Source organism: Stenotrophomonas sp. DDT-1 (assembly GCF_001580555.1).
Classification (GTDB): Bacteria; Pseudomonadota; Gammaproteobacteria; order Xanthomonadales; family Xanthomonadaceae; genus Stenotrophomonas; species Stenotrophomonas sepilia.
Genome location: NZ_LEKR01000010.1, coordinates 1 through 115343, shown reverse-complemented (window position 1 = coordinate 115343; position 115343 = coordinate 1). Strand labels below are relative to the sequence as shown.

Here is a 115343-nt window from a genome sequence, read left to right as displayed (position 1 = left end):
GAGGTAGACGGTGTCGAGACGGAGGCCGAAAGCGCGCCGCTGTTGGCCGACGATGCCGGTTTGACCGTCGTGGACGATCTGTCGCCGTACCTGGATGCCAGTGCGCTGCCGGTCGACGACCGCGATGCCGAAGAGATTCCGGATGCTGTCGAAGCCGTCGCACCTGACCTGAATGCGTCCTCGTTCGATCACGTGCACGTCGCTGACCCTGAGGCATTCGAGACGCCTGCTGCACTGCCACTCGACAGCGAGCTGTCGAGCCTGCAGGATGAAATGGCTGCGCCGGGGTTTGCAGAACCGGTCTCGCTGGACGCCGCGCTCGAGGCCGGCCTGCACGTGATCGACGAAGAGCAGCCCCTGGCCGACGACGGGCAACGGCCCGTGCTCGGCCTGCAGGCCAGCGAACTCGCGCCGGGCGAGGCGGAAGCCTTCGCCGAGGATGCGGACGTCGGCGGGGAGGCGGCGATCGGTGAAGGAGAGAGCGCCGATCAGCCGTCCCCGGCGACGGTGAATGAGGAGATCGCGGAGGCCGCGGCGCCGGCCACCGCCGAACCGGTGCGGTTCTTCGAACTGGAAGACGCGCCGGGCCAGGTGGAAGTCCACGCCGGAGCTGCCGATGCCGATGCCGTGTCGGATGCCCCGGCCGTTGGCGCGCCTGACGCCGACGTGGCTGAAACCGTGGCACCCGACGTCCTTGACATCCCGGTGCCGGAAGACAACGCCGATACGCTCGACTTCAGCGTCTACGATCGCGAGCTGGTCGACATCTTCGTCGAGGAAGGCAAGGACCTGCTCGACCACTGCGATGGCCTGATCAGCGAGCTGCGCGATGCGCCGCAGGACCGCGAGGTGCTGGCCGGCCTGCAGCGTGACCTGCATACCCTGAAGGGTGGCGCACGCATGGCCGGCATCAACGCCATCGGCGATCTTGGCCACAGCATCGAATCGTTGCTGGAAGCCGTCGCCGCTGGTCGCACCGAGATCGAACGCCGCGATGTGCAGTTGCTGGAGCGCGGATTCGATCGCCTGCACCAGCTGCTCACCCGCACCGGTGACCATCGCGTGGTGGAACCGGCGCAGGACTTGGTCGATGCGTTCGAAGTGCGTACGACCACCGATCTCGCTGTGGCAGCGGCGGCTGCCGTAGCTGTAGCCAACGTGGCGAGCGTCGCGGAAACTGTTTCGGCAGCGGTCGCCAGTCCGGCGCCGGCACTGCTCGACGCGCCGCTGTCGGCACCGCTGCCGGCCGAAGGCGTGGTCGATGAAGATCCGCTGGCACGCCCGCAGCAGGAACAGGTGCGCGTGCGCGCGGATCTGCTCGACCGCCTGGTCAACCATGCCGGTGAAGTGGCGATCTACCGCTCGCGCCTTGAGCAGCAGCTCGGCGCGTTCCGTGGTGCGATGGGCGAGCTGGAGCGCACCAACGCGCGACTGCGCGACCAGCTGCGCCGGCTCGACCTGGAAACCGAAGCGCAGATCGTCGCCCGCTACCAGCGTGAGCAGGACCAGGCAGACCAGAAGTTCGATCCGCTGGAGCTGGACCGCTTCTCCACGCTGCAACAGCTCAGCCGTGCGCTGAACGAATCGGCGGCCGACCTTGGCGGCCTGCAAGGGGTGCTGGACGATCTGTCGCGCCAGTACGATTCGCTGCTGCAACAGCAGTCGCGCGTCAGCTCCGAGCTGCAGGACGGCCTGATGCGCGCGCGCATGGTGCCGTTCGATGGCCTGGTGCCGCGCCTGCGCCGCGTGGTCCGGCAGTCCGGCATGGATACCGGCAAGCAGGTGCACCTGACCCTGGAAGGCACCCACGGCGAACTGGACCGCAATGTTCTCGATCGCATGGTCGCGCCGCTCGAACACATGCTGCGCAACTCCGTGGCCCATGGCCTGGAAGCGCCGGAACAGCGCCGCGCCGCCGGCAAGCCGGAAGAGGGCGAAGTTGCCATCCGCCTGCACCGTGAAGGCTCGGAAATCGTGCTGGAAGTGGCCGATGACGGTGCCGGCCTCGATCGCGAAGCGATCCGCCGCCGCGCCATCGACCGTGGCCTGTTGGCCGCCGACGCGCAGCCGAACGATCAGGAACTGGACAACCTGATTTTCGCCTCCGGTTTCTCCACCGCCGACCAGGTCAGCCAGCTGGCCGGTCGTGGCGTGGGCATGGACGTGGTGCGCAACGAAGTGCGCCAGCTGGGCGGCTCGGTCGACATCCAGTCGGTGCGCGGCCAGGGCGTGCGCTTCACCCTGCGCCTGCCGCAGACGCTGGCCGTCACCCAGGCGGTGTTCGTGCAGATCGGCGAGACCACCTTCGCCGTGCCGGTGGCCTCGGTCAGCGGTATCGGCCGCCTGTCGCGCGAACGTTTCGAGGCCGCCGACAGCAGCTACCGCTACAGCGGCGAAGACTATCCGTTGTATGACCTCGGCAGCCTGGTCGGGCAGGCCCCGGCGCGTGCCGATGGCCAGGACCAGGTGCCGCTGTTGCTGGTCCGTGCCGGTGACCTGCGTGCAGCCGTGGCGATCGACCAGGTGCTGGGCAACCGCGAAATCGTGGTCAAGCCGGTCGGCCTGCAGATCGCATCGGTACCGGGCATCTACGGTGCCACCATCACCGGCGATGGCCGCGTGGTGGTGATCCTGGACGTCGCGCCGCTGGTGCGCCGCTTCCTGGCCAATCCGACGGCACCGGTGCTGGCCAATGCGCCGCGCGACGAACGCCAGGTGCCGCTGGTGATGGTGGTCGATGACTCGCTGACCATGCGCAAGGTGACCGGCCGCATCCTCGAGCGCCACAACTTCGAAGTCAGTGTCGCCCGCGATGGCGTGGAAGCACTGGAGCGGTTGGAAGAGCGCGTGCCGGACCTGATGTTGCTGGACATCGAGATGCCGCGCATGGACGGCTACGAGTTGGCCACTGTGATGCGTGCCGATCCGCGATACAGGGATGTGCCGATCGTGATGATCACCTCGCGCAGCGGCGACAAGCACCGCCAGCGTGCCTTCGAGATCGGTGTCCAGCGTTATCTGGGCAAGCCGTACCAGGAACTGGACCTGATGCGTAACGTGTACGACCTGCTGGGGATCGCCCGTGTCCGTGAGTGAAACCCATCCGGCCCCGGCCGTCGCCCTGCTGGCCCGCCCCGGTGCGGCGCGTGAACGCCTGCGCGAGGCGCTGGCGCATGCCGATGTACAGCTGGTCCTGGAAGATGATCCGAACGGCCTCGAGCCGCAGGTCCTGCAGGCCGCGGATCCGCAGTTCGTGGTGATCGCGCTGGAAGCTGCCATCGAGGACGCACTGGAACGGTTGGAATCCGCGCTCTCGGCACCGGGGCTGACCCTGGTGTTCGATGAGGCTGAGCTGGCCGCCCGCCGCGACGGCTGGGAGGCGCAACGTTGGGGGCGCCACCTGGCCGCCAAGCTGCACGGCCACCAGCAGGTGTTGCCGCCGGGCGCCGAAGAAGAGCCCAGCCTGCAGCTGGAGCCTGGTCATCCGGCGCCCGCGCCGGCGCCGCAGGAAGAAGCCCTGCGGCCACACCTGGAACAGGCGCTGAGCTGGGCCGATGACGTTCCGGCCGACGGCCTGTATTCGCCACCGGCAGACCTGCACGAACCGATCGCGCTGGAGCAGGCCCTGGCGGCGCTGCAGCCGGTCGTGCCCGAGCCTCTGGATCCGCCTTCGGCGCCGCAGGCACTGGCCGAACCGGCGGCGCCCGCGACACCGCCGGTCTCCTTCGATCACACCGCCTGGTCGCTGGTCGAGGAATCGATCGAAGCACCCGTATCGGCAGAAGCCGTGGCGCCGGTCGTCGCGCCGCAGCCCTCGTTCGATACCGATCATTTGAGCCTGGTCGATCTGGATGCCGCCGCCCCGGCCGGTGCGCGTGCCGCATCACTGCTGGTGCTGGCCGGCATCGGTGGCCCGGATGCGTTGCGTCGCCTGCTCGGCGCACTGCCCGCGTCGTTGAGCGTGCCGGTCCTGGTGCACATGCGTCTGGATGGTGGCCGCTACGGCAACCTGGTCAAGCAGATGTCCCGCGTTTCGCCGTTGCCGGTGCAGCTGGCCGAGGCCGGCCAGCACGCGGTGCCGGGCGAGGTGCACGTGCTGGCCGATGATATCGGCGTGCGCGCGGCCAGCGATGGCCTGCATTTCCAGAGCGATGCCAATGGTATTTCGCTCGCTTCGCTGCCGGCCGAACACACCGCGCTGGTGCTGCTCAGCGGTGCCGACCTGGCCCACGTAGGCCCGGCGCTGGACCTGGCGGCCGCCGGTGCGTGGGTGGCCGGGCAGGTGGGCGAGGGCTGCTATGACCCGGCGGCCGCCACCGCCGTGGTGGCTGCCGGCATGGTGGCCGGTGAACCGCAGGAACTGGCGCAGGCAATTGCCGCGCGCTGGGGTGAGCAGGACGACAACGGAGACGCACCATGAGCTACGCCAGCAATGACGAAATCCGCGGCGTCCTGATCCAGGCCGGCAACGAGCGCGTGCTGCTGCCCAATGCCACCGTGGCCGAAATGATGTCGCGCGTGCCGGTGCAGCCGGTCTCCGATGCGCCGCGCTGGCTGGTTGGCGAGATCGGCTGGCACGGCTGGCAGGTGCCGCTGGTGTCGTTCGCACGCCTTTCGGGGCTGGGCGAAGAGACGGTGGCCGGCCACAACAAGGTGGTGGTGCTGAAGTCCCTCAGCGGCAACGCGCAGCGCCCGTACTACGCGCTGCTGACGCAGAACTTCCCGCAGCTGATCTCGGTGCCGCGCGACGGCCTGCTGGCCGACGCCTCCGAAGAAACCCTGCCGCAGACCGTGCACATGCGCGTGCTGCTGGGTGAGCAGAGCGCGCTGTTGCCGAACCTGGACGCACTGGAAGCCGCCCTGGATTCACTGGCGGCCTGATCTACCAAACGGTAGTGCCGGCTGCCGACCGGCACCGAGCCGAGCATGGCTCGGCTCTACAAGGAAACTGCAATCTGGCGCGGGCCCTGTAGAGCCGAGCCTGCGCTCGGCTGCTGCCCTGGACGCGTTGGTCGCGGTAGTGCCGGCCGTTGGCCGGCAACCTCCTGATCCCGTGGATGCCGGCCAGCGGCCGGCACTACCACGAACCTGTCTTATCCCAGGTCGCCCAACCGCGCCTGCAACGCCGCGACCGCGGCCAGCCCGGCCGTTTCCGTGCGCAGGATCCGCGGGCCCAGCTGCAGTCCCTGGAACCCTGCCGCTGCCAGCTGGTCGCGGTCGCGCGGCGACCAGCCCCCTTCCGGGCCGATCGCGAGCACGACGCCCCCTGCCGGAGCGGCCGTCAGCGTCGACAGGCGATGTGCGCCCCGCGGATCCAGGGTCAGCCGCAGCGTATCGGCCGGCAGCGCCGCCGCGGCCTGCGCCAGCGACAGCGGAGGCCCCACCTGCGGAATGCGCGCACGCCCGGACTGGCCGCAGGCTGACGTCACCACGTTGTTCCAGTGCGCCACGCGCTTCTCGGCCCGTGCTGGATCGAGCTTCACCTCGGTGCGCTCGGCGTTGACCGGAATGATCGCCGCCACGCCCAGTTCGGTGGCCTTCTGCAGGATCAGGTCCATCTTCTCGCCACGGGCGATGCCCTGCAGCAGGGTGATCGCCAGCGGTGATTCATTATCGATGGCCTGCACAGCATCGATGCGCACCTGCACTTCGCGCTTGCCGGCCACGGTCAGCGTGGCGCTGTAGTCATGGCCGTCGCCGTTGAACAGCACGCAGGTGTCTCCCTCGCGCAGGCGCATCACCCGCACCAGGTGGTTGGCCGTCTCTTCCGGCAGGGTCACGGTCTGGCCGCTGTGCAGCGCCAGGTCGATGGGGCAGCGGGTCACGCGCATGCAATCGCCTCGTCGATGGCCGCCAGCGTGGTGTGTGCCAGCAGCTCCAGTTGTTCGTCATCCACGCAATAGGGTGGCATCCAGTACAGCACGTCGCCCAGCGGGCGCAGCACCACGCCGCGCTTGAGGGCGGCCTTGTAAGCGTGCAGGCCCAGCCGCAGGCCCGGGTCGAACGGCGTGCGCCTGTTGCCGTCGCGCGACAGCTCGAACGCCACCACCATGCCTGCCTGGCGCACGTCGGCCACGTGCGGATGGTCGGCAAACGGTGCCGCCAGCGTGCCCATCACCGACGCGATGCCCCGGTTGCGGGCGATCACATCGTCGTCGCGGAAGATGTCCAGCGTCGCCAGTGCCGCCGCGCAGGCCAGCGGATTGCCGGTGTAGCTGTGCGAATGCAGGAAGGCGCGCTCGCGCGAGTCGTCGAGGAAGGCGTCGTACAGCGCCTGCGTGGCCAGCACGGCGGCCAGCGGCAGGAAGCCGCCGGTCAGGCCCTTGGAAAGGCACATCAGGTCCGGCATCACCCCTGCCTGCTCGCAGGCGAACAGGGTGCCGGTGCGGCCGAAGCCGGTGGCGATCTCGTCGGCGATCATGAACGCGCCATGGGCATCGCACAGTTCGCGCACGCGCTGCAGATAGACCGGGTCATGCATGCGCATGCCGCCGGCACACTGCAGGCGCGGTTCCAGGATCACCGCGCAGATCTCGCCCGGATGCTGGTCGAACAGCGTGGCCAGGCCGTCGGCAGCCTGCCGCGCGCGGTCGGCCGCGCTCTGGCCGGGTTCGGCCAGGTAGGCATCGGGCGACGGCGCGAACAGCGCTTCGGCCAGCAGCGGTGCATAGACGCGGCGATACAGCGGGATGTCACCCAGCGCCAGCGCGCCCAGGGTCTCGCCGTGGTAGCCGTTTTCCAGTGCAATGAAACGCGTGCGCCGCGGCTCCCCACGGTTCTGGAAATACTGGAAGGCCATCTTCAGCGCCACTTCCACGCCGGCCGAGCCGTTGTCGGCGTAGAACACCTTGGCCAGCGGCTCGCGGCCGGGCTGGCGTGGTGCCAATGCCAGCAGGCGTTCGGCCAGGGTGATGGCCGGCTCATGGCTGAAGCCGGCCAGCATCACCTGTTCCAGCTGCGTGGCCTGGGTGGCAATGGCACCGCCGATGCGCGGTTCGGCATGACCGAACAGGTTGGTCCACCAGCTGCTGACGGCGTCCAGATAGCGGTGGCCGTCGTGGTCGATCAGCCACGCGCCTTCGCCACGGGCGATCGGCACCAGCGGCAGGGTGTCCGGATGCTCACGCATCTGCGTGCACGGGTGCCACAGCACCTGCAGGTCGCGCTGCCGCCAGTGGCGGGCCAGCGGGGAGGGGGTCGGGTCTGCTAGCATTTCGGGCTCATGAACATGTTGCTGCCTGCACATTCTATCGGCCCCGGCGCAGCCGCCGGTCGCCGCGGAGATTCCGCATGAACGATGACCGTGCCGGCCGTCGCTTGCCGATCATCCATCGGATCACCGATGAGGAGAACGGCCCCTTCCAGCGCCAGCATCTGGACCTGGAGTTCTCCAACGGTGAACGTCGCCGTTTCGAGCGCCTGGTCAGCCGTGGTCACGGTGCGGTGGTGGTGGTGCCGATGCTCGACGATGAAACCGTGCTGCTGGTGCGTGAATACGCCGCCGGCATGCATCGTTACGAACTGGGGCTGGTGAAGGGCAGGATCGACGACGGCGAGACCCCCGAGCAGGCTGCCGACCGCGAACTGAAGGAAGAGGCTGGTTATGGTGCGCGCCGGGTCGACGTGCTGCGCGCGATGACACTGGCCCCGACCTACATGAGCCACCAGTCGTGGCTGGTGGTGGCGCGCGACCTGTACCCGGAAAAACTGGCCGGCGACGAGCCGGAAGAACTGGAAGTGGTGCCGTGGAAGCTGGCCGAACTGGACCAGCTGATGTTGCGCGAGGACTTCTCCGAGGGACGCTCGCTGGCGGCGCTGTTCATTGCCCGCCAGTGGCTGCAGGGAACGCGATGATCAAGCTGACGACGGACCTGCGCGAGACCGCCATCGCCATCGCCCAGCAGGCCGGCCAAGCCATCATGCAGGTGTATGCCGATGGCTTCGAGGTCCAGATCAAGGACGACAACAGCCCGGTCACCGCGGCCGACCTGGCGGCCAACCAGGTCATTGAGCTGGGCCTGCGGCAGCTGACACCGGACCTGCCGATCCTGTCCGAGGAATCGGCGCAGGTGGGCTGGGAGCAGCGCCGCCATTGGGGCGCTTACTGGCTGGTGGATCCGCTCGACGGTACCCGCGAGTTCGTCAAGCGCAACGGCGAATTCAGCGTCAACATCGCCTTGATCTACCAGGGCGCGCCGGCATTCGGCGTGGTGCTGGCGCCGGTCACCGGCATTGTCTGGCATGCCATGCGCGGCGAACTGGCCTATCGGCGGCAGGGCCTGCATGACACCGTGCTGCGCACCCGCACGCCGGCCACGGCTCCGCTGCGCGTTGCCGCCAGCCGCTCGCACCGTTCGCCGGAAACCGAGGCGCTGCTGGCGCGCATGGGCCGCATCGAGACCATCGCGCAGGGCTCGTCGCTGAAATTCTGCCGGATCGCCGAAGGCGGCCTGGATGTCTATCCGCGGCTGGGCCCGACCTCTGAATGGGATACGGCCGCCGGCCAGTGCGTGCTGCATGCCGCCGGCGGCGCGGTGCTGTCGGCGGCGACCGGCAAGCCGTTCCGCTACAACCGCCGCGAGACCCTGTTGAACGGCGATTTCATTGCCCTTGGTGATACCAGCCTGCCGTGGCGCGACTGGTTGTCCGACTGATCCTGGAGGCCGCATGAGCGCGCACGACACCCCCACCACCGGCAGCGTCGCAAGCAACGAACTGGAGCGCCTGCTGGCGATCATGGCGCGCCTGCGCGACCCGCAGGGCGGCTGCCCGTGGGACCTGGAGCAGAACTTCGCGACCATCGCGCCGTACACCATCGAGGAAGCCTACGAGGTGGCCGATGCGATCGACCGCGGCGATCTTGACGATCTCTGCGACGAGCTGGGCGACCTGTTGCTGCAGGTGGTGTTCCATGCGCGCATGGCCGAAGAGCAGGGCAGCTTCGCCTTCGCAGACGTGGCCCGCGCGATCAGCGACAAGATGCAGCGCCGCCACCCGCACGTGTTCGCCGAGGCCAGCGTCGACGATGCCGACGGGGTGATGCGTAACTGGGAGGCGATCAAGCGGGCCGAGCGCGCCGCCAAGGGCGAGCAGGACACCTCCGCACTGGCCGGTATCTCGCGCGGCCTGCCGGAATGGCAGCGGGCGGTGAAGCTGCAGTCGCGCGCCGCCAAGGTCGGTTTCGACTGGCCGGGTCCGCTGCCGGTGCTGGACAAGGCCGCCGAGGAGCTGCAGGAGCTGCGCGAGGAGTTCGAACGCGGCGATGTCGCGGGCAACAAGGCGCGCCTGCAGGAAGAACTGGGCGACCTGCTGTTCGTCTGCGCCAACCTGGCGCGCCATGCCGATATCGATCTGGGCGCTGCACTGCGCGGTGCCAACCACAAGTTCGAGCGTCGCTTCCGCGCGATGGAAGCGCAGGCCGACGCACAGGGTGAGGCGTTGGCCGAACTGGACCTGGATGCGCAGGAAGCACTGTGGCAGCAGGCCAAGGCAGCAGAGAAGGCGTGAAAACGCTCGGCCTGTTCCTGCTGACCGCGCTGGCCGAGATCGTTGGCTGCTACCTGCCATGGTTGTGGCTGCGCAAGGGAGGCAGCGTCTGGCTGCTGCTGCCGGCGGCGGCCAGCCTGGCCCTGTTCGCCTGGCTGCTGACCCTGCACCCGACTGCCAGTGGACGGGTCTATGCCGCCTACGGTGGCGTCTACATCGGCACCGCGCTGTTCTGGCTGTGGCTGGTCGATGGCATCCGTCCCAGCCGCTGGGACCTGTTCGGCGCCGCGCTGTGCCTGGCCGGCATGGCGGTGATCATGTTCGGGCCGCGCACCTCATCGGTGTAGAGCCGAGCCATGCTCGGCTGCTCTCCTTCCGACCGCGCTGGCACGCGCAAGCCGAGCATGGTTCGGTGCTGCAAGGCAGCGCAGCGCCCCCGAAAGGCGCATGATGGGCCTGACCATGGCCCCGGAGCATGCGCATGTCCCGCTTCGCCAGCTTCCGCGAGTTCTATCCGTTCTACCTCAGCGAGCACCGTCATCCGGTGTCGCGCCGGCTGCACTTCGTCGGCAGCTGCGGGGTGCTGCTGCTGGTTGCGGCGGCGATCCTGCGCGGCCAACCCATCCTTGTGGTGGCCGCCCTGTTCTGCGGTTACAGCTTCGCCTGGGTCGGCCATTTCTTTTTCGAGAAGAACCGCCCGGCCACCTTCCAGCACCCGCTGTACTCGTTCATGGGCGACTGGGTGATGTTCGCCGACATCCTGCGCGGGCGCGTGCCCTGGTAGCTCCGCTGTGAATGCGGCCTTCACACGCTATGCTGGGGCCTGGACGTCATCGATAAGGAAAGCAAGATGTTCCCGACCATGTTCTTTACCGTGGTACTGGCCTTCGTGGCCGTGGTGATCCTGTTCAAGGCCGTACGGATGGTGCCCCAGGGCTACGAGTGGACCGTCGAGCGCTTCGGGCGCTACACGCACACCATGACCCCCGGCCTGCATTTCCTGATCCCGATCGTGTACGGGGTGGGGCGCAAGGTGAACATGATGGAGCAGGTGCTGGATGTGCCCAGCCAGGAAGTGATCACCAAGGACAACGCCGCCGTGCGCGTGGACGGCGTGGTGTTCTTCCAGGTACTGGATGCTGCTAAGGCCGCCTATGAGGTGGCCAACCTGGAAGTGGCGATGATCGCCCTGGTGCAGACCAACATCCGTACCGTGATCGGTTCGATGGACCTGGACGAATCGCTCAGCCAGCGCGAGGTGATCAATGCCCAGCTGCTGAGCGTGGTCGACCATGCCACCAATCCTTGGGGCGTGAAGGTCAACCGCATCGAGATCCGCGACATCCAGCCGCCGCGGGATCTGCTGGACGCGATGGCGCGGCAGATGAAGGCCGAGCGCGAAAAGCGCGCGCAGATCCTCGAGGCAGAGGGTTCACGCCAGTCGGAGATCCTGCGCGCCGATGGCGAAAAGCAGGCCACCGTGCTGGAGGCCGAAGGCCGTCGCGAAGCTGCGTTCCGTGATGCCGAGGCACGCGAGCGCCTGGCCGAGGCCGAAGCGATGGCGACCAAGGTGGTGTCGGCGGCGATTGCCGAGGGTGACGTGCAGGCGATCAACTACTTTGTTGCGCAGAAGTACGTGGAAGCGTTCAAGGAACTGGCGAGTTCGCCGAACCAGAAGCTGGTGCTGATGCCGATGGAGGCCAGTGGCGTGATCGGTTCGATCGCGGGCGTGGCCGAACTGGCGAAGCAGGCGCTGGCCAGCCAGGACAACAAGGTCGCCGGCAAGCGGCCGCCGCCGCTCGGAGGCTGACATGCGCTGGGAAGTCGTCGGTTGGGGCGCGTTGGCGCTGCTGCTGTTCGCGGCCGAAGCGCTGGCGCCGGGTGCGTTCATGCTGTGGATCGGCATTGGCGCGGCGGCGGTGTTCGTACTGGTTGCGGTGTTCAGTGACATTCCGCTGTTGTGGCAGGTGATCGCTTTCGTTCTGCTGAGTGTGGTCTCGATCCAGTGCTACCGGCGCTGGGGGCGGCCGCGGGCACGGCCCAGCGATGCGCCGTTGCTCAACCGCCGCGCCGAGCAGCTGGTCGGCCGCGAGGTGGTACTGCAGCAGGGCATCGTCGGTGGCCAGGGACGGGTCAGCATTGACGATGCGTCCTGGCAGGTGAGCGGTCCGGAGCTGCCTGCGGGTACGTGGGTGCGGGTGCGCAGCGTGCAGGGCACGGTGCTGGTGGTCGAGGACGCAGGCCGCCCCATGTAGAGCCGAGCCCACGCTCGGCTCCCACACGGAGAGCAGCCGGGCATGGGCTCGGCTCTACAGCTCCGGCGCTGCGCTGCGGCACGCCTGCGGGCGACCGATCTGGGATAATGGGGATTCTTGTTTCCTCTGCTGCCGGACCCGGTCATGACCCAGAAGACGCTGCTCAACGATACCCACCGCGCCCTTGGCGCCAAGATGGTCGATTTCGGGGGTTGGGACATGCCCATCCACTACGGCTCGCAGCTGGACGAGCACCACCTGGTGCGTCGCGAGTCCGGTGTGTTCGACGTCAGCCACATGACGGTGGTCGACCTGCGCGGTGAGCAGGTCAAGCCGTTCCTGCGCCGCCTGCTGGCCAACTCGATCGACAAGCTGAAGGTGACCGGCAAGGCGCTGTACTCGTGCATGCTGAACCCGCGCGGCGGCGTCATCGACGACCTGATCGTCTACTACCTGGGCGACGATTTCTTCCGCATGGTGGTCAATGCCTCCACCCGCGAGAAGGACCTGGCCTGGCTGCGCGAGCAGGCTGCGCCGTTCGGCGTCGCCGTCGAGCAGCGCCCGGACCTGGCCATCCTCGCCGTGCAGGGCCCGCAGGCGCGCGACATCGTGATCGGCCTGGCCCGCGAAGCCGACCGCGCAGCGTTGACCAAGCTGGGCCGCTTCGCCGCCCTGCAGGTGCAGTCCGATGACGGCGTCGAGCTGTTCGTCGCCCGCACCGGCTACACCGGTGAAGATGGTTTCGAGATCCTGCTTCCGCAGGACGCCGTGGTCGCCTTCTGGAACCACCTGCTGGCGGCGGGTGTGAAGCCGGCCGGCCTTGGTGCGCGCGACACCCTGCGCCTGGAAGCTGGCATGAACCTGTACGGCCAGGACATGGACGAAGAGATCAGCCCCTACGAAGCGGCGCTGGGCTGGACCGTGTCGCTGGACGAAGGCCGCGACTTCATCGGCCGCGACGTGCTGGAGGCGCAGAAGAGCGCCGGCACCGCGCGCCAGATGATCGGCCTGGTGATGGACGAGAAGGGCGTGCTGCGCCATGGCCAGACGGTCACCACGGCCAGCGGCCAGGGCGAGATCCTGTCCGGCACCTTCTCGCCGACGCTGGCCAAGGGCATCGCCTTCGCCCGCGTGCCGGCTGGTGAACTCGGCGAGGTCACCGTCGACATCCGCGGCCGTCAGGTGCCGGTGCGGGTGGTCAAGTTCCCGTTCGTTCGGGAAGGCCAGGCGCAGCCCGGCGTGCTCGCCGACGCCTGATCCGTACGTGCCGGTCGTCACTGACAGCAGTGGCGGCCGGTTGGTTACACTAGCCCCGTTTTTTCCACCCCTGCATATCTCTGGAGCAGTCCCATGAGCGAGATCCCCGGCGACCTCAAGTTCCTCAAGTCCCATGAGTGGGCCCGTGTCGAAGGCAATGGCCGCGTCACCGTCGGTATTTCCGACCACGCCCAGGGCCTGCTGGGTGACCTAGTCTACGTCGAACTGCCGGAAGTCGGCGCCGACGCCAAGGCCGGCGAGCAGATCGCCGTCGTCGAGTCGGTGAAGGCCGCCTCGGATGTCTACAGCCCGATCAGCGGCAAGGTCGTCGAGGTCAACTCGGCCCTGTCCGACAAGCCGGAAACCATCAACGAAGATGCCTACGGCGAAGGCTGGATGTTCGTGGTCGAACTGACCAACGCCGATGAGGTCAACGAGCTGCTGGACCCGGACGCGTACGCCGAAGCCCTGGAGAACGAAGACCACTGAGTCGTCGTTTCCGGATTCTGGAACGGCCACCTTCGGGTGGCCGTTTTTGTTTTGGCGACTGCACCGGACTCATGACGCGGGGTTCGCTGCGCACCCTCGGCGTGGCATCAGCCGACAGGCGAACGGTGCCGATGGGCGTGCGCAGTTTTGCGCAAATCCGCGTTTCAGCCCCGCGCCGACGCACTCGGATGTGAAAACTTTTCGCCCCCTGTTGCGGCGCCGTTGTGCTGGCGTCGGTGGCGGCGCCGGTGACCGTCGACGTCGCACGCGCGATGCCGTTGCGAGTCTGTGTCTAAATGCGCGGAGTGCTTATTTCAAGTGTTTTTTGTTCAACGTATGCATCGATGCCGGTGCATGCAGCACGCTTGCGCGACGCTTCAACCGCCATCGCGGGCCGCGTAGAGCAGTGGCGCCGACGGCGCTCGGAAAGGCGCGGATGTGAAAATTTTTCGCGGGGGTTGTTGACAGTAAAAAAAACCGTGATTAGGTTTCGCCTCAGCAGACCTTGCCTGCCCAACCGAGTGCGCAGAATCAATCGTCCGATGCGAAGCAGCCCCTTCAAGACCACCGCGACCCTGATGACGGTGGACACGGCCCCGCTTCCCCCGGAGAAATGCAAGGCACCTCCCGTTCCGATGTCCGCTCCGCCGATCGAGGCGGGCATCGCCGCATCCGTAACGGCGCGCCTGACGCGCCGGCGGTCCCCGCACGCAGCATCCGCGGGTTTGATCCAACTGGGCGTTTCAACTCCCTATCACTGACGAGGAGCCATCCCATGGCAACCAAGAAAGCTGCGAAGAAGAAGCCCGCCGCCAAGAAAGCGGTGAAGAAGGTCGCGAAGAAGGCCGCTGCCAAGAAGGCAGTGAAGAAGGTCGCGAAGAAGGCGACTGCCAAGAAGGCAGTGAAGAAGGCGGCGAAGAAGGTCGCCAAGAAGACCACGGCGAAGAAGGCAGTGAAGAAGGCGGCGAAGAAGGTCGCCAAGAAGTCCACTGCCAAGAAGGCCGTCAAGAAGACCGCGAAGAAGGCGGCCAAGAAGGCCACCAAGAAGACTGCCAAGAAGGCTACGGCCCGCAAGCCGGCCAAGAAGGTCGCAAAGAAGGCGACTGCCAAGAAGGCCGTCAAGAAGACTGCCAAAAAGGCAGTAAAGAAGACCGCGAAGAAGGCTACCAAGAAGGCCGCCCCGAAGAAGGCAGCGAAGAAGGTTGCCAAGCGCAAGCCGGCCGCCCGCAAGAAGAAGGCCGCTCCGGTCGCTCTGCCGGCAACCCCGGCGCCGCTGATCTAAGTACTTCCCGATAGCCGCATCCTGAAACCCCCTTCCCTGGCTGCCCAGCGGGGAGGGGGTTTTTTTATGGGCGGCTTCGATCGCCTGGTGGGGTGACTACCGGCGGGAATCGTTCCACCAGGAAGTCGAGGAAGCTGCGCAGGCGGGTGGAGTGGTAACGGTCGTGCGCATAGACCACGTGCATCGGCCGACCGGCCTGGCCGTGCTCCGGGAGCAGCTGCACAAGTCGTCCAGCCTCGACATCGGCTGCCAGCAGCAGCGTCGACTGCAGGACGATGCCCAGGCCATGCAGCGCCGCCGAACGCAGCGCTTCGCCATTGTTGATCTGCAGTCGACCGTCGGGCACGTGGTCGAGCTCGCCAGCGTCCTCCTGCAGCCACTGCGCAAGTGCACTCGGTTCGAATGACAGGCATTGATGGCCGGCAAGTGCATGCACGCTGTGTGGCGTGCCATGCCTGGCCAGATACGCCGGCGAGGCGCACATCATCAGGCGATAAGGGGCCAGGGCTCGTGCCACCAGCACGCTGCTGTCGGCCAGCGTGCCGATCCGCAGCGCCGCTTCGAAGCCCTCTTCGGCAAGGTCGACCACGCGATCGGTCAGCGTCGCTTCGACCCGGACATCCGGATGGCGCGCCATGTACTCGGCCAGCGCCGGTACCAGTGCATGCGTACCGAAGATCACGGGTGCACTGATGCGCAGCGTGCCCGCCGGTGCCAGGTGCTGGTGCTGCGCCTGCGCATCGGTTTCGTCCACCAGGCGCAGGATTTCCCGGCAGCGCGTGTAGTAATCCTGGCCGAACGGGGTCGTGTGCTGGCGCCGGGTGGTTCGGCTCAACAGCTGCATGCCCAGCCGTGCTTCCAATGCACGCAGATGCTTGCCGGCCATCGTCGCGGAGATGTTCATCGCCGCAGCTGCCGCACTGAGGCTGCCCTTGTCCACGATCAGCACGTAGACCCGCATGCTTTCCAGCAGGTTCATCTGACACCCCGGGTGTTGAACGCTGAAACCTGCGCGGAGTTTATCAATCAGGGGTGATCAAACAGCATGTCGTGCAAGGGCTGGATTGGCCGGCCATGCGGACAGGAGAACACCATGGACTTGAATCTTGCAGGCCGTACCGCTTTGGTGACGGGCGCGGCCAGCGGCATCGGTGCCGCCGTCGCCAGGCAGCTGGCGGCCCAGGGCGTGCGCGTTGCCATCACGTCACGGCAGCGGGCACCCCTGCAGGCGCTGGCGGCGCGGATCGAAGCCGAAGGCGGCGTGGCACCGGTCATCGTGGCCGGCGATGTCACCGTGGCCGGTGACGTCCGGTACATCGCGCAGGCATCCCGGGAGGCATTGCAACGCGTCGACATCCTGGTCAACGCCGCAGGGGGCTCCCGGCCGACCAGCGTCGATGCCGATGATGATGTCTGGGAGGAAGCGATCGCCCTGAACTTTTCCGCCGCGCGGCGGATGACCCAGGCGCTGTTGCCTGGTATGCAGGCGCAGGCATGGGGGCGGGTGATCAACTTCAGCGGTTCGATGGAACCGCGTGCGGTGAACGCGGCCACTGCGGCGAAGGCGGCGCTGCATCTGTGGAGCAAGGGGCTGTCGTCGGAGGTGGCCGGGCAGGGCATTACGGTGAATGCGATTGCACCGGGGCGCATCAACAGCGCGCAGATCCTGGAACGCCTGCATCCCACCGAGGAAAGCCGGCGTGCGTTCATCGCCAGCAACATCCCGATCGGACGCTTCGGTGAACCCGAGGAAGTGGCGCCACTGGTGGCGTTCCTGTCCTCGCCGCTGGCCGGCTACATCACAGGCGCGGTGATTCCGGTGGACGGCGGCATGCACTACTTCGCGCACTAATGCTGCGGAGCTGTAGAGCCGAGCCCATGCTCGGCCGCCTTGCGCCAGAATTCCGCTCAGCCGAGCACGGCTCGGCTCTACACAACAACAAAAAGGGCGGCCCGCAGGCCGCCCTTCGCACACACGATCGAGCCCGCCTGATCAGTGCGGCGACGCCACCGCACGATTGCCCGAGGCGCCCTTGCCCTTGCGCTTGTCCTGCTGCGCCGGGCTGGCGCCCTCGGCCATCAGGTTGTCGCTGCCGAAGTCGGTGTCCACGTCCAGCCAGCGCTGCGCCGGCAGGCCGAGCGCGGAGTCGAGCACGGTCGGCAGCAGGCCGCTGGGCAGGCTGCTTTCGCCATTCCACATGATGGCGATGCCCAGATCGCGTTCCGGCACCAGCGCGACCAGGCCGCGATAGCCCTGCACGGCACCGGCATGGAACACCACGTCGTGGCCGGCGTAGTCGAAGGTGCGCCAGCCCAGGGCGTAGCCGGCCGAGTGCAGGCGCTCGCGGCGCCAGCCCGAACGCATCTCGCCGGGGGTGCTGATCAGGCTCGAATGCAGGGTGGCCAGCAGCGGTGCCGGCAGCACGTCAGGGCGGTGCCCGGTGTGGGCGAGCAGCCACTGCGCCATGTCGCTGGCGCTGGCATTGACGCCGGCCGCCGGGGCCACCCGGTAGTAGGTCGGCTTCGGCGTCAGCGAGACCCAGCCGTTGCGGCTGCGCACGTGAGGACGCGCCCAGCGCGAGCTGGCCTGGATGCCGGCCAGGCCGAGGCTGGCATCGTTCATGCCCAGCGGCTTGAAGATGCGGCGCTCGACCGACTGCTCGTAGAAACTGCCGGAGGCCGCGTAGACGACATCGCCGATCAGGCTGAAGGCCACGTTCTGGTAGGCATAGCAGTCGCCCGGCAGGCACTTCAGGCTGGTGTTGGCCAGTTTCTGGGTCAGCGCGTAGTACTCGGCGTTGCCCTCGATGTCGCGGTCGTAGGCGTTGTACGGCAGGCCGACGCGATGGCTGAGCACGTCGGCTACGGTCAGGCGATCAGTGGCTTCCGGCGAGTTCAGGCGGAAGCCCGGCACGTAGTCGGTGACCTTGCTGTCCCAGCGCAGCGTGCCGTCGTTGACCAGCAGGCCGGCCATGGTGCCGGCGAAGGCCTTGGACAGCGAGGCCAGGCGGAACACGGTGTGCGCATCGACCGGCAGCGGATTGTTGACGTCGGTGACGCCATAGCCGCGCGCGCTGAGGATACGACCGCCCTGCACGATCGCCACGGCCATGCCTGGCACGCGTTCGCCATAGGTGAGCTGCTGCGCCATCGATTCGATGTTGGCGACGTTGAAGCCGGGCGCCGGGGCCTGCACGCGCGGCACCAGGCCGGTGCGGTAGGCCGCCGGCTGGGTGTGGGCGACAGTGGGACCGGCAGCGGATTCGATGTTGGTCGGCATCGGCGGCAATGCCGGCGGTGTCTGCGCGGTGGTGGACAAGGCAACGGGCATCAGCATGCCCAGCAAACCGGTGGCCGCCGAACGGATCGGGCGACGCAGGCTGTTCTTTTTCATCGGTTGGACCCGTGCGCGACTGCTGATGGCGATTCTAGCGCCGCTTTTCCCTTGTGCACAAACAAAGCGAAGATGAATGCGCATCTCGTTGAAAAAGTTGGAATTTTGACGCCCTGAAGGCATGTATCGGAACGTGTCGTATGGGTGGGGCCGTGACACTGCGTTGCAGCCTTCTGCGTGGCTGCTGCTGGCGATGTTGCAGTGCATTGGCTAACGTACGCGCTTCACCGCCCCCGGAGCCTGCCATGCCGCTGTCCAACCGCCGTCTTCTGGCGAGGGACGCCGCGTGAGCGCGGTGAAGGGCAAGGGGCCGCTGCATGGGCTGACGGCGGCACTGCGTGAGTCGCCGGCGCTGTGGTGGTCGTTCCTGTACTTCTTCTGCCTGCTCAGTGGCTACTACGTGCTGCGCCCGGTGCGTGAGGCGATGGCTGCCTCGGCCGACTTGGAGACCGTGTTCCCGCCGATGCTGATCGCCTGGTTTGCCAGCCATGGCATCGCGCTGAAGGACTTCGTCCTGCAGTTCCTGTTCTCCTGCGTGTTCGTGATCATGCTGGTACTGCAGCCGGTGTACGGCTGGCTGGTCAGCCGCTTCCCGCGACGGGTGTTCCTGCCGGCGGTGTATGGGTTCTTCATCGTGACCCTGCTGGGCTTCTACATGATGTTCGACAGCGGCGTGCCTGGCCGCGGCATGGCCTTCTTCTTCTGGATCACCGTCTTCAACCTGTTCGCGGTGGCGGTGTTCTGGAGCTTCATGGCCGATGTGTTCTCCAATGTGCAGGCCCGGGCCTTCTATGGATACATTGGCGCGGCGGGCACCGTCGGTGCCTTCCTTGGTCCGATCATCACCAGTGCGCTGGTGCAGAGCGTGGGCATCGCCAACCTGATGCTGGTCTCCGCAGCTTTCCTGGTCGTGTGCCTGTTGTGCATCTGGCGGCTGCGGCACTGGGCGGTGCTGCGCGAACGCGAGCAGCAGCTGGTGTCCGGCGAGCAGCCGATGGGCGGCAGTGTGCTGGACGGCCTGAAGTTGATCGTGCGCGAGCCGCTGCTGCGCTGGCTGGCGATCATGGTGGTGTTCGGGGTGGGCGTGGGGACGCTGCTCTACAACCAGCAGGCTGCGATCGTGCGTGCGGCGTTCACTGACCCCGCAGCCAGCACCGCGTTTTTCTCGCGCATCGACTTGGCAGTGAATGCGCTGGCGCTGTTGATGCAGCTGGGCCTGACCCGCTGGTTGCTGTCCCGGCACGGAATCGCCCCGGCGCTGCTGATTCCCGGTTTCGCGATCCTGATCGGCTTCTCGGTGCTGGCGGCCTCGCCGATGCCGCTGATGGTCGCGGTAGTGCAGGTGATGACCCGGGCCAGCGAATTCGCACTGGCCAAGCCGGCGCGCGAGACAATCTACACGCGCGTGGACCGGCAGTGGCGCTACAAGGCCGGCGCAGCGATCGACACCGTGGTCTACCGCGGTGCGGACCTGAGCTTTGCCTGGGTGCACAAGGGCCTGTCATTGTTCGGCTCGCACGTAGTGTTCATCGGCGGCATGCTGGTGGCCGCGTGCATGACCGCAGCCGCGTTCGGTGTACTGCGCGAAGAAAAGAAACTGCCGCGCGACCGATGATTTCCCGGGCTCCGACCCCCCATCCCTGTCCAAGGAACCGCCCATGTACTGGATCGCACTCATCCTGACGTTGCTCGTGGCCCTGCTGCACGTCTATTTCCTGGCACTTGAGATGTTCCTGTGGACCCGCCCGCTGGGCCTGAAGACCTTCCGCAACACGCCGGAGAAGGCAGAGATCACGCGCGTGCTGGCGGCCAACCAGGGCCTGTACAACGGCTTCCTGGCAGCAGGCATCGTGGTGGGGCTGGTGATCGATCAGCCGGTGCTGGTGACATTCTCGCTGGCCTGCGTGGTGGTGGCCGGGTGCTATGGCGCCTACAGCGTCAGCCGCCGCATTTTCATGATCCAGGCGGTGCCGGCGATCCTGGCGTTGGTGTTTCGCACGCTGGCGTAGTTTCCAGCCAACGGCGCAGCCCCTCGTGGGTTGGTCGCGTAGAGCGGGTCATGTGTTGGGTGTGGCGGATGGGCCGTGCAGGGGACGCTGCAAGTACGTCCATGTAAGCTCGATGGCGCCATCCATGGCGCCAACGCCCCTGCACGGCCCACCCGCCACACCCCTGACAGGTTCCGTGTGCGGCCAGCCCACGGAGAAGAAAGAGAAGATCAAGAGCAACAGCAACAGCAAAAAGCGGCCGGTGGGCCGCTCTTGCTTCTGCTTCTGCTCTTCTTTTTTCTCTTGCGTGGGTAGACGCCGCAGAGATCCGTCCGAGGCCGGAGGGGTGGGGTCGGGCGGGGTATCCGCGCCATGGATGGCGCGGCTAAGCCTACACGGACGTACTTGCGGCGTCCCCGCCCGGCCCCACCCCTCCGGCCCAACCGATAAACCGCATGCTTCGTCTACCCACGAGGGGCTGCGCCGTTCGCCGGAACACTACTTTGCCGGCGACAACCACATGTCGATCACCGCGCTGAACACCTCCGTGCCCGCACGGTCGCGCACGCTCACCGTCACCGGCAGCGCATAGCCCTCGGCCGCGACAACAATAGGCTGTGCCGGCAGCGCCACCGCCTGCAGCGTGCCACGCGCCTTGGCCAGGTACTGCACCTGCATCCCCTTCGGGATCCAGCGCATGCCCTTCGGCAGCGATGCGTCGACCATCAACCCGGCGGTCAGTTCGGCCAGGTTGCACATCGCGATCGCGTGCACCGTGCCGATGTGGTTGCGTACTCTGCGGCGGTCGGCCAGCGTACCTTCGCAGCGGCCGTGTTCCAGGCGGGTGATGCGCGGCGCGATGCTGGCGAAGTAAGGCGCCTTGAAACACACCGCGCGCGAGAACAGCCAGTTGCCGGCAGGCCAGCGCTGCAGGCGGTTGTAGAGCGAGAGCAGGGGCGTGGACATGAGGAGGATTCCGGTCGGCGGATAAAGCGACGGCGGGCCAAGGCCCGCCGTCGAGGCAACGCGTGTCGCGGGCGATCAGGCCGCCTGCGAATGCGGGTCCTTGTGCTGGCGGTCGTAGTAGCTGGCCGCGCGCAGTTCGTGGGTGTCGAAGTCGTCCACGGTGATGGTATCCAGCGTCAGCGTACGCAGCTCTTCCAGCAGGCTGCGCTCGTCCTGGGTGATCACGCCTTCGGCCACGGCTTCGTCCAGCTGGCTCTTGAAGTCCAGCGCCTCGATGCCCTTGCTCTTCAGTGCCTTCAGGAACTTGCGCTCCACCGGCTCGGCCATGATCGCCTTGCTCAGGTAACTGTTGATGCGGCCGCCCGGGTTGTTCTCGCACGGGGTCAGGAACACGCCATTGGCCAGGCGGTCACGGGCCTCATTCGGGGCCATGAGCAGGGCGGCGACGCGGCGGCTCAGGCGGTCACCCGGAGCCTCGGCACGACGGCCCAACGGGAAGATGAGCGCCCACATCAGCCAGCCGATCGGACGGATCGGGAAGTTGCGCAGCGCGGCCGACAGCGACTCTTCGATCTTGTGCACGCTGTCATGGAAGGCCCAGGCCAGCAGCGGCTGGTCGGCCTGCGGTGCACCTTCGTCGTGGTAGCGCTTGAGCATGGCGCTGGTCATGTAGACATGGCTCAGCACGTCGCCCAGGCGGCCGGACAGCGATTCCTTGAACTTCAGCTTGCCGCCCAGGGTCATCATCGAGATGTCGGCCATCAGCGCCAGGTTGGCCGAGTAACGGTCCAGCTTGCGGAAGTAGCGGCGGGTGTAGGCGTCGCCCGGGGCGGCGCCGAAGCGCGCGCCGGTCAGGCCGAACCAGAACGAACGCACGGCATTGGAGATGCCGAAGCGGATGTGGCCGAACAGGCTGCGGTCGAACTCCTGCAGGCCGGCACGGGTATCCGGATCCTGCGCGGCCTTCATTTCCTTGAGCACCCACGGGTGGCAGAGGATCGCACCCTGGCCGAAGATCAGCAGGCTGCGGGTCATGATGTTGGCGCCTTCCACGGTGATCGCGATCGGCGCGGCCTGCCAGCTGCGGCCGGCGAAGTTGCGCGGCCCCAGGATGATGCCCTTGCCGCCGATCACGTCCATCATGTCCGAGATCACTTCGCGGCTCATGGTGGTGCAGTGGTACTTGGCGATCGCCGACGGCACCGACGGCACGTCACCACGATCGACCGCCGCGGCGGTGGCCTGCGACAGCGCGCTGATCTTGTAGGCCTTGCCGCCGATGCGGGCCAGCGCCTCTTCCACGCCTTCGAAGCGGCCGACCGACAGGCCGAACTGCTTGCGGATGCGCGCATAGGCGCCGGTCACGGCGGCACCGGCCTTGGCACCGCCGCTGGCGGTGGACGGCAGGGTGATCGAGCGGCCCACGGCCAGGCACTCGTTGAGCATGTTCCAGCCCTTGCCGGCCATGGCTGCGCCGCCGATCAGCTGGGTCAGCGGAATGAACACGTCCTTGCCGCGGATCGGGCCGTTCTGGAACGTCGAGTTCAACGGGAAATGGCGACGGCCGATCTCGACGCCGGCGGTGTCGCGCGGCAGCAGGCCCAGGGTGATGCCGATGTCGCGGGTGTCGCCCATCAGACCATCCGGGTCGTACATGCGGAAGGCCAGGCCGATCAGCGAAGCGACCGGAGCCAGGGTGATGTAGCGCTTGTCGAAGGTCAGCTTGACGCCGAGCACCTGCTCGCCGTTCCACTCGCCCTTGCAGACGATGCCGTAGTCCGGGATCGAAGTGGCGTCGGAGCCGGCGAACGGACCGGTCAGGCCGAAGCAGGGCACTTCGCGGCCATCGGCCAGGCGCGGCAGGTACTGGTCCTTCTGTTCCTGGGTGCCGTAGTGCACCAGCAGCTCACCCGGGCCCAGCGAGTTGGGCACGCCGACGGTGGAGCTGACCACCGAAGACACCGACGCCAGCTTCTGGATCACCTTGTGGTGGGCCAGCGCGGAGAAGCCCAGGCCGCCGTACTCCTTCGGGATGATCATGCCGAAGAACTTGTTCTTCTTGATGAAGGCCCACAGCTCCGGCGGCAGGTCGGCGTGGACGTGGGTGATTTCCCAGTCGTTGACCATCGTGCACAGCTCTTCCACCGGGCCATCGAGGAAGGCCTGTTCTTCAGCGGTCAGCTGCGGCTTGGGATAGTTGAGCAGGATGTTCCAGTCCGGGTCACCGGTGAACAGCTCGCCCTCGAAACCGACCGAGCCGGTTTCCAGCGCAATGCGCTCGGTCTGCGACAACGGCGGCAGCACCTTGCGGAACACCTTCATCATCGGGCCGGTCAGCAGCGGCTTGCGGATGAACGGCAGCAGCAGCGGCACGGCGATCACCGCCAGCACCGCCGCAGCGACGATGGTGGCGGTCTGGTTGACGTAGGGAATGAACCAGCAGGCGGCCAGCAGGGCCACGCTGATCAGCGTCCAGGTAACCAGCCGCATGCGGTGGTAGGCGACGAACGCGCCTGCCAGCAGCAGGGCGAGGAAGGGAAGAACGATGCTCATGAGCGTGCTCCGGTGACGTGCTCGTTTGTGGCGGACGAAGCCGCAGCGTCCGCTGCGGGCAACACGTCCAGATAGTCCAACACAGTAGCGGTAAAGGCGTCGTTGTCATCGCCGGCGACCATGTGGGTCGCTTGCGGCAGCTGTACATGGCGCGCATGCGGCGCCAGCGCCAGGAATTCGGCCACGGTCTGCGGCGTGACCAGGTCGCTGCGGCCGCCGCTGACCAGCAGCAGCGGGCACTTCACCTGGCGTGCGGCCTCGGCCAGTGCGTCCTGGTGCTGTTCGCTGTCGCGGGCCAGCTCGGCCACCAGGCGCGGGTCCCAATGCCAGCGCCAGCGCCCGTGGCCATCCTCGCGCAGCAGCGCACGCAGCGACTGCTCGGATTTGCGCGGCCGGTGCGGCATGTAGGCCGAGATCACGTCGGCGGCCTGGGTCAGCGAGGCGAAGCCGTCGGGATGGGCGGTCATGAAGGCGAGGATGCGCTCGACACCCGCGGTATCCCAGCGCGGGGTGATGTCGACCAGCACCATGGCCGAGAACAGGCCCGGCCAGCGCGACTCGGCCAGCAGGCCGAACAGGCCACCCATCGAAGCGGCAACCAGTACCGGCGGGCGCGGCTGTTCGCCGGCCAACACGATCAGGTCGTCGGCGAACTGTTCGCCGTGATAGGGCAGATCGGCGCCATTCCAGTCGGAATCGCCATGGCCGCGGGCGTCGTAGGCCAGCGTCTGCAGGCCGGCCGCGTTCAGTGCGCGGGCAGTGGCATTCCAGGCGTGGCGGGTCTGGCCGAAGCCATGGGCAAACAGGACCCGGCCGCGCCGGCCATGGTCGCTGACGGTCGCCGCCAGGCGGGCGCCATGGGCGGCGTCCAGGCGCAGGTCATGGAACGCAGCGGGAGTGGGGGACATAACCATACTTGCTAGTATGGAGAGCTTCGAGGGGAAGTCAATACTGCATGGTATGGTGCGTTGCAGAACGCGCGTGGAGGGACCCTTCCGACGGGCCTGCGACGGTTTCGACCGCAACCGCGTACTGCAACGAACCCCGGCGTATGGTTAAATCAGTCCATGAATCAACCTGACGCTTCCGCCGGCGAACCGCGCGCCGGCCGCAACAGCCGCCTGAGTGCCGAAGACTGGGCCCAGGCGGCCCTCGATCTGATTGCTGAACAAGGTGTCGGCGCCGTCGCGGTAGAGCCGCTGGCACGGCGGCTCGGCGTTACCAAGGGCAGTTTCTACTGGCATTTCCCTTCACGCGATGCATTGCTGCAGGCGGCGCTGGAACGCTGGGAACTGTTCGAACAGGAACAGGTGTTCGGCAGCCTGGAAGACGTACCGGATCCGCGCGTGCGCCTGCGCCAGCTGTTCCAGATGGTGGCGCATGAAGTGCAGCCGCACATCATCTACAGCGAGCTGCTGAAGGCCCTGGATCATCCGATGGTGCGGCCGGTGATCGACCGGGTCTCGCAGCGTCGCCTCGACTATCTGGTCGCCTCGTTCCGCCAGGCCGGCCTCAGCTCGACCGATGCGCGTCATCGCGCACGCCTTGCGTACGCCGCGTATGTCGGCTTCCTGCAGTTGTCGCTGCAGCTGCAGCAGCCCAAGCAGGCGCGCGAGGATTTCGAGGCCTACGTCGAGCACCTGATCGAGACGCTGATCCCGAACGGATGAGCGCCCGGAAATGATCTCGAAGGAAGGCCGCAGCGATGCTGCGGCCTTTTTTGTTGTGCGCTGGCCAGCGCCCGTCCATGGCGCGCAAAGAACAACGGCCCCTTTCGGGGCCGTTGCTGCATCAGCTGATCGGGTTCCCGATCAGAACTTCTGCTTGTACTGCATGTAGATCAGGCGACCGATGTCGTAGCCGCCGTAGTAGGAGTACTGCGAGTTCGGCGCCGAGTACATCTGCGGGCCGTAGTGGTCGAACACATTGCGTGCACCGACCGCGATGGTCGCATTCCACGGCGCGTTCCAGGAGAACTGGACGTCGTGGAAGGTGGTGGCGCCGCGCTTGTTCTGCGCCTGGTTGCGAGCCGGATCCGGCGAGCCGTAGTCAGGCAGCGAGCACTCGGTGGCGTAGTAGCAACGCTCCTTCACGCTGGAGAAGTAGCGGGTGCCCCAGGTGATGCCGAAGTCGCCGAATTCCCAGCCAACGGTCAGGTTCGAACGCAGGCGGAAGTTGCTGCCGAAGCCATTGTAGATCTGCACCGGGGAGTCATCATTGGCCGTCTTCAGAACGTTCTTGGTGACGTAGGTGTTCTGCAGGTTGAAGTTGAAGCTGCCCCAGGTGTCGGTCGCATAGCGGTAGCTTGCATCGAAGTCGAAGCCTTCGGTTTCGATGAAGCCGGCATTGCGGCTGCCGTAGGTCAGGTTGTTGACGTAGCCGAGCGTGGCGTCACGGGTGAAGGTGCTGCAGCGCTCAGCAATGCCCAGAACGTAGCAGTCGTTCAGCTGATCCGTCGGGGTATCGGAAACGATCGTGTTCTCGATCTTGATGTTGAACCAGTCCAGGCTCAGGTTCAGGCCCGGGGCGAAGGTCGGGCTCCAGACCAGGCCAACGGTCTTGGACTTGGACGTTTCCGGAGTCAGGTTCGGATTGGAGCCGGAGGTGAACGGCACCGGGCTCTGCTCATCCGGGCCTTCAGCCGGGACGTAACCCTGCTTCAGCTGGCGGAAGTTCGGGGCCAGGGCACCCAGGGCGGCAGCGCATCGCTGGGCCGTGGCGGCGTCGGTTGCGGCCAGACCGAACGAGGTATCGCACGGATCGGTGAAGTACTCGAAGGACTGCGAGCTGCCGCCGTACAGGTCGGCGATGGTCGGCGCGCGGAAGCCCTCGGAGTAGGTCGCACGAACCAGCAGCTGATCGATCGGGCGCCACTTCAGGCCGAACTTGCTGTTGGTCGTGTTGCCGAAGGTGCTGAAGTCGGAGAAGCGGGTGGCTGCGCTCAGGCTCAGTTCCTTGGCACCGGGCAGGTCGGCCAGGATCGGTACGTTCAGCTCCAGGTACACTTCATTGACGTCGTACTTGCCGCCGGTCGGGCCAGCCGCCAGGTCGGTGGAGTAACCCGACTGCGACAGCGCGTCCGGATTGAAGTTGCCCTTCTCCTCGCGGTACTCGTAACCCAGTGCGAAGCCCAGGTCGCCTGCCGGCAGGGTCAGGATGCTGCCCGCAATGTTGGCGTAGTAGGACGTCATCGTGGTTTCGCCGACGTTGTGCGTCGTCGGGAACAGGAACTGCTGCAGGTCCGGATTGCCGGTCAAGCCGCCATCACCGGTGCGGCCGAACGGAATGGCCGGGTTCCACGGGATGCAGCCGCCGGCGCCGGGGCCGTAGGCCGGGTTGGTGCCCGCAGCCAGGCCCGCTGCGGTTCCGCACTCCACGCGGCCGGTTGCCGGGTTGTAGAACGAGGCCCCGGTGGCGGCGTTGGCAGCCAGGACGTTGTAGTTGCCGGTCTGGCTCTGGTTGTTTTCGGAGTTCTGGTAGAGGTAGCCGGCTTCCCAGTCGAAGTACTTGTCATTGAACTGGAACGAGCCCTGCAGCGCGCCGCTGAAGCGGAACGTCGTCAGCTTGTTGTTGGAAACGCGCGGCACTTCCCAGCCACGGCGGACATACGCCATATCCTGGCCGAACGGGTTGTAGTAGCTGTCGGCCGACCAGATGGAACCGAGGTTGGCGTAGGCTTCGGACTGCAGCGGGTAACCGGCCACCTGCGCTTCCGATTCGCGGCGGGTGTACAGCAGGTCACCGCTGAAACGGACATTGTCGGTAAGGTCGTACTGCAGGTTGGCGAATACGCTGCGACGCTTTGTCGGGGTCAGCAGCTGCATCTGCTGGTTGGAGTTGCTTACGTCACCGGTGATCGGGGTCAGGTCGGTTTCGTGGAAGTCCGCCGCGTTGTAAGGATTGCCGCCGCGGTTGAGGGTGAGCGACGGTGCGTCCGGATCGGTCGGGTCGAACACCGAGCCCCACTGGCTGACCGAGGTCCAGCCGGCGGTCGGATGGCGATTGGTGCGCGACGATTCGGAGAACCAGCGGTCCTTTGCCCACACCGCCTTTTCGTTGGAGTACTCGGCACCGATGGTGATCGAGCCGCGATCGCCGGTGAAGCCGGCAACGAAATCGGCGCTCTGCTTCTGGCCGTCGCCTTCACTGTACTGCCCGGTGTAGGCGTTGACTTCCAGGCCTTCGAAATTCTTGCGGGTGATGATGTTGATCACGCCGGCCATGGCATCGGAACCGTACACCGAGGAAGCACCGTCCTTCAGCACGTCGATGCGCTCGACGATCGCCGACGGGATCTGCGACACGTCCTGATAACCGCTGACGCTGGCGCCGAGGCGCTTGCCGTCGACCAGGATCAGGGTGCGCTGTGCACCCAGGTTGCGCAGGTCGATGTAGTAGCCGCCGACCATTTCACCGGAGGACAGCGGTTCGGAACGGCTGATGGCCGGGCTGCCGGCGGCAGAAATGTTCTGCAGCACGTCAGCAACCGTCTTGAAGCCGCTCTTTTCGATGGTGGCGCGGCTCAGGCTCAACACCGGCTGGGCGGTTTCGGTATCGACCTGACGGATGCGCGAACCGGTGACCTCGATGCGGTCGAGGTTGGTGGCTTCCTGGGCGTGGGCCGTCGCGGTGGTGGCACCGGCGACAAGCGCGATCACAACTGCGTCACGCAGCTGGCTGGACTTGAGTTTCATTGGCTCTCTCTCTCCAAGAAATCTTGGCTGGGGTTAATGCCCGGCGGGGGAGCGAAAAAGCGCTCCCAAATCGCGAGGCTGACCCGATAGTAACGGGCGTTCGCCAAGAATTAAAGCTGTGTTAATGAAGTCTGTGATTTTGGTAAAAAAGCGATTTTTCCAGCCCAATCAACGGGTTGCTGGTATGGTCATGCTGATCTGCCTCGTTTGTTAACGCAGAATGATGAAAAAAGTTTCGACTGATATGTATCCCAATATGTCGATACGCTCTGCGGTCGATACCGCTCATGCGAGTGCGAGGCTGGCACGCAGATGCAAAAAGGCGCCTTTCGGCGCCTTCGGGAATGTCGTTGCTGAACCTGACTGAGGGGATCAGAGATCCTGTTCGTAACGCACGTACGGCACGGTGCCGTCGTCGTTGCTTTCGTTGCGCGGGGAGAACGGATTCTTGCCGCGGCTGATCACGTTCTCGGCGCCGACGGTCAGCTGGCCGGACCACGGGGTACGCCAGGTCAGGCCGATGCCCAGGCCTTCGAACTTGCCGGGCTTGCCCGGCACGTCGACCACGCGGCCGATGATGCTGCCGGTGAAGTTGCCGTAACCGGCACCGATGCTCAGGCTCTTGCTGTCCCAGCGATCGACGATGGCCGGCGAAGCGTCGGCCAACGGTACCAGGCGTGCCTTGGCGTAGGTACCGGCGATGGAGACGAAGCCTTCGCGGCCAATGTTCTTCTGCGCGAACACGGTCAGATCGTTCTGCTCGGCGCGCAGCGAGGGCGTCTTGTTCGGGCCCGACAACCAGGCGGGCAGGGTTTCACGGCCGGTGCCGGCAGTGATGCCCAAGCGGCTGTTGCCCCGGTTCAACGCGGCGGTACCACTGAAACGACGGCTGTTCAGATCATCCTCGTCGCCCAGGCTGGCCAGCATGCAATGGCTGGCCAGGCCGCTGATGCTGGTGCCGCTGCTGCTGTTGCAGAGCAGGCCCAGCGAATCGCCGGAGGACAGGCCAAAGGCTGCGTCCAGCGAATTGCGGCCGAAATGCCAGCGGGCGCCGGCTGCCTGTTCGCCGGTCGGCTCCAGGTACAGCAGCGCCTCGACCTTGCCGCTGCCCTTGTTCCATACCGGCAACACGGTGCGGGTGTCCTTGCTCTGCGCATGCACGCCCGTGATCGCGCCAAGGGCGATCAGCAGGGCCAGCGGTAGACGCAGGAAGGTACGCATCGGACCAGTTCAGACAGGGACGGACAACGGAAGTTCCCGTGGGGACGGGAACTCGATCCTAGGGTGTTTATGAATTCTTAACAAGCCTTGATCCTCCCCAGGTACAAGACTGCCGTTTACTGAAGTCGTTCAGGCGCCGCTACAGCCCCCTGGGCGCCGTGGAACAGTATGCCGAACTCCGTCAATGGAAAGTGATACTCACGCCCGCAGAATTCGCAACGCACCTCGACGGCGCCGGTGGCCTCGGCGGCCGCGCGGGCTTCGTCCTCGCCCAATGACTGCAGCATGCCAGCCACCCGCTCGCGCGAGCAGGAGCAGGCGAAGGACAGCGGCTTGTCGCCCAGCAGTTCCGGCCGCTCCTCGTGGAACAGGCGGTGCAGCAGCTGCTCGGCCGGGGTCGCCAGCAGTTCGGCCTTGCCCAGGGTTTCGAACAGGGCGCTGGCGCGGGCCCAGCCATCCTCGTCGCCTTCGTCGCCGGGCAGCTTCTGCAGCAGCAGGCCGGCGGCACCGTTGCGGTCGGCCGCCAGCAGCAGGCGGGTCGGCAGCTGCTCCGACTGGCGGAAGTAGTCCTCGAAGGCCTCGTCCAGTTCCGGCGCAGTCAGCGCGACCAGGCTCTGGTAGCGCTGCGGCTCGCGCGGGTCCAGGCCGGGGTTCTCGATGGTGATGGCGAGGATTGCGTCATCACCGAGGCGGGACAGGTCACGCGGTGCGTCGCCACCCTCGCTGAGCTGGGCGATACCGCGCAGGGTGCCGGCGGCGGTGCATTCGGCGAACAGGGTGCGCAGCGCGGTGCTGCTGCGCAGCTGCACCGACAGGCGCCCGTCGATCTTGGTGTGGCCGGTGAACAGCGCCGAGGCGACGCAGGCCTCGCCAAGCAGTTCGGCAGCGGCGTCCGGGTAGGCGGCATGGGACAGGATTTCCTGCCAGGTGGCCTGCAGGTGCACATGCACGCCACGCACGCCGGCGTCGGGGAGCAGGAAACGGATCAGGGAATCGGGGTTGGCGGTCATCGGCTCACATCGCGCGTAAACGGGGGCGGTTGCCGGATAATGCGCCGACAACCAGACAGAAGAAGGATGCACCAGTAATGGGGGCAGCGGGAGAGCAGCACAAGGTAGAGGCCGTGGTCGCCGCGCCGCGCCGGCGACGCTGGCGCTGGAAGCGGCTGCTGTGGCTGCCGGTGCTGCTGGCCGCCTTCAGCTGTCTGCAGGTGCTGGTGCTGCGGTTCATCGACCCGCCGGTGTCCATGGTGATGCTGTGGCGCTATGGCGAGGCGCTGGGCGAGGCCGACTGGTCCTATCGGCTGCATTACCAGTGGCGCGACCTCGACCAGATGGCACCGAGCCTGCCGATCTCGCTGGTGGCGGCCGAGGACCAGCGCTTCCCCGACCACAACGGCTTCGACCTGCAGGCCATCGAAAAGGCGCGCGACCACAACGCCAGGGGCGGGCGCCTGCGCGGCGCCAGCACGATCAGCCAGCAGGTGGCCAAGAACCTGTTCCTGTGGCAGGGCCGCAGCTGGATCCGCAAGGGCCTGGAAGTCTGGTACACGGTGTTGATCGAGGCGCTGTGGCCAAAGGAGCGGATCCTGGAGATGTACGCCAACATTGCCGAATTCGGTGATGGTGTGTATGGCGCGCAAGCGGCAGCGCAGAAATTCTGGGGCAAGGACGCGGCCCGGCTGAGTCCGGCCGAGAGCGCGCGCCTGGCCGCGGTGTTGCCGGCACCGCGTCGCTACAACGCGGCAAAGCCTGGGCCGTATGTGCAGCGGCGGGCCGCGTGGATCCAACGCCAGGCGCGCCAGCTGGGTGGTGCGTCCTATCTGTCGGAGGACTGAGCCCGGCGCTGCAATTGGCAGGCGACGGGCCGGGCACGTGCCGGCAACGTACAATCCGGCCATGACCCGCGAACGGCTTACCTTCGTCATCGCCGCCTACAACGAGGCCCTGGCACTGCCGCTGCTGCATCCACGGCTGTGCGCGGTGCTCGACGGCATGCCCGACATCGACGGTCACATCCTCTATGTGGACGACGGCAGCCATGACCGCACCTGGGACGTGATCGCCGGGCTGGCCCAGGCCGATGCACGCGTATCGGCGCTGAAGCTGTCGCGCAACTTCGGCAAGGAAGCGGCGCTGACCGCCGGCCTGGATCTGGTGCACGAGGGTGCGGCGATGATCCTCGATGCCGACGGCCAGGACCCGCCGGAGCTGGTGCCGCAGTTCGTCGCGCGCTGGCGCGAAGGGCATGACAACGTCTATGGCACGCGCATGGCCCGCGATGGCGAGGCCTGGATCAAGCGGGCCACGGCAGCGATGTTCTATCGGGTGATGGGCCGCCTGTCGCGGACACCGATTCCGGCCGATACCGGGGACTTCCGCCTGCTGTCACCGCGCGCGCTGAACGCCCTGCGCGGGATGCGCGAGCGCCACCGCTTCATGAAGGGACTTTTCAGCTGGGTGGGATTCAAGCGGATCGCCGTGCCCTACCACCGCCACGCACGTGTGGCCGGCAGCAGCAAGTTCAGCCTGTGGCGGCTGTGGAATTTCGCCCTCGAAGGCATCACCGGGTTCTCGACCGTGCCGTTGCGGGCGGCGACCTACCTCGGGCTGGCAACCGCGGCCGTCGCTTTCGTGTTCGGCCTGTGGGTGATCGTGAAGGCGGCGCTGTATGGCGACCGGGTGGCGGGCTGGCCGACGATGATGGCGGTGATCCTGTTCCTGGGCGGCGTGCAGCTGATCGCGCTTGGCCTGATCGGCGAGTACCTGGGGCGGCTGTACGAGGAGTCCAAGCAGCGGCCGTTGTACCTGGTTGACGCCTGGCTAGCATCGTCCGTGGCAGACTCGGTCCCGCAACCCACCCTGGGAGGGCAGGCAGATGACCACGGTACGGCAACTGTTGGACGGCAAGTCTCCTGAAGTACATGCGGTCGCGCCGGATGCGGCGGTGATCGATGCGATCCGGTTGATGGCGGAAAAGGGCATCGGTGCGGTGCTGGTGATGGACGGCCCGCGGCTGGTGGGAATCCTGTCCGAGCGTGATTACGCGCGCAAGATCGTGTTGCGTGATCGCTCTTCGCGCGATACGGCGGTGGCAGAGATCATGACGTCGCAGGTGGTGACGGTGTCGCCGGGCGAGCAGGTGGAGCATTGCCTGCAGTTGGTGACCGATTATCGCATCCGCCATCTGCCGGTCGTGGAGGGCGCGCAGGTGCTGGGGGTGATCTCCATCGGCGACCTGGTGAAGTCGGTGATCGATGCGCAGCGGCGGGAGCTGGATCAACTGCAGCAGTACATCGTTGCCGGGTGAGGGTGTCGCTGGCGGGCCTGCGGCCCGCCGGTCCGCTTTTCGAAGCTCAAAGCCACAGCCAAAGCCAAAGCAGCGCCTTCCTGATACGTTGGGAGGCGGAGGGTGCGGCTGGACAGGACACGCCGTAAACCCATCCATGGGGGCTCGATCGGCGCATCCATGCGCCTCACGGTCCTGCCCAGCCGCACCCTCCGCCTCTGGACACGTTCCTGCGAGCGCGGTGCGCACATGCGTGGTGGCTCGCCTTTGGTAGCCGCCAACCTTGGTTGGCAACAGCTTTTGACTGTGCTTTTTTCTTTTGACTTTGAATTTCGCTCTCGTTCCGCGCGCGCAGGAAGCTGTCCGCAGCCGGAGCAAGGCGGCAGGCAGGACCGTGAGACGCATGGATGCGCCGACCGAGCCTACAGGGACGTATTTACGGCGTGTCCTGCCTGTCGCCTTGCTCCGGCTCTACGCGCGGGAAAAGAGGCGCCGCGAACAACGCTGTAACCCTACTTCGCATACTGCCCACCGCAGTCGGCATCCTTGCCCGGCCCCAGCTCGATCGTCGCCAGCAGCGCCGCCGGCGGGGCGATGCTGCCCAGTGCCAGGGCCACCGCTCCGCGGATGCCCAGCGCTTTGAAGTCCGGGCGGAACGACGGGTCCTTGAACGTGCCGGCAACGTGCAGCGGCGAGCGCAGTACCAGGATGCTCCTGTCCTTCGGGCGCGGCTTCAACAGCAGGTCCAGGGTTTCGTCGCGCAGGCTGACGGTGCCTTCGCCGATGAGGATCGTGTCGGTGGTGTCCACCGCCAGCGCCTGGCTGGTCATCAGGCCGTCGCGCACACCGAAGTCGGCGAAGGCGCAGCGCAGAGGAATCTGCTTGTCGCCGGTCACCAGGAACTTCAGCGATTCGGTGATGTCCAGGCCGGCCAGCTCCATCACCAGGTTGCCGACATGGCCACGGCCCATCGCCAGGCCGACCTCGCCGCTGCTGCTGCCGAGCATTGCGGCGATCGAATTGCCGCGGCCACTCAGGTCCACCTCACCGCCGATGCCGCCCTTGGCCTGTTCGGCCAGCTTGGCATCGGGGAACAGCTGGCCCAGCTGAACGCCGCGCACGCTCGCCTTCAGCGCAGTGCTGATCTGCGGCTGGCGTGCGTCCATGCGGATGGTGCTGCGGATATCGCCGCCGGCGACGCCGAAGTTCAGCGGGGCCAGCCGCAGCACCCCGTCATCCAGCAGCAGATGGGCGTCCATGTCGTCCAATGGCAATGACGGTGCGTTGATGCGGTGGGCCTTCCAGCGCACATCGGCATCCATCGCACGCAGCTTGCCGAGGTTGTAGGGCGTGTCCGGAAGCACGCGCGCGCGCGCGGCCACCCGCGCGGCTTCGGCCTTCTGCTCCGCATTGGCGGTTTCGCCGCCGCCGGTCTTCGGTGGCGCGCCGACGAAGCCGGCCAGGTCATCGAAGTCCAGGCGCCTGGATTCCAGCGTCGCGGTCAGCCGTGGACGGTCGCGGCCCACCTCGAACTGAAGACTGCCACCGAGGTCGCTGTCGCCCACCTTGCCGGTGAAACCGTCGTAACGCCAGACGTCGTGGTCGCGCTTCAGGCGTCCGTTCAGCGCGTAGGGCGGCGAGGGCGGGATGGCGATGCCGAGCAATGGGTAGAGATCGGCCAGGTCCTGGCCACTGAGCGCGAACTGCAGGTCGAACACCCGCAGCTGGAACGGATTGGTCAGCGTGCCACTGGCCACCGCGTGGGTAGCGCCGGCGCGGCCGTCGAGGTGGATGCGGAACGGGTGGTCGCTGTTGGTCAGTTCCAGCGGTGATTCGGTTCCGCCCTGCAGGGTGAACGGGTTGCCCTGCCAGTGGCCCTTGCCCTGCACCAGCAGCGGCGGCGAGGCATCGGCCTGCTTCGGCTGGCCGCTGCGCACGCCCACGCGGATGTCGGTACGGCCCGGTGCGTCGAGGAACTGCAGCCGGCCGTCGTCGATGCGCAGGTGCTTGAGCTGCGGGCTGGTGCCGCCAGCGCTGTCACCGAGGAAGTCCCAGTTGCCCGGCTCGCCCTTGCGTGGGGCGGTTTCCAGCAGCACGTCCGGTCGGGTCAAGCGCACTTCCGGCAGTTGCACGCTGCCGCGCAGCAGGGGCCACACGCGCACGTCGATCTCGACGCGGTCGGCCGTGGCCATGTTCGGCTGCTTCGCCCAGGCGGCATTGGCGAAGGTGATCGCATCGGCACGGATGGTGCTGGTCTGGCCGAGGTCGACATCCAGATGGCCGATGTGCAGTGCACGGCCGGTACGGGCCTGCACGGCGCGCTCGACCGGGCCTTTGAACCAGTTCCAGTCCCACAGCGCGATCAGCACCAGGATCGCCGCGAGCAGGAAGATCAGCAGCGTCAACCAGCGCCGGCCTCGCGGGCCGGGGCGGCGGAGGCGCCAGCGGTTCGTGCGCTTTGCGGCAGGGGAGGCGGCGGCATTCACGCTGCCATGGTTGCCCCCTCATCGTGGACGGGGCGCGAAGCGTCCATGTGCGCGGCGTGCACGCGCCGCGCACGGGCCAGTGCTACAGCACCTGCATGGTCACCGCGACGAAGTGGCAGACGCTGCCGCCGATCACGAACAGGTGCCAGATCGCGTGCGAATAGGGGATCGATTCGCGGTGATAGAAATAGGTGCCCAGCGTGTACGACAGGCCGCCGGCCAGCAGCCAGCCCAGCGTCCAGCCGTCGATCGAGGCCAGCATCGGCTTGACCGCCACGATCACCAGCCAGCCCATGGCCACGTAGATGGCAGTGGACAGGCGCTTGAAGCGACCGGTGTAGAACAGCTTGAACACCACGCCGGCCAGGGCCAGGGTCCAGATCGCGGCGAACAGGCCCCAGCCCCACGGGCCGCGCAGGCCGATCAGGGTGAACGGGGTATAGGTGCCGGCGATCAATACGTAGATTGCGCAGTGGTCGAACACCTTCAGGCGGCCCTTGGCGACCGGGTGCTGGATGGCGTGGTACAGGGTGGACGCGGTGTACAGCAGCAGCAGTGCGATGCCGAACACGATGGCGCCGGCCAGCTGCCAGCCATCGCTGTAGATTGCGGCCAGGGTGATCAGCACCGCGCCGGCGCCCAGGGCGAGCACGGCACCGAGGCCGTGGGTCAGGGCGCTGGCGATTTCTTCGCGGATCGAAGCAACGGAAGTCGTGGACATGGCGTAGGCATCGTTCGCGGGGAGGGGGACCCGCGCCCCTCTATCATCGCCGCGATGGGCGGCATGTGCACGCCCGTCACCGTATGGTGGGTGAATCCCTGCGTTGCGACGGCGGGGTCAGAGCCCTTTCCTTGCGGAAAGGGATCCGACCCCGTGGCATCAGCCTGCCGAAACGGTGTGCGCCGCTTCGCGTGTGGCCGAGAAACGCACATCCGGCGAGCGTTCCTGGGCCAGCTGCAGGTTGACCCGGGTCGGAGCGAGGTAGACCAGGTGACCGGCCGCATCCAGGGCCAGGTTCAATGCGTTCTTCTCGCGGAATTCTTCCAGCTTCTTCTCGTTGCTGCAGTGGACCCAACGCGCGGTGGTCACGCTGACCGGCTCGAAGGTGGCTTCCACGCCGTACTCGTCCTTCAGGCGGTAGGCCGCCACGTCGAACTGCAGCACGCCGACGGCACCCAGGATCAGGTCGTTGCTGGTGAGCGGGCGGAAGAACTGGGTCGCGCCTTCCTCGGACAGCTGGGCCAGGCCCTTCTGCAGCTGCTTGAGCTTGAGCGGATCACGCAGGCGTGCGCGGCGGAACAGTTCCGGGGCGAAGTTGGGAATGCCGGTGAAGGTCACCGCTTCGCCTTCGGTGAAGGTATCGCCGATGGAGATGGTGCCGTGGTTGTGGATGCCGATCACATCGCCGGGCCACGCTTCGGCCGCGATCTCGCGGTCGCTGGCCATGAAGGTCAGCGCGTTGGCCAGCTTCATTTCCTTGCCGGTGCGCACGTGGAAGGTCTTCATGCCGGCGCTGAAACGGCCCGAACAGACCCGCATGAATGCCACGCGGTCACGGTGCTGCGGGTCCATGTTGGCCTGGATCTTGAACACGAAGCCGGTCAGCTTGTTCTCTTCCGGTGCGATTTCGCGGCCGGTGGTGGTTCGCGCCTGCGGCGACGGCGCATGCTCGACGAAGAAGTCCAGCAGCGGCTGCACGCCGAAGTTGTTCACGCCCGAGCCGAAGAACACCGGGGTCTGCTTGCCGGCGCGGTAAGCGTCCAGATCGAACGGATGGCTGGCGCCCTGCACCAGTTCCAGTTCGTCGCGCAGGTCGGCCAGCATCTGCGCACCGATCTTCTCGGCCAGGCCGGGCGCATCGATGGACGGGAAGATGGTCGAGTCCTGGCGGGTGAAGTTGCGACCCGGTTCGTACAGGTGCACTTCGCCGGTCAGCAGGTGAACCACGCCCTTCAGGCGCTGGCCCATGCCGATCGGCCAGGTGACCGGCGCGCACTGGATGCCGAGCACGGTCTCCACTTCATCCAGCAGCTCGATCGGGTCCTTGCCCTCGCGGTCGAGCTTGTTGATGAAGGTCATGATCGGGGTGTCGCGCAGGCGGCACACTTCCATCAGCTTGATGGTGCGCTCTTCCACGCCCTTGGCCACGTCGATCACCATCAGCGCCGAGTCCACTGCGGTCAGCACGCGGTAGGTGTCCTCGCCGAAGTCGGCGTGACCAGGGGTGTCAAGCAGGTTGACGATCTTGCCTTCGTACGGGAACTGCATCACCGAGGAGGTGACGGAGATGCCGCGCTCCTTTTCCAGCGCCATCCAGTCGGAGGTGGCGTGGCGGGCGGCCTTGCGGCCCTTGACCGAACCGGCCATCTGGATCGCGCCTCCGAACAGCAGCAGCTTTTCGGTCAGCGTGGTCTTGCCGGCGTCAGGGTGGGAAATGATGGCGAAGGTGCGGCGACGCGACGCTTCGTTGGCGACTTCGGACATGGCAGTGGCGCCCGCCCGGGGCGCTTTTCAAAGAGATAAGCGCCCGATTATACCGGCCGGGGCCGGTCAGCGCCCGATACCGCCGTCGGCCTCGCCGTGACGGGCGAACTGCAGCTGGCCCTGCCCGGCGAAGATGCGCACCGGCACTGAGCGCAGGCCCATGCCGCGGTTGACCTGGACCACGAAGTGCAGGTGCGGCGCAGTGCTGTAGCCGCTGTTGCCGGACAGGCCGATCGGTTGCCCGGCTCCCACCGCCTGGCCGCGGCGCACGCGCATGCCGCCGGCCTGGAGGTGGCCGTACAGGGCCATGCTGCCGTCGCTGTGCAGCACGCGGACGAAATTGGCACGGGCACCATCGCGCTCGCGGTCCTGGCCGTTGCCACGGAAGCCATCCTGGATCTGCATCACCGTGCCCTCGCGCGCGGCCAGCACCAGGGTGCCCTCCGGCAGTGCGAAGTCGACCGCGTCGCGGTTCTCCTCGTCGTCATGGCTGAATCGCCCCTGCGGCGCCTGGTCCACACGCAGGCGGGCCGCATCGAACGGCAGGCGATAGGCGACATCTTCGGCCCGCGCGGCCGGGTTGCCCGGCACCGACTGCAGGCGCAGATCCAGCATGCGGCCATCGATCGGGGCGGGCAGGCGGCCGACCACCAGGCTGCTGTCGCCTTGGATCAGCGACTCGACCGGGAGGCCTTCGACCGGGTGTCCGGGGGCGGCGCGCAGCTGGATCTGCAGCGGCCCTGCCAGCCCGTTGTCGATCCGCGCCTGCCATTGCGTACCGACCGGCTGCAGGCGCAACCGGGCCATGGGGGCGGCGCCCTCGGCACTGCCTGCGCGCGTGGCACGGGCGGAAGGGGGAGCCAGTCCCCAGCCCTGGCGCCAGTCGCTGGCGTGTGCGGTCGCGCTCGCCAGCAGAGGCAACAGCAGGCAGGACAGGGGCAGGCGCGGCATCGGCGTTTCCAGCGAGAGGACCGCCGGGACTGTACCCGATCCTGAACGGGGCGACCGGGACGGCCCTCGCAGAGTGATCCTGAAAATATCTATCGCTTTATCCGAATGAAGGGATTGACAGTGCCGGAAAGGGCTGGCATCGTGGCTCCACCATCGAGACCGGCAGAGGGACAGGCCCTTTGAAGCCGGGGCAGCCCGCAGGCGCGCAAGCGTCTGCGTAGGTGCCAAATCCTGCGGGGACCGTGGCGTCCACCGAAAGATGGTTCGAACCATGCACCCCACGTGCATCTCGAACGCGGGCCCCGCGAAGGCTCGATGGCCGATTCCCCAACCGGATCCCGCCATGAGCTTCGCCGCCAGTACCGCGCTTCGCCCCGAACCCTTTGTCCCCGTCAGCGTGCCGGTCGCAGACCGCGTGCACGCCGAGCGCGGTGAGTTCGCCGCGGTGCTGTCGATGCGTCATGCAGGCCCCAGCCCGGTGCGCCTGCGCTATGAGTGGGTCGGCCCGGCCAACGCGCCGGTGGTGGTGCTGGCCGGTGGCATTTCCGCGCATCGCCACGTGGCGTCCAACGCACAGTTCAGCGAGAAGGGCTGGGCCGAGGACCTGGTGGGCAGCGGCCGTGCGCTGGATCCGCAGCAACTGCGCGTGCTGGCCTTCGACTTCATCGGTGCCGACGGTGCGCTGGATGTGCCGATCGATACCGCCGACCAGGCCGATGCGCTGGCGCTGCTGCTGGACCATCTCGGCATCCGCACGCTGAAGGCCTTCGTCGGCTATTCGTATGGCGCGCTGGTCGGCCAGCAGTTCGCGATCCGCCACCGCAGCCGCGTGCGCCAGCTGGTGCTGGCCAGCGGTGCGCATCGCCCGCACCCGTATGCCGCCGCCTGGCGTGCACTGCAGCGCCGCGCGGTCGCGCTTGGCCAGCTGCAGTGCGGTGAAGACCACGGCCTGGCCCTGGCCCGGCAGTTCGCCATGCTCAGCTACCGCACGCCGGAAGAGTTCGGCGAGCGCTTCGACGCCGCGCCGGAGGTGATCAATGGCCGCGTACGCGTGGCCGCCGAAGACTACCTCGACGCCGCCGGCGCACAGTACGTCGCGCGCACGCCGGTGACCGCCTACCTGCGGCTGTCCGAATCGATCGACCTGCACCGTGTCGACCCCGCCGCGATCCTGCCGCCGACCGTGGTGGTGGCCGTGGAGGGCGACCGCCTGGTGCCGCTGGCCGACCTGGTCGGCCTGGTCGAAGGGCTGGGCCCGCGCGGCAGCCTGCGCGTGCTGCGTTCGCCCTATGGCCACGACGCCTTCCTCAAAGAAACCGATCGCATCGACGCGATCCTCGCCACCGCCTTCCGCACCTCTGGAGAGTCCGCATGAGCCTGCACGCCAACGAGCCGTCCTGTAGTCGCACCACTGCCGCCGTCCGTGCGGGCATCGATCGGGACACCGCGCATGGCGCGGTCACGCCGCCGATCGTGCTGTCGTCGAACTTCAGCTTCGAAGGCTTCGGCAACAAGCGCCAGTACGACTACACGCGCAGTGGCAACCCGACCCGAGACCTGCTGGGTGAAGCGCTGGCGGAACTGGAAGGCGGCGTCGGTGGTGTGGTCACCGCCACCGGCATGGGTGCAATCAACCTGGTGCTGAACGCACTGCTGCAGCCGGGCGATACCCTGGTGGTGCCGCACGATGCGTACGGCGGCAGCTGGCGCCTGTTCAATGCGCTGGCCAGGAAGGGCCACTTTGAACTGGTCACCGCCGACCTGACCGATCCGCGTGCACTGGCGCAGGCGTTGGCCACCCAGCCGAAGCTGGTGCTGGTGGAAACCCCGTCCAACCCTCTGCTGCGCATCACCGACCTGCGCTTCGTCATCGATGCCGCGCACAAGGCCGGCGCACTCGTGGTGGTCGACAACACGTTCCTGTCGCCAGCGCTGCAGCAACCGCTGTCGTTCGGTGCGGACCTGGTGCTGCATTCCACCACCAAGTACATCAACGGCCACAGCGATGTGGTGGGCGGGGCAGTGGTCGCGCGTGATCCGGCACTGCACGAGCAGCTGGTGTGGTGGGGCAACGCGCTGGGCCTGACGGGTTCACCGTTCGATGCCTTCCTGACCCTGCGTGGCCTGCGCACGCTGGATGCGCGCCTGCGCGTGCACCAGGAAAATACCGCCTCGATCGTCGCCCTGCTGGACCGGCATCCGGCGGTCGGCACGGTGTACTACCCGGGCCTGGCCGAACATCCCGGCCATGCCATCGCCGCACGCCAGCAGAACGGCTTCGGTGCGATGCTGTCGTTCGAGCTTGCGCACTGCGCCGGTGAAGATCCGCACGCGGCAGTGCGCGCATTCGTGGATGGCCTGCGTTGCTTCACCCTGGCCGAATCACTGGGCGGCGTCGAAAGCCTGATCGCGCATCCGGCCACCATGACCCATGCGGCGATGACCGCCGAAGCGCGCGCCGCTGCCGGCATCAGCGAAGGCCTGCTGCGCCTGTCGGTCGGTATCGAGGCCGAGCGTGACCTGCTGGCCGATCTCGGCGCGGCGCTGCAGCGCGCCGAGGTCGTGATCGATGCGGCCGCACGCCGCAAACAGGTGGTGGATGCATGAGCGCGCTCGCCGCCGACATTCCTGCGCTGGGCGTCGGACGCCTGGCGCTGCTGGGCACTGGCACGGTCGGCTCGGCCTTCGTGCAGCGTTACCAGGCATTGCGGGCGCGTGGGCTGGAACTGCCCAGCGTGCAATGGCTGGCCAACTCGCGCACTGCGCTGGAGATTGATCGTGACCTGGCGTTGCCGCTGGAACTGGCTCGACGTGCGCCACGCGATGGCCAGAGTTCGCCGGCGTGGGCCAGCACCGAAGGGCTGGAGCGTGGCGATGTGGTGGTCGATGCCACCGCCAGCGAAGACGTGGCCGCACGTCACGTGCAGTGGCTGGCGCGCGGCGTGCATGTGGTGACCGCCAACAAGCTGGGCCGTGGTGCGCAGCTCGCACGCGCGCAGGCGATTGCCGAAAGCTGCGCAGACAGTGGTGCGCGCTATGGCGACAGCGCCACCGTCGGCGCGGGCCTGCCGCTGCTGAGCAGCCTGCGCGCGCTGGTGGCCGGTGGCGATCACATCCATGCCATCGAGGGTGTGCTGTCCGGTTCGCTGGCGTGGCTGTTCCATCGTTACGACGGCCAGTCGCCGTTCTCGGCGGCGGTGCGCGAGGCGCTGGCGGCCGGCTATACCGAGCCGGATCCACGGCTTGACCTGTCCGGCGAGGACGTGCGGCGCAAGCTGCTGATCCTGGCCCGCAGCAGCGGGCTGGCGCTGGATGCTTCGCAGGTGCAGGTGGATTCACTGGTACCTGAATCGCTGGCCGCGTTGCCGCTGGAGGGCGCAGTGGCTGCGCTGGAGCAGCTGGATGCGCCGCTGCAGGCGCGTTGGCAGCAGGCACGCGAAAACGGCCGCGTGTTGCGTTTCGTCGGCCGCGTTGACGGTGAGGGTGCGCAGGTGGGCCTGCGCGAGCTGCCGGCTGATCACCCGTTGGCGCAGGGTGCCGGGACCGACAACCGCGTCGCCATCCACAGTGATCGCTACCGTCGCCAGCCGCTGTTGATCCAGGGCCCGGGTGCGGGCGCGGAAGTCACCGCCGCCGCGTTGCTGGATGACGTGCTGCGGATCGTCGGCTGAGCGCACAGTTCTTGTAGAGCCGAGCCCATGCTCGGCTGCTACTGGCGAGATCCCCTCCTGCTGGATGAGCCGAGCATGGGCTCGGCTCTACAGGGGAGGGCTGCCGTTCAATGCGCCTTCAAGGACTTCAGCAACGCCGCGTTGAACTGCTTCGGGTCCTGCACCAGCGGCGAGTGGCCCAGTTCGGCGAACTCGACCAGCGTGGCGCCGGGAATCGCTGCGGCTGCCGCCTTGCCGAGCGCTGGATAGTTGCCCAGCGTCGCCTTCACCGCTGGTGGCGCCAGGTCGCGGCCGATCGCGGTGCGGTCCTTCTGGCCGATGAACAGCGTGGTCGGCACCTGCAGGTTCTTCAGTTCATAGACCACCGGCTGGTTGAACACCATGTCCGAGGCCAGCGCCTGGCTCCATGCAACGGCCTGCTTGCCCGGGCCTTCATACATGCCTGATTGCATGCGTGCCCAGGGTTCGTACGCCGGCTTCCACGTGCCGTCGTAGTACACGTCCAGCTGGTAGCGGCGGATGCTGTCATAGCTGGCTTTCAGTTCGCCGGCATACCATGCGTCCACGCTGCGCCACGGCACGCCGAGTGCCTTCCAGTCCTCCAGCCCGATCGGATTGACCAGCGACAGGCTGCGCAGGTCCTGCGGGTACATCAGCGCGTAGCGCACCGCCAGCATGCCACCCATCGAATGACCGACCAGGTGCACCGGCACGTCGCCCAGTTGCAGCTGCAGCAGCAGGGCATGGGTGTTGGCTGCCAGCTGTGCGAACGTGTATTGGTAGCGCTCGGGCTTGCTGGATTTGCAGAAGCCGACCTGGTCCGGAGCGATCACCCGGTAGCCGGCGGCAACCAGCGGCTTGATCGATTCCTTCCAGGTGGCCGCACAGAAGTTCTTGCCATGCAGCAGCACCACCACGCCGATCGGAGTCTTCTTCGGTGCGATGTCCAGGTAGGCCATCTCCAGCGGCTGCCGCTGCGACTCCAGTGCGAAGGTCTTCACCGGATAGCCGTAGTCGAAGCCCTCCAATCGCGGGCCGTAGGTAGGCGCGGCGAGGGCCGGCAAGGGCAGGAGGGCGAGCAGGGCTGCCAGGGGCATGCGCATCGATCAGAACCGGTTGGAGGATTCCCGCGAGCCTAGCGGCAATTCGATGGCGATGCATTGACGGCGCGCACGTCCTCGAATGGTCCTGCACCAGTCGCGGGCAAGTGCGAGGTGAGCGGTCACACGTCGTCAGGTTCTCGTTGCGGCAATCGGATCGGTCCTAGCAGCAACGGCGTTCGAAGTGTCTAGGATCATGCGTGGATCATCATCGATGAGGGGCCATGATCGAGACTCAAGAGGTTGCACTGCGCGTCATCGTGCTGGAAGGCGACGAGTTCGTTCGCGACTGCTTGCTTCTTTCCCACTTGCGTGTGCACGGATTCGACGTTGCCGGCAGCGCGACTGTGGCCGGACTGGAGGCGCTGATGGAAGTGCGCCACGCCGATGTCGTGGTCCTGGCCGTCGACCTGCCGGATGGCGACGGCTTCAACGTGGTGCACCTGCTGCGCCAAAGGCATCCCGCACTGGGCGTGGTGATGCTTACCGGTCGGCAGGGCACGACGGATCGCGTGCGCGGCCTTGTGCAGGGCGCAGACGCCTATCTGACCAAGCCGGTGGATATCAATGTCCTGGTGGCGACGCTGTACAGCCTGGGGCGGCGCCTGCAACAGCAGAATTCGCCCGAGGCGGAACGCTACTGGCGGCTGGATCCCGGCGCGTGGCGTCTGCTGCCCCCGCGTGGTGGCGGCATCTCGCTGACACGCAGTGAGCGCGCACTGCTCCGCAATCTGTTCGCCCAGCCGGGTGATGTGGTGCCGCGCGAACACTTGATCGCCGCACTCACCCCGGACGTGTTCGATTTCGACCCGCATCGACTGGATTCTCTGATCCATCGCCTGCGTCGGAAAGTGCGTGCTGCGTGCGGTGGCCCATTGCCGCTGACCACGGTGCATGGCGAGGGCTACGTATTCAATCCCTGGGGATCGCACAATCGCTGACGCATGACGGGTGCATCGTCTGATGCGTGCTGATGCGTCCGTTTGCGTGCTGCCTGCTGCGGTGAGATTACGGTGAGGAATGAGTGAGTTGGTGTGCGTGACTGCTGGTTGAACGAGCGGTAGGTTCATCGTGCCGGTGAGGCCGCCTGCGCACTGCGACAGTCCGCCCTCCGGCCTGAAGTTTCGACGTCCCTGGTCCCAGAAGGTGCGGGCAGCTGCCCATGCGCCGACGGGATTGCTTTGCCGCACGTTTCAGGAGAGAGGTACGCATGAACAGGATTTTCCGTCGGGTATGGAATCGCGCGCTGGGCCAGCTGGTGGTGGGCTCCGAACTGACCCATCGCAGCGGACGTGCCGGTGCACGCAAGCTGCGTCCCATGGTGGGTGCCGGCGCGATGCTGCCGATGCTGGCACTGGCCGCGCCGCCCACGCTTTCACCGCAGGCGCTGCTCTGCGCGCCGACTGATCTGGTGTGCCTGGTCGAATCGGCGCTGGGCGATTCCTACTTGAAACTCAACGGTGCCGGTGATGGCAGTGATGACGCGATCGCCAGCGGTGAAGCGGCAATCGCGCTGGGCGTGAATACCCGCGCGACCGGCAACGCGAGCACTGCGGTCGGCTCGCTGGCACAGGCCATCGGCGTGGGCGCTACTGCGTTCGGCGAAAGTGCGGCAGCCATTGCCGATGCGGCTACCGCAATCGGGCAGGGCGCACTGGCGGCCGGACTCGGCAACACCGCGCTGGGGGCGGGTGCTGAAGCGACAGCCGACCAGGCGGCGACGGCGCTGGGTGCCTTGAGTCTGGCCGAAGGCCAGGGCTCCACCGCCATTGGGGGTGACGCCCAGGTCTACGGTGCCGGTGGCCTGGCCGCCGGTTTCAACGCCGGCACCAACGGCGAAGCCGGCGTGGCACTGGGCGCGCGTTCACGCGCATTGGGCGGCGACTTTGCCGTGGCTGTCGGCGCTTATGCCGGCGCAGTGGGTGAAGGTGCCACCGCCTTGGGGGCGGCCAGCATCGCCGAAGGCGAGCGCAGCACGACGGTGGGTTTCCAAGCCGAAGCGAATGGCGAGGGCGCCACAACGGCGGGTGCAGACAGCCGTGCGCTGGGGGCTTCAGCTGCCGCGTTCGGCAGCGCAGCGTCAGCGGTTGCCGACGATGCCACCGCGCTGGGTGCCACAGCGCTGGCTGCCGAGCAGGGCAGTGTTGCGGTGGGTAGTGCGGCCACGGCACTGGGTAACCGCTCCGTAGCGGTGGGCTATGGCGCCGTGGCTGCGGGCGCCTCGTCGGTGGCCGCAGGCGAATCCGCCGATGCTGAGGGTGCTGGCGCCGTCGCCGTGGGCGTAGGCACGCAGGCCAGCGGATATGCCGCTGCGGCACTGGGGGCCCAGGCCCAGGCGACTGGCAACTCATCACTGGCGCTGGGCGTGCAGTCGGTGGCAGCGGGGCCGGCAGCAGTGGCGCTGGGTTGGAATTCGGTCAGCAGCGGTGACTTCTCCACGGCCCTGGGCCCGGCAGCGTATGCGTCCGGTGCGGGCGCGCTGGCGGCTGGCATGGCTGCCAGCGCGGAAGGTTTCCGGGGCATTGCTCTGGGTTACGCCGCCGAGGCGGGTGGCGACAGCAGCGTCGCCATTGGCGGCCAGTCCACCTGTGAGCGCTTCTGCATCCCCTTCACTACGCAGGCGCAGGGACTCAACAGCGTTGCGCTGGGTGCCGGCGCCATCGCCTCTGGCAATCACGCGACGGCGCTGGGCGCGTTGTCGTTCGCCAGTGGCGACAACAGTATTGCGTCCGGCGCGAACGCCCTTGCCGAGGCTGCGGACAGTGTGTCGCTGGGCGTCAATTCGCGTGCCACGGTGTCCGGTGCGGTCGCGCTCGGTGCAGGCTCGGTCGCAGATCGTGCCAATGCGGTCTCGGTGGGCAACAGTGGCACGCAGCGGCAGATCATCAATGTGGCTGCTGGCACCGAGGGCACCGATGCGGTCAACGTTGATCAGCTCAATGAAGTGAAGACACAGGCGGGGAACGTGCGGTTTGTTGCGGTGGATGCAGCGACCGATGGCAGCGCCGATGCGGTCGCGATCGGTGACGACGCCACGGCCATCGGCAGCAGTGCATTTGCTGATGGTGAGGGCAGCTTCGCTGCTGGCCAGCAGGCCAATGCGCTCGGTGCCGGCGCGATCGCACAGGGCGCTCAGTCGCTGGCGATGGGCGATGCCGCGATCAGTCTCGGTTCGCTGAGCACGGCCACGGGGCACAACGCCATCGCCATCGGCCAAGGCGCTTCAGCGCTTGATGACTCGAATACTGCAGTCGGCGGAACCTATATGGGCCTGGTCAACAACCAGCCGGTCGTGCAGGCGACCAGTGCCAGCGGTCAGGGCGCATCGGCCTTCGGTGCGGGTTCGCAGGCTGCCGGTGGCTGGTCCACGGCGGTGGGGGCAACTGCTTCGGCGGGGGGCGGGCAGGCGACTGCAGTGGGCTTCAACGCCAAGGCCGATGCCGGCCTCGGTGTTGCAATCGGCGCATACAGCAATGCGGCAACCAGTTGGAGCACTGCCATCGGCTACGCGGCACTCGCCTCCGGCGAATCGGCCCAGGCGTTCGGCTGGAACGCACGTGCCTCCGGTGACAACGCGACAGCACTGGGCTACGCCGCCAGCGCGGGCGGGAACTACACCAACGCCATCGGCATGTACGCCGAGGCGGGGGGATTTGCCTCCAACGCGGTCGGCACTTTCGCCGAAGCCAACGGTGCATTTGCCACTGCGCTGGGTTACGGCGCCGAGGCGAACAGCTGGGGCGCCAATGTCCTGGGTGCCAGTGCCACCGCCAGTGCCGACTACGCGGTGGCGATCGGCAATGACGCGACGGCGTCAGCGGCCGGTTCGGTGGCGTTGGGCCAGGGCTCGGTGGCAAACCGCGCCAACAGTGTGTCGGTGGGCAGGGCGGGCCGCGAACGGCAGATCACCCACGTCGCTGACGGTAGTGACGCCACCGATGCGGTGAACAAGCGCCAGCTCGAAGCTGCCATCGCCGATGTGGGGGGCGAGCTGGGAGACCTGACCGCCAACGCCGTGCGCTATGACAGCACCGACAAGGACAGCCTGAGCCTGGAAGGCAGCGACGGGACCCGCCTGCACAATCTGAAGGCAGGTAGGGCAGGCACCGATGCAGTGAACGTGCAGCAGCTCGACAGCGTTGCGCAGGCATTGGGTGGCGGCGCCGGCATGGATGGCAACGGCATGCTGATTGGGCCCGCCTATTCGGTGCAGGGCGTCCGCTTCGGCAACGTGAGCGGTGCGATCGGCGCATTGGATTCGGCGCTGAGTGGGCTGGATTCCCGGGTCGGTGCGCTGGAAGGAGGCAGCGGCCCCGGCGGTGAGGGTAGTACGCGTCCCCCCGTCGGCACTGGCGGTGGCCTGGCAGTGGGCGAGGGCTCGCTGGCCAAGGACGCCAACGACACTGCGATCGGCAACGGTTCGCAGGTAGGCGCCGACAACAGTACTGCCGTGGGCAGCAACAGCCAGGTGGCTGCGAAGGCACAGAACGCTGTTGCTGTTGGCGCCGACAGCAGGGTCACTGGTGCCGGCGGCACCGCGTTGGGCCAGGGTGCCGTCGCATCGGCCTCGGGATCAGTGGCCATCGGCCAGGGGTCGATGGCCGACGAACCCAACGCGGTGTCGATGGGCAGCGCCGGCAACGAGCGTCGTGTCACCAACGTGGCAGCTGGCACCCGCGATACCGACGCGGCCAATGTCGGCCAGATGAAGGCAGGCAACGCAGACACGCTTGCCTCGGCCAGGAGCTACACCGATTCGAAGTTCAACGGCCTGGATGATCGCTTCACCGAGGTCACCCGCGAAATCGACCAGCGGCTTGGACAGCAGGACCGACGCATCGACCGGCAGGGCGCCATGGGTTCGGCGATGCTCAACATGGCCATCAACGCCGGCGGCAGCCGCAGCCCGCGTGGGCGCATTGCCGTCGGTGCCGGCTGGCAGAACGGCGAACAGGCCCTGTCCATCGGCTATGGCAAGCAGATCGGCGAGCGCGCCAGTTTCAGCCTTGGCGGCGCGTTCAGTGGTAGCGAACGTTCGGCGGGTGTCGGCTTCGGCATCGATCTGTAATCCCCATGCCGCCCACCCAACCGGTAGGCGGCTTTCATGCACTGCATTTGTTCCTGGAGAGAAACATGAAAAAGCAGCTTCCGTTGCATGCCGGCCTGTTGGCTGGTGCTGTGGCCCTGGGCCTGACTTCGATCTCGGCGCCGGCCGCCACGCCACTTCCTCTGCAGCCGGCCAGGATTGTCGGCCCGCTGAAGCCCCTGACATCGGTGGCGAATGATCGCTTCATCGTGAAGTTCAAGCCGGGCATGGCCGATGCACGCGACCGTCGTTTCGCCGATGGGGTGCTGGCAGCGGCGATGGCACGCAGCCTGCCGGCCCGCGCAGGCGCAGCGCCGACGCTGAAGGTCCAGCGCCGTACCGGCCTCGGCGCCGAAGTGGTCTCCGTTTCACGCCCGCTGTCTTCCGATGAAAGCGCACGCCTGCTTGAGCAGCTCCGCCTGGACCCGGCGGTGCAGTACGCTCAGATCGATCGCCGCATGTATCCGCTGCAGAGCCTGCCAGACGACCCTCGCCTGCCGTCCCACCAGTGGGACATGCTGAACACGATCGGTGGCATCCACGCACCGGGCGCCTGGGCTGAAAGCACCGGCGAGGGCGTGGTGGTATCGGTGCTGGATACCGGCATCCTGCAGCATCCGGACCTGGATGCGAATGTGATTGCTGGCTATGACATGGTATCGCTGGCGGGCGAACAGGGCGGCGTCGGATCCGGCGATGGCGACGGCCGTGATGCCGATCCGCATGACCCGGGCGACTGGAGTGATGGTTCCTACTGTGGTGTTGGCACCAGCAGCTGGCATGGCTCGCATGTGGCCGGTACGGTGGCCGCAGTGGCCAACAATGCGCTGGGCATCGCGGGTGCAGCCTATGGTGCCAAGGTGCAGCCGGTACGCGTGCTGGGCACCTGCGGTGGTACCAGCTCGGACGTGGCCGACGGCATTTACTGGGCCGCCGGTGGGCATATCGATGGCCTGCCGGACAACCCGACGCCAGCCGACGTGATCAATCTCAGCCTGGGCGGCTTCGGTGCCTGCAGCGAGGACCCTGAAGCGCAGGCGGCCATCGACTATGCACGCAGCCGTGGTACCACGGTGGTGGTCGCCGCTGGCAATTCGAACATCGATGCCGCCGGCTTCTCGCCTGCCAGCTGCAAGGGCGTGATCAACGTCGGCGCGACCAACTACGTGGGGGGCCGTGCGGGCTACAGCAACTATGGTGCGTCGGTCACCGTCGCTGCGCCGGGCGGCGAAATCGACAGCGGGCCGGCACCGGCCCGCGGCGCCATCTGGTCCACCATCGATGCCGGCACCCAGGCGCCGCTCGGCCAGCCGGTGCTGGGCGGTTACCAGGGTACTTCTATGGCTGCGCCGCACATCGCAGCCATCGTGGCATTGATGCAGTCCGCTGCAGTCGAGGCCGGCCGGGGGCCACTGACCCCCGACCAGGTGCGTGACATCCTGGTGGCGTCGGCGCGTCCGTTCCCGCAGCCCCCGGAAGACGGCAAGCCGATCGGCGCCGGCATTGCCGATGCCCATCGCGCGGTCCTGCTGGCTCAGGGCAAGCCGTTGCCGGCACTGCCGATTCCCGAGCTGCAGAACGGCATCCGTCTGGACGGCCAGAGCGGCGTGAACGGGCAGTCGCTGCTGTTCGCCATCAACGTGCCGGCGGGGGCGACCACGCTCAATCTACGCACGCTGGGTGGTTCCGGCGATGTCAGCCTGTATGCGGCACGGGGTGCAGCACCCGACGTTGGCAGTGCGCCGTACAGCTCGCGCCGTGCGGGCTCTACCGAGGTGATCGTGGTCAGTCGACCACAGGCAGGGACCTGGTATGTGCGCGTGGTGGGCGAAAGCACCTTCCGCAACGTGTCGGTGCTGGGCCTGGCGCGCTGATTCACGCCGCGCTTGAAAGACAAAGGGCGGCCCGATGGCCGCCCTTTGCCTGTTTCGGCAGGGTGCAGCGAATCAGCACTCGATGACGTTCACCGCCAGGCCACCGCGGCTGGTTTCCTTGTACTTGTCCTGCATGTCGCGGCCGGTATCGCGCATGGTCTTGATCACCTTGTCCAGCGACACCTTGTGCTTGCCGTCGCCACGCATCGCCATGCGCGAGGCATTGATCGCCTTCACCGCGCCCATCGCGTTGCGTTCGATGCACGGAATCTGCACCAGGCCACCGATCGGGTCGCAGGTCAGGCCCAGGTTGTGTTCCATGCCGATTTCTGCGGCGTTCTCGATCTGGCTGGGGTTGCCACCCAGTGCCGCGACCAGGCCGCCGGCCGCCATCGAGCAGGCCACGCCAACCTCGCCCTGGCAGCCCACTTCGGCGCCGGAAATCGAGGCGTTTTCCTTGTAGAGGATGCCGATCGCCGCCGAGGTCAGCAGGAAGTCGAACACGCGCTGTTCGTTCGCGCCAGGGCAGAAGCGGTCGAAGTAGTGCAGCACCGCCGGCAGCACACCGGCCGCACCGTTGGTCGGCGCGGTCACCACACGGCCACCGGCCGCGTTCTCCTCGTTCACGGCCAGCGCGTACAGGTTGACCCAGTCCAGCGTGGTCAGCGGGTCGCGCATCGCCGCTTCCGGCTTCGACGACAGCTCGCGGTACAGCGCCGGTGCACGACGGCCCACCTTCAGGCCACCCGGCAGCACGCCTTCCTCGCGGATGCCGCGCGCCACGCACGACTGCATCGCACTCCAGATCTCGCGCAGCTGCGCGCGGATCTCGTCTTCGCTGCGCCAGCACTTCTCGTTCTCGAACATCAGCTGGGCAATGCTCAGGCCGCTGCGCGCGGTCTGCGCCAGCAGCTCATCGCCGCTCTTGAAGGGGTAGGGCAGCGGGGTCTCGTCGGGCACGATGCGATCATCGGCCGCGTCGTCCTGGTTGACCACGAAGCCGCCGCCCACCGAGTAGTAGTCGCGGGTGGCGATCACTTCGTCGTCGGCGTTGTAGGCAGTGAAGCGCATGCCGTTGGTGTGGTACGGCAGCTTCTGGCGCTTGTTCATGCCGAGGTCGCGCTTCTCGTCGAAGGCGATCTCGTGCTGGCCCATCAGCTGGATGCGCTTGCTGCTGCGGATGCGCTCCAGCGTGGCCGGAATGATGTCCGGGTCGATCAGGTTCGGCCGCTGGCCTTCCAGGCCCAGCAGGATCGCCTTGTCGGTACCGTGGCCGCGGCCGGTCAGTGCCAGCGAGCCATAGACATCGGCGCGGATGCGCGCGACCTCGTGCAGGCGACCCGGGTCGAGCAGCCAGCGATGGATGAATCGCTCGGCGGCCTTCATTGGCCCGACGGTGTGCGAGGAGCTCGGGCCAATGCCGATCTTGAAAACGTCGAACGTGCTGACAGCCATGGTTGCCGTACTGCGGGTACCGGAAGAGATCGCTATTCTAGCGGTTCACGCCGCACTTCCATGGCTGCGGCGCAGCATTTCCGCCACGGGAGCCCGGCCGGTGTTGACCCTTATCCAACGTGACGATTGCCACCTGTGCGACATGGCCCTGGCCGAGCTGGCCAGGGCACGGGCGCCGGAGTTCGAATCGGTGTTCCTGGATGACCAGCCGGCGCTGGAGCCACGCTACGGCGCGCGGGTGCCGGTGCTGCGCGACGAGCGCGGTGACCGTGAGCTGGACTGGCCGTTCGACGCCGCCACGGTTCAGGCGTGGCTGGCTGAAAGCTCATTGTAGAGCCGAGCCATGCTCGGCTGACGCGCGCAGCGCGACCTGGACGGCAGCCGAGCATGGCTCGGCTCTGCAGGATGCGGCCGGGGCCGTGCCCCGGCCCATCGCTCATTTCGCGTCGAACTTCACGATCGTGCTGATCGCGGTTTCGTCCGGGATGGTCTTGGTGTCGGCCCAGTCACCGCCGCCGACGCCGAAGTCCAGGCGCTTGACCGTGGCCTTGCCGGTCAGCACCGGCTGGGTGCCCGGCTTCCAGGTGAAGGTCAGCGTGACCGGCTTGCTGACGCCGCGCAGTTCCAGTGTGCCATCGGCGGCGAACTGGTCGTTGCCCACCGCGCGGAAGCCCTTGGCGGTGTAGCGTGCGGTGGCGAACTTGCCAACATTGAAGAAGTCGGCACCCTGCAGGGTCGAATCGCGGTCGCTGTTGCCGCTCTTGGCACCGGCCAGCGGGATCACCACGTCCAGCGAGCCGGCGGCCGGGTTGGCCGGGTCGAAGCTGAGCTTGGTGGCGAAGCCCGGGAAGCTGCCGGTGAACACTTCGCCGTCGTACTTGGTGGCGAACACCAGGATCGAGCCGGCGCCGGGAGCCTGCGCGTAATCGGCAGCGAGTGCCGGAGCGGTGGCCAGCATGCCGGCCAGGGCGGCGGCCACGGCGGCCGGAGTGGTCAGTTTCAGGTTCATCGGTCAGTCCTTCTGAGGGGAGGCGAGCCAGCCGCGCGGCAACATGCGGGACAGCGTTGCATCGCGTTGGAACAGGTGGTGGTAGAAGGCAGCGCCGGCATGGGCCAGCACCACCGCGATCAACAGGCAGAAGCCGTATTCGTGGATGGCATGCGATACCGCGACAACCTGCGGGTCGGGACCGCTCAGCTTGGGCACGTCGACCAGGCCGAACCAGCGGAACGGGCGCAGGCCGCTGGCCGAGTCGTACAGCCAGCCCGACAGCGGGATGGCGAACATCAGCACGTACAGCAGCACGTGGGTGGCACTGGCGATGCGCTCCTGCCAGCTGGGCACGCCCGGCACCGGCTTCGGTGCACCGGCGTACAGGCGCCAGCCCAGGCGGAACAGCACCAGCGCCAGCACGGTGATGCCGATCGACTTGTGCGCGGTGTAGACCCAGAAGTACTTCGGGGTCTTGGGCAGTTCACCCATGGTCAGGCCGACCACGCCCAGGGCGAGGATCAGCAGTGCGATCAACCAATGCAGGATCTGGCTGACACTCCCCCAGGCGGCGGGGGTGTTCTTGGCGGTCATGAGGGGTCCTCTAGGGGGCCGTCTTGGGGTCGGAGTGCGGAACGGGAGCGGGAGTTCCCGGGGCGTCGCTGCGGTCGAGGGTGGCTTCAGCCTCGATCCTCAGCTGTACTGCATCACCGATGACGCCCGGCCAGGCGGTGATGCCGAACGCGCGCCGGCTCAGCGTGGTGCTGGCGGAAAAACCGGCGGTGCGTCGGAACGGGGGAAGCGGGTAGCGCTTGATGGCGTTGAGGGTCACATCCAGCGTGACTTCCTGGCTGACCCCGCGCAGGGTCAGCGTGCCGGACACGTGCGCGCGCCTGGCATCGATCGGCTCGACCATGGTGGAGACGAATCGCGCGGTCGGGAAACGCTCGCCGTCGAGCAGGCTGCGGGCCAACGTGGCCTGGTTCCACTTGGCATCACCAAGGTCCAGTCGCGACACCGGGATATCCACTTCCACGGTGGCGTCGCGCCAGTTGTCGGGATCGAACCGCACGCGCCCTTCGCTGCCCGATACCGTGCCCATGGCCTGCGAGTAGCCTGCGTGGTCGATCGAGAACAGCACCCGCGTGTGCACCGGATCGAGGCGATAGGTGTCAGCGGCCGCCCAGGCAGGGGCGGTGGCGAGCAGCATCGGCAGCAGGGCCAGGCAGGGACGCATCGATGGCGGGCTCCGGAAGGGGACGCTGCGATCATACGCACAGCCCCCTGCCAACGTTGCGTGCATGGGTGCAACAGTTCGTGGTGGTGCCGCCGCTGGAAACAGGCTGTTGCAGCCATGACCCCGGCCCTGTGTGACAATCGGCGCAGGACAGGGGGTTCAGGATGACGAGCGGCTGGCGCCTGTGGTGCCGTGGCATCGCAGGTATGGGACTGCTGCTGGTGGCGATGGCCACGGCGGCTGCGACCCTGCACATGGCAGAAACACCACGCCTGCGCCGCTTCGGTGCCGCCGAAGGCTTGCCGTCTCGCATGGTGGTGGCGCTGGCCGAGGATCGCCAGGGCCACGTATGGGCCGCCACCGATGGTGGACTCGCCCGCTATGACGGCAACAGCCTGCGGGTCTGGGAGCACGACCCGGAACAGCCGGGCTCGTTGCCAGGCAACGAGATCGAGACCCTGCTGATCGACCCGCTGGACCGGGTCTGGGTGGGCATCAATGGCAAGGGCGTGGCACGCCTGGATGCCGACCGCGAACGCTTCCAGACCTTCGATACGGTCAATTCCACCTGCCAGGGGCAGTTCTGGGCACTGGCCTATGTCGAAGACGCCTTGTGGATCGGGACCAACAACCATGGCGTCTGCCGTTTCGGCGAAGACGGCAGCGTGCGCCTCTACACCCATGATCCGGCGCACCCGGGTGGCCTGCCCAGCAACAGCATCTTCACCAGCCTGGTCGACGCGCGGGGCCGCCTGTGGGTCGGCACTGAAGCCGGTGTGGCGCGTTGGAACGGCAGCGGCTTCGAGCCGGTGGCCGCGCGGGAACTGGGCAGGCTGAGCGTGCTCCGGTTGAGCCGTGATGCAGACGGTTCGATCTGGGTAGGCAGCCAGAACGATGGCCTCTACCGCATCGATGGGCAGGACCGGGTCAGTCGCCCGCGATGGGCCGACAGTGCCCAGCTGCGGTCGGCCCTGGTCCTGGCCGATCGCCAGGGGGGCTACTGGGCGGGTACCTCCGATGGCCTGTTGCGAGGGGATGCGGCGGCGTTGCGCCGCCTGGAGGGGGACCGCGGCAGCGGCTTCCTGACCGCGCACAGCGGTGTGCTTGACCTGCTGCAGGACCACGAGGGCGGACTGTGGGTGGCGTTGCTGACCCAGGGCCTGGCCTATCTGCCACCGGACTGGCGGCGCTTCTCGATCTGGAACCAGCTCGACGGCAAGCCCCTGGACAGCCAGTACCTGTTGAGCGCGGCCAGCGACGGGAAGAACTACTACGTCGGCTCGGCGCGAGGGGTGTACCAGCTCGATGCGCAGGGCACCCTGCGTCTGCTGGCCAGCGACCGGCAGCTCGGCAACGGCGTGGTGTGGTCGGTGCTGCCGCGCCCGGATGGTCGCCTGTGGCTGGGACGCGGCGGCCGCATCACCGTCTACGATCCGGCCACCGGCGCATTGCGTGACCTGCGGATCGATGGCAGTGCCGACCTGCGCCAGCGCATCGACCTGATGCGGCAGGCCCCTGATGGCACGGTGTGGGTGTCGGTGATGGGCCTGGACCTGCAGCAGCGCGATGCAGAGGGCCGGCTGCTGCACAGTCATCCGCTGGAACATTTCCGCGGAACGGCCGATGCGCCGATCGAGCAGATCCGCTTCGACGCCCATGGCCGGCCCTGGGTGATGGGCGACATGGGCATCTGGCGTGAGCAGGCCGGACGCTTCGAGGCAGTGCCCGGCGTGTCGCGCGGCCCGATCTACGATCTGGTATGGATCGATCCGCAGCAGTTGTGGCTGGCGCGCCAGGGCGCCTTCGAGCGCTACCAGTGGGATGGCATGAGCCTGCGCCTGATCCAGCGCATCGACGGCAGTGCGGGCGTGCCGCCGGTGACCATGGGGGGGCTGGCGCTGGCCGACAATGGCCAGCTCTGGGCCACGACGCCGCGCGGCCTGCTGCGGTGGGACCCGAAGACGCGGCGCCTGCAACAGTTCAACGAACGCGATGGCCTGTCCGATGCCGAGTTCACCGGTCGGCCACCTGCGGTGAATGCCGATGGCCGCGTGTTGGCGGTTACCCAGACCGGCCTGGTCGCCTTTGATGTGAATGCCGACGACACCGTGCTGCCGCCTTCATCGCTGGTGATCGCCGAAGTGCGTGTGCGGCGCGACGACGCACGCGGCTGGCAACCGCTGCCGCTCACCGGCACCCTGCTGCTGGGACCGGACGACCGCGATCTGCAGATCGATGCGCGGCTGCTGTCCTATGCCAGCCCGCAGGGCAACCGGTACCGCTTCCGCGTGCAGGGTTACGACCAGGATTGGGTGGAGCAGGGGGGCGATGGCCAGCGCACCCTGTCGCGGCTGCCGACCGGCCGCTATGTCATCGAGGTGCAGGCCGCGACTGCCCGGGGCACGTGGACGCCTTCGCAGCAGTTGCAGGTGAAGGTGCTGCCGCCGTGGTGGCGCAGCGGCATGGCGATATTCGGCTACATCCTGCTGGGGTCGTTGCTGCTGGTGGTTCTGGTCTGGTCGATCCGCGCGCGGTTGCGCCGCCGCCAGCAATGGCAGCTGACGGTGCACAAGCAGCAGCTGGCCGAGCAGGCCTCGCAGGCCAAGAGCCGTTTCCTGGCCACGCTGGGCCACGAAGTCCGCACGCCGATGACCGGCGTGCTGGGCATGAGCGAACTGCTGCTGGCGACCCCGCTGGATCCGGTGCAGCGCGGCTACGCCGGGTCCATCCAGCAGGCCGGCAGCCATCTGCTGCGGCTGGTCAACGATGCCCTGGATCTGGCCCGGATCGAAGCCGGGCGGCTGGAGCTTGACCTGCGCCCGTTCGATCTGGGGGAGCTGCTGGACCAGGTGCAGGGCCTGATGCAGCCGATGGCGCAGCAACGCCAGCTGGTGTTCCAGCGCGGCGAAGACCCGCCCGGGCCGATCAGTGTCAGTGGCGACGAGATGCGCGTGCGCCAGATCCTGCTGAACCTGCTCGGCAACGCGATCAAGTTCACCGAGCGCGGCCACGTCGGCCTGGCCGTACGCCTGGAAGAAAAGGGCGGCCTGTGTTTCGAAGTCCATGACAGCGGCCCGGGCATCAACGCCGAGCAGCAGCAGCGCCTGTTCCATCGTTTCGAACAGGCCGACGGCCCGCGTACCGCGTCGCGCTACGGCGGCAGTGGCCTGGGGTTGGCGATCTGCCAGGAACTGGCGGTGGCGATGGGGGGGCGCATCGAAGTGGACAGCCAGCCTGGCAAGGGCGCGCGGTTCCGCGTGCGCCTGCCCCTGCCCTGGACGCGCCAGGCCGCCAACAGTGCAGGCGACGTGGCGGCCCTGCCGGAACTGCCGCCGCTGCGCATCCTGCTGGTCGAGGACGATGCCACGGTGGCCGAGGTCATCGCCGGCCTGCTGCGCGTGCGCGGGCATGAGGTGGTCCACGTGCTGCATGGCCTGGGCGCGCTGTCGGAGATCGCCACCGATGGTTTCGACGTCGGCCTGCTCGATCTCGATCTGCCCGCGCTGGATGGTACGGCCATCGCCCGCCAGCTGCGCACCATGGGCTATGAACTGCCGCTGGTGGCGGTGACCGCCCGTTCCGATGCCTATGCCGAAACCCAGGTGCTGGCCGCAGGCTTCGATGGCTTCCTGCGCAAGCCGGTGACCGGCGACCTGCTGGTAACGGCCATCGCCCAGGCGCGCGCGAAACGACAGGCGACTGCGTGACGACGCCGACGCCGGGCGTGAACGGCGCGACTTTCGGTTTACCATGCCGACGCCCGCAGCGCGGGAATCATCAGGACCAGCGTGAGGAGGCAATCGGTGGTGTATCTGCGGGCGGCGATGCTGCTGCTGGTCCTCCTGTGCTGCGCGTTGCCCGCTGCGGCACAGCCGGTGCCTCCGAGCCCGCGGCAGGTGACGGTGTTCGATGGCCTGCCGTCCAATACCGTCAACCGCATGGCCGAGGACCGTTACGGCTACCTGTGGATCGCCACCAACGATGGCCTGGCCCGCTATGACGGCCGCACCTACCGCGTGTGGCGTTCCGAGGATGGACTGCGTGACAACCGCATCTGGACGGTGCTGGTCGATGCCCGCAACCAGTTGTGGATAGGCACCGAGAACGCCGGCCTGGTGCGCATGTCGGCCGACCGCCGCCAGCTGCACTTCTACGACCGCAGCAGCCAGCCGTTGATGGGTACCAACACGGTCTGGAGCCTGGCCAGCACGCCTGATGGCTCGATCTGGTTCGGTACCCACGAAGGCGGCCTGTACCGCCTGGACAGCCAGGATCGCCTGCAGCGCTTCCTGCCCGAGCCGAACAATCCGCGCAGCCTGCCTTCGTCGTCGGTGCCCTACCTGGCCACGCTGGCCGATGGCAGCCTGTGGATCGGCACCAAGCATGGCGTGGCGCGCTGGACCGGGACCGACTTCGAGCGTGTCGGTACGGACATCATCCCCAGCCTGCTGATCAACGGGCTGACCGCCGAGCCGGATGGCAGCCTGTGGATCAGCACGATGGCCGGCGCCACCGTGCGCCGCCCGGATGGCCGCTTCGAAGCCCCCCCGTGGAAGCTGCCGCCGGGCGAGCAGGTGCTGGGCATGATGCTGCGCGACGAGCAGGGCGGGCACTGGCTGGATACACGCACCGGGCTGGGGCGTGCGGTCGATGGCCAGTACCAGACCGTGCCGCTGTACAGCGTGATCGCGCGCGGTCCGGTACGGCCGAACTGGACCGGTGCCTACGAGGACCGCGAAGGTGGCATCTGGTTGGCCAGCACCAATGCCGGGCTGTGGCACCTGCTGCCACGCTGGTGGCAGTTCTCGGTGCTGTCGCGCCTGGAGGACGACCCCAGCTCGCTGCGCAATGCACTCGTGCTGGGTACCAGCCCCTCCAGCAACGGCGGCGTCTGGACGGTGGGCAGCCATGGCGCGCTGGACCGCTTCGATCCGAAGACCGGCAGGATCGAGCAGCATCGCACCTGGGTCAACGGCATGCACTGGTTGACCTCGGTGCGTGAGGACCGGCGTGGGCAGGTCTGGATTGGATCGACCGATGCGCTGGTGCGCTACGACCCGCAACGGCGCGAACTGCGTCGTTGGGGCCGTGATGCCGGTGCAGATGCGGCGATGGAAGGGGTGGTCGAAGCAATGATGACCTGCGACGGCGACAGCCTCTGGTTGATGCTGCCCGCAGGCCTGCAGCAGCGCGACCTCGACGGCCACGTGCGGCGCCAGCTGGACAATGGCCAGCGCGGCCTGCAGCAGGGCCAGCTCAACCTTGATGTGGAATGCGGGCCGCAGGACCACATCTGGCTGGCCAGCAGCCGTGGCCTGCTGCAGTGGCTGCCGGAAAGCGAGCGCTTCCAGCCGGTGCCGGGCGCGCCGGCAACGGCGATCCATGCGTTGCATGTGGGCCGTGACGGTCAGGTCTGGTTGTCCGAGGATGGTCGACTGTCCCGTTACCGCTGGAGCCAGGGGCGGCTGGAACGGCAGGCGGTGGTCGGTGCCGAACAGGGCTATCCGGCGATCTCCGCCTCCGGCCTGGTGGTGGATGCGCAGGGCGTGGCCTGGGCGACCAGCGCACGCGGCCTGGTACGCGTCAGTGCCGATGGGCAGAGCGTGCGCCTGTACGGCGTGCACGACGGCCTGCCCAGCCAGGAATTCCGCGAACACACCTTGATCGCAGCGGCCGATGGCCACCTGGTGGCCGGAACGGCAGCGGGCGCGGTGGTGTTCGACCCGGAGCAGGTACGGCCTTCGGTCCGTCGCGCCCCGCTGGTGATCGAGCGGGTGGAAGTGCGCCGCAACGAGCAGGTGCTGGACATGACCCACGATGCGCCGTTGCAGATCGCCGATGGCGACCGCGACCTGCGCATCGTCGCGCGATTGCTGTCCTTCGCCGACTCGGCGTCCAATACGTACCGCTACCGCCTGGCCGGCTACGACCCCGATTGGGTCGAAGTCGGCCCGGCCGGCGAGCGCCTGTTCTCGCGCCTGGCGCCGGGCAGCTACCGGCTGGAAGTACAGGCCCGCTCGGCCGACCATGTGTGGTCGCGGGTGCAGAGCCTGGAATTCCGCGTGCAGCCGCCGTGGTGGCGCAGCCTGTCCGGCCTGCTGGTGCTGGCGTCGGTCGGGTTGCTGCTGACCAGCTGGTTTGCCTGGTTGTACCGACGCCGCCTGCAGCGGCGCCACGCCTATCAGCTGGCGCTGCACAAGCAGGAACTGGCCGAGCAGGCGTCGGCGGCCAAGACCCGCTTCCTGGCCAACCTTGGCCATGAGATCCGCACGCCGATGACCGGCGTGCTGGGCATGAGCGAGCTGCTGCTGGCCTCGCCACTGGACCCGCAGCAGCGTGGCTACACGCAGTCGATCCGGCATGCTGGCGAGCACCTGCTGCACCTGGTCAACGATGCGCTGGACCTGGCGCGGATCGAGTCCGGGCGCCTGGAACTGCAGTCGCAGTCGTTTGCGTTGAATGGCCTGTTGCAGGATCTGGCGGCGCTGATGGGCCCGCTGGCTGCACAGAAGGGCCTGCGCTTCGTCCTCGACAACCAGCTGCCGCCGGGCCTGCAGGCGACCGGTGATGCCATGCGCGTGCGGCAGATCCTGCTCAACCTGCTGTCGAACGCAGTGAAATTCACCAGCCGCGGCACCATCACCCTGCACGCACGTTGCGATGGCGAGCTGCGCGCGCTGCACTTCGAGGTGCGCGATACCGGCCCGGGCATCAGCCAGGAACAGAAGCAGCGCCTGTTCCGTCGCTTCGAGCAGGCCGACGGTGCACGTACCGCGGCGCAGTACGGTGGCAGTGGCCTCGGCCTGGCGATCTGCCGCGAGCTGGCGCATGCGATGCAGGGGCGGATCCAGGTGGAGAGCCAGCTGGGCCGGGGCACCTGTTTCGGCGTGACCTTGCCGTTGCCGCTGGTGGTGAACAGCGATGCCGAGGCATCGGCCGAGGGGCATCGCGACGAAGCGGCGAACATGCCGCCGCTGCGGGTGCTGCTGGTCGAGGATGATGCCACCGTGGCCGACGTGGTGCGTGGCCTGTTGAGCGCACGCGGCCACGAGGTGGTGCATGCCGGCCATGCGCTGGCGGCGCTGCGCGAGATCAGTGCCGGCGATTTCGATGTCGGCCTGCTGGATCTGGACCTGCCGGGCCTGAGTGGTTTCGAACTGGCCCAGCACCTGCGCAACCAGGGCTACATGCTGCCGCTGCTGGCGGTGACCGCGAGGACCGATCCGGACCTGCAGCAGCAGGTGGAAGCGGCCGGCATCGGCGGCTTCCTGCGCAAGCCGGTGACTGGTGAGCTCTTGGTGGAAGCGATCGCCAGGGTCACGGGTAGGTAGGTTCTGCAGGGCCTGCGGACCCACCCCGCCTTCGACAGAATTCTGCGTGCTGTCGAAATGGCGTGGGGTCAGATCCGTTTCCCGTAGAAAAACGGATCTGACCCCAGATCGATTTCGATATCTGACAGATGTGTCGACCAAGGTCGACACCTACCAAGAGCCGCCGGAGTCTGTCAGAGGTGGGGCGGTGTCGCAGTGCGGGGTGTCAGCCGCATGGATGCGGCTGCCAAGCTTACAAGCACGTACTTGCGGCGTCCCCGCACTGCGACACTGCCCCGCCAACCCACGGAATGCCGCTTTGGTTGTTGCTGTTGCCGGCCAGCGGCCGGCACTACCGCAGGTGCAGGGCCGCAGGCCCTGCCGAACCACCCTCACTCCGCGACGTGCTCGACCTGCCGCGGTTCGGGCTTGGTGTCAGGCAGCTGCCAGAAGATCATCGTCGAGGTCAGGGTGATCGCGCCCACGCACAGGAATGTGGCATGCAGCGCGGCGGTCGCGCTGTTGCTGTCCAGGTGATTGCCGAACGCGGCCAGCAGGCTGCCGGCCGCCGCGGCGCCGAAACCGGCGGCCAGCATCATCACCATCGACAGCAGGCTGTTGCCGGAACTGGCGAATTCGCGGTCAAGGTCGCGCAGCGTCACGGTGTTCATCACGGTGAACTGCAGTGAATTGACCGCGCCGAAGAATGCAAGCTGCACCAGGCGCCAGGCCAGGTGCTGGCCTGGTGTCATCAGGATGAAGCTGGCCATTGCCAGCCCCACCAGCACGGTGTTGGTCATCAGCACGCGGCGGTAGCCGTAACGTTCGACCAGCTTCACTGCCAGTTTCTTTGAGACCATGCCGGCGGCCGCCACCGGTACCATCATCAGGCCGGCGTTCATCGGGCCCAGACCGAGGCCGACCTGCAGCAGCAGCGGGATCAGCATCGGCATGGCGCTGCTGCCGATGCGCGAGAACAGGTTGCCGAGGATTCCGATGCGGTAGCTGGGTACGCGGAACAGGGCCAGCGAGAACAAGGGCGCGGTGGAATTGGCGGCATGCAGCCAGTAGCCCACCAGCGCAGCCAGGCCCGCGACCGTCATCAGCATCACCAGCGCGTGCGGGGTGCCGAGTCCGGAGATGCCGTCCAATGCCAGCGACAGCACCACCATCGCAAAGGCCAGCATGATGTAGCCGCGCAGGTCGAAACGGGTGCGATGGCTGGCGTAGTGGTCGGGCATGATCTTCATCGCGGCGATGAAACCGATCACGCCGATCGGCAGGTTGATCAGGAACACCCAGTGCCATGAGGCGATCTCGACCAGCCAGCCGCCCAGCGTCGGGCCGATCAGCGGGCCGACCAGCGCGGGGATGGCGATGAAGCTCATCGCGCGCAGGAAATCCTCGCGCGGCACCGAGCGCATCACCGCCAGCCGGCCGACCGGCAGCAGCATCGCACCGCCGATGCCCTGCAGCACGCGCGCGCCGACCAGCTGGTGCAGGTGCTGGGCCAACGCGCAGGCCAGCGAGCCGAGGGTGAACAGGATGATCGCCACCAGGAAGGTGCGCCGGGTGCCATAGCGGTCGGCGATCCAGCCCGAGGCGGGAATGAACGTGGCGACCGCCAGCGCATAGCTGAACACCACCGACTGCATCTGCAGCGGGCTCTCGCCCAGGCTGGCCGCCATTGCCGGCAACGCCGTGTTGACGATGGTCGAGTCCAGCATCTGCATGAAGATCGCCAGGGACACCAGCCACAGCAGGGGACGCTGGCGGTTGTAGGTCGATGGCGATGTGGGCATGGGGTGTGGCCGGTGCAGCGTGGGGGCCGCCATGATCGCGCACTGCGGGTCACGGCGCGATCAACATCGCGCCGTGATGGCATGCGGAATGCTCAGCGTTGGCTGTGCGCGTGCACCGCGTCGACCAGGACCTGCACGTGCGCCGGGTCCATGTCCGGCGACATGCCGTGGCCGAGGTTGAACACATGGCCTTCGCGCGAGCCGCCGTTGCCGGCGGCATAGGTGTCGAGCACGCGCGCTGCGGCCGTGGCGATCGCATCCGGCGAGGCGTACAGCGTGGTCGGGTCGAGGTTGCCCTGCAGGGCGACGCGACCACCGGTGCGGCGCATTGCTTCGTCCAGGTCCAGCGTCCAGTCCAGGCCAAGTGCATCGGCGCCGGTCTGCGACAGTGCTTCCAGGTGCAGGCCGGTGCCCTTGCCGAACAGGATCAGCGGCGTGCGCTCGCTGCCTTCGCCGCGATCCAGGCCCTGTGCAATCCGCTGCAGGTAACGCAGCGAGAACTCGCGGTACATCGCCGGGGACAGCACGCCACCCCAGGTGTCGAACACCTGCAGCGCCTGCGCACCGGCCGCGCGTTGCGCACCGAGGTAGGCGATCACCGCTTCGGTGGTGACCTCCAGCAGGCGGTGCAGCGCCTGCGGATGGTTCAGCGCCATCGCCTTGATGCGTGCAAAGTCCTTGCTGCCGCCGCCTTCCACCATGTAGCAGGCCAGCGTCCACGGGCTGCCGGAGAAGCCGATCAGCGGCACCTGGCCGTCCAGCTCGCGGCGGATCAGGCGTACCGCATCCATCACGTAGCCCAGGTCCTGCTCCATGTCCGGCACCGCCAGCTTGGCGATGGCCGCTTCATCACGTACCGGGTGGCGGAACTTCGGGCCTTCGCCTTCGACGAAGTACAGCTCCAGGCCCATCGCATCGGGAATGGTGAGGATGTCCGAGAACAGGATGGCTGCGTCCAGCGGGAACCGGCGCAGCGGCTGCAGGGTGACTTCGCAGGCGATCTCCGGGGTCTTGGCCATGGCCAGGAAGCTACCGGCCTTGGTCCGGGTCGCGCGGTACTCCGGCAGGTAGCGGCCGGCCTGGCGCATCAGCCAGACGGGGGTGCAGTCCACCGGTTCGCGGCGCAGGGCGCGCAGCAGGCGATCGTTGCGGAGAGGGCTGGTCACGATGGGCATTCCTTGGACGGGAGGAGCAGCGGCGTCAGTCGCCGTGCGAAAGGATCTGGAAGCCGCGATGCAGTTCGGCATCGCGGGCCTTCTCGAAGGCGTGGCGGGCGTCGTCGGCCTGCAGGAACAGCTCGCGCCGCAGCTGCGAGCGGCTGCCGACGCGGCCGCTCTCGCGCAGCAGCTCCCAACCGCCGAACAGGTCCGGCTGCAGGCTCAGGCGCAGGAAACGCGGTGCCTGCGCACCGGCGTCGGGATGTTGCAGGTAGACGTGCATGGCGCCGATTGTATCGTCCCGGGGCAGCACGGACCTGTAGAGCCGAGCCCACGCTCGGCTGCGCTTCATGCCGCAGCACAATCCGTCAGCGCCGGGCCATGCCCGGCGAACGCGGAAAGGTCAGCCCGCGCCCAGCACCTTCAGCACCGCCGCCTCATCCACGTCCGGCACCACTTCGGCGCGGCCCATCCCGCGCCACAGCACCAGGCGCAGGCGGCCGGCCACATTCTTCTTGTCCAGGCGCATGCGGCCGAGCAGGGCCTGCGGGTCCAGCCCGGCCGGGATCGCCACCGGCAGGCCGAGGCGTTCCAACAGTGCCTGCAGGCGAGCGCGGTCGGCGTCGTCGGCCAGGCCCAGGTCGGTGGACAGCTTTGCCGCCAGCACCATACCGACCGCCACGGCTTCGCCATGGTTCAGCGCATCGCGGCCAGGAGCCGAGTAGCCCTGCTCGGTCTCGATGGCATGGCCGAAGGTGTGGCCGAGATTGAGCAGGGCACGCTCGCCCTTCTCGAACGGATCGCGCTCGACGATGGCGGCCTTGTGCCGGCAGCTGCGCGCGATGGCTTCGGCCAGCGTGGCATCCTCGCCGGCCAGCAGCGCATCGGCATGCTGCTGCAGCCATTCGAAGAACACCGCATCGCCCAGCGCGCCGTACTTCACCACTTCGGCCAGGCCCGCGCGCAGTTCGCGCGGCGGCAGGGTAGCCAGCACGCGGGTATCAGCGATCACCGCACGCGGTGGATGGAACGCGCCGACCAGGTTCTTGCCGGCAGGGATGTCGACCGCGGTCTTGCCGCCCACCGACGAATCGACCATCGCCAACAGGGTGGTCGGCAGCTGCACGCAGTCCACGCCGCGCATCCAGCAGGCGGCGGCAAAGCCGGCAAGGTCACCGACCACGCCGCCGCCGAGGGCGAACACGCAGGCGTCGCGGGTGGCGCCGAGCGCGGCCAGCGCTTCGATGGCACGGCCGAATTCGGCCAGCGTCTTCGAGGCTTCGCCGGCGGCCAGCACGTGCTCGCCGACGATCAGGTCGGGGCGTGCGGTCAACAACGTCTGCTTGACCGACGCCAGATAGCGCGGAGCCACTTCGCTATCGCTGAGCAGCAGCACATGGCGGCCGCGCACGTGTGAAACCAATGCAGCGCCATCGGCCAGGGCACCGGCGCCGATGGTGATGGAGTAGGGGCGATCGCCGCCAACGGCGACCTGCAGCAGGGCGGGGGAAGTCATGCGGTCATGTCCTGGCGCTGCCATTGCGTGGCCAGCTTGACTACCAGTTGGGCAGTCGCGTCGGCAGCGGTATACGGGTCGGTATCGAGGGTGAGGTCGGCCAGTTCTCGGTACAGCGGGTCGCGCTGTGCGGCCAGATCATGCAGTACCTGCTCGCGGTCCGGACGCTGCAGCAGCGGCCTGCCCTTGTCGCGGGCCAAGCGTTCCAGCTGCGCGGCCACGCCGACCCGCAGGTAGACCACGAAGCCGCGCCGGGCAATCAATGCGCGGTTGCCGGGGTCCAGCACCGCGCCGCCGCCGGTGGAGACCAATTGGCCGCGGCCTTCCAGCACGCGGGCCAGGGCCTGCCGCTCATGGCTGCGGAAGCCGGCTTCGCCGGTGTGCTCGAAAATGGTCGGGATGCTGGCGCCGGCGGCATCGACGATGGCCTGGTCGACGTCCACGAAGTCCAGCGTGAAGCGCTCGGCCAGGCGGCGGCCGATGCAGGTTTTGCCGGCGCCCATCGGGCCGATCAGGATCAGGTTCGGAGCAGGATTCATGCCCTGTGATCCTAACACCTCCGTGCCCTGGCCTTTACGTCCTTCACGTCAGGGTAGCTGTTCCTGCGGGGTTTCCCGCGCCAGCCGGAGTACAGGCCATGACGGTCGCCAAGGTCATCGAAATCACCGCCTCCTCGCCGAAAAGCGTGGAGGACGCCGTGCGCAGCGGGCTGAAGAAGGTCTCCGAGACGGTCAAGGGCATCCAGGGCGCCTGGGTGAACGAGACCAAGGTGGTCACCAATGGCAGCGGCGAGATCACCGAGTGGCGGGTCAACCTGCGGGTGACCTTCCTGGTGGAGTAGCCGCGCTCAGCGCACGGCCTGCACCTGCCGCTGGCCGTCCAGGACCACGACGTGGTCGGCGAGCGTGGGAAGCGTGCGCAGTGCCTGCCGGCTGACCCGCTCGTAGTACTGCACGAAACGCTCCAGCTGCGGCCGGCTCATGCCGTGCCGGCCCGGCTGCGCGGCCTGCAGGTTCTGCTCCTGCTGCCAGCGCCAGCGCGGTACCACCGCGAAATCCGGCGGCTGCAAGAACCACAGGCGGTCGCAGCGCTGCCACAGCGCGGGGTAGTCGCGGGCCAGCGCCTGGTTGCACCAGTCGCGCCAGCGGCCGTCGCTGTCGGCTTCGCGTTCCAGTGCGTTCATCGGGGTATCCAGCGCGGCGTCATCCTGCGCGGGCGTGCCCAGGAACCAGCCTTCGAATACCAGCAGGTCCAGCGGTTGCTGCAGCTGCGGCCATTGCGCTTCGGGCAGGCGCTCGTCGGCCAGCTTGTCGAAGCGCGGCATTGCGAAGGGCTGGCGTGCGGCCACGGCGTTCAATACCGCATGGGCCAGCGGCAGGTCATGGGTGCCCGGCGGGCCTCGGGTGATCAGCAGTGGATGCACCTGGCGGGCAAGCCGTTGGCGCTGCACCCGGGTCAGGTAGACGTCGTCGATCGACAGCGTGGCTGCGTTCAGGCCGCGTGCCTGGGCGCGGGCCACGACCTGCGCGGCCAGCGTCGATTTGCCGCTCCCCTGCAGGCCGCTGATCGCCAATACTGGAACCGCTGCGCTGCTGCCCAGCGCATCATCCAGCGCCTGTTCGGCCAATGTTTCGGGGAATCCTTTCACCTGGGGCATATACGCAGCAGCGGCCATGCAGCCACAATAGCCCAATCCGTGTGAGAAGAACGCAACCATGAGCGACCTGTACGCCGAAGCCCTGTCCACGTTTGCCAGCCTGTTCGAAGAGGCCAGGCAGAGCCGCGAGGTCGAGCCGAACGCCATGACCGTGGCGACCTCCGATACGCACGGCCGTCCCTCGGCGCGCACCGTGCTGCTGAAGGCGTTCGATGAGCGTGGCTTCGTGTTCTACACCCACCTGGACAGCCACAAGGGCCGGGAGCTGCAGGCCAATCCGCAGGCTGCACTGCTGTTCCTGTGGCGCAGCCTGCGCGAGGCCGGTATCCAGGTGCGCATCGAGGGTCGCGTCGAGCAGGTCGCCGATGCCGAAGCCGATGCCTATTTCGCCAGCCGTCCGCGCATGAGCCAGATCGGCGCGTGGGCCTCGCAGCAGTCGAAGACGCTGGCGACGCGTGAGGAGTTCGATGCCCGCGTGGCGGAGGTCGAGGCACGTTTCGACGGCAAGGACGTGCCGCGTCCGGACGGCTGGAGTGGTCTGCGGGTAGTGCCTGACCGTATCGAATTCTGGTACGGCGCGCAGTTCCGCCTGCACGAGCGCTGGTGCTATGAAGCCGGTGCCGAAGGGCGCTGGAGCAAGCGCCTGCTGTATCCGTAAGGCTGGCCGGTGCAACGCCTGCCGCTGTACCGCGTGGTGGTGCTCGTGCCGTCGGCAGCACTGGACGCAGTGAAGCAGGGCATCCTTGCGGTGGATGCCCTGGCAGGGGGTGACTACGAGCACGGCATGTGGTGGTCGGCGCCGGGGTTCGAGCAGTTCCGCCCGCGGGTGGGTGCGTCGCCCGCGCAGGGTGAGGCGGGCCACACCGAAGTGGTCGACAGCGTGCGCCTGGAGTTCTGCCTGCCGCGTGATCCGCAGCGGTTGCAGCGCATCTTCGAGCAGGGCATCGTGCCGCATCATCCGTGGCGGGTGCCGGTGGTGCAGGTGGAGGAAGTCGAGCTGCTGCTGACCGGCGGGCTGCCGTTGTAGAGCCGAGCCCATGCTCGGCTGCTGCTCCGACGCATGAGGCAGTCGAGCAGGGCTCGACTCCACAAGAGCAGGCTGTCGCAAATGGACCGGCTTGCTTCATCTGCGAGCAGGCTCATAACCGGCACACTCCGACGGATGATCTCGACTTCCGGAGTTGCCATGCCCTCCTGGCGTTGCCTGTTTGCGGTGCCGCCGCCGCGTCACGGCGTGGAAGCGTTCCTGCTGTTGCTCGCCCGCATCGTCGCCGGTGTGATGTTCTGCGTGTCCGGCTGGAACAAGGTTTTCAGCGATGCGGGCCGCGAGCGCATGGTGCATACGCTGGTGGGTGCGGGGATTCCGTTTCCGGTGTTCAGCGCGCCGGTGCTCGGTGTGATCGAATGGATTGCGGGTGGACTGCTGGTGCTAGGCCTTTTGAGCCGCCCCTCGGCCCTGCTGCTGGCGGCGATCTGCGCGGTGGCGGCGCTGACCGATGGTATCGCGCGCATTCCTGCGGGACTGAGCGTGCCGGATTGGTTGAGCTGGTTCTTCTACCTGAGCGAAGTGCCGCTGGGCGTACTGCTGCTATGGATTGCCGCAGTGGGGAGTGGACGGTTCGCGATCGAAGCTCGTTGGGTGCCTTGAACATTGAGTGAAGCGGAGGCAATTGAATGCGGATGAATGATCTGATCCAGCGCGTGATTCGCGCGTACCCGGATCGTCGGAATCCTGATTGCGCTTCGGCGGCCGACGTCATGCGTCGCTTGGGCGTTGATCCTCACTGCGATATGTGGATGTTCTACATGGCAGTCAATGGCGCGCTGCCTGCTGTGAGCGGCAAGCATGACTTGCTGCGAATGGTTGGTCCTGGAATTCCGAAAATTCCAGACCAGGCTGAGTACATTCGGGATCGTTACGAGCTCCCTGCGGATTTTCTTCCGCTGTCATCTGACGAAGGTGAGGGGATGTATTTGTACGATGTGCGAACGCAGGAGGTACATGATTACTACCTGGCTCGGCACGATCAGTTTCTTTCAGGTGAGACCCCTGCCCGTTGGAAGAACTTCGTAGATTTCATTGCTTGGTACATCAACAATGATGATCGGGCTGCTTAGCTGAAGCAGTCGAGCAAGCTCGGCTCTACAGCCCCTCCGCGCGCAGCCAGCGCCACAGCGTGGTGCGTGAGACGCCCAGCGCCTGTGCCATGCCTTCGCGGTCATTGCGGTGTTCCTGCAGCAGTGCCTCCAGCTGCGCACGCGGCGGTCGCTTGCCGTTGCTTTCCACTGGCAGTGCCGCGACGCCTTCGTTAACCAGCTCAGGCGCCAGCTGCAGCAGTCGCGCGGCATCAATCAGCCCTTCACCGGGTTGCCAGTGGATGCGTAGTCGATCCACCAGATTGCGCAGTTCGCGCACGTTTCCGGGCCACTGGGCTGCGCTCAGCACCGCCAGTGCATCCTCATCAAATGGCGCGTCGATGCCACGCAGCTGGCGGAAGAAGTGCTGTGCCAGCAGCGGGATGTCACTGCGCCGCGCACGCAGCGGGGGCAGGGCGATGCGTAGTGCGGCCAGCCGGTAATACAGGTCGCGACGGAAGCCGCCGGTCGCCGCGTGCTGTTCCAGCGACTTCAGGGTGGCGGCCACCACGCGCAGGTCCACTGCGGTCGGTTCGGTAGCGCCGACACGCAGCACCTCGCGTTCTTCCAGCACGCGCAGCAGGCGGGTCTGCAACGGCAGCGGCAGTTCGCCGATCTCATCCAGGAACAACGTACCGCCATCGGCGGCCTCGACCAGGCCCACGCGACCACCGCGCCGTGCACCAGTGAAGGCACCATCGCTGTAGCCAAACAGTTCGGCTTCCAGCAGTGATTCGCTGATGGCGCCGCAGTTCAGCGCCACGAAGCGCCCGCGACGGCCGCTGGCGGCGTGCAGTTGACGCGCTACCAGTTCCTTGCCGGTGCCGGTTTCGCCGGTGACCAGCACCGTGCTGTCGTGCGGTGCGTAGAGCGCGATTTGAGCGCGTACCTGCGCCATCGCGTCGCTGTCGCCGAGCAGTTCGTGCGCGTCGCTGCGTACTGTCGGGCGTCGGCGCAGGGGCGGCCGGCTGCCCGTGGAGCGGGCCAGGGTCTGGGTCAGTTCGAGGGCGTGTTCGAACGCCTGCCGTACCGAATCGGCGGAGTACAGCAGCACGCCGGGCAGGCCGGCCTGCTCGGCATGGTCGATGGCCATGCCGGTGCCGACGATCACCTCGATGCCGTTGGCACGCAGGTCGGCGATGCAATCGCGTGCGTCCTCGCGGGTGACGAAGCGACGGTGCTCGATCTCCAGGCCGAAACTCTGCTGGAAGTTGCTGAACACCGGTACGTCGCTGGCGTGGGTGACCAGGCCGATGCGGCTGGCGATCCGTCGTGCCCGGGCCAGTGCTTCCATCAGGTCGAAGCCGTTGGCCTGGATCGGCACCAGTGGCAACTCCAGCCGCCCGCGCAGCCAGGCCGCATTGGAGCCGCCGGCGATCACTACGTCGCAGTGCTCGCGGCGCAGCCGTTGGCCGATCACGTCCACCGCTTCCTCGAAGCCGAGGTTGATCTGCTCGATGCGGGCACGGCGGTCGAACTCGGGAATGACGTCGCCCAACAGGCCGGTCAGGCGAGAGACGCTGACCGTCCAGATCACGGGGCGACCGGGGTCGGCGTCGGCGTGGCGCAGCGGGGAGCGGGGCAGGTACATGAGGGCAGCGATTGGTAGCAGTGTTTCATGATACATCTGTTTCAACGTTTCATATGTTTCACTGTTGCGGGGTGGTCATGCCTGTGAAATCAACGGCTTGCAGCTTGGCATGGGGCTTGCGCCCTCTGTCCCGTACTTCAACTTGGATCGCCGCATGACCGCTTCCGCCCCTTTCTCCGCCGGTGCCCGCTTCCGTGAGGCGCTGGCTGCCGAATCGCCGCTGCAGGTGATCGGCGCCATCAACGCCAACCACGCCCTGCTGGCCAAGCGCGCCGGCTTCCGCGCCATCTATCTGTCCGGCGGCGGTGTTGCCGCGGGCTCGCTGGGCCTGCCGGACCTGGGCATCAACACCCTGGAAGACGTGCTGGTGGACGTGCGCCGCATCACCGATGTCTGCGACCTGCCGTTGATGGTGGACATCGACACCGGCTTCGGCCCGAGCGCGTTCAACATCGCGCGCACCGTGAAGTCGCTGATCAAGGCCGGCGCGGCCGCCTGCCACATTGAAGACCAGGTCGGCGCCAAACGCTGCGGTCACCGTCCGGGCAAGGAGATCGTGTCGCAGGGTGAAATGGTCGACCGCGTGAAGGCGGCCGCCGATGCCAGGACCGATCCGGACTTCTTCCTGATCGCGCGTACCGACGCCATCCAGGTGGACGGCGTGGACAAGGCCATCGAGCGCGCCATCGCCTGTGTCGAGGCTGGTGCCGACGGCGTCTTCGCCGAGGCGGCCTACGACCTGGACACCTACCGCCGCTTCGTCGACGCGGTGAAGGTGCCGGTGCTGGCCAACATCACCGAATTCGGTGCCACCCCGCTGTTCAGCCGCGATGAACTGGCTTCGGCCGGTGTTGCGATCCAGCTGTTCCCGCTGTCGGCGTTCCGCGCGGCCAACAAGGCGGCCGAGAACGTCTACCAGGCGGTGCGCCGCGATGGCCACCAGCGCAATGTGGTGGAGACCATGCAGACCCGCGAGGAACTCTACGACCGCATCGGCTACCACGCCTTCGAGCAGCAGCTCGATGCGCTGTTCGCCGCCAAGAAATAAGCAGTACCCTGCACCATCAAGTTTCGGAGGGAAACATGAACGATACGACCGCAACCCCGACCTTCAAGCCGAAGAAGTCCGTCGCCCTGTCCGGCACCGCCGCCGGCAACACCGCGCTGTGCAGCGTGGGCCGCAGCGGCAACGACCTGCATTACCGTGGCTACGACATCCTGGACCTGGCCAACACCAGCGAGTTCGAGGAAATCGCCTACCTGCTGGTGCACGGCAAGCTGCCGACCCGCGCCGAGCTGGTTTCGTACAAGGCCAAGCTGAAGTCGCTGCGTGGCATCCCGGCCGCGGTGAAGGCCGCGTTGGAAGAACTGCCGCCGTCGGCACACCCGATGGACGTGATGCGCACCGGTGTGTCCGTGCTCGGCTGCGTGGCGCCGGAGAAGGATGACCACAACCATCCGGGCGCGCGCGACATTGCCGACAAGCTGATGGCCTGCCTCGGTTCGATGCTGCTGTACTGGTACCACTGGAGCCACAACGGCCGTGCCATCGACGTGGAAACCGACGATGACTCGATCGGTGGCCACTTCCTGCACCTGCTGCACGGCGAGAAGCCGCAGGACTCGTGGGTGAAGGCGATGCACACCTCGCTGATCCTGTACGCCGAGCACGAGTTCAACGCCTCGACCTTCACCTGTCGTGTCATCGCCGGTACCGGCAGCGACATGTACAGCGCGATCTGCGGTGGCATCGGCGCACTGCGTGGCCCGAAGCACGGCGGCGCCAATGAAGTGGCGTTCGAAGTGCAGAAGCGCTATGACAATCCGGATGAGGCCGAGGAAGACATCAAGGCCCGCGTCGAGCGCAAGGAAGTGGTGATCGGCTTCGGCCACCCGGTCTATACCGTCTCCGATCCGCGCAACAAGGTGATCAAGGACGTGGCCCGCGAGCTGTCCGAAGAACAGTCGAGCATGAAGATGTACGACATCGCCGAGCGCCTGGAATCGGTGATGTGGGACATCAAGAAGATGTTCCCGAACCTGGACTGGTTCAGCGCCGTCAGCTACCACATGATGGGCGTGCCGACCGCGATGTTCACCCCGCTGTTCGTGATCGCCCGCACCGCCGGCTGGAGCGCGCACATCATCGAGCAGCGCATCGACGGCAAGATCATCCGCCCGAGCGCCAACTACATCGGTCCGGAAGACCGCGACTTCGTCGCCATCGACAAGCGCGTCTGATCCACCTGCTGTCCCCATCCGGCCGGCCCTGTGCCGGCCGGGTGCTTTCGCCGCCGCATTGCCGGCACCCGGCCCGCCTCAAGCATTCCGCCAGCCCATGAATACCGATTACCGCAAGAACCTCCCCGGCAGCACGCTGGACTATTTCGATGCGCGCGCCGCCGTCGATGCGATCCAGCCCGGCGCCTACGCCACGCTGCCGTACACCTCGCGCGTGCTGGCCGAGAACCTGGTGCGCCGCTGCGATCCGGCCACGCTCGGCGACTCGCTGAAGCAGTTGATCGAGCGCCGCCGCGACCTCGATTTCCCATGGTTCCCCGCGCGCGTGGTCTGCCACGACATCCTCGGCCAGACCGCACTGGTTGACCTGGCCGGCCTGCGTGATGCGATCGCCGACAAGGGCGGTGACCCGGCCAAGGTCAATCCGGTGGTGCCGGTGCAGCTGATCGTCGACCACTCGCTGGCGGTGGAGTGCGGTGGTTTCGACCCGCAGGCGTTCGAGAAAAACCGTGCGATCGAGGATCGCCGCAACGAAGATCGTTTCCACTTCATCGACTGGACCAAGCAAGCGTTCCAGAACGTGGACGTGATTCCGCCGGGCAACGGCATCATGCACCAGATCAACCTGGAGAAGATGTCGCCGGTGGTCTACGTGCAGGACGGCGTGGCCTTCCCGGATACCTGCGTAGGCACCGACAGCCACACCCCGCACGTGGATGCGCTGGGCGTGATCGCAATCGGTGTGGGCGGCCTGGAAGCCGAGAACGTGATGCTCGGTCGTGCCTCGTGGATGCGGCTGCCGGACATCATCGGCGTCGAGCTGACCGGCAGGCCGCAGCCGGGCATCACCGCCACCGACGTGGTGCTGGCGCTGACCGAATTCCTGCGCAAGGAGCGCGTGGTCGGTGCGTACCTTGAATTCTTCGGCGAGGGGGCGGCGGCACTGACCATCGGTGACCGCGCCACCATCTCCAACATGTGCCCCGAATACGGCGCGACCGCCGCGATGTTCTACATCGACGGGCAGACCATCGATTACCTGCGCCTGACCGGCCGCGAGGAATCGCAGGTCGCGCTGGTGGAAAACTATGCGCGCACCACCGGGCTGTGGGCTGACGACCTGGCCACCGCACAGTACGAGCGCGTGCTGCGCTTCGACCTGTCCAGCGTGGTGCGCAACATGGCCGGCCCGTCCAACCCGCACAAGCGCGTGGCGACCGCCGAGCTGGCCGAGCGCGGCATCGCCGACGAGGCCAAGCTGGCAGCGGGCAAGGCCGAGCAGGCGCAGGGCCTGATGCCGGATGGCGCGGTGATCATCGCCGCCATCACCAGCTGCACCAACACCTCCAACCCGCGCAACGTGATCGCTGCCGGCCTGCTGGCACGCAAGGCCAATGAACGTGGCCTGCTGCGCAAGCCGTGGGTGAAGTCCTCGTTGGCGCCCGGCTCGAAGGCCGTGCAGCTGTACCTGGAAGAGGCAGGCCTGTTGCCGGACCTGGAAAAGCTGGGCTTCGGCATCGTTGCCTTCGCCTGCACCACCTGCAACGGCATGAGCGGCGCGCTCGATCCGGCCATCCAGCAGGAGATCATCGACCGGGACCTGTACGCCACGGCCGTGCTGTCGGGCAACCGCAACTTCGATGGCCGCATCCACCCGTATGCGAAGCAGGCGTTCCTGGCGTCGCCGCCGCTGGTGATCGCCTATGCCATCGCCGGCACCGTGCGCTTTGACATCGAGAAGGACGTGCTGGGCGTGGACGCCGACGGCAACGAGGTGCGCCTGAAGGACATCTGGCCGAGCGACGCCGAGATCGACGCCGTGGTCAAGGCATCGGTGAAGCCGGAGCAGTTCCGCCGCGTCTACAACCCGATGTTCAATGTGCGCGTGGAGCACGGCGCCGCGGTCAGCCCGCTGTACGACTGGCGCCCGCAGAGCACCTACATCCGCCGTCCGCCGTACTGGGAGGGCGCACTGGCCGGTGAGCGCACGCTGTCGGGCATGCGCGCGCTGGCGGTGCTGCCGGACAACATCACCACCGACCACCTGTCGCCGTCCAACGCGATCCTGGCCTCCAGTGCCGCCGGTGAATACCTGGCGAAAATGGGCCTGCCCGAAGAGGACTTCAATTCCTACGCGACCCACCGCGGCGACCACCTGACCGCGCAGCGCGCCACCTTCGCCAACCCGAAGCTGTTCAACGAGATGGTGCGCAACGACGACGGCAGCGTGAAGCAGGGTTCGCTGGCGCGCGTGGAGCCGGAAGGCAAGGTGATGCGCATGTGGGAAGCCATCGAGACCTACATGGAGCGCAAGCAGCCACTGATCATCATTGCCGGTGCCGACTACGGCCAGGGCAGCTCGCGTGACTGGGCCGCCAAGGGCGTGCGCCTGGCCGGCGTGGAAGCGATCGTGGCAGAAGGCTTCGAACGCATCCACCGCACCAACCTGATCGGCATGGGCGTGCTGCCGCTGGAGTTCAAGCCGGGCACCACCCGCCTGACCCTGGGCATCGATGGCACCGAGACCTTCGATGTGGTCGGCGAGCGCACCCCGCGCGCCGAGCTGACGCTGGTCATCCACCGCCGCGACGGCCAGGACGTGATCGTGCCGGTCACCTGCCGCCTGGACAGCGACGAGGAAGTGGCGATCTACGAAGCCGGTGGCGTGTTGCAGCGCTTCGCGCAGGACTTCCTGGAAGGCGCCAAGGCGGCGTGATACCGGCCTGAATGCCTGCCCCCGGAGGCTGGGGGCGGGCTTGTCCGACACCTGGGCAGGGCGCACACTGACTTGGCAAAAACTGCCAATGGAGAGTCTCATGGCCACCATGAACATTTCGCTGACCGACCCGCTCAAGCAGTTCGTGGACGAGGAAGTGCGTGAAGGCGGCTATTCCAGTACGTCGGACTACGTGCGTGACCTGATCCGCCAGCGCCAGCGCAGCAAGGCTGAAGAGCTGCTCAAGCAGTTGATAGCCGAGGGGCTGGCTTCTGGGCCTGGCGTCCCGGTGACGGCCGACACATTCGAGCGCATGCGTCGTGAACTGACCGAAAGGATGGAGCGTGAAGGCGATTGAATGGCGACCCAGGGCCGAAGCCGACGCAGCCGATGCCGCACTGTGGTTCGCACGGCAGGGTGGGCTGATACTGGGTCGGCGCTTTCTCGCCGAGTTGGAGGCCACGCTTCAACGCATCGCGGTATTTCCAGGCTCGGGTTCCACCCGGCACGCCGACCTCGCAGCACAGCTACCGGTGCCGTTGCGGTTCATGCTGGTTCCGGGCGTCGAACGCTACCTCGTCTATTACCTCGATCTACCGGACCGCGTGGACATCATGCGCGTGTGGTGCGTTGATCGTGGTCTTGACGCACTGATGCAAGACATTTCCTGAAATTCAAACGCGTGGATTCGACCATGACCTTCCTCCCGCAACTCCGTATTCCCGCCACCTACATGCGTGGTGGCACCAGCAAGGGCGTGTTCTTCCGCCTGCAGGACCTGCCGGAAGCCGCGCAGGTGCCAGGTGCCGCACGCGATGCGCTGCTGATGCGCGTGATCGGCTCGCCCGATCCGTATGGCAAGCAGACCGACGGCATGGGCGGCGCCACCTCCAGCACCAGCAAGTGCGTGATCATTTCCACCGCCTCGGTGCCTGACCACGACGTGGACTACCTGTACGGCCAGGTCTCGATCGACACCGCCTTCGTCGACTGGAGCGGCAACTGCGGCAACCTCAGCACCGCGGTGGGTCCGTTCGCGATCGCCAATGGCCTGATCGATCCGTCCCGCGTGCCGCGCGATGGCCTGTGCACCGTGCGCATCTGGCAGGCCAACATCGGCAAGACCATCATCGCCCACGTGCCGATGCGCGACGGCGAAGTGCAGGAGACCGGTGATTTCGAGCTGGATGGCGTGACCTTCCCGGCCGCCGAGATCCAGCTGGAGTTCATCGATCCGTCCGATGACGGCGATGCGGGCGCGATGTTCCCGACCGGCAATCTGGTCGACACCCTGGACGTGCCGGGCGTGGGCAGTTTCGAGGTGACCATGATCACCGCCGGCATTCCGACCATCTTCCTCAATGCGACCGACCTGGGTTACACCGGCACCGAACTGCAGCCTGCGATCAACGAGGACAAGGGGGCGCTGGAGCGCTTCGAGAAGATCCGCGCCTACGGCGCCTTGCGCATGGGGCTGATCAAGAACCTGGAAGATGCGGCCACGCGCCAGCACACGCCGAAGGTGGCCTTCGTGGCACCGGCGCAGGATTACGTGTCGTCCAGTGGCAAGGCCATTCCGGCCTCGGCGATCGACCTGCATGCACGTGCGTTGTCGATGGGAAAGCTGCACCACGCGATGATGGGTACCGCTGCCGTGGCGATCGGTACCGCAGCAGCGATTCCGGGCACGCTGGTCAATCGCGCGGCCGGCGGTGGCGAACGTGAAGCGGTGACCTTCGGTCATCCCTCGGGCACGTTGCGCGTGGGCGCGCAGGCCGGTCTCGTTGACGGACAGTGGACGGTGACCAAGGCCATCATGAGCCGCAGCGCCCGTGTGCTGATGGAAGGCAAGGTGCGGGTGCCGGCCGAATAGTGCTCTGGTAGATGCCTACCGTGGTTGGCATGCAAGCGCCAACCAAGGTTGGCGACTGCCGGGACGCGCGGCCTGACCTGCTTTCCGGCGAGGAGATCGACGATGTCCGACAACCACACCCCATCCAACGAGCGTGCAGCGTGGGATGCGCTGCTGGTGGGCATCGTCGACTACGTGCGCGACGCGCGCATCGACTCACCCCTGGCGTTCCAGACCGCGCACCACTGCCTGCTCGACACGCTGGGCTGTGGCCTGGAAGCGCTGTCCTTCCCGGCCTGCAGCAAACTGCTTGGTCCACTGGTGCCGGGCATCAGCGTGGTCAACGGCGCGCGCGTTCCGGGTACGCACTATGTGCTGGACCCGGTGCAGGCCGCCTTCAACATCGGCGCGATGGTGCGCTGGTTGGATTTCAACGATACCTGGCTGGCGGCCGAATGGGGGCACCCTTCGGACAACCTGGGGGGCATCCTTGCCGTCTGCGATTGGCTGGGGCGCAACGCGCAGGCCCTGCGGCGCCCCCCGCCGACCGTGCGCGACGTGCTGCTGGCGATGATCAAGGCGCACGAGATCCAGGGCGTGCTGGCGCTGGAAAATTCCTTCAACCGGGTCGGGCTGGACCACGTAGTGCTGGTCAAAGTGGCCACCACCGCCGTGGTTGCGCAGCTGCTCGGCCTGGATCGCGAGCGCATGCTCAATGCGTTGTCGCTGGCCTGGGTCGATGGCCAGTCCCTGCGCACCTACCGGCACGCACCCAACACCGGCTCGCGCAAGAGCTGGGCAGCCGGCGACGCGACCAGCCGGGGCGTGCGCCTGGCGCTGATGGCGGCCAGTGGCGAGATGGGCTACCCCAGTGTGCTCAGCGCGCCGACCTGGGGCTTTGAAGCGGTGTCGATGCATGGCAAGGCACTGACGCTGGGGCGACCGCTGGGCAGCTACGTGATGGAGAACGTGCTGTTCAAGATCAGCTACCCGGCCGAGTTCCACGGCCAGACCGCGGTGGAGGCGGCCATCACGCTGCACCAGCAGTTGCGCGCGATGGGGCGGCGGGTCGAGGACATCGCGCATATCGCGATCCGGACCCAGGAGGCCTGCATCCGCATCATCGACAAGCAGGGCCCGCTGCATAACCCGGCCGACCGCGACCACTGCGTCCAGTACATGGTCGCCATCGCGCTGCTGCACGGGCGGCTGGTGGCCGAGGATTACGAGGACGACGTTGCAGCTGATCCGCGCATCGATGCCCTGCGGGCGAAGATGGCCTGCCATGAGGATCCGCAGCTCAGCGCCGACTACCTGGACCCGGGCAAGCGCAGCATCGCCAATGGCCTGGGCGTGCGCTTCAGCGACGGTACTGAGCTGCCCGAGGTACTGGTGGAGTACCCGCTCGGCCATGCCCGGCGCCGGGAGGAAGGCATTCCGCTGCTGATGGACAAGTTCCGCCGGCACCTGGCCCACCGCTTCCCGACAGTCCAGCAGCAGCGCATCCTGGCGGCATCACTGGACCCGGTAGCGCTGGCGGCAATGCCGGTGACCGACTACGTGGACCTGTACTTGCCGGGGTAGGGCCGCTCTGGTAGAGGCCAACCTTGGTTGGCATGTGGGGGGCGCCAACCAAGGTTGGCGGCTACCGGGTCCCGGGCGGAACCGGGTTTCCGACCGCCGGGGCGCCAACGCCTTGACGCGGCCTGCCTATAATGGCCACCTCGATCAAGGAGTGACGACATGAGCGGTCCGGCACGGCGGAAGCGGTGGGGATGGGCGGCGGCGGTACTGGCAGGAGGCCTGTTGCTGGGCCTGGCCGGCTGCCGCAACGACAGCGGGCAGCTGCCCAAGGCCAGTGGCGAGGCGATCACCACCAAGGCCGAGCAGGTGAAGGAATTCACCCTGCTGCGCGCCTACCCGGACCAGAAGAATGACGGCCTGTCGCTGGCGCTGGAGTTCTCGCGCCCGCTGGTCGGCACCCAGGATTTCGACACGCTGGTGCGCTTCGAGGAGAAGGTCGGCACCGAAGACAGCAGCTGGACGCTGTCCGATGACGGCCTGACCCTGCGCTACCCGTTCGTCGAGGCCGGCAAGGAGTTCAGCCTGGTGGTCTCGCCGGATCTGCTGGCCGCCGATGGCAGCCGCCTGGGCAAGGAACTGAAGCAGAAGGTGTTCAGCGGCGAGCTGAAGCCGGTGGTTGGCTTCGCCTCGCAGGGCAGCGTGCTGCCTGCCAAGGACAGCCGTGGCCTGCCGGTGGTCTCGGTGAACGTGCCGGAAGTCGACGTCGAATTCCTGCGCGTGCGCGAGAAGGATCTTCCGACCTTCTTCAGCCAGTACCAGCGCGGCGGCCGCCGTGGCAGCTGGGAGCTGAGCAGCGACTACGAGCGCAGCCCGATCAACAAGCTGGCCGAGCCGGTGTACGTCAACCGTTTCATCCTGGGGGGCAAGAAGAACGAGCGGGTGCTGACCTACCTGCCGACCCAGGACATCAAGGAACTGCAGGAGCCGGGCCTGTACTTCGCCCTGCTCAAGCGCACCGGTGACTACGAGGGCGAGTTCGATACCGCGTTCTTCTCGGTCAGCGACATCGGCCTGCATACCCGCGCCTACAAGGACAAGCTGTTCGTGCACACCGCCGGCCTCAAGGACGGCGCGCCGCTGAAGGGCATCGACCTGCGCGTGCTCGACGCCAAGGGCGAGGTGGTGCTGAAGGGCAGCACCGACGGCAACGGCAATGCGCTGCTGAACTACACCCTGGATGCCACCCACGTGCTGGTCGCCAGCAGTGGCAAGGACACCAGCTTCCTACCGTTCAACCAGCCGGCGCTGGACCTGAGCGAGTTCGCCGTGGCCGGCCGCGACAACGCGTGGTTCGATGTCTATGCCTGGTCCGGGCGCGACCTGTACCGCCCGGGCGAGACCGTGCGCCTGTCCGCGTTGCTGCGCGACAACGACGGCAAGCCGGTCAAGGCGCAACCGGTGTTCCTGCGGCTGAAGCAGCCCGACGGCAAGACCTTCCGCGAGACCCGCCTGCAGCCAGGCGACCAGGGCTACATCAATTTCGAGCAGGTGATCCCCGCCGAGGCGCCGACCGGCCGCTGGCAGCTCGAGTTCCGCACCGACCCGGCCAGCAAGGAAGCGATCCAGGGCATGACCCTGCGCATCGAGGAGTTCCTGCCCGAACGCATGAAGCTGGACCTGGACAGCGCGCAGAAGACGCTGAAGCCGGGTGAGGACCTGCGCCTGCAGGCCAATGGCGCCTACCTGTATGGCGCACCGGCCGATGGCAACCGCTTCACCGCACGCATGGCGGTGGCCGCCGAACAGAAGCCGGTGGACGGCCTGCCGGGCTATTTCTTCGGTGACCCGACCCTGCAGCTGCCGCGCGAGGCCAAGGACGTGATCGACACCACGCTGCCGGCCAATGGCCAGCTGCGCGAGGATGTGGCGTTGCCGGAAGAGGCCGCCAAGGCCAAGGCGCCGATCGCCGTGGTGCTGTCCGGCAGCCTGTATGAAACCGGCGGCCGCACAGTCACCCGCACCCTGAAGCGGGTAATGTGGCCCGCCAATGCGCTGGTCGGCGTGCGGCCGCTGTTCAACCCGGACGATGGCGCCGATTCCAACGGCAACGCGCGCTTCGAGCTGATGCGCGTGGATGCCGCTGGTACGCCACAGCCGGCCAAGGGCCTGAAGATCACCCTGGTGCGCGAGCTGCGCGACTACCACTGGACCTTCAACGACAACCGCTGGGATTACGATTTCACCCGCCGTTTCGAGAACAAGGAAACCCGAACCGTCGATGCCGGCAACAGCGCGGTCGCCTTTGATTTCCCGGTGGAGTGGGGCGAGTACCGGGTGGACGTGTTCGATCCGTCCACCGGCCTGACCAGCCGCTACCCGTTCCGTGCCGGCTGGAGCTGGGGCGATGACAACCGTGGCCTGGATGCACGCCCGGACAAGGTCAAGCTGGGCCTGGACAAGACCGGTTACAAGGCCGGTGACACCCTGGAGGTGACGGTGACCCCGCCGCACGCCGGCAAGGGCATCCTGATGGTCGAGACCGACCGCATGCTGTACGTGCAGGACATCGAGGCCAAGCCGGGGTCGACCTTCAAGATTCCGGTCACCGCCGACTGGGAACGCCACGACGTCTACATCACTGCGCTGGTGTTCCGTGGCGGCAGTGCGCCGAGCAAGATCACCCCGGCCCGTGCCGTGGGCGTGGTGCATGTGCCGATGGACCGCAAGGGCCGCACAGTGGCCGTCGGCCTGGTCGCGCCCAAGCAGATGCGGCCCGAGCAGGACCTGCCGGTAACCGTCAGTGCGCCGCAGCTGGCCGGCAAGACCGCGCACGTCACCGTTTCGGCGGTGGACGTGGGCATCCTCAACATCACCCGTTTCCCGGTGCCCGATGCCGGTGCACACTTCTTTGCCCAGCGTCGCCTCGGTATCGATGCCTACGACATCTACAGCCGGGTGATCGAGAGCTTCGATGGTGGCAGCGGCAAGCTGAAGTTCGGCGGCGACATGGCGCTGCAGGCATTGCCGCAGGCCAAGCGCCCGACCGCGCGCGTGCAGACCGTGGACCTGTTCTCCGGCCCGGTACAGCTCGATGCCAAGGGCAATGCCCGCATCCGCCTGAAAGTGCCGGACTTCAACGGCACCCTGCGCGTGTCGGCGCTGGTCTACAGCGATGACCAGTACGGCAAGCGCGACGTGGAAACCATAGTGCGCGCACCGATCCTGGCCGAAGCCAGCATGCCGCGCGTGCTGGCCCCGGGCGACCGCAGCACCGTGACCCTGGACGTGCAGAACTTCACCGGCAAGCCGGGCCAGTTCAACGTGAAGGTGGAAACCGAGGGCCCGTTGAACCTGGGCGAGGGCAGCCGCAGCGTGCAGTTGAATGCCGACGCCAAGACCACGCTGAGCTTCCCATTGTCGGCACGCGAAGGCCACAGCGTGGCCAAGGTGCGGGTGCGGGTGGACGGCAACGGCTTCAAGGCCGATCGCCGCTACGACCTGCCGGTGCGTGCGGCGTGGCCGCAGGTGCTGCGTTCGCAGGTGCGTACGCTCGATCCACTGGCGGCGGTCAGCCTCGACAACAGCCTGACCGATGGCCTGATGTCCGAGTCGGTCAATGCCCGCCTGCTGGTCAGCCCGCTGCCGCCGATTCCGTTCGCCAGTGCACTGCAGGGCGCGCTGAACTATCCATATGGCTGTGCCGAGCAGACCACCAGCAAGGGTTACGCCGCGCTGATCCTGGACCAGGCGACGTCGTCGATGCTCGGTGCCGACGGCCTGGATGCCAAGACCCGTCGCGAGCGCATGGAAGGTGCGTTCGGTCGCCTGGCGTCGATGCAGGTGGCCAACGGCAACTTCTCGATGTGGGGTGACGACGGCTACGTGAACCCGTGGCTGACGCCGTACATCACCGAGTTCCTGCTCGATGCCAAGGACGCCGGTTTTGCGGTGCCTGACAACGTGCTGCAGAAGGCGCTCAACCGCCTGAGCGAGGATCTGCTGTCCGGCGGCAATCAGTTCTACGGCCAGGATGACCGCGAGAAGCTGAAGTTCGCCAACCAGGCCTATTCGGGCTACGTGCTGGCCCGGGTCAACCGTGCGCCGCTGGGTACCCTGCGCACGCTGTACGACAACGAGCGCAGCAAGGCGGTGGGCGGCCTGTCGCTGGTCCACCTGGGCGTGGCGCTGTCACTGCAGGGCGATGCCAAGCGTGGCCAGGCCGCGCTGGCGGCGGCCTTCGCCAAGTCCAGCAGCGAGCGCCCGTCGTACTTCGGCGACTACGGCAGCGCGATCCGCGATGACGCGCTGATGATCGCGCTGACCCACGAGAACAAGTTGGCCAAGCCGGCCTGGGACGCGCGCGCGGTCGACCTCGGTCGTGGCCTGGATGCGCGCCGCAATGCCGGCTGGATGTGGCTGAGCACGCAGGAGCAGGTGGCGATTGCCCGCCTCGGCAAGGCGCTCGCCGCCAACCAGAAGGCGCTGGTAGCCGGTGAGCTGGTGATCGGTGGCACCACCGAAGCGATCGGCGAGCGCAAGCTGTTCGGACGCAACTTCAGCGCCAGCGAGCTGGCCAGTGGCGTGCGCTTCACCCCGCAGGGGCAACCGCCGATGTTCGCCAGCATCGACGTGGCCGGTATCCCGCGCAGTGCACCGGCACCGGACAACAGCGTAGTGGGTATTGAACGCAGTTACTTCGGTACCGATGGCAAGCCGTGGTCGCCGCGCCCGCTGAAGGAAGGCGAAGCGCTGATCGTGCGCGTCACCGTTACCGCCGACACCACGATGCCCGATGCACTGCTGACCGACCTGCTGCCGGCGGGCCTGGAGATCGAGAACTTCAACCTGGGCGATGCCAAGCAGTGGGCCGACGTGGTGGTCGATGGCATCACCATCAGCGACCGGGGTGAGGCCGCCGATACCAAGCACGAGGAGTTCCGCGACGACCGCTACGTGGCTGCGCTGAAGCTCTCGCGTGGCAGCAAGGCCAACGTGTTCTACCTGGTGCGCGCGGTGACCCCGGGTACCTACTCGGTGCCGCCGCCGCTGGTGGAGGACATGTACCGGCCGCAGCTACGCGGTGTCGGCCGCAGCAACCCGACCACGATCACGGTGGTACAGCCGTGACCGCGCGGACGGGCCGCGACGGCGCGGCCCGTCCTGCTGGCAACCCGCAATGAAGAACACGATGACGACCCGGCTGGCGACCCTGCGCCGCCGGTGGCGGCCGCTGTGGCCGTGGCTGCGCTGGGGCATGGCCGCTGCGCTGGCGCTGCTGCTGGTGCTGGATTTCGCCTTCCCGCCGCCGCTGCCGAAGCAGCGTGATACCAGCACACTGGTGGTGGCTGCCGACGGCACGCCATTGCGCGCGTTTGCCGATGCCGAGGGCGTGTGGCGCTATCCGGCCTCGATCGACAGCGTCTCACCGCTGTACCTGCAGGCGTTGCTGACCTATGAAGACCGCTGGTTCTGGCGCCATCCGGGCATCAACCCGCTGGCGATCCTGCGGGCCAGCGGCCAGCTGCTGCGCGGCGGCCGCATCGTGTCCGGTGGCTCGACCCTGACCATGCAGGTCGCGCGCATTCTCGATCCGCACTCACGCACCCCGTGGGGCAAGCTGAAGCAGATGCTGCGTGCGGTGCAGCTTGAGGTGCACCTGAGCAAGCAGCAGATCCTGGCCCTGTACCTGGAGCGTGCACCCTACGGCGGCACCATCGAAGGCGTGGAAGCGGCCAGCTGGGCCTATCTGGGCAAGCCGGCGGCGCAGCTGTCGCATGCCGAGGCTGCGCTGCTGGCGGTGCTGCCACAGGCGCCCAGCCGGCTGCGCCCGGACCGCCATCCGGAAGCTGCGCAGAAGGCGCGCGACAAGGTGCTGTCACGCATGGCCGAACTGGGCGCGTGGACACCGGAAGAAGTGGAGGATGCGCGCGTCGAGAATGTCGTGGCGCGTTCGCTGCGCCCTCCCTTGCACGCCGCGCTGCTGGCGCAGCGCCTGCACTCGGCGCATCCGGGCCAGGCACGCATCCAGAGCAGCATCGACATCGGCCTGCAGCGCACGCTGGAAGAGCGCGTGGCCAGCTATTTCTCGACGCTGCCCGAGCGTACCTCCGCGGCCCTGCTGGTGGTCGACAACCGGACCCTGCAGGCACGCGCCTATGTCGGCACATTGTCCTTCGGTGACCGCCAGCGGCTGGGTCACGTGGACATGGTGCAGGCCTGGCGTTCGCCAGGCTCCACGCTCAAGCCGTTCCTGTACGCGATGGCGCTGGACGATGGCCTGATCCATTCGGAAAGCCTGCTGGTCGATGCACCGCAGAGTTTCGGCAGCTACCGCCCCGGCAACTTCGACATGGCCTTCAATGGGCCCATCGGTGCCTCCAGCGCATTGCGGCTGTCGCTCAACGTACCGTCGGTGGACCTGCTGCAGCGGGTCGGCGCGGCGCGCTTCGCTGCCCGCCTGTCGCACGCCGGGATCCAGCTGCGCTTCCCGCCGGGCAGTACGCCCAACTTGTCGCTGATCCTGGGCGGCACCGGCGCGCGCCTGGAAGACCTGGTCGGCGCGTTCGCCGCGCTCAACCGGAGCGGTATCGCCGGCCGCGTGCGTTATACCGACGACGAGCCCATGATCGAGCGGCGCCTGGCCTCGCCGGGCGCCAGCTGGATCGTGCGCGAGATGCTCGAATCAAACCCGCGCCCGGGATACAGCGCCGGGACGTTCGATGTCGGTGGCCGCCCGCGCGTGGCGTGGAAGACCGGCACCAGTTACGGGTACCGCGATGCGTGGGCGATCGGCAGTACCCGCCACTACACGGTGGGCGTGTGGGTGGGCCGGCCGGACGGTACTCCGTTGCCGGGCCAGTACGGCGCGGTCACCGCGCTGCCGCTGATGTTCGAAGTGGTGGACAGCCTGCCGCGCCAGCGTGGTGATTCGGCGGCCGCGCCGATGCCGGCCAGTGTCAGCCAGGAAGACATCTGCTGGCCCACTGGCGAACGTGCCGAGGGACTGCCGGCTGCACTGTGCCAGCGCAGGATGCCAGCCTACCTGCTCGATGGCGTCGCACCGCCGACCTTCCCGGAGCGCGAGGCGCGGCGCTGGCAGCCGGGGCGTCAACGTTACCTGGCCGATGCGCGGACCGGTCTGCGTGTCTCCGCTGATTGCCGTTTGCCGCATGAGGAAGTCGCGCGTGAGATCGCGCGCTGGCCGGCGCTGTTGTCGCCGTGGCTGCCCAAGGCCACGCGCGACGCCTCGCAGCTGCCGGCGCTGTCGCCGGACTGCCGTGATGATGGCCGGGAGGCCAGCGTCGCGCTGCACATCGATGGCCTCAATGATGGCGCCGCACTGGCGCGTGCCCCCAACGCCGAACATGGCGTACGCCTGCAGCTGCGCGCGCTGGGCAGCGAGCAGGCGGTGGACTGGTTGCTGGACGGCCGCTGGATCGCGCAGACCCACGGCGCGCAGTTGATGCAGCGCGAGTTCGCCGATCCCGGGGCGCATACCCTGACCGCCTTGGCCGCGGACGGCGCGTGGACCCAGGTACGGTTCAACGTGCTGCGGTAGGTGCCGACCTTGGTCGCCGCTTTCCGTATATTTGCGACGCTGTTGTAGAGCCGAGCCCATGCTCGGCTGCTCTTGCGACGTGCGTGGTGCAGTCAGCCGAGCATGGGCTCGGCTCTACAACGCGGCAGATGGCAGCGAGCGTGTGGCGTAACCGCTATTCTCCGATCCACCCATCCAGCAGATCGGCGAACTCGTCGGCGTGTTCCTCTTCCTGCGCCAGGATCTCTTCGAGGATGCGCTTGGTGGTGGTATCGCGGTCGCCGATGAAGTTGATCATCTCGCGGTAGCTGTCGATGGCGATGCGTTCGGCCACCAGGTTCTCGCGGACCATGTCGCGCAGGTCGCTGCCTTCCTTGTATTCGGCATGCGAGCGCGCGGTCAGCGTATCCGGGTTGAAGTCGGGCTCGCCGCCGAGCTGCACGATGCGCTCGGCCAGCTTGCCGGCATGCGCCTGTTCCTGCTGTGCATGTTCAAGGAACTCGGCTTTCACCGCGTCGGCCAGCATGCCCTTGGCCATGAAGTAGTGCCGGTAGTAGCGCAACACGCACACGTACTCGGTGGCCAGTGCGTCGTTGAGTAGCTTGATCACCACCTTGCGGTCGGCGCTGTAGCTGTCGGTGATCGCACCATCCTCGATGTTGCGCCGGGCGCGCTCGCGCAGCGCCGTGCGCTCGCTGATGCCGGGAATCTGCGCGGCGGGCTTGGGGGCTTTGGCTGGCTTGCTGGACATGGCTGGCCGTTTCCTCTTGCGGTGGGAGATCAGGTGGGCAGGTGCTCCAGCACGTAGTCGGCCGAAGACACTTCGAATTGACCGGGCTGTTCAACCCAGGCGGCGCGGACCACGCCGTCGACCACGTACAGGGCGAAACGGCGCGCGCGGATGCCCATGCCCGAGGCACTGGCGTCGAGCTCCAGGCCGAGCGCGCGGGTCAGTTCGGCATTGCCGTCGGACAGCATCAGCAGGCCGTCGGGCACGTGCTGATCGGCGGCCCAGGCCTTCATCACGAACGGGTCGTTGACGGCCATGCAGTAGACATCGATGCCGCGCTGGCGGAAGGCCTCGAATTTCTCGACGTAGCCGGGCAGGTGGCGGGCCGAGCACGTCGGCGTGAACGCGCCGGGCACGGCGAACAGCACCACCTTGCGCGCGTCGAACAGCGAATGCGTATCAAGCGTTTCAATGCCCTCGCGGATGCGCTTGAGGGTCACTTCCGGAATGCGGTCGCCGACATGGATGGTCATGGGGGAACTCCTTGCTGGGGCAGCGTAGTGGGCCGGATGGGACAGGGACGTCAAGACATTGGAAAACCGGCGTGCAGGCCCCATCTTCAGGCTTTGCGGAGCGGGCTTCCAGCCATAGCCTGGGGCAGGGCGATGGCAACCGCATTGCGCAGGATCAGTCGGCCTCACTGGCGCCGCACGAGGGGCGGCGGAGCATCGCCGGCGCGTAGAATGAACCCGGGGCGGCGCCACCGGCGCGGCCGAAGCAGATCGAGGTAGCTGGATGGAATTCAAGGATTACTACGCCACCCTGGGGGTGGAACCGAGCGCGGGCGAGGCGGAGATCAAGACCGCCTACCGGCGGCTGGCACGCAAGTACCACCCGGACGTCAGCAAGGAAGCCGGGGCGGAGGACAAGTTCAAGGCGGTCAACGAGGCCTACGAGGCGCTGCGCGATCCGGAAAAGCGCGCGGCCTACGACCAGCTGCGCGCGCAGGGCTATCGCCCGGGCGAGGAGTTCAACGTGCCGCCGAACTACGGCGGCGCCGGTGGTTTCAACTTCGAGGAAGTGTTCGGGGGTGGTGGCGCCAACGGCGGCTTCAGCGACTTCTTCGAAAGCCTGTTCGCGCGCCAGCGCGGCGGTGCCGGTCCTGGCCCGGGGTTCAGCAGCCAGGGCCATGCCCCCAACCGCGACACCCGTGCCAAGCTGTCGGTACCGTTGGAAGCAGCCTACAGCGGCGACAGCCTGCGCATCACCGTCAACGGCAAGCAGCTGGACGTGCGCGTGCCCAAGGGCATCCGTCCGGGCCAGGTGATCCGCCTGGCGGGGCAGGGCAACCATGGCGGCAACCTGCTGCTGGAAGTGGAGTACGCCGCACACCCGCAGTTCGAGGTCGATGGCCGCAACATCCTCTACACCTTGCCGGTCACGCCGTGGCAGGCCGCGCTGGGCACCAGCATCAGCGTGCCGACCCTGGGCGGCGCGGTGGAACTGAAGATCCCGGCCGATTCGGATGCCGGGCGCAAGCTGCGCCTGCGCGGGCGGGGCCTGCCGGGCAATCCGGAGGGCGACCAGATCGTCGAGATCGAGATCGTGGCCCCGGCCGCGACCGACGAGGCGCAGAAGAAGGCCTACCGGAACCTGGCCAAGGCGTTTGGCGAGACGATCTGAGACGCCTTCCGGTAGTGCCGGCCGCTGGCCGGCTGAGGTTTGATTGCCGGCCAGCGGCCGGCACTACCGCGCACGGCTCAGCCCTGCCCGGCGAACACGCGCTCCAGCACTTCGGACAGCTCGTCTTCCGAGAACGGCTTGGTGATGTAGGCCTTGGCGCCCTGGCGCATGCCCCACATGCGATCGGTGTCCTGGTCCTTGGTGGTCACCAGGATCACCGGGATATGTCGGGTCGCCTCGTCGCGGGCGAGGGTGCGGGTGGCCTGGAAGCCGTTGAGATTGGGCATCACCACGTCCATCAGGACCAGGTCGGGCAGCTCGGCCTTGGCGGTTTCGACCCCGGCCGCGCCATCGGTGGCGGTCAGGATCTGGTGCCCGAGCTTCTCGACGATGCGCTGTATGCCCAACAGCTGCGACGGTGAGTCGTCGACGATCAGAATGCGTGCCATGTTGTTCCCCATGTAATGCCCGCAGTGTAGTGCGGGCTCATTACCGGCGGGAGGGGCGCATCTGCCGTCCGTCGCCTGCCTGCGACGTTCAGTCGATCCGCACCACGGTGCGGCCCAGCGATCCGCCCGCCAGCATCCGCTCGAACACGGCCGGCAGGCCATCGAGGCCGACCTCCGCGGTACAGATGCGGTCCAGGTGCTGCGGTTTCCATTCGTTGCCCAGTCGCGCCCAGACGTCCTCGCGCAGCCCGCGTGGCGCATTGGCCGAAGACACGCCCAGCAGCGACACACCACGCAGGATGAACGGCATCACCGTCATGTCCAGGGTCGGGCTGGCCGCCAGGCCGGCACTGACCACGCTGCCGTAGGGCGTGGTCTGCGCCAGCAGGCTGGCGAGCATGGCGCCGCCGGCATTGTCCAGGCCCCCGCCGAAGCGCGCGGTCTGCAACGGGCCGGTATCGGCCAAGGCCTCGCGTGGCAGAACCTCGCTGGCGCCGATGTCGCGCAGGAAGCGGGCCTGCTCCGGCTTGCCGCTGACGGCGTGCACGGTATAGCCGGCGCGGCTGAAGATCGACAGTGCCAGCGCACCGACACCGCCGCTGGCGCCGGTGACCGCCAGCGGTCCAAGCTCCGGGCTCTGCCGGTTGTCCTGCATGCGCAGCAGCGCCAACGCCGCGGTGAAGCCGGCGGTGCCCAGCACCATCGCCTCGCGTGGGCTCAGCCCGGCCGGCTGGGCGATCACCGCACGCGACTCCAGCCGCACATACTGGCTGTAGCCGCCGTCGCGGGTCTCGCTGAGGCCGCAGCCGGTGGCCAGCACCGCGTCGCCTTCACGCCATTCCGGATCGGTGCTGGCGACCACGGTGCCGGCTACGTCGATGCCCCCCACCAGCGGGAAGCGGCGCAGGATCTTTCCCTTGCCGGTGCCGGCCAGGGCGTCCTTGTAGTTGACCGAGGACCAGCTGGCGCGGATCAGAACCTGGCCGGGGCTGAGGTCTTCGACCTTGAGCTGGGCCAGGCCGCTGCGGTAACCGGCGTCGTCGTTTTCGATGCGGAAGGCGGTGAACGGGGTGGTGGGGGCCATCGGCATTGCCTGACTTCGAGGAAAACGCCACCTTACCCCGTTGCCCCCCTTTCGATCCTGCCAATCCGCCCCATCTTGTATGATCAGTAATGGTTTCACGGCTGGCGCCGCGGGAAGGGCCCGCGCCGCAGCCCACATCTTGATGGAGCGTGCATGGCCTGGAATACACCCGGCGGCAACAAGGGCGGACAAGGCCCCGAGGACAATCGACGCGGGCCGTTCGGGTCGCGCGGCGGTGGCAATGGTGGTGGCTGGGGCGGATTGCCCGGGCCGCTGAAGGACCTGTTCGACGGCGGCATCGTGCGTTGGGTGGTGGCGGCCGTTGTGCTGCTGGTGCTGTTCTCCAGCTTCCAGCTGATCGGTGAACAGCAGCGTGGCGTGGTCCTGCGCTTCGGCCAGTTCTCGCGCATCCTGCAGCCCGGCCCGAACTTCAAGCTGCCGTGGCCGATCGAATCGGTCACCAAGGTCAACGCCACCGAGATCAAGACGTTCTCGATCCAGGTGCCGGTGCTGACCCGGGACGAGAACATCGTCAACGTCTCGCTGAACGTCCAGTACCGCATCGATGACCCGCAGCAGTACCTGTTCGGCACTGTCGATGCGGACCAGGTGCTGGAGCAGTCGGCGCAGAGCGCGGTGCGCGAGGAAGTCGGCCGTGCCGACCTCAACGCTGTACTGAACAATCGTGGCCCGCTGGCCGTGGCTGCCGAGGAGCGCCTGCAGGCGCTGCTGAAGGCGTTCAAGACCGGCCTGACCGTGACCGGCCTGACCCTGCAGGACGCCCGTCCGCCGGAAGAAGTGAAGCCGGCCTTCGACGAAGTCAACGGTGCCCAGCAGGTCAAGGAACGCCTGATCAACGAAGCCCAGGCCTACGCTGCCAAGGTCGTGCCGGAAGCCCGAGGCCAGGCCTCGCGCGCCCGTACCACCGCCGAAGGCTACAAGCAGGCCGCGGTGTCCAAGGCCGAGGGTGACGCGCAGCGCTTCAGCCTGTTGCAGGCCCAGTACAAGGACGCCCCGGAAGTGACCCGCAAGCGCCTGTGGCTGGAAACCGTGCAGCAGGTGCTGAGCGAGAACCGCAAGGTGATCGGCGGCGATGGCCGCCAGCTGATCTACGTGCCGATGACCGGCGATACCCGTCCCACCACCTCGGCCCCGGCCGCAGTGGCGAACCCGGACGTGGTGATGCCATCGCTGCCGGGTGCAGCGGTGGAAGCTTCCCGTGATCCGGGCCGGCCGGTGGGCCGCCCGACCGGGCGACCGAGCGGCCGTGAGGAGGGCAGCCGATGAAGAGTCCTATCTGGATCGCCGTGATCGTGGCGGTGGTGCTGGGCCTGCTCGGCTCGGTGTACGTGGTCCGTGAGGACCAGACCGCCATGGTGCTGAACCTGGGCAAGGTGGTGCGTTCGGACATCAAGCCGGGCCTGCACTTCAAGGTGCCGGTGGTGGAAACGGTGAAGGTCTTCGACCGCCGCTTCCAGGTGCTCGACACCGCGCCTGCGCGCTACTTCACCGCCGAGCAGAAGGACGTCAGCGTCGACTTCTTCGCCATCGGCTACATCTCCAACGTAGGTGACTACTTCCGTGCCACCGGCGGCGACCCGCGTGTGGCCAACGCCCGCCTGGCGCCGATCATCACCGACTCGCTGCGCAACCAGATCAACTCGCGCACCCTGCAGCAGCTGGTGTCCGGCGACCGCAGCGAGCTGATCGCCGAGCAGCTGAAGGGGATCAACGAGGCGGTGGCCGGCCTCGGCATGCAGATGATCGACCTGCGCATCAAGCAGGTGGACCTGCCGACCGACAGCCAGGTGATCAACGATGTGTACGAGCGCATGCGCGCCCAGCGCAAGCAGGAAGCGGCCAAGCTGCGTGCAGAGGGCGAGGAGCAGTCGCTGACCATCCGTGCCCAGGCCGACCGCGACAGCACCGTGCTGATCGCCGAGGCCGAGCGTGATGCACAGCGCCTGCGCGGTGAAGGCGATGCCGAGGCGGCCCGCATCTACGGCAAGGCCGGCTCGGCTGATCCGTCGTTCTACGCCTTCTACCGCAGCCTGGAGGCCTACCGTGGCTCCATGACCGACGGCAATGGCGTGATCGTGCTCGACAAGAACGACCCGTTCCTGCAGTACCTGAAGAACGACCGCTGAGGTCGCAGGGCACTACCCCACGGGGCCCGGCCAGACGCCGGGCCCCGTGCTTTTTCCGGAGTCCCCCATGAAAGATCTGTTCGCCGCCGTCTGCCTGGTCGCGGTGCTGGAAGGCCTGTTCCTGTTCGTGGCGCCGTTCGCCTGGAAGCGCATGGCCGAACGCCTGCTGGACCTGCCCAGCCCGGCCCTGCGCAGCTTCGGCGGGCTGGTGCTGCTGGCCGGCCTGAGCCTGCTGTGGTGGGCGCGGCACTGACCCCGCCCTGTAGCGTCCGAGCCCATGCTCGGGCGGCGCCGCGCAGCGGCGGGAAGGCAGCCGAGCATGGGCTCGGTTCTACATGAGACGCCGGCCTGACCGGCCGGTGAAGCCGCCGGTCGGAAAGGTGGCACCGGACCCCGGAAACCCGGATAATGCACAAAAGCCGGACGGGCCTCCCCGTTCGGCTTTTTCCGTGTCTGGGCCTTCCATCGCCGGCTGCTCCCCGTTTGGAGCCGCCCTCCAGGTGCTGGCCAGCCCCGCCACGGTTTACCCGTCCGCGGCCCCGATGGCCGCAACAAACCGAGGAGCCCGTCATGGGTCAGTCTGTCGTAGTGTTGGGTGCCCAGTGGGGCGATGAAGGCAAGGGCAAGATCGTCGATCTGCTCACTGAGGAAATCGGCGCTGTCGTGCGCTTCCAGGGCGGCCACAACGCCGGCCACACCCTGGTCATCAACGGCAAGAAGACCGTCCTGCACCTGATCCCGTCGGGCATCCTGCGTGACGACGCGCTGTGCCTGATCGGCAACGGCGTGGTGATCTCGCCGGCCGCGCTGCAGAAGGAAATCGCCGAGCTGGAAGCCTCCGGCGTGGAAGTGCGTTCGCGCCTGAAGATCTCCCCGGCCGCGCCGCTGATCATGCCGTACCACATCGCCCTGGACCAGGCGCGCGAGCGCGCTGCCGGTGGCAAGGCGATCGGCACCACCGGTCGTGGCATCGGCCCGGCCTACGAAGACAAGGTGGCGCGCCGCGGCATCCGCATCGCCGACCTGCATTACCCGAAGCAGCTGGAAGAACTGCTGCGCACCGCGCTGGATTACCACAACTTCGTGCTGACCAAGTATCTGAACACCGATGCGGTCGACTTCCAGAAGACCTTCGACGAAGCGCTGGCGTTCGGCGAATACGTGCAGCCGATGAAGTCCGACGTGGCCGGCATCCTGCACGACCTGCGCAAGCAGGGTAAGCGCGTGCTGTTCGAAGGCGCGCAGGGTGCGCTGCTGGACATCGACCACGGTACCTACCCGTATGTCACCAGCTCCAACACCACCGTCGGTGGTGCGCTGGCCGGTTCCGGCGTCGGCGCCGATTCGATCGACTACGTGCTGGGCATCGCCAAGGCCTACGCCACCCGCGTCGGCGGCGGCCCGTTCCCGACCGAACTGGACGACGAAGTCGGCCAGGGCATCCGTGACCGCGGCGCCGAATACGGCGCATCGACCGGCCGCCCGCGTCGCTGCGGCTGGATGGACATCGTCGCGCTGAAGCGCGCGGTGGCCATCAACGGCATCAGCGGCCTGTGCATCACCAAGCTGGACGTGCTGGACGGCATGGAAAAGCTGAAGGTCTGCATCGCCTACGAATACAACGGCAAGCGCACCGAGTACGCGCCGCTGGACGCACAGGGCTGGGAAGAATGCACTCCGGTGTACCTGGAGTTCCCGGGCTGGAGCGAGAACACCCACGGCATCACCCAGTGGGACGACCTGCCGCCGGCCGCACGCGCCTACCTGCGTTCGCTGGAAGAGCTGGCCGGCTGCCCGATCAGCATCGTCTCCACCGGCCCGGACCGCGACCACACCATGGTCCTGCAGGATCCGTTTGCCTGAGTGCGTGACCGGTAGCGCTGGGCCATGCCTGGCGTCGCAGAAGGAAGAAGCCCCGCGAACGCGGGGCTTTTTCGTTACTGTGTCGCCAGTGCCGGCGAGGAAGCGAAGCGATGACCAGGATGTCAGCGTGAAAGGCGAGACCGTGGTGCGGGTCACCCTGTGGGTGTTGTGGAGCCTGTGGGTCATCGCCTGCGCGGTTCTGGCGCTCGGCGCCATCGCCAACCATCTGGCCTCGCGTACCCAGACCCTGCCGCTGCTGCTCAGCCCCGGCGCGACGGCCGAGGTGACGGTCTACCGCTTCATTGATGACCAACTGCGGCTGCGACTGCGGTATGCCGCAGACGGTACTGAGGCTGACCCTGAAGTGCTGCTGCGCATCGACACTCCCACCGATCATGGGGACTTCCGCGCAGGAGAGCGTTCGGGAGTGGCCGGGCAGGGTATCAACCGCAGGCTGGCATCGGTTGAGTCCAGCGGGCTCATGGCGTCCTACTTTGGATATGGCCGCGGTGATGCATTGCCACGCGGACGCTCATGGCTGCGGGTAACCGTACTGGAGGTGGACCCGGCGCTGGCGGGCAGGGCGGCCGTGATCGAATTGCAGCCCCCGCTGGACCTGCTGAAGCTGACCGACCTGGATTACGTCTGGCTGTGGCCGTTCTTTTTCTGGAAGGTGGCGGCACTGTTCCTGCTGATTCCCGGGGGTGCGTTGGCGGTGTTCACGTTCACCTTGCGGCGCTGGCAGCGCCGGGCGTCGAAGCAGCCGATTTCAGCAGCGGATACGGATTGATCGACTCTCCCTTCCACCACTGCTTCTCTGGCCCCAGCACATGCACCTCGAAATGCAGGTGCGGGGCATGGGCGCTGGCGTTGCCAGTGCTGCCGACGTAGCCGATCACCTCCCCGCGCTTGATCACCTGCTTCTCGGCCAGGCCATCGGCGTAGCGTTGCAGGTGCGCGTAGTAGTAGCACCAGCGTCCGCTGGGCTCGAACTGGTAGATCGTCAGCCCGCCGCGCTCACTGTCGAACAGTTTCTCCACCGTGCCATCGGCCGCCGCCAGCACCGGCGTACCGGCATCGGCCATGATGTCGATGGCATCGTGTACGCGGCCCTCGCTGCGTGCATCGGTGAAGGTATCGCGCAGCTGCGAGGGCAGGATGCCCTGCACCGGCAGCAGTAACCCGGGCGGTGCATCCGGAGCCTGCGCGGCCGACGGCGCGGTGGAGGCGGGTTGGGCTGTTGCGCCTGGCGCTACCGGTTCCGTCACCGGCGCGGCGGCTACCGTCGATGGCGCTTCCGGCAGCGAGGCGGCTACCGGCTCGCCTGCATCGCGGTGCAGCCACCAACCTGCACCCAGTCCCAGCAGAACACCCAGCACGATCAGCTGCGAAAGACGCATCGGCTCACTCCTGCATCACCACGGGCACCGACTCATCCACCGCATCAGCCACGCGCAGCGCATCCCAGTTGGTCATGCGTACGCAGCCATGCGACTCGGTCTTGCCCACGTGGCCGGGCTCGGGCGTGCCATGCAGGCCGTAATGCGGCTTGGACAGGTCGATCCAGACCCGGCCGACCGGATTGTTCGGGCCCGGCGGCAGCGTCGCCTTCTTTTCGCCCTTGCGCGCATCCCAGAACAGCTTTGGGTTGTAGTGGAACGGCGGGTCGCGGTACACACCCAGGATCTTCCATTCGCCGATCGGCAGCGGATCATGCTGGCTGCCGGATGAGACAGGCACCTGCGCGATCACCTTGCCCTGGGCATCCAGCAGTTGCAGGGTCGAGTCGGATTTGTCGACGACCACCTTGGCTGCCTTCGGTAGCGCCGATGGTGCGATGTTGGGCACCTGAATGCGGTTGCCGGCCTTGCTCAGATCTACGCCCGGATTGAGCAGCTTCAACAGCTCAGGGGATGCGTGGAAGCGTTCGCCCAGCGACTCTTCGACGTTGTTGAAGCCCAACGATTTCAGTTTGGCCTGTGCGGCGGGGCCCTTCGGCACCGCCTGGAACGGCCCGGCGACATCCTCGGCAGTCAGCGTGTAGCTGGCCAGCGGCGTGATCGTATCGGCCTGCAGAGCCTTCCAGGTGGCGTCGTCCAGCTCACCCGTTACGGTCAGCCCGTGCGCCGCCTGGAAGCCTGACACCGCCCGCCGCTGGTTGCTGCCTACCTCACCATCAATCTGGCCCGGAGAGAAGTTCGCACGATCCAGCAGCACCTGGGCATGCAGTGCGGAGCGCACCGCGGTGTCCGGGCCAGCCTTCTCGGCCATGGGGGCGGGCAGTCCGGGCGGCGGCGCCTGCGCGAAGGTAGGTGATGCCAGCAGCGAGATTGCGAGCAGGGTGGATCGGGACACAGATGAGCGCATTGGGATCTCCAGCAGGTACGCCGCCACCTTGCCCGCAGACGGTGCGGAGCCGCCGTGAAAGGGATCTGATACCCGCATGAGCAGACATGTCATTGCGGCCGGCTGGCACCGGCAGGTGCCGCTGGGACGGGGACTCACCAAGGTGAACGGTGGCCGACGCCGTCGATGGGCGGCGATCAAGATTGCCTGCCGTGCCGCCGATAAGCCCACATCCCCCCGTTTTGGATACCCCCATGAACTACTTGAGGAACGTCAGGGTTGCCTGGCGTCTTGGGCTGGGCTTTGGCCTGTTGCTGCTGCTGGTTGCCGCCGTAGTGGCCACCGGCGCCACCGCCAGCGTCGTGCAGAAGCGCGCGATGCAGCAGGTGGTCGACGTCAGCGTGGCCAAGGTGCGCCTGTTGTCGCAGATGCTCGACGCCAACAACCAGATGATGGTGGTGCGGCGCGAAATGCTGATCCGCCAGGGCGAAGACCGCGGCAGCGATGAGAAGCGCATTGCCGATCTGGTCAAGCGCTATGAGGCCAGCTGGGCCGCCTACCAGGCGCTGCCAGGCGATGCGGAGGGCAAGGCCATCGCGGCAACCATCGCGGCCAAGCGTGCCATCGCGCGCCCGCTCAACAAGCAGACCAGCGAACTGATGGAGCAGGGCGACTACCCGGGTGCCGTGGCACTGACCCTGGGCCCGGTGCAGGAAGCGGCCAACGGCTGGAACAAGGCACTGTCCGATGGCGTGGATTTCGAAGAGAAGGAAAGCCGTGAGGCAGCCGCCGAGGCCATCCGCCTGGGCGAGCGCAGCCTGCTGCAGCTGCTGGTGCTGGGCGGCGTTGCACTGCTGGTCGGCATCGGTGCCTCGGTGATGATCGGGCGCAGCCTGACCGGCCCGCTGGCCCGCGCGGTGAACCTGGCCGAGCGCCTGTCCAAGGGCCAGCTGGATCAGGAATTCCGCCTGGGCGGCCGTGACGAACTGACCCAGCTGGGCGAGGCGATGGCCAGCGTGCGCCAGAGTGTGCAGGCGGCGATCGGCGCGCAGTTGCAGATGGCCGAGCAGCACGAGGCCGGTGCAATCCGCTATCGCATGGACGCCAGTGCGTTCCCCGGTGATTTCGGCCGCATGGTGCAGGCCACCAACAGCCTGGTCGAGTCGCACGTGCAGGTGGAACTGCTGATGGCCGAGGTGATGCAGCGTTACGCCATGGGTGACCTCAGCCGCGACCTGCCGGACTACCCAGGCGAGAAGGGCACGCTGACCCGCACCCTGGCGGCGGTGAAGCAGAGCCTGATGGCGATCAACGCGCAGATCGATGAACTGGCCCGCGCCGCACGCGCCGGCGATTTCAGCATGCGTGGCGATGCCGCTGCGTTCCAGTACCAGTTCAAGACGATGGTCGAGCACCTCAACGGCATGATGGCCAGTTCGCAGGCCAGCATCGCCGATGTTTCCGACGTGCTGCGCGCGATCTCGCATGGCGACCTGACCGCACGCATGGAGGGCGAGTACGAAGGCGTGTTTGCGCGCATGCGCGACGATGCCAACACCACCACCGCGCAGCTGACCGGCATTGTCCGCGGCATCCAGGTGGCTGCCGACAGCATCAACAACGCGGCCCAGGAACTGGCCGCTGGCAACAATGACCTGTCGCGCCGCACCGAGCAGCAGGCCGCGAATCTGGAAGAAGCGGCCGCGTCGATGGAGGAGCTGACCTCCACCGTACGCCAGAACGCCGAACTGGCGCGTCAGGCTGACAGCGAAGCGCATGCCGCCGGTGCCGCCGTGCGCGAGACCGAGCAGGCGATGGCACAGATGGCATCGGTGATGGGCGAGATCGATCAGTCCTCGGCACGCATCTCGGAAATCTCCACGGTGATCGACGGCATCGCGTTCCAGACCAACATCCTGGCGCTGAATGCGGCAGTGGAAGCTGCGCGTGCAGGCGAGCAGGGGCGTGGCTTTGCCGTGGTCGCCAGCGAGGTGCGTACGCTCGCGCAGCGTGCCGGTGTCGCCGCCAAGGAGATCAAGGAACTGATCGAGGACGCCGCTGCCAAGGTGAAGAGTGGCCTGGCGGTGACCGTTGAATCGGAAGCCGCGATCGCACGCGTGGCCCAAGCCAGCTCGCGCACCACCCAGCTGATGAGCGACATCGCAGCGGCCAGCAAGGAGCAGGCGGCCGGCATCGAGCAGGTCAACCAGGTGGTGGTGCAGATGGACCAGGTGACCCAGCAGAACGCCGCGCTTGTGGAAGAAGCCACTGCCGCGAGCCGCGCGCTGGAGGAACAGGCGCATGCGCTGACCACATCAGTGGCGGTGTTCCAGATCGAGCAGGACGGTGCAGCCCGCGCCGTGGTGGCGCGCGCGGCCTGACCGTCACCGCGTCGGCACGGCAAAGTGCCGTGCCGACCGAGAAGCCCTCAGCGCTTGAACAAGCGCTCGTGCATCCAGCCGTCGTTGGTCAGCACGAGCGTCGCTTTGCCATCGATTTCGTCCTTGGCTTGATCCGCTAGGTTACGGTAGCTGGCCTGGACCTCTTTCGATCTGGCCCAGCTGTCCGCATCTTCGACCTTGTAGCGGAAGTTCACCTGAGACAATTTCACGCCCATCATCTCGCTGGGCTCGGTAAAGGTGTCCACCTCTGTCACCCTGAACTTGCCGGTGCAGAACGCTGCTTGACCTGCAATTGTTTCTGCGCCGCCTTCTACGAGGAACTTCTTTCCTTTGGAAGTAAGCGCGTACTCGCCAGCCGGTACGGTCGATGTGCCAAACATCGATTTCATTTCAGATGCTTGGCGGCTCAGCAACCCGGCCTCGACCAAGGCGTTGGCCTGCAGGCGCGCGCGCTCTCCCAAGCTGCCATCGTTGGCCAGTCTGAAGGGGAGTTCCCGCGCGGGCAAAGCAGCGCAGAGTCCGTTCTTGGTATCAAGATATTTCTGAATAGCCTTGCCGAAATTGCCCTTGTTGGCGGTCTGGGAACTGCTGCATGCCGCCAGTACAAGCATCAGCGCGCTGGCCGCCAGAACTCGGTTCACATTCTTCATCTCAACTATCCCTGTCAGTGGGTCAATCAACGTAGCCGCTACCACCGAGCGAAGCTACAGGGTGGTGGATGTCGATGATCTGTCCTTGAGGGAGCCCAGCGAGGAGGCCCTGACGGCGATCAGCAGTGCCAGGTGACTTCCGGATTGCTCTGCACGGGATATAGCCGTTTACGACAAACTGCGCGACATGCACTGCCTTCATCGGTGTGCCTGAGCCACGAGTGTCTCTGGATGGCAGAGCAGGTGAGTCGCGCTGTCACCGATGCCGTACGGCCGTTATCGCTCGGTCTTCACTCCTCCATATGAGAGGACGTAGGCCGGCGCCCGCTGATCACGATGACCCTGGCGTGGCCGCCTTCATGGCGCTGGGCGCGGCGAACTACATGACGGTGCGCGGGGGGCAGATCCACAACGCTGGCAGCGGCGAAGTGATCCGCCTGCAGTTGAACGGCGACCGCGCGCCTTTGCCGGGCACTGCGCGCCTGCTCGGTTCCAGCAGCGCGTTCCTGTTCGTCTGGTGGCCGCAGCAGCGGCGTGCCGAGGCCATTCCGATCGCGGCGTTGCGCACGCTGCAGGCGGCTGCCGTGCCGGTGCCCTCAGCTGCAGTGACGGCGGGGCCGTCCCGCTGAGGTAAGGTGCGCGGGTCGCTTGGGACCGACCCAGCGAGAGTAGGCGCTGCGCCACACATCCCGCGCCTGCGATGCGGGCGCGGGCTGTTCCCCGTTTTCGGGGACGATCAATCTCTGCTCCGCGTTCGGGCAGCCTTTTTCGCTGCGGTCTTGCGTGTCGCTGCCTTTCGGGCACGGGTAGCCGCCGCCTTCTTTGCGGCGGCGCTCCGCGAGGCGGCCGTACCCCCCTTATTGGCCGCAACCTTCTTCGCCGTCTTCTTTGCGGCCTTCTTTGTGGCGGTCTTGCGAGCGGGTGCCTTCTTTGCCACCGCTTTCTTCGCAGGTGCCTTCTTCGCTGCCGTCGCCTTGGTCGTGGCCTTCTTTGTGGCCGACGTCCTGGCAGGCGCCTTCTTGGCAGCCTTCTTGCTGGCCGCCTTCTTCGTGCCCTTGCGTGCGCTGCCGCTACGCTTGCCGCCACCGTCCTGCTTGTTCACGGTGGCCCAGGCGATGCGTTCGGCGGTGCTTTCGCTGGCACCGCGCTCGCGCTCGCTTTCCTCGATGTGCTCGGCCTGGCGCTTCTGTTTGTCGGTATATGCGGATTTGTCACCACGGGGCATGACGGTTCTCCTGTTGTAGTAGTCAGGCCAGCAGGCGCAGCTTCGGTTCACGCGCCCACTGGCGGGTGGCGGCCGCCGCCAGGAAGGCCTTGGCGTCTTCCGCTTCGACGATGCCGGCATCATTTCCGACGCGCGCCGCCTTCAGCAGCGCCTGGCCGCCTGCGTCGCTGGCGATGGCCTTCAGGTGCGCCCACGCCTGGCTGACGAACTCGATGGCTGCACTCTCTTTCGACAAGGCCTTCGCGGCTTCCGGACTGAGCACCACGGCTACCGCATCGAACACAGCCGATGGCGTGCCCGCCAGTTGCCCATCCGCCGCCTGCATCGCCCCATCGCTCAGCGTGGCGCCGCCTACTTTGGGCGCGACCAGCTTCACGTCTGCACCCGCCTTCCGCGCCGCTTTGCTCAGGCTGGCCATCACGCGCGCGTCGGAGCCCTCATCAAACAGGATGCCGATGCTGCGCCCCTGCAGGGTGGGCTTGTTGCGCCCGATCACGCGCACCTCGGGAGCGGCAGGCATGTCCTGCGCCGGCGTGGCGGTCGGCGCGGGGTCGGGCAGTGCAGGCAGCGCGAGTCCATCGGCTACGCGCTGCGCCAGTGATTCGTCGATGTTGCGCAGGTGGCTGACGGTACGCACCCGCACCTTGAGTGTTTCCACCTTGGACAATTCGAACACGAGTGCCGATGCCAGATGCGCCTGTTCCGGCTTCTCAAGGCTACGGAAGAACATGCGGGCCTGGCTGTAGTGGTCGGCGAAGCTCTCGGCGCGGGTGCGGCCCTTGCGGCCATCGTCGGCGCTGGCGTGGCTGCGGAAACCCGCAGGCGTCTCGCGCGGGGAGTCCTCCTGCAGCGAGCTGGGATCATAGGCGACGCGACCCTTGGGCACCTGCATCTGCATGTGGCCGTCGCGGTGGTGATTGGCGAACGGGCACTTCGGGGCATTCACCGGGATCTGGTGGAAGTTCGGGCCGCCAAGCCGCAGCAGCTGGGTGTCCAGATAGGAGAACAGGCGGCCCTGCAGCAGCGGATCGTTGCTGAAGTCGATGCCCGGCGGCACGTTGGCCGGGCAGAACGCCACCTGCTCGGTCTCGGCGAAGAAGTTGTCGGGCCAGCGGTCCAGCACCATGCGCCCGATCACCTGCAGCGGTACCAGCGATTCAGGGATGATCTTGGTCGGATCCAGGTGATCGAACGGAAATGCGTCCGCTTCTTCTTCGGTGAACAGCTGCACCGCCAGTTCCCACTCGGGGAAGTCACCGCGCTGGATGGCCTCGAACAGGTCGCGGCGATGGAAGTCATTGTCAGCCGATTGCAGTTTCAACGCTTCGTCCCAGACCGTTGACTGGATGCCCAGCTTGGGTCGCCAGTGGAATTTGACGAACGTCGACTCGCCCGCCTCGTTCAGCAGGCGGAAGCTGTGCACCCCGAAGCCTTCGATCATGCGCAGCGAGCGCGGAATGGCGCGGTCGCTCATCGCCCACATGATCATGTGCATCGACTCGGGCATCAGCGAAATGAAGTCCCAGAAGGTGTCATGGGCCGAAGCCGCCTGCGGGAACGCACGGTCTGGTTCCATCTTCACCGCATGCACCAGGTCCGGGAATTTCATGGCGTCCTGGATGAAGAACACCGGGATGTTGTTGCCGACCAGATCCCAGTTGCCTTCCTTGGTATAGAACTTGACCGCGAAGCCGCGCACGTCGCGCGGAGTGTCCACCGACCCTGCGCCACCGGCCACGGTCGAGAAGCGGGTAAACACGGGCGTCTTCACGCCTACCTCGGTCAGGATGCGCGCCCGGGTGTGGGCGGCCAGAGACCGGGTCAACTCGAAGTAGCCATGTGCCGCGCTGCCACGTGCGTGCACGATGCGCTCGGGAATGCGTTCGTGATCGAAGTGGGTGATCTTCTCGCGTAGGATGAAGTCTTCCAGCAGCGTGGGTCCTCGAGGTCCCTGCCGCAGGGAGTTCTGGTTGTCTGCCACCGGGATGCCCTGATCGGTGGTCATCGCCGGGTGGCTGCCGCCGGCGCGCGGGTGCAGTTCATCGCCGTTGCCGCGGGGGTGGTTTTCGGTTGCGCGCTTGCCGGTCGGCTTGCTGGCGGCCATGGGGGAGGCTCCGGATCATCAAGTGAACCACGACACTGGAACCGAACCCGTTAAACCCAGGTCCGGCAAAGGTGAACGTACGGGCAAAAGCAGGCTCGGGTATGCTTGCCCCATGCGAGTCGAGCCCGCCGACATCGAAGCCCTGTTCGACGCCATCCCGGACGTGCTGTTCTTCATCAAGGACCGCCAGGGGCGGTACACCCACGTCAACCAGACCATGCTGCGACGGCTGGGCCTGCGCGCGCGCAAGGACGTGATCGGGCGCACAGCGGCCGAGATCTACCCGACCGGCCTCAGCGCGGACTATGTCGACCAGGACGCCCGCGTGCTGTCCGGCGAGGTGATCGAGAACCTGATGGAGCTGCACCTGTTCGCCAACCGCGAACCGGGCTGGTGCCTGACCTGCAAGCGCCCGCTGCTGGTCGACGGCGCCATCGAGGGCCTGATCGGCATTTCCCGCGACCTGGGCCAGAAGGACAGCCTGGGCGCGCAGTACGAGCAGCTGCGGCTCGCGCTGGCCCACCTCAACGCGCACTACGCCGAGAACGTGCGCATGCAGACCCTGCTGGACATCACAGGCTTTTCGCTGTCCAAGCTGGAGCGCAGTTTCCGCAAGGTGTTCCAGATGACCCCGCAGCAGGTGCTGACCCGGCTGCGGATCCAGATGGCCATGCACCTGTTGCATGGCGACGACAGCATTGCCTGCATCGGCCAGGCCTGCGGTTTCAGCGACCAGAGCGCCTTCACCCGCAAGTTCAAGGCTGAAACCGGTTTCTCGCCGCGCGCCTATCGCGCCCGGATCGGCGGCAACGTCGGCGAGCCCGCACTGGCCTGAGCCCCCTGCTGCGCTGTGCCTATCCCCGCGGGCCTGGGACAGGGTAAGGTGTCGCCCCTGTAGCCCGCCGCCAGCCCCGCCGATGCCCAATTCGATTCCGACCGCTTCGCCGTCCCGCCTCGGACATTCGCTCAAGCCCCGCCAGCTGATCATGATGGGCCTGGGCAGTGCCATCGGCGCCGGCCTGTTCCTCGGCTCGGGCGTCGGTGTGCAGGCGGCCGGTCCGGCCGTTCTGGTCTCGTATCTGGTCGCTGGCGCGCTGGTGATCATCGTGATGAACGCACTGGGCGAGATGGCGGCGGCCAAACCGACCAGCGGCGCGTTCTCGGTGTACGCCGCCGATGCCATGGGCGCCACCGCTGGCGCCACGGTCGGCTGGTTGTGGTGGGTGCAGCTGGTGATCGTGATCGCCGCCGAGGCGGTGGGTGCGGCCGGGTTGCTTGCCACGGTCTGGCCGGTGGTGCCGGTGCCGATGGCTGCGTTGGCCTTCATGCTGTTCTTCACTGCGATCAACCTGCTCGGGGTGAAGAACTTCGGCGAGTTCGAATTCTGGTTCGCCATCCTGAAAGTGGCGGCGATCCTGGCCTTCATTGCCATCGGCGTGGCACTGCTGATGGGCTGGCTGCCGCAGGTCACCTCACCTGGCCTGAGCAACTTCACCGGACACGGCGGTTTCGCACCGAAGGGCCTGGCCGGGATCGGTGCGGCGCTGCTGGTTGTCGTTTTTGCCTTCGGTGGGACCGAAATCGTTGCCGTTGCGGCGGCCGAAACCGAAGATCCCGAACGCAGCATCGCCCGTGCCATCCGTACCGTGGCCTGGCGCATTCTGGTGTTCTACATCGGCTCGCTGAGCGTGATCATCGCCGTGGTGCCCTGGACCAGCGAAGCACTGAAGTCGCCCTTCGCCGCCGTGCTGGACATTGCGCGCATTCCGGGCGCCGGCACCGCCATCACCCTGATCGCGGTGATCGCGCTGCTGTCGGCACTCAATGCCAACCTCTACGGCGCCTCGCGCATGATGTATTCGCTGGCGCAGCGCCGCGAAGCGCCGGCCGTGCTGGGCTGGACCGATCCGCGGCAGGTGCCGGTCATCGCCGTGCTGGCCAGCGTGCTGTTCGGCTTTGCGGCCACGGTGATGGAGCTGCTGTTCCCGGACCGGGTGCTGCCGGTGCTGCTGAACATCGTCGGTTCCACCTGCCTGCTGGTGTGGACGCTGTCGCTGGTTTCGCAGCTGGTACTGCGCCGCCGCGCCGATCGCCTGGGTACCCGGCTGCCGTTCCGCATGGCCGGTTTCCCGTGGCTGACCTGCTGCGCGCTGGCGATCCTGGCGCTGATCTTCGGCCTGCTGCTGAGCGAGGCGCACACCCGCCTGCAGTTCCTGTCGATGGTGGCGCTGACCGCCACCATCGCCGCCGGCAGCGCCATCGCCCGGCGCATGCGCGAGGCGTGACTGAAGCTGTAGAGCCGACCCTGTGGTCGGCTGCGGTTGCTGTAGTTTCTGTAGAGCCGACCCTGTGGTCGGCTGCTGTTCGCGTAGTCGCCAGCCGAGCGCGGGCTCGGCTCTACAGCCGGCATACATCCGCCGTGCCATCCTGATCGTGTGGGTCGCCAGCGGCCCGTCGACCAGGAGTACCGCATGCTGCGCAGCCGTCCCTTCCTGATGTTCACCGGCCAGGCCGAGGCCGCGCTGGCCCTGTACGCCGAAGCCTTTGCCGATTTCCGCCTGCTGGCCCTGCAACGCCACCCCGAGGGGGCCGGCGCCGGCGTACCCGGACAGGTCCGCCAGGCCATCTTCCTGCTCGGTGGCACCCATTACCTGTGCTTCGACAGCCTGGATGTGCACGACTTCACCTTCAGCCCGTCGATCTCGCTGTTCGTCGAGTGCTCCGGTGCCGAGCAGTTCGAGCGTGCAGCACGCGTGCTGGGCGAGGGCGGCCATTGGTTGATGCCGGTGGGTGATTACGACTTCAGCAACCGCTATGGCTGGGTGCAGGACCGCTTCGGCGTATCGTGGCAGTTGAGCCTGGGACAGATGCCGGACCCGTGATCGGGTAATTGTGGGTGTGGACCTTGGTCCACACGCCCTCATGAAAACGGCCCGCGCAAGCGGGCCGTTTTCTTTATCGATGCAGTGAGGAATCAAGCCTCGACTTCATCATCCTTGTAGGCATCGACCGGGATGCAGGCGCACATCACGTTCTTGTCACCGTACACGTTGTCGACGCGTGCCACCGGCGGCCAGTACTTGCTCTGCTTCAGGCTGGCCAGCGGGAAGGCGGCCAGTTCGCGCGGGTAGGCGTGGGTCCACTCACTGGCGGTCACCGCGGTGGCGGTGTGCGGCGCGTTCTTCAGCGGGTTGTCCTCGCGGTCCAGGCGGCCGTCTTCGATCGCGCTGATTTCCTCTCGGATCTGGATCATCGCGTTGATGAAGCGATCCAGCTCGTGCAGCGACTCGCTCTCGGTCGGTTCGACCATCAGCGTGCCCGCGACCGGGAAGCTCAGGGTCGGGGCGTGGAAGCCGAAGTCGATCAGGCGCTTGGCGACGTCCTCGGCGCCGATGCCGCTGGTCTTCTCCAGCGGGCGCACGTCCAGGATGCATTCGTGCGCCACCAGGCCGTTGCGGCCGGTGTACAGGGTCTTGAAGTGCGGGGCCAGGCGCTTGGCGATGTAGTTGGCGTTGAGCTGCGCGACCTGGGTGGCCTTGCGCAGGCCTTCGCGGCCCATCATCGCGATGTACATCCAGCTGATCGGCAGGATCGAGGCGCTGCCGAAGCTGGCCGCGCTGACCATGCCGACCGGGCCGTTTTCACCGAGCTTGCCCGGCAGGAACGGGGCCAGGTGCTCCTTGACCGCGCACGGGCCCACGCCCGGGCCACCACCGCCGTGCGGGATGCAGAAGGTCTTGTGCAGGTTCAGGTGCGAAACGTCCGAACCCCACTTGCCCGGCTTGGCCACGCCGACCAGGGCGTTCATGTTGGCGCCGTCGGTGTACACCTGGCCGCCGTGCTTGTGGATGATCTCGCAGATCTCGACCACCTCTTCCTCGAACACGCCGTGCGTGGACGGGTAGGTCATCATGATCGCGGCCAGGCGGTCGCTGTACTTCTCGGCGTTGAGGCGGATGTCCTCGACGTCGACGTTGCCGTTGGCATCGGTCTTGGTCACCACGACCTTCATGCCGCACATCTGCGCCGAGGCCGGGTTGGTGCCGTGCGCCGAGTCCGGGATCAGGCAGATGTCGCGGTGGCCTTCGCCGCGCGAGCGGTGGTAGGCGCGGATCGCCAGCAGGCCGGCGTACTCGCCCTGCGCGCCGGAGTTCGGCTGCAGGCTGACCGCGTCGTAGCCGGTGCATTCCACCAGCATCGCTTCCAGCGTATCGATCAGTTCCTTGTAACCCAGCGCCTGGTCGGCCGGCACCAGCGGGTGGATCTGCGAGAACTCCGGCCAGGTCACCGGGATCATCTCGGCGGTGGCGTTGAGCTTCATGGTGCACGAGCCCAGCGGGATCATCGTGCGGTCCATCGCCAGGTCCTTGTCGGCCAGCGAACGCAGGTAGCGCAGCAGTTCGTGCTCGCTGTGGTGGGTGTTGAACACCGGATGGGTCAGGAACGCCGACTGGCGCAGCAGGCCGGCCGGCAGTGCGTCGGCGGTGCTGGCATCCAGCGCATCGACGTCGGCCTGCGCGCCGAACACGGCGGCCAGCGCGACCACGTCGGCGCGGGTGGCGGTCTCGTCCAGGCTGATGCCGACCGAGTCGCTGTCGATCGCGCGCAGGTTGTAACCGGCGGCGCGTGCCTTGGCGTGGATCTCATCGGCATGCACGCCGGTGATGTGCAGGGTGTCGAAGAAGTCGCCACCGACCTGCACGCCGGCGTTGCGCAGTGCCGCAGCCAGGATCGAGGCCAGGCGGTGGGTGCGCCGGGCGATGCGGGTCAGGCCTTCCGGACCATGGTAGACCGCATACATCGAGGCCATCACCGCCAGCAGCACCTGTGCGGTACAGATGTTCGACGTCGCCTTCTCGCGGCGGATGTGCTGCTCGCGGGTCTGCAGGGTCAGGCGATAGGCCGGGTTGCCCTGGGCATCGATGGAGACACCGATCAGGCGGCCCGGCATCGAGCGCTTGTAGGCGTCACGGCAGGCCATGAACGCGGCGTGCGGGCCGCCGAAGCCGAACGGCACGCCGAAACGCTGGCTGTTGCCGACCACGATGTCCGCGCCCCATTCGCCCGGTGCGGCCAGCAGGGTCAGCGCCAGCAGGTCGGTGGCCACGGCCACCAGGCCGCCGCGTGCGTGCACGGCCTCGACCAGGGCCTTGTAGTCGCCGACCTGGCCGAAGGTGTCCGGGTACTGCAGCAGCAGGCCGAAGGCTTCCGCTTCCAGTGCTTCGGCGGGGGTGCCGACGCGCAGCACGATGCCCATCGGTTCTGCGCGGGTGCGCAGCAGTTCCAGGGTCTGCGGGTGCACGGCGTCGTGCACGAAGAAGGTGTCCGACTTCGACTTGGCCGAACGCTTGGCCAGGGTCATCGCTTCGGCGGCGGCGGTGGCTTCGTCCAGCAGCGAGGCGTTGGCGATCTCCATGCCGGCGAGGTCGGCGCACAGGGTCTGGAAGTTGATCAGCGCTTCCATGCGGCCCTGCGAGATCTCGGCCTGGTACGGGGTGTAGGCGGTGTACCAGGCCGGGTTTTCCAGGATGTTGCGCAGGATCACGTTCGGGGTATGGGTACCGTAGTAGCCCTGGCCGATGAAGCTGCGCAGCACGGTGTTCTTGTCGGCGATCGCGCGGATCTTCGCCAGTGCCTGCACTTCGGTCATCGACTCCGGCAGCGCCAGCGGTGCCGGCGACTTGATCTTGGCCGGCACGATGGCATCGGTCATCGCATCCAGCGACGCGTGGCCGACGACGTCGAGCATCTGCGCGATCTCGGCATCGTTGGGGCCGATGTGGCGCTCGACGAACGCATTGTGGTGCTCGAGCTCACGCAGGGAAGGGGTGTTCTGGGACATGGCGAAGGATCCGTCAGGAAAGGGCACACGCACGGGCACAAGCCGCCGGTCGGCGGTCTGCGGGGCGCCCCTCTGTCCTTTTGCCTGAGAGTTTAAAAGCGCGGCGGACCGCAGCTTCGTGCCCCTTCGGCGCCGGATCGAACCGGTCTCTCCAGAGTTCTGTTACGGGTGGTATCGGGCCTGAGCGATTACGGGCGTTGCGCCTTCGGCAGCGGTGTTCCGCTTCTCCCACCGTGTTGCCGGCGGATTATAGCCCGTTGCGGGCCCGCTGGCCGCCTCCCGGCACGGCCCCGCGGCTGAATGGCCGATGGCCCGGACGTGCGTTTTGTGCATCGCTGCATGGCATCGGGCGCAATCCCCACCTATGATGGCCGGATACCCGAATTCATCTGGCGCCGTCCCTGCAGAAGGGGACCGGCGCCCGCCGTGCGTGCCACGCATGGCCCTGCCGGACGCCTTTCTCATGACCGCCGCTGTTGCTCCCTCCACCCGCCGCATGGCCCTGCTGCTTGCCGGCCTGGCCATGTTCGGCCCGTTCTCGATCGACACCATCTTCCCGGCCTTCCCGCAGCTGGCCCGGCGCCTGGCGGTGGACGAGGTGGCGGTGCAGCAGACCATCAGCGTCTACCTGCTGTTCTACGGCCTGATGAGCCTGGCGCACGGTCCGCTGTCCGACGCCTGGGGCCGCAAGCGGGTGATCCTCGGTGGCCTGGTGGTGTTCGTCGGCGCCTCGGTGGGCTGTGCACTGTCCACCGACCTGACCACGCTGCTGGCGTTCCGTGCGCTGCAGGGCCTGTCGGCGGGTGTCGGCATGATCGTCGGCCGCGCGGTGATCCGCGACCTGTACCATGGCCATGACGCGCAGCGGCTGATGAGCCAGGTGTCGATGCTGTTCGGCATCGCCCCGGCCATCGCGCCGATCATCGGTGGCTGGATCCTGCTCAGTGGCGCGGGGTGGCCGCTGATCTTCTGGTTCCTGGTGGTGTTCGGGCTGGTCCTGCTGGCGGCCACTGCACGCTACCTGCCCGAGACCCATCCCGTCGAAGCGCGCGTGCCGTTGTCACCGCGCGCGTTGATGCGTGATTACGTGCGCATCGGTTTCAATCCACGCTTCCTGCGCCTGGCGCTGGCCGGCAGCATCGGCTTTGGTGGAATCTTCCTGTACATCTCCTCGGCGCCGGTGTTCGTGATGCAGCACCTGCACCTGGGCGAGGGCGGTTTCGCCTGGTTGTTCATCCCGACCATCGGCGGCATGACCACCGGCTCATTCCTGTCCGGGCGCATGGCCGGGCACACCACGCCCACCCGCCAGGTCTCCATTGGTTTCGGCCTGTGCGCATTGTCAGTGCTGTTGAACGTTGGCTACGTGGTGCTGTCGCCACAGTTCGTGCTGCCATGGGCGGTACTGCCGATCTTCCTGGGTGGCATGGGCATGGCGCTGATCTTCCCGATCCTGGCGCTGGCGGTGCTGGACATGTACCCGCATCAGCGCGGCCTGGCCTCGTCGCTGCAGGCCTTCGTGCAGCTGATGATCAGCACCGTGGTGGCCGGCGTGGTGTCACCACTGCTGAGCGGCAGCCCGCTGCACCTGGCACTGGGCCAGGCGGCGTTCTTCGGCGCCGGTTTCGTGTTCTGGTACTGGGAACACCAGCGCGAGCGCGCGGCGCGGGCAGCCTGCACGGGTCACTGAGCAGCGCGCAGGGGTAGGGTGGGCCGCGATGCCCGAAACACTTGCGGCAGGGAACGGCCGGACTAGGCTGGGCATTCCAGCCAGCCGGTGCGTGGGTGCACGACAGCCAGCCGACCCAATGTCGTTGCATGAGGTTTCGCCATGGCTGCGCAGCAGACCTACCGCCTGTTCGAGGTGGCGCTGAAGGAGCGCCGCGTTCTTTCCCCTTCCCTGGACCGCATGGTGTTCACCGGCGCCGACGTGGCGCGGATGAAGACCGAAGGCCCGGACCAGCGCATCAAGGTGTTCTTCCCCTTGCCCGGGCAGGACCTGCCACAGGTGCCCAGCGGCGAGGACTGGTACCCCCGCTACCGGGCGCTGCCGGACGATCAGCGCCCGCCGATGCGCACCTATACCATCCGCCAGCTGCGTGCAGAGCTGGGCGAAGTCGATGTTGATTTCGTGCTGCATGGCGAGACCGGGCCGGCCTCGCGCTGGGCCATCCACGCGCGACCGGGCGACCGCGTAGTGCTGCTGGCCCCCGATGCCGACTGTGCCGACAGCAGCGAAGGCTGGGAATGGAGGCCGCCGGCCGGCGTCGGCCAGGTGCTGCTGGTGGCCGATGAAACCGCGCTACCGGCGGTGGCTGGCATTCTTGAGGAACTGGCGGCCATGGTCGACCCACCGCGCACGCTGGCGCTGCTGGAGGTGGCGCAGGCCGGTGATGCGGTGCACCTGAAGGCGCCCTCCAGCGCCGAGCTGGTCTGGCTGCCGCGCGGGCAGGCCGCCTACGGACAGCCGTTGCTGCAGGCGGTCCAGGCGCGGTTGGCAGCGACCTCGAGCGTGGCTGCCGGCGATGCGCTGGAGGAGATCGACGTCGATACGCAGATCCTCTGGGAGCAGGCCGATACCCGTGTGGCCGGTCCGCTGTATGCCTGGGTGGCGGGTGAGGCGGGGGCGGTGATGGCGATCCGCCGCCACCTGGTGCGCGATTGCGGGCTGGACCGCCGCGCGATCACCTTCATGGGCTACTGGCGGCATGGCAAGGTGCTGGACTGACCGGACTGGATCGAGCACGCGTGAAGCAGCGCTGCGGGCGGGGTGCGCTATCCTTGCGCCCCCCTTCGCAGCGGTACCGCACCATGTCCACCAGCTCCAAGACCCGCCGCGACCAGCGCCGTCGCCAGGAAAAGCAGGCCGCCAACAAGGCCGCTGCCCAGGCCTCGCCGGTGGAGCCGCATGCCGAACTGCGCGACGCGCAGCGCACCCTGCTGGCCGGTGTCGTGCGCCGCGACGGCGAATGGGTGCTGGGCATGGACGGCCGCATCGCCGGCCACAGTGACTCCGCCGCACAGGTACTGGCGCTGATCATGCAGGCAGGTGAACTGCACGAGCGCAACGGCACGCCGGTGCGCCTGATGTACTCCGATGCGCTGCGCGACGCCGCGCATGCCGAAGCGAAAGAGAAGGGCCAGACCTTCGAGGAATTCAAGGCGGAACTGGCCGCGGCGATGGCGGCGAAGAAGGACAGCTGATCGCGCCGAATCTGTAGAGCCGAGCCGTGCTCGGCTTGCCGTGCGCAGCACGGTGGAAACGCAGCCGAGCATGGCTCGGCTCTACAACACGGAGAAGGGGCGGATCCTTGCGGATCCGCCCCTTTTCTCATTTCGCCGCCGGGGCCGCGTTGGCCTGCCAGCCACACATCTGGCCTTCGTTCTGCTGCTTCAGCCACTCGTTGACCGGAGTGAAGTACTCGATCATCGGGCCGGCATCGAGCTTGTCGGTGCCGGTCAGCTCCTTCAGCGTGGCCTGCCACGGCTGGCTGGCACCCTTGCTCAGCATCGCCCAGTATTTCTGGCCGGCTTCCTTGTTGCCGTAGAAGGTGCACTCGTGCAGCGGGCCCTTGTAGCCGGCCGCATCGCACAGGCCCTTGTAGAACTGGAACTGCAGGATGCGGGCCAGGAAGTAGCGGGTGTACGGGGTGTTGCCCGGCACGTGGTACTTCGCGCCCGGATCGAAGAATTCCTCGCCACGGGTGCTGGCCGGGGCCACGCCCTGGTACTTGGCCTTCAGGTCCCACCACGCTTTGTTGTAGTTGTCGGCGGTGATCGAACCATCGAACACGCCCCAGCGCCAGCGGTCGATCATCAGCCCGAACGGCAGGAACGACACGCCCGACAGCGCCATGCGCATCTGGTTGTTGATGACCGCTTCGCGGCTCTCGGTCGGTGCATCGACCAGGCCGATCGAGCTGAGGTACTTGGGCGTCATCGCCAGCACGATGGTGTCGCCGATCGCCTCATGGAAGCCATCGTTGGCACCGCCCTGGAACAGCGGCGGCAGCGGGTTGTAGGCCAGGTCGTAATAGATATGGCCCAGCTCGTGGTAGATGGTGGTGAAGTTCTCTTCGTTCGGCTTGATGCACATCTTGGTGCGCACATCGCCTTCCATGTTCATGTCCCAGGCGCTGGCGTGGCAGACCACATCGCGGTCGTCGGGCTTGATGAACTGGGTGCGTTCCCAGTAAGACTGCGGCAGCGACGGCATGCCCAGCGACACATAGAAGTCCTGTGCGCGTTCGGTCATCTGCTTGGCGGTACGCAGTTCGGCTTCGCGCTGCGCCTTGTACTGGGCAGCCACGTTGGCGTCCTTGCCTGCCTTGGCCAGCGCCGCGCTCAGGTTGGTCTGGTACTGCTTTTCCAGTGCAGCGGTGATGTCCAGGCTGCCGGCACCCGGGTACGGTTCCAGCTGGTCCCACAGGTTCGACCAGTCCTGCTGCCACATGTTGCCCAGCAGGTGCGCGGCAATCAGGCCGTTGCCCACTTCGGCCTTGTCCTTGCCGTAGGTCTTGTCCAGCTTGCCGCGTGCGTAGCAGTGCAGCTGCTCGTACATCGGCTTGACCTGTTCCCAGAGGCGGTCGGTTTCCGGGCCGATCTGCTCCGGCGGCATGTCGTAGCCGCTGCGCCACATCTGGCCGGCGTCGGCAAAGCCCATGCCCTTGGCGCCTTCGTTCACCAGGCCGACGAACCTCTGGTAGTCGCCGCGCATGCTCTTGGTGGTGCTGTGCCAGCCCTGCCAGGCGTCGAGCTGCTTGTCATAGTCGCGGCTGCGCGCCAGCACCTGTTCCAGCTCGCCCAGCTGGCGGCAGGAGTTCGGATCATTGGCATCGGTGCAGTACTTGCCGGCACCGTAGCTGCCTTCCATGCGCGTGGCGATCTGGGTCAGCTCGGCCAGCTTGGCCGGGTCGCGCGGTGCAGGCATCGACGACATCAGCTTCAGCAGGTGGATCGCGCGCTTGCTGTCCTCGCTCATCGGCTTGCCTTCGAACTTGGCGGCCTGTTCGATCCAGCTGTTGAGCTGGGTCAGCGAACGCTCGTTGGCCTTGGCCGCAATGCGTTCCGAATCACCGTTGATGTAGGTGGAGGACAGCCACTGCGCCGAGGTCATCTCCGGGTAAGCGGCCTTGAATTCGGCATTGATGCGGGCCACGAACTGGTCGGCGGTTTCACCGGCCGGAGCGCTGCTGCTTGCGGTGTCGGTGCCTGGGGCAGCTTCCTTCTTGCAGGCGGCCAGGGCCAGCGTGGCGGCGGCGATTGCCGAGGCCAGCAGGAGATGACGGTGTTTCACGGGCGGTCCTTGGGTGGTGAACGACGGCCGAAGGCTAGTGGGCAGTGGCTGCGACCGCAAGTGGCGGAAGTCGGCCTGGCGGCGCCCGGCACCCGCAGAGGCCTTCAAGCAACGGCAAAGGCCGAAGCAGCAGCAACAGCGGACTGTCCGTGGTTTGGCGGGGCGGTGTCGGAGTGCGGGGACGCCGCAAGTACGTCCGTGTAGGCTTGGCAGCCGCATGCTCGTGTGCGCTTTCCTGCGCACACGGCAAGACCGGGGTTGGGCGTCCTGCCCA

95 protein-coding genes and 2 riboswitches (1 of these 97 running past the window's edge) are annotated in these 115343 nt (G+C 67.1%); of the genes, 57 read left to right on the top strand and 38 right to left on the bottom strand.

The window, feature by feature from the left end; all coding sequences use genetic code 11:
* The 3 genes in view from AB839_RS07605 to AB839_RS07595 are tightly spaced (each overlapping or abutting the next) and all read left to right on the top strand, a layout consistent with a single transcriptional unit that may run on beyond the window.
* On the top strand, positions 1-3096 hold the end of the coding sequence (locus AB839_RS07605; protein ID WP_061478898.1) for an Hpt domain-containing protein. 3603 nt of this gene lie to the left of the window's left edge; the window shows 3096 of its 6699 coding nt (coding positions 3604-6699); its start codon lies beyond the left edge, outside the window; it ends in the stop codon at positions 3094-3096.
* Positions 3083-4420, top strand: a complete 1338-nt coding sequence (locus AB839_RS07600) for a chemotaxis protein CheB (RefSeq protein WP_061478897.1) — start codon at positions 3083-3085, stop codon at positions 4418-4420. Before AB839_RS07605 ends, AB839_RS07600 begins: the two co-directional genes overlap by 14 nt.
* Positions 4417-4881, top strand: a complete 465-nt coding sequence (locus AB839_RS07595) for a chemotaxis protein CheW (RefSeq protein WP_005418442.1) — start codon at positions 4417-4419, stop codon at positions 4879-4881. The genes AB839_RS07600 and AB839_RS07595 overlap by 4 nt, the downstream gene beginning before the upstream one ends.
* 212 nt (positions 4882-5093) lie before the next feature.
* On the opposite strand, the gene AB839_RS07590 is transcribed toward AB839_RS07595, so the two are convergent.
* Positions 5094-5831, bottom strand: coding sequence for a 16S rRNA (uracil(1498)-N(3))-methyltransferase (locus tag AB839_RS07590; protein WP_061478896.1), 738 nt, complete (start codon positions 5829-5831; stop codon positions 5094-5096).
* Positions 5822-7213 (bottom strand): adenosylmethionine--8-amino-7-oxononanoate transaminase, encoded by a 1392-nt coding sequence (bioA, locus tag AB839_RS07585; protein WP_061478895.1) that lies wholly within the window; start codon positions 7211-7213, stop codon positions 5822-5824. The genes AB839_RS07590 and bioA overlap by 10 nt, the downstream gene beginning before the upstream one ends.
* Positions 7214-7290: 77 nt before the next feature.
* Between bioA and nudE the strand changes: the two genes are divergently transcribed.
* The 9 genes from nudE (at position 7291) to gcvH (ending at position 13487) form a co-directional block, all read left to right on the top strand.
* Positions 7291-7854 (top strand): ADP compounds hydrolase NudE, encoded by a 564-nt coding sequence (gene nudE / locus AB839_RS07580; RefSeq protein WP_061478894.1) that lies wholly within the window; start codon positions 7291-7293, stop codon positions 7852-7854.
* Positions 7851-8654: a 3'(2'),5'-bisphosphate nucleotidase CysQ gene (gene cysQ, locus AB839_RS07575; protein ID WP_053499520.1), complete on the top strand. Its 804-nt coding sequence runs from the start codon at positions 7851-7853 to the stop codon at positions 8652-8654. The genes nudE and cysQ overlap by 4 nt, the downstream gene beginning before the upstream one ends.
* A 13-nt stretch (positions 8655-8667) precedes the next feature.
* Complete coding sequence (gene mazG / locus AB839_RS07570) at positions 8668-9507, top strand: nucleoside triphosphate pyrophosphohydrolase (RefSeq protein ID WP_061478893.1); 840 nt, start codon at positions 8668-8670, stop codon at positions 9505-9507.
* The gene (locus AB839_RS07565) at positions 9504-9833 is read left to right on the top strand and encodes a YnfA family protein (protein ID WP_061478892.1); all 330 of its coding nucleotides are present in this window, start codon (positions 9504-9506) and stop codon (positions 9831-9833) included. Before mazG ends, AB839_RS07565 begins: the two co-directional genes overlap by 4 nt.
* 134 nt (positions 9834-9967) lie before the next feature.
* The gene (locus AB839_RS07560; RefSeq protein ID WP_061478902.1) at positions 9968-10270 is read left to right on the top strand and encodes a DUF962 domain-containing protein; all 303 of its coding nucleotides are present in this window, start codon (positions 9968-9970) and stop codon (positions 10268-10270) included.
* A 66-nt stretch (positions 10271-10336) separates the two neighbouring features.
* Complete coding sequence (locus tag AB839_RS07555) at positions 10337-11296, top strand: SPFH domain-containing protein (RefSeq protein ID WP_049410653.1); 960 nt, start codon at positions 10337-10339, stop codon at positions 11294-11296.
* A gap of 1 nt (position 11297) precedes the next feature.
* On the top strand, positions 11298-11741 hold the full coding sequence (locus tag AB839_RS07550; protein WP_061478891.1) for an NfeD family protein: 444 nt from the start codon (positions 11298-11300) through the stop codon (positions 11739-11741).
* Positions 11742-11885: 144 nt separating this feature from the next.
* Positions 11886-12998: a glycine cleavage system aminomethyltransferase GcvT gene (gcvT, locus tag AB839_RS07545; RefSeq protein WP_061478890.1), complete on the top strand. Its 1113-nt coding sequence runs from the start codon at positions 11886-11888 to the stop codon at positions 12996-12998.
* 93 nt (positions 12999-13091) lie between these two features.
* A complete protein-coding gene (gcvH, locus tag AB839_RS07540; protein ID WP_005418426.1) occupies positions 13092-13487 on the top strand; it encodes a glycine cleavage system protein GcvH in 396 nt (131 codons plus the stop codon).
* Between the two features lie 292 nt (positions 13488-13779).
* Here gcvH and AB839_RS21460 read toward each other — a convergent pair whose 3' ends face one another.
* Positions 13780-14079, bottom strand: coding sequence for a hypothetical protein (locus tag AB839_RS21460; protein WP_156476631.1), 300 nt, complete (start codon positions 14077-14079; stop codon positions 13780-13782).
* 21 nt (positions 14080-14100) lie between these two features.
* On the opposite strand from AB839_RS21460, the gene AB839_RS07535 reads away from it, so the two are divergent.
* Positions 14101-14769 (top strand): histone, encoded by a 669-nt coding sequence (locus AB839_RS07535; protein ID WP_176698793.1) that lies wholly within the window; start codon positions 14101-14103, stop codon positions 14767-14769.
* 64 nt (positions 14770-14833) lie between these two features.
* Here AB839_RS07535 and AB839_RS07530 read toward each other — a convergent pair whose 3' ends face one another.
* Complete coding sequence (locus AB839_RS07530) at positions 14834-15748, bottom strand: LysR family transcriptional regulator (protein WP_061478889.1); 915 nt, start codon at positions 15746-15748, stop codon at positions 14834-14836.
* 114 nt (positions 15749-15862) lie between these two features.
* Between AB839_RS07530 and AB839_RS07525 the strand changes: the two genes are divergently transcribed.
* Positions 15863-16621 (top strand): SDR family oxidoreductase, encoded by a 759-nt coding sequence (locus AB839_RS07525; RefSeq protein ID WP_061478888.1) that lies wholly within the window; start codon positions 15863-15865, stop codon positions 16619-16621.
* A gap of 141 nt (positions 16622-16762) precedes the next feature.
* Here the strand turns inward: AB839_RS07525 and AB839_RS07520 are convergent, their stop codons facing one another.
* On the bottom strand, positions 16763-18163 hold the full coding sequence (locus tag AB839_RS07520) for a serine hydrolase domain-containing protein (RefSeq protein WP_061478887.1): 1401 nt from the start codon (positions 18161-18163) through the stop codon (positions 16763-16765).
* Between the two features lie 286 nt (positions 18164-18449).
* Here AB839_RS07520 and AB839_RS07515 point away from each other — a divergent pair, with 286 nt between their 5' ends.
* Both AB839_RS07515 and AB839_RS07510 read left to right on the top strand, forming a co-directional pair.
* Positions 18450-19778: an MFS transporter gene (locus AB839_RS07515; protein WP_061478886.1), complete on the top strand. Its 1329-nt coding sequence runs from the start codon at positions 18450-18452 to the stop codon at positions 19776-19778.
* Positions 19779-19821: 43 nt separating this feature from the next.
* The gene (locus tag AB839_RS07510) at positions 19822-20172 is read left to right on the top strand and encodes a DUF1304 domain-containing protein (protein ID WP_061478885.1); all 351 of its coding nucleotides are present in this window, start codon (positions 19822-19824) and stop codon (positions 20170-20172) included.
* A 477-nt stretch (positions 20173-20649) separates the two neighbouring features.
* Here the strand turns inward: AB839_RS07510 and AB839_RS07505 are convergent, their stop codons facing one another.
* The 3 genes from AB839_RS07505 to AB839_RS07495 all read right to left on the bottom strand — a co-directional run bounded on the left by AB839_RS07505 (position 20650) and on the right by AB839_RS07495 (position 24584).
* Positions 20650-21117 carry a hotdog fold domain-containing protein gene (locus AB839_RS07505; protein WP_061478884.1) on the bottom strand — a complete coding sequence of 156 codons (468 nt, stop codon included), beginning with the start codon at positions 21115-21117 and terminating at the stop codon, positions 20650-20652.
* Between the two features lie 75 nt (positions 21118-21192).
* Positions 21193-23670, bottom strand: a complete 2478-nt coding sequence (locus tag AB839_RS07500; RefSeq protein ID WP_061478883.1) for an acyl-CoA dehydrogenase — start codon at positions 23668-23670, stop codon at positions 21193-21195.
* Positions 23667-24584 carry an alpha/beta hydrolase gene (locus AB839_RS07495; protein WP_032954411.1) on the bottom strand — a complete coding sequence of 306 codons (918 nt, stop codon included), beginning with the start codon at positions 24582-24584 and terminating at the stop codon, positions 23667-23669. Before AB839_RS07495 ends, AB839_RS07500 begins: the two co-directional genes overlap by 4 nt.
* A 153-nt stretch (positions 24585-24737) precedes the next feature.
* Between AB839_RS07495 and AB839_RS07490 the strand changes: the two genes are divergently transcribed.
* On the top strand, positions 24738-25340 hold the full coding sequence (locus tag AB839_RS07490) for a TetR/AcrR family transcriptional regulator (RefSeq protein WP_005418411.1): 603 nt from the start codon (positions 24738-24740) through the stop codon (positions 25338-25340).
* A 141-nt stretch (positions 25341-25481) separates the two neighbouring features.
* Here the strand turns inward: AB839_RS07490 and AB839_RS07485 are convergent, their stop codons facing one another.
* The 3 genes from AB839_RS07485 to AB839_RS07475 form a co-directional block, all read right to left on the bottom strand.
* The gene (locus AB839_RS07485) at positions 25482-28364 is read right to left on the bottom strand and encodes a TonB-dependent receptor (RefSeq protein WP_049412226.1); all 2883 of its coding nucleotides are present in this window, start codon (positions 28362-28364) and stop codon (positions 25482-25484) included.
* Between the two features lie 372 nt (positions 28365-28736).
* Positions 28737-29585, bottom strand: a complete 849-nt coding sequence (locus AB839_RS07480; protein ID WP_061478882.1) for a hypothetical protein — start codon at positions 29583-29585, stop codon at positions 28737-28739.
* A 116-nt stretch (positions 29586-29701) separates the two neighbouring features.
* A complete protein-coding gene (locus AB839_RS07475) occupies positions 29702-30595 on the bottom strand; it encodes an Hsp33 family molecular chaperone HslO (protein WP_049412229.1) in 894 nt (297 codons plus the stop codon).
* 77 nt (positions 30596-30672) lie between these two features.
* On the opposite strand from AB839_RS07475, the gene mtgA reads away from it, so the two are divergent.
* The 3 genes from mtgA (at position 30673) to AB839_RS07460 (ending at position 32894) form a co-directional block, all read left to right on the top strand.
* On the top strand, positions 30673-31422 hold the full coding sequence (gene mtgA / locus AB839_RS07470) for a monofunctional biosynthetic peptidoglycan transglycosylase (protein ID WP_005418407.1): 750 nt from the start codon (positions 30673-30675) through the stop codon (positions 31420-31422).
* A gap of 61 nt (positions 31423-31483) precedes the next feature.
* Positions 31484-32503, top strand: a complete 1020-nt coding sequence (locus AB839_RS07465) for a glycosyltransferase family 2 protein (protein WP_005418406.1) — start codon at positions 31484-31486, stop codon at positions 32501-32503.
* A complete protein-coding gene (locus AB839_RS07460; RefSeq protein WP_005418405.1) occupies positions 32463-32894 on the top strand; it encodes a CBS domain-containing protein in 432 nt (143 codons plus the stop codon). Before AB839_RS07465 ends, AB839_RS07460 begins: the two co-directional genes overlap by 41 nt.
* 491 nt (positions 32895-33385) lie before the next feature.
* On the opposite strand, the gene AB839_RS07455 is transcribed toward AB839_RS07460, so the two are convergent.
* The 4 genes from AB839_RS07455 to AB839_RS07440 all read right to left on the bottom strand — a co-directional run bounded on the left by AB839_RS07455 (position 33386) and on the right by AB839_RS07440 (position 38795).
* Entirely contained in the window at positions 33386-35359 is a 1974-nt protein-coding gene (locus AB839_RS07455; RefSeq protein ID WP_061478881.1) for an AsmA family protein, read from the bottom strand.
* Between the two features lie 82 nt (positions 35360-35441).
* Complete coding sequence (locus AB839_RS07450) at positions 35442-36080, bottom strand: hemolysin III family protein (RefSeq protein ID WP_005418403.1); 639 nt, start codon at positions 36078-36080, stop codon at positions 35442-35444.
* 159 nt (positions 36081-36239) lie between these two features.
* Positions 36240-37844, bottom strand: a complete 1605-nt coding sequence (locus tag AB839_RS07445) for a peptide chain release factor 3 (protein WP_049415910.1) — start codon at positions 37842-37844, stop codon at positions 36240-36242.
* Between the two features lie 66 nt (positions 37845-37910).
* Positions 37911-38795 carry a M23 family metallopeptidase gene (locus AB839_RS07440; RefSeq protein WP_061478880.1) on the bottom strand — a complete coding sequence of 295 codons (885 nt, stop codon included), beginning with the start codon at positions 38793-38795 and terminating at the stop codon, positions 37911-37913.
* Between the two features lie 147 nt (positions 38796-38942).
* Positions 38943-39061, top strand: a riboswitch (SAM riboswitch).
* A gap of 77 nt (positions 39062-39138) precedes the next feature.
* Between AB839_RS07440 and AB839_RS07435 the strand changes: the two genes are divergently transcribed.
* From AB839_RS07435 to AB839_RS07425, 3 genes are read left to right on the top strand one after another with little or no spacing between them, the layout of a single operon-like run.
* Entirely contained in the window at positions 39139-40170 is a 1032-nt protein-coding gene (locus AB839_RS07435) for a homoserine O-succinyltransferase (RefSeq protein ID WP_061478879.1), read from the top strand.
* Entirely contained in the window at positions 40167-41402 is a 1236-nt protein-coding gene (locus AB839_RS07430) for an O-succinylhomoserine (thiol)-lyase (protein WP_061478878.1), read from the top strand. The genes AB839_RS07435 and AB839_RS07430 overlap by 4 nt, the downstream gene beginning before the upstream one ends.
* Positions 41399-42466 (top strand): homoserine dehydrogenase, encoded by a 1068-nt coding sequence (locus tag AB839_RS07425; protein ID WP_061478877.1) that lies wholly within the window; start codon positions 41399-41401, stop codon positions 42464-42466. The genes AB839_RS07430 and AB839_RS07425 overlap by 4 nt, the downstream gene beginning before the upstream one ends.
* A gap of 107 nt (positions 42467-42573) precedes the next feature.
* Here the strand turns inward: AB839_RS07425 and AB839_RS07420 are convergent, their stop codons facing one another.
* Positions 42574-43569, bottom strand: a complete 996-nt coding sequence (locus AB839_RS07420) for an alpha/beta hydrolase (RefSeq protein ID WP_061478876.1) — start codon at positions 43567-43569, stop codon at positions 42574-42576.
* Positions 43570-43790: 221 nt separating this feature from the next.
* Here AB839_RS07420 and AB839_RS07415 point away from each other — a divergent pair, with 221 nt between their 5' ends.
* The 3 genes from AB839_RS07415 to AB839_RS07405 all read left to right on the top strand — a co-directional run bounded on the left by AB839_RS07415 (position 43791) and on the right by AB839_RS07405 (position 50526).
* The gene (locus tag AB839_RS07415; RefSeq protein ID WP_061478875.1) at positions 43791-44507 is read left to right on the top strand and encodes a response regulator transcription factor; all 717 of its coding nucleotides are present in this window, start codon (positions 43791-43793) and stop codon (positions 44505-44507) included.
* 269 nt (positions 44508-44776) lie between these two features.
* Positions 44777-48634 (top strand): ESPR-type extended signal peptide-containing protein, encoded by a 3858-nt coding sequence (locus AB839_RS07410; protein WP_061478874.1) that lies wholly within the window; start codon positions 44777-44779, stop codon positions 48632-48634.
* A 65-nt stretch (positions 48635-48699) separates the two neighbouring features.
* Positions 48700-50526 carry a S8 family peptidase gene (locus AB839_RS07405; protein ID WP_061478873.1) on the top strand — a complete coding sequence of 609 codons (1827 nt, stop codon included), beginning with the start codon at positions 48700-48702 and terminating at the stop codon, positions 50524-50526.
* A 72-nt stretch (positions 50527-50598) separates the two neighbouring features.
* On the opposite strand, the gene AB839_RS07400 is transcribed toward AB839_RS07405, so the two are convergent.
* Positions 50599-51981, bottom strand: a complete 1383-nt coding sequence (locus AB839_RS07400; protein ID WP_049415888.1) for an L-serine ammonia-lyase — start codon at positions 51979-51981, stop codon at positions 50599-50601.
* Positions 51982-52081: 100 nt separating this feature from the next.
* On the opposite strand from AB839_RS07400, the gene AB839_RS07395 reads away from it, so the two are divergent.
* Entirely contained in the window at positions 52082-52315 is a 234-nt protein-coding gene (locus tag AB839_RS07395; RefSeq protein ID WP_061478872.1) for a glutaredoxin family protein, read from the top strand.
* A gap of 102 nt (positions 52316-52417) precedes the next feature.
* Here AB839_RS07395 and AB839_RS07390 read toward each other — a convergent pair whose 3' ends face one another.
* Genes AB839_RS07390 through AB839_RS07380 form a run of 3 tightly spaced genes read right to left on the bottom strand, consistent with a single transcriptional unit; the run spans position 52418 to position 54209 of the window.
* Positions 52418-52990 (bottom strand): YceI family protein, encoded by a 573-nt coding sequence (locus AB839_RS07390; RefSeq protein ID WP_021202032.1) that lies wholly within the window; start codon positions 52988-52990, stop codon positions 52418-52420.
* A gap of 3 nt (positions 52991-52993) precedes the next feature.
* Positions 52994-53566, bottom strand: coding sequence for a cytochrome b (locus AB839_RS07385; RefSeq protein ID WP_061478871.1), 573 nt, complete (start codon positions 53564-53566; stop codon positions 52994-52996).
* 10 nt (positions 53567-53576) lie between these two features.
* Positions 53577-54209, bottom strand: coding sequence for a YceI family protein (locus AB839_RS07380; protein ID WP_061478870.1), 633 nt, complete (start codon positions 54207-54209; stop codon positions 53577-53579).
* Positions 54210-54373: 164 nt separating this feature from the next.
* Here AB839_RS07380 and AB839_RS07375 point away from each other — a divergent pair, with 164 nt between their 5' ends.
* Both AB839_RS07375 and AB839_RS07370 read left to right on the top strand, forming a co-directional pair.
* Positions 54374-57916 carry an ATP-binding protein gene (locus AB839_RS07375; RefSeq protein WP_061478869.1) on the top strand — a complete coding sequence of 1181 codons (3543 nt, stop codon included), beginning with the start codon at positions 54374-54376 and terminating at the stop codon, positions 57914-57916.
* A gap of 96 nt (positions 57917-58012) precedes the next feature.
* Complete coding sequence (locus AB839_RS07370) at positions 58013-61540, top strand: hybrid sensor histidine kinase/response regulator (RefSeq protein ID WP_061478868.1); 3528 nt, start codon at positions 58013-58015, stop codon at positions 61538-61540.
* Positions 61541-61911: 371 nt separating this feature from the next.
* Here the strand turns inward: AB839_RS07370 and mdtD are convergent, their stop codons facing one another.
* The 5 genes from mdtD to AB839_RS07345 all read right to left on the bottom strand — a co-directional run bounded on the left by mdtD (position 61912) and on the right by AB839_RS07345 (position 66533).
* Positions 61912-63321 (bottom strand): multidrug transporter subunit MdtD, encoded by a 1410-nt coding sequence (mdtD, locus tag AB839_RS07365; protein ID WP_134970372.1) that lies wholly within the window; start codon positions 63319-63321, stop codon positions 61912-61914.
* Positions 63322-63413: 92 nt separating this feature from the next.
* On the bottom strand, positions 63414-64496 hold the full coding sequence (gene hemE, locus AB839_RS07360) for a uroporphyrinogen decarboxylase (protein WP_061478866.1): 1083 nt from the start codon (positions 64494-64496) through the stop codon (positions 63414-63416).
* Positions 64497-64521: 25 nt separating this feature from the next.
* Positions 64522-64761, bottom strand: coding sequence for a WGR domain-containing protein (locus tag AB839_RS07355; RefSeq protein ID WP_053498927.1), 240 nt, complete (start codon positions 64759-64761; stop codon positions 64522-64524).
* Positions 64762-64881: 120 nt separating this feature from the next.
* Positions 64882-65994 (bottom strand): 3-dehydroquinate synthase, encoded by a 1113-nt coding sequence (aroB, locus tag AB839_RS07350; RefSeq protein ID WP_061478865.1) that lies wholly within the window; start codon positions 65992-65994, stop codon positions 64882-64884.
* Complete coding sequence (locus tag AB839_RS07345) at positions 65991-66533, bottom strand: shikimate kinase (RefSeq protein WP_061478864.1); 543 nt, start codon at positions 66531-66533, stop codon at positions 65991-65993. Before AB839_RS07345 ends, aroB begins: the two co-directional genes overlap by 4 nt.
* 98 nt (positions 66534-66631) lie before the next feature.
* Here AB839_RS07345 and AB839_RS07340 point away from each other — a divergent pair, with 98 nt between their 5' ends.
* Complete coding sequence (locus AB839_RS07340; protein ID WP_005410663.1) at positions 66632-66835, top strand: dodecin family protein; 204 nt, start codon at positions 66632-66634, stop codon at positions 66833-66835.
* A 6-nt stretch (positions 66836-66841) separates the two neighbouring features.
* On the opposite strand, the gene AB839_RS07335 is transcribed toward AB839_RS07340, so the two are convergent.
* The gene (locus AB839_RS07335; protein WP_061478863.1) at positions 66842-67669 is read right to left on the bottom strand and encodes a hypothetical protein; all 828 of its coding nucleotides are present in this window, start codon (positions 67667-67669) and stop codon (positions 66842-66844) included.
* A gap of 40 nt (positions 67670-67709) precedes the next feature.
* Here AB839_RS07335 and pdxH point away from each other — a divergent pair, with 40 nt between their 5' ends.
* From pdxH to AB839_RS07315, 4 genes are all read left to right on the top strand, one after another.
* Positions 67710-68309, top strand: a complete 600-nt coding sequence (gene pdxH, locus AB839_RS07330) for a pyridoxamine 5'-phosphate oxidase (protein ID WP_061478862.1) — start codon at positions 67710-67712, stop codon at positions 68307-68309.
* A gap of 9 nt (positions 68310-68318) precedes the next feature.
* Entirely contained in the window at positions 68319-68678 is a 360-nt protein-coding gene (locus AB839_RS07325) for a hypothetical protein (RefSeq protein ID WP_061478861.1), read from the top strand.
* A gap of 159 nt (positions 68679-68837) precedes the next feature.
* Positions 68838-69299 carry a DoxX family protein gene (locus tag AB839_RS07320; RefSeq protein ID WP_061478860.1) on the top strand — a complete coding sequence of 154 codons (462 nt, stop codon included), beginning with the start codon at positions 68838-68840 and terminating at the stop codon, positions 69297-69299.
* 32 nt (positions 69300-69331) lie between these two features.
* Positions 69332-69769, top strand: a complete 438-nt coding sequence (locus AB839_RS07315; protein WP_241776753.1) for an SMI1/KNR4 family protein — start codon at positions 69332-69334, stop codon at positions 69767-69769.
* Between the two features lie 25 nt (positions 69770-69794).
* On the opposite strand, the gene prpR is transcribed toward AB839_RS07315, so the two are convergent.
* Positions 69795-71378 carry a propionate catabolism operon regulatory protein PrpR gene (prpR, locus tag AB839_RS07310; protein WP_061478858.1) on the bottom strand — a complete coding sequence of 528 codons (1584 nt, stop codon included), beginning with the start codon at positions 71376-71378 and terminating at the stop codon, positions 69795-69797.
* A 154-nt stretch (positions 71379-71532) separates the two neighbouring features.
* Here prpR and prpB point away from each other — a divergent pair, with 154 nt between their 5' ends.
* The 9 genes from prpB to pbpC all read left to right on the top strand — a co-directional run bounded on the left by prpB (position 71533) and on the right by pbpC (position 87269).
* Entirely contained in the window at positions 71533-72426 is an 894-nt protein-coding gene (prpB, locus tag AB839_RS07305; protein WP_061478857.1) for a methylisocitrate lyase, read from the top strand.
* Between the two features lie 35 nt (positions 72427-72461).
* Positions 72462-73619, top strand: coding sequence for a 2-methylcitrate synthase (gene prpC, locus AB839_RS07300; RefSeq protein WP_005418357.1), 1158 nt, complete (start codon positions 72462-72464; stop codon positions 73617-73619).
* A 97-nt stretch (positions 73620-73716) separates the two neighbouring features.
* A complete protein-coding gene (acnD, locus tag AB839_RS07295; RefSeq protein ID WP_061478856.1) occupies positions 73717-76335 on the top strand; it encodes a Fe/S-dependent 2-methylisocitrate dehydratase AcnD in 2619 nt (872 codons plus the stop codon).
* A 100-nt stretch (positions 76336-76435) separates the two neighbouring features.
* The gene (locus AB839_RS07290; protein WP_019338677.1) at positions 76436-76693 is read left to right on the top strand and encodes a type II toxin-antitoxin system ParD family antitoxin; all 258 of its coding nucleotides are present in this window, start codon (positions 76436-76438) and stop codon (positions 76691-76693) included.
* Positions 76680-77006: a type II toxin-antitoxin system RelE/ParE family toxin gene (locus tag AB839_RS07285; protein WP_061478855.1), complete on the top strand. Its 327-nt coding sequence runs from the start codon at positions 76680-76682 to the stop codon at positions 77004-77006. The genes AB839_RS07290 and AB839_RS07285 overlap by 14 nt, the downstream gene beginning before the upstream one ends.
* A 23-nt stretch (positions 77007-77029) precedes the next feature.
* Complete coding sequence (prpF, locus tag AB839_RS07280; protein WP_058981167.1) at positions 77030-78208, top strand: 2-methylaconitate cis-trans isomerase PrpF; 1179 nt, start codon at positions 77030-77032, stop codon at positions 78206-78208.
* 102 nt (positions 78209-78310) lie between these two features.
* A complete protein-coding gene (locus AB839_RS07275) occupies positions 78311-79771 on the top strand; it encodes a bifunctional 2-methylcitrate dehydratase/aconitate hydratase (RefSeq protein WP_061478854.1) in 1461 nt (486 codons plus the stop codon).
* A 159-nt stretch (positions 79772-79930) separates the two neighbouring features.
* A complete protein-coding gene (locus tag AB839_RS07270) occupies positions 79931-84838 on the top strand; it encodes an alpha-2-macroglobulin (RefSeq protein ID WP_061478853.1) in 4908 nt (1635 codons plus the stop codon).
* Between the two features lie 49 nt (positions 84839-84887).
* Positions 84888-87269 carry a penicillin-binding protein 1C gene (gene pbpC / locus AB839_RS07265; protein ID WP_061478852.1) on the top strand — a complete coding sequence of 794 codons (2382 nt, stop codon included), beginning with the start codon at positions 84888-84890 and terminating at the stop codon, positions 87267-87269.
* 154 nt (positions 87270-87423) lie between these two features.
* Here the strand turns inward: pbpC and AB839_RS07260 are convergent, their stop codons facing one another.
* Both AB839_RS07260 and AB839_RS07255 read right to left on the bottom strand, forming a co-directional pair.
* On the bottom strand, positions 87424-87999 hold the full coding sequence (locus AB839_RS07260; protein WP_061478851.1) for a ferritin-like domain-containing protein: 576 nt from the start codon (positions 87997-87999) through the stop codon (positions 87424-87426).
* 29 nt (positions 88000-88028) lie between these two features.
* A complete protein-coding gene (locus AB839_RS07255; RefSeq protein WP_061478850.1) occupies positions 88029-88511 on the bottom strand; it encodes a peroxiredoxin in 483 nt (160 codons plus the stop codon).
* 262 nt (positions 88512-88773) lie between these two features.
* Between AB839_RS07255 and AB839_RS07250 the strand changes: the two genes are divergently transcribed.
* Positions 88774-89661 carry a DnaJ C-terminal domain-containing protein gene (locus AB839_RS07250; protein ID WP_061478849.1) on the top strand — a complete coding sequence of 296 codons (888 nt, stop codon included), beginning with the start codon at positions 88774-88776 and terminating at the stop codon, positions 89659-89661.
* A gap of 77 nt (positions 89662-89738) precedes the next feature.
* On the opposite strand, the gene pilH is transcribed toward AB839_RS07250, so the two are convergent.
* Positions 89739-90110: a twitching motility response regulator PilH gene (gene pilH, locus AB839_RS07245; protein ID WP_005410644.1), complete on the bottom strand. Its 372-nt coding sequence runs from the start codon at positions 90108-90110 to the stop codon at positions 89739-89741.
* A gap of 88 nt (positions 90111-90198) precedes the next feature.
* Positions 90199-91194: a YhdH/YhfP family quinone oxidoreductase gene (locus tag AB839_RS07240; RefSeq protein ID WP_061478848.1), complete on the bottom strand. Its 996-nt coding sequence runs from the start codon at positions 91192-91194 to the stop codon at positions 90199-90201.
* Between the two features lie 153 nt (positions 91195-91347).
* Between AB839_RS07240 and hflK the strand changes: the two genes are divergently transcribed.
* The 5 genes from hflK (at position 91348) to AB839_RS07215 (ending at position 95994) form a co-directional block, all read left to right on the top strand.
* Positions 91348-92481 (top strand): FtsH protease activity modulator HflK, encoded by a 1134-nt coding sequence (gene hflK / locus AB839_RS07235; RefSeq protein ID WP_049413452.1) that lies wholly within the window; start codon positions 91348-91350, stop codon positions 92479-92481.
* Positions 92478-93341 (top strand): protease modulator HflC, encoded by an 864-nt coding sequence (locus AB839_RS07230; protein ID WP_019660037.1) that lies wholly within the window; start codon positions 92478-92480, stop codon positions 93339-93341. The genes hflK and AB839_RS07230 overlap by 4 nt, the downstream gene beginning before the upstream one ends.
* Before the next feature lie 67 nt (positions 93342-93408).
* Positions 93409-93594, top strand: coding sequence for a DUF2065 family protein (locus AB839_RS07225; protein ID WP_005410640.1), 186 nt, complete (start codon positions 93409-93411; stop codon positions 93592-93594).
* Positions 93595-93911: 317 nt separating this feature from the next.
* On the top strand, positions 93912-95204 hold the full coding sequence (locus tag AB839_RS07220; RefSeq protein ID WP_014648029.1) for an adenylosuccinate synthase: 1293 nt from the start codon (positions 93912-93914) through the stop codon (positions 95202-95204).
* Between the two features lie 127 nt (positions 95205-95331).
* On the top strand, positions 95332-95994 hold the full coding sequence (locus AB839_RS07215) for a hypothetical protein (RefSeq protein WP_049410388.1): 663 nt from the start codon (positions 95332-95334) through the stop codon (positions 95992-95994).
* Here AB839_RS07215 and AB839_RS07210 read toward each other — a convergent pair.
* Positions 95930-96604 (bottom strand): M23 family metallopeptidase, encoded by a 675-nt coding sequence (locus tag AB839_RS07210; RefSeq protein ID WP_061478847.1) that lies wholly within the window; start codon positions 96602-96604, stop codon positions 95930-95932. The two genes, AB839_RS07215 and AB839_RS07210, sit on opposite strands and share 65 nt — an antisense overlap.
* Positions 96605-96608: 4 nt before the next feature.
* Positions 96609-97571, bottom strand: a complete 963-nt coding sequence (locus AB839_RS07205; RefSeq protein WP_061478846.1) for a L,D-transpeptidase family protein — start codon at positions 97569-97571, stop codon at positions 96609-96611.
* Between the two features lie 233 nt (positions 97572-97804).
* On the opposite strand from AB839_RS07205, the gene AB839_RS07200 reads away from it, so the two are divergent.
* Positions 97805-99931, top strand: a complete 2127-nt coding sequence (locus AB839_RS07200) for a methyl-accepting chemotaxis protein (RefSeq protein ID WP_061478845.1) — start codon at positions 97805-97807, stop codon at positions 99929-99931.
* 47 nt (positions 99932-99978) lie between these two features.
* Here AB839_RS07200 and AB839_RS21865 read toward each other — a convergent pair whose 3' ends face one another.
* On the bottom strand, positions 99979-100602 hold the full coding sequence (locus AB839_RS21865; protein ID WP_061478844.1) for a hypothetical protein: 624 nt from the start codon (positions 100600-100602) through the stop codon (positions 99979-99981).
* Between the two features lie 347 nt (positions 100603-100949).
* On the opposite strand from AB839_RS21865, the gene AB839_RS07190 reads away from it, so the two are divergent.
* Positions 100950-101231, top strand: a complete 282-nt coding sequence (locus AB839_RS07190; RefSeq protein WP_061478843.1) for a hypothetical protein — start codon at positions 100950-100952, stop codon at positions 101229-101231.
* Positions 101232-101338: 107 nt separating this feature from the next.
* On the opposite strand, the gene AB839_RS21015 is transcribed toward AB839_RS07190, so the two are convergent.
* Together AB839_RS21015 and AB839_RS07180 are read right to left on the bottom strand one after the other, a co-directional pair.
* Entirely contained in the window at positions 101339-101827 is a 489-nt protein-coding gene (locus tag AB839_RS21015; protein WP_082783300.1) for a hypothetical protein, read from the bottom strand.
* 22 nt (positions 101828-101849) lie between these two features.
* On the bottom strand, positions 101850-103931 hold the full coding sequence (locus AB839_RS07180) for a catalase (protein WP_061478841.1): 2082 nt from the start codon (positions 103929-103931) through the stop codon (positions 101850-101852).
* A 112-nt stretch (positions 103932-104043) separates the two neighbouring features.
* Between AB839_RS07180 and AB839_RS07175 the strand changes: the two genes are divergently transcribed.
* The 3 genes from AB839_RS07175 to AB839_RS07165 all read left to right on the top strand — a co-directional run bounded on the left by AB839_RS07175 (position 104044) and on the right by AB839_RS07165 (position 106813).
* Entirely contained in the window at positions 104044-104766 is a 723-nt protein-coding gene (locus tag AB839_RS07175; RefSeq protein ID WP_005418296.1) for an AraC family transcriptional regulator, read from the top strand.
* An 82-nt stretch (positions 104767-104848) separates the two neighbouring features.
* Positions 104849-106216: an amino acid permease gene (locus tag AB839_RS07170; RefSeq protein WP_061478840.1), complete on the top strand. Its 1368-nt coding sequence runs from the start codon at positions 104849-104851 to the stop codon at positions 106214-106216.
* Between the two features lie 186 nt (positions 106217-106402).
* The gene (locus AB839_RS07165; RefSeq protein WP_005418291.1) at positions 106403-106813 is read left to right on the top strand and encodes a VOC family protein; all 411 of its coding nucleotides are present in this window, start codon (positions 106403-106405) and stop codon (positions 106811-106813) included.
* Positions 106814-106905: 92 nt separating this feature from the next.
* Here AB839_RS07165 and gcvP read toward each other — a convergent pair whose 3' ends face one another.
* Positions 106906-109773 (bottom strand): aminomethyl-transferring glycine dehydrogenase, encoded by a 2868-nt coding sequence (gcvP, locus tag AB839_RS07160; RefSeq protein ID WP_061478839.1) that lies wholly within the window; start codon positions 109771-109773, stop codon positions 106906-106908.
* A gap of 62 nt (positions 109774-109835) precedes the next feature.
* Positions 109836-109938: riboswitch (glycine riboswitch) on the bottom strand.
* Positions 109939-110236: 298 nt separating this feature from the next.
* Here gcvP and AB839_RS07155 point away from each other — a divergent pair.
* From AB839_RS07155 to AB839_RS07145, 3 genes are all read left to right on the top strand, one after another.
* Positions 110237-111463, top strand: coding sequence for a multidrug effflux MFS transporter (locus tag AB839_RS07155; protein ID WP_061478901.1), 1227 nt, complete (start codon positions 110237-110239; stop codon positions 111461-111463).
* A gap of 141 nt (positions 111464-111604) precedes the next feature.
* The gene (locus tag AB839_RS07150; protein ID WP_061478838.1) at positions 111605-112501 is read left to right on the top strand and encodes a siderophore-interacting protein; all 897 of its coding nucleotides are present in this window, start codon (positions 111605-111607) and stop codon (positions 112499-112501) included.
* 83 nt (positions 112502-112584) lie between these two features.
* Positions 112585-112977 carry a hypothetical protein gene (locus AB839_RS07145; RefSeq protein ID WP_005418286.1) on the top strand — a complete coding sequence of 131 codons (393 nt, stop codon included), beginning with the start codon at positions 112585-112587 and terminating at the stop codon, positions 112975-112977.
* A gap of 127 nt (positions 112978-113104) precedes the next feature.
* On the opposite strand, the gene AB839_RS07140 is transcribed toward AB839_RS07145, so the two are convergent.
* Positions 113105-115069 (bottom strand): M2 family metallopeptidase, encoded by a 1965-nt coding sequence (locus tag AB839_RS07140; protein ID WP_061478837.1) that lies wholly within the window; start codon positions 115067-115069, stop codon positions 113105-113107.
* Between the last annotated feature and the right edge of the window lie 274 nt (positions 115070-115343).

Excerpts from the sequence above, each read along its gene's own strand:
- AB839_RS07205 (WP_061478846.1), bottom strand. The coding sequence starts at position 97,571 with ATGCGCTCATCTGTGTCCCGATCCACCCTGCTCGCAATCTCGCTGCTG.
- AB839_RS07480 (WP_061478882.1), bottom strand. The coding sequence starts at position 29,585 with ATGCGTACCTTCCTGCGTCTACCGCTGGCCCTGCTGATCGCCCTTGGC.
- AB839_RS07355 (WP_053498927.1), bottom strand. The coding sequence starts at position 64,761 with ATGCACGTCTACCTGCAACATCCCGACGCCGGTGCGCAGGCACCGCGT.
- AB839_RS07460 (WP_005418405.1), top strand. The coding sequence starts at position 32,463 with ATGACCACGGTACGGCAACTGTTGGACGGCAAGTCTCCTGAAGTACAT.
- AB839_RS07200 (WP_061478845.1), top strand. The coding sequence starts at position 97,805 with ATGAACTACTTGAGGAACGTCAGGGTTGCCTGGCGTCTTGGGCTGGGC.
- AB839_RS07255 (WP_061478850.1), bottom strand. The coding sequence starts at position 88,511 with ATGACCATCCATGTCGGCGACCGCATTCCGGAAGTGACCCTCAAGCGC.
- bioA (WP_061478895.1), bottom strand. The coding sequence starts at position 7,213 with ATGCTAGCAGACCCGACCCCCTCCCCGCTGGCCCGCCACTGGCGGCAG.
- AB839_RS07400 (WP_049415888.1), bottom strand. The coding sequence starts at position 51,981 with ATGGCTGTCAGCACGTTCGACGTTTTCAAGATCGGCATTGGCCCGAGC.
- pbpC (WP_061478852.1), top strand. The coding sequence starts at position 84,888 with ATGAAGAACACGATGACGACCCGGCTGGCGACCCTGCGCCGCCGGTGG.
- AB839_RS07525 (WP_061478888.1), top strand. The coding sequence starts at position 15,863 with ATGGACTTGAATCTTGCAGGCCGTACCGCTTTGGTGACGGGCGCGGCC.
- pilH (WP_005410644.1), bottom strand. The coding sequence starts at position 90,110 with ATGGCACGCATTCTGATCGTCGACGACTCACCGTCGCAGCTGTTGGGC.
- cysQ (WP_053499520.1), top strand. The coding sequence starts at position 7,851 with ATGATCAAGCTGACGACGGACCTGCGCGAGACCGCCATCGCCATCGCC.
- prpB (WP_061478857.1), top strand. The coding sequence starts at position 71,533 with ATGACCGCTTCCGCCCCTTTCTCCGCCGGTGCCCGCTTCCGTGAGGCG.
- AB839_RS07510 (WP_061478885.1), top strand. The coding sequence starts at position 19,822 with ATGTACTGGATCGCACTCATCCTGACGTTGCTCGTGGCCCTGCTGCAC.
- AB839_RS07475 (WP_049412229.1), bottom strand. The coding sequence starts at position 30,595 with ATGACCGCCAACCCCGATTCCCTGATCCGTTTCCTGCTCCCCGACGCC.
- prpR (WP_061478858.1), bottom strand. The coding sequence starts at position 71,378 with ATGTACCTGCCCCGCTCCCCGCTGCGCCACGCCGACGCCGACCCCGGT.
- AB839_RS07270 (WP_061478853.1), top strand. The coding sequence starts at position 79,931 with ATGAGCGGTCCGGCACGGCGGAAGCGGTGGGGATGGGCGGCGGCGGTA.
- hflK (WP_049413452.1), top strand. The coding sequence starts at position 91,348 with ATGGCCTGGAATACACCCGGCGGCAACAAGGGCGGACAAGGCCCCGAG.
- AB839_RS07345 (WP_061478864.1), bottom strand. The coding sequence starts at position 66,533 with ATGAATCCTGCTCCGAACCTGATCCTGATCGGCCCGATGGGCGCCGGC.
- AB839_RS07500 (WP_061478883.1), bottom strand. The coding sequence starts at position 23,670 with ATGAGCATCGTTCTTCCCTTCCTCGCCCTGCTGCTGGCAGGCGCGTTC.
- AB839_RS07220 (WP_014648029.1), top strand. The coding sequence starts at position 93,912 with ATGGGTCAGTCTGTCGTAGTGTTGGGTGCCCAGTGGGGCGATGAAGGC.
- AB839_RS07380 (WP_061478870.1), bottom strand. The coding sequence starts at position 54,209 with ATGCGTCCCTGCCTGGCCCTGCTGCCGATGCTGCTCGCCACCGCCCCT.
- AB839_RS07375 (WP_061478869.1), top strand. The coding sequence starts at position 54,374 with ATGACGAGCGGCTGGCGCCTGTGGTGCCGTGGCATCGCAGGTATGGGA.
- AB839_RS07275 (WP_061478854.1), top strand. The coding sequence starts at position 78,311 with ATGTCCGACAACCACACCCCATCCAACGAGCGTGCAGCGTGGGATGCG.
- AB839_RS07405 (WP_061478873.1), top strand. The coding sequence starts at position 48,700 with ATGAAAAAGCAGCTTCCGTTGCATGCCGGCCTGTTGGCTGGTGCTGTG.
- aroB (WP_061478865.1), bottom strand. The coding sequence starts at position 65,994 with ATGACTTCCCCCGCCCTGCTGCAGGTCGCCGTTGGCGGCGATCGCCCC.
- AB839_RS07420 (WP_061478876.1), bottom strand. The coding sequence starts at position 43,569 with ATGCGCATGCCCCTGGCAGCCCTGCTCGCCCTCCTGCCCTTGCCGGCC.
- AB839_RS07485 (WP_049412226.1), bottom strand. The coding sequence starts at position 28,364 with ATGAAACTCAAGTCCAGCCAGCTGCGTGACGCAGTTGTGATCGCGCTT.
- AB839_RS07385 (WP_061478871.1), bottom strand. The coding sequence starts at position 53,566 with ATGACCGCCAAGAACACCCCCGCCGCCTGGGGGAGTGTCAGCCAGATC.
- pdxH (WP_061478862.1), top strand. The coding sequence starts at position 67,710 with ATGAGCGACCTGTACGCCGAAGCCCTGTCCACGTTTGCCAGCCTGTTC.
- AB839_RS07210 (WP_061478847.1), bottom strand. The coding sequence starts at position 96,604 with ATGCGTCTTTCGCAGCTGATCGTGCTGGGTGTTCTGCTGGGACTGGGT.
- AB839_RS07225 (WP_005410640.1), top strand. The coding sequence starts at position 93,409 with ATGAAAGATCTGTTCGCCGCCGTCTGCCTGGTCGCGGTGCTGGAAGGC.
- AB839_RS07445 (WP_049415910.1), bottom strand. The coding sequence starts at position 37,844 with ATGTCCGAAGTCGCCAACGAAGCGTCGCGTCGCCGCACCTTCGCCATC.
- AB839_RS07435 (WP_061478879.1), top strand. The coding sequence starts at position 39,139 with ATGAGCTTCGCCGCCAGTACCGCGCTTCGCCCCGAACCCTTTGTCCCC.
- AB839_RS07535 (WP_176698793.1), top strand. The coding sequence starts at position 14,101 with ATGCAAGGCACCTCCCGTTCCGATGTCCGCTCCGCCGATCGAGGCGGG.
- AB839_RS07595 (WP_005418442.1), top strand. The coding sequence starts at position 4,417 with ATGAGCTACGCCAGCAATGACGAAATCCGCGGCGTCCTGATCCAGGCC.
- AB839_RS07230 (WP_019660037.1), top strand. The coding sequence starts at position 92,478 with ATGAAGAGTCCTATCTGGATCGCCGTGATCGTGGCGGTGGTGCTGGGC.
- AB839_RS07415 (WP_061478875.1), top strand. The coding sequence starts at position 43,791 with ATGATCGAGACTCAAGAGGTTGCACTGCGCGTCATCGTGCTGGAAGGC.
- AB839_RS07590 (WP_061478896.1), bottom strand. The coding sequence starts at position 5,831 with ATGCGCGTGACCCGCTGCCCCATCGACCTGGCGCTGCACAGCGGCCAG.
- AB839_RS07315 (WP_241776753.1), top strand. The coding sequence starts at position 69,332 with ATGAATGATCTGATCCAGCGCGTGATTCGCGCGTACCCGGATCGTCGG.
- AB839_RS07425 (WP_061478877.1), top strand. The coding sequence starts at position 41,399 with ATGAGCGCGCTCGCCGCCGACATTCCTGCGCTGGGCGTCGGACGCCTG.
- AB839_RS07490 (WP_005418411.1), top strand. The coding sequence starts at position 24,738 with ATGAATCAACCTGACGCTTCCGCCGGCGAACCGCGCGCCGGCCGCAAC.
- AB839_RS07250 (WP_061478849.1), top strand. The coding sequence starts at position 88,774 with ATGGAATTCAAGGATTACTACGCCACCCTGGGGGTGGAACCGAGCGCG.
- AB839_RS07175 (WP_005418296.1), top strand. The coding sequence starts at position 104,044 with ATGCGAGTCGAGCCCGCCGACATCGAAGCCCTGTTCGACGCCATCCCG.
- AB839_RS07320 (WP_061478860.1), top strand. The coding sequence starts at position 68,838 with ATGCCCTCCTGGCGTTGCCTGTTTGCGGTGCCGCCGCCGCGTCACGGC.
- acnD (WP_061478856.1), top strand. The coding sequence starts at position 73,717 with ATGAATACCGATTACCGCAAGAACCTCCCCGGCAGCACGCTGGACTAT.
- AB839_RS07335 (WP_061478863.1), bottom strand. The coding sequence starts at position 67,669 with ATGGCCGCTGCTGCGTATATGCCCCAGGTGAAAGGATTCCCCGAAACA.
- gcvP (WP_061478839.1), bottom strand. The coding sequence starts at position 109,773 with ATGTCCCAGAACACCCCTTCCCTGCGTGAGCTCGAGCACCACAATGCG.
- AB839_RS07465 (WP_005418406.1), top strand. The coding sequence starts at position 31,484 with ATGACCCGCGAACGGCTTACCTTCGTCATCGCCGCCTACAACGAGGCC.
- nudE (WP_061478894.1), top strand. The coding sequence starts at position 7,291 with ATGAACGATGACCGTGCCGGCCGTCGCTTGCCGATCATCCATCGGATC.
- gcvT (WP_061478890.1), top strand. The coding sequence starts at position 11,886 with ATGACCCAGAAGACGCTGCTCAACGATACCCACCGCGCCCTTGGCGCC.
- AB839_RS07290 (WP_019338677.1), top strand. The coding sequence starts at position 76,436 with ATGGCCACCATGAACATTTCGCTGACCGACCCGCTCAAGCAGTTCGTG.
- hemE (WP_061478866.1), bottom strand. The coding sequence starts at position 64,496 with ATGCCCATCGTGACCAGCCCTCTCCGCAACGATCGCCTGCTGCGCGCC.
- AB839_RS07505 (WP_061478884.1), bottom strand. The coding sequence starts at position 21,117 with ATGTCCACGCCCCTGCTCTCGCTCTACAACCGCCTGCAGCGCTGGCCT.
- mdtD (WP_134970372.1), bottom strand. The coding sequence starts at position 63,321 with ATGCCCACATCGCCATCGACCTACAACCGCCAGCGTCCCCTGCTGTGG.
- AB839_RS21015 (WP_082783300.1), bottom strand. The coding sequence starts at position 101,827 with ATGCCCCGTGGTGACAAATCCGCATATACCGACAAACAGAAGCGCCAG.
- AB839_RS07440 (WP_061478880.1), bottom strand. The coding sequence starts at position 38,795 with ATGCCGCGCCTGCCCCTGTCCTGCCTGCTGTTGCCTCTGCTGGCGAGC.
- AB839_RS07240 (WP_061478848.1), bottom strand. The coding sequence starts at position 91,194 with ATGGCCCCCACCACCCCGTTCACCGCCTTCCGCATCGAAAACGACGAC.
- AB839_RS07340 (WP_005410663.1), top strand. The coding sequence starts at position 66,632 with ATGACGGTCGCCAAGGTCATCGAAATCACCGCCTCCTCGCCGAAAAGC.
- AB839_RS21865 (WP_061478844.1), bottom strand. The coding sequence starts at position 100,602 with ATGAAGAATGTGAACCGAGTTCTGGCGGCCAGCGCGCTGATGCTTGTA.
- prpC (WP_005418357.1), top strand. The coding sequence starts at position 72,462 with ATGAACGATACGACCGCAACCCCGACCTTCAAGCCGAAGAAGTCCGTC.
- AB839_RS07260 (WP_061478851.1), bottom strand. The coding sequence starts at position 87,999 with ATGTCCAGCAAGCCAGCCAAAGCCCCCAAGCCCGCCGCGCAGATTCCC.
- AB839_RS07555 (WP_049410653.1), top strand. The coding sequence starts at position 10,337 with ATGTTCCCGACCATGTTCTTTACCGTGGTACTGGCCTTCGTGGCCGTG.
- AB839_RS07450 (WP_005418403.1), bottom strand. The coding sequence starts at position 36,080 with ATGTCCACGACTTCCGTTGCTTCGATCCGCGAAGAAATCGCCAGCGCC.
- AB839_RS07155 (WP_061478901.1), top strand. The coding sequence starts at position 110,237 with ATGACCGCCGCTGTTGCTCCCTCCACCCGCCGCATGGCCCTGCTGCTT.
- gcvH (WP_005418426.1), top strand. The coding sequence starts at position 13,092 with ATGAGCGAGATCCCCGGCGACCTCAAGTTCCTCAAGTCCCATGAGTGG.
- mazG (WP_061478893.1), top strand. The coding sequence starts at position 8,668 with ATGAGCGCGCACGACACCCCCACCACCGGCAGCGTCGCAAGCAACGAA.
- AB839_RS07180 (WP_061478841.1), bottom strand. The coding sequence starts at position 103,931 with ATGGCCGCCAGCAAGCCGACCGGCAAGCGCGCAACCGAAAACCACCCC.
- AB839_RS07145 (WP_005418286.1), top strand. The coding sequence starts at position 112,585 with ATGTCCACCAGCTCCAAGACCCGCCGCGACCAGCGCCGTCGCCAGGAA.
- AB839_RS07430 (WP_061478878.1), top strand. The coding sequence starts at position 40,167 with ATGAGCCTGCACGCCAACGAGCCGTCCTGTAGTCGCACCACTGCCGCC.
- AB839_RS07495 (WP_032954411.1), bottom strand. The coding sequence starts at position 24,584 with ATGGTTATGTCCCCCACTCCCGCTGCGTTCCATGACCTGCGCCTGGAC.
- AB839_RS07170 (WP_061478840.1), top strand. The coding sequence starts at position 104,849 with ATGCCCAATTCGATTCCGACCGCTTCGCCGTCCCGCCTCGGACATTCG.
- prpF (WP_058981167.1), top strand. The coding sequence starts at position 77,030 with ATGACCTTCCTCCCGCAACTCCGTATTCCCGCCACCTACATGCGTGGT.
- AB839_RS07520 (WP_061478887.1), bottom strand. The coding sequence starts at position 18,163 with ATGAAAAAGAACAGCCTGCGTCGCCCGATCCGTTCGGCGGCCACCGGT.
- AB839_RS07550 (WP_061478891.1), top strand. The coding sequence starts at position 11,298 with ATGCGCTGGGAAGTCGTCGGTTGGGGCGCGTTGGCGCTGCTGCTGTTC.
- AB839_RS07530 (WP_061478889.1), bottom strand. The coding sequence starts at position 15,748 with ATGAACCTGCTGGAAAGCATGCGGGTCTACGTGCTGATCGTGGACAAG.
- AB839_RS07560 (WP_061478902.1), top strand. The coding sequence starts at position 9,968 with ATGTCCCGCTTCGCCAGCTTCCGCGAGTTCTATCCGTTCTACCTCAGC.
- AB839_RS07150 (WP_061478838.1), top strand. The coding sequence starts at position 111,605 with ATGGCTGCGCAGCAGACCTACCGCCTGTTCGAGGTGGCGCTGAAGGAG.
- AB839_RS07410 (WP_061478874.1), top strand. The coding sequence starts at position 44,777 with ATGAACAGGATTTTCCGTCGGGTATGGAATCGCGCGCTGGGCCAGCTG.
- AB839_RS07165 (WP_005418291.1), top strand. The coding sequence starts at position 106,403 with ATGCTGCGCAGCCGTCCCTTCCTGATGTTCACCGGCCAGGCCGAGGCC.
- AB839_RS07390 (WP_021202032.1), bottom strand. The coding sequence starts at position 52,990 with ATGAACCTGAAACTGACCACTCCGGCCGCCGTGGCCGCCGCCCTGGCC.
- mtgA (WP_005418407.1), top strand. The coding sequence starts at position 30,673 with ATGGGGGCAGCGGGAGAGCAGCACAAGGTAGAGGCCGTGGTCGCCGCG.